The organism is Mesorhizobium sp. YR577, assembly GCF_900116595.1.
Taxonomy (GTDB): domain Bacteria; phylum Pseudomonadota; class Alphaproteobacteria; order Rhizobiales; family Rhizobiaceae; genus Mesorhizobium_M.
This window is the reverse complement of the sequence record NZ_FPBI01000005.1, coordinates 226,150-312,424: the sequence shown is the minus strand read 5'-3', so window position 1 is coordinate 312,424 and position 86,275 is coordinate 226,150. Positions and strand designations below refer to the sequence as shown.

Genomic DNA, 86,275 nt, shown 5'->3' with positions numbered 1-86,275 from the left:
ACCGGCCGACTTCGGGACAGACACCGAGACGGGCGGTCGAAAGATCGCAGAAAAATACAAAAGATGAGCGAGATTTCGGCCGCCCGTCTTTCCCGGCTCTTTGACAATGGCCAGATGCGAAAGCAGGCGTGGCGATGAACAGGTGCGTCCTTCGAGGCTCGCTAACGCTCGCACCTCAGGATGAGGGAGGTTGGCGATGATGAAGCGCGCCTCACCTTCTCCCCTTGTGGGAGAAGGAAGAGATGCCGTTAAGCCACCATCGGCTCCAGCGCCAGCCGGCGGCGTCCGCCGGGTGCTCGCAGCGGTCCGAGAGAGGAGCGCGGTACGACGAGATCCATGCCGCGCGCGACAGCGGAGGCGACCGAATTGCTGTTCTGGGTCAGGAAGGAATAGCGCAGGCCCGAGGCGGCGATGCGGTTCACCGTCCTCATGCCCCGCGCCCAGCGCGCCGCGACCTCGCGATGAGGCGCTTCCAGCAACAGCACGGTGCGCGACGTCGGGCGGATATGGAATTCCGGGCAGTATGCCAGATTGCTGTGCGCATAGTCGGTTTCCACGGCGGTCAGCCGGCCGAAGATAGAAAAATAATTGAAGGTGCCGTCAGGATTGCTCGCCCCGCCATTGATCTCGTAGAGCGGCTTCCCGTCGGGATCGACCCAGACGATGAAATTGTGGCTCGGCACCCCGGCAAAGCGCGGAATCGGATACGATCCGAACAGGATTCGGTGCTTCATGGCGCGACGGGTTTTCAACGGAATTCTGGTTCAGATTCCTGTTTATTCGTTTCGCCGTCTAATGCAATCGATAGGCCGATCAAGCTTTGTTTATTGCAGTTTGATGACGCGAGGCCGGCTAAAAAATACATTTTGGTGCGTGAGCACCGGAAGCGCATAAAATCGCCATTTGCAGCCCGCCATCACCTGAATGTCGATACACCCTAGCCGCGCCGCGCGACCAATATTCCGGCAAGGACGATGATCCCGCCGACGGCCTGCATGATGCCGATGGTCTCGCTGAGCAGAAGCCAGGCCAATATGGTCGCCACCACCGGCTGGATCAGCAGCGTCAGCGACGAGAAGGCCGCCGGCAGCCAGGCCAGTGCGAAGATGATCAGCCCCTGCCCGCCAGCGTGCGACAGCCAGGCAAGCCCGATCAGGATCGCCCAGCCGAACAGCGTATAGGGCCAGAAGCCGGCCTCGAAAAACAGCGCCAGCGGCAGCATGCAGATGGCTGCCGAGCCGGTCGTCCACAGCATCACGGTCAGCGTCGAATAGCGGCTGCGCACCTTTCCGAGCGACAGGATGTAGCCTGCATAGAAGACCGCGGCGATGATTGCGATGACATCGCCCTTGATGTCTCCGCCGCCAAGGGCCGCCGGCCCGCCCTTGAGGATGACGACGCCGGCCAGCGCCAGCGCGAGCCCGGTGAGGAAAATCCGGCTGATTTTCGTGCGGAAAAGCAGCCAGCCGCCCAGCGTCACGAAGATCGGCGCCATGTTGGCGAGCAGCGTCGCATTGGCCACCGACGTCAGGTGAAGCGAGATGTGCCAGGCGACGAGGTCGCCGGCCAGCATGACGCCGGGCACGCAAAGGGCGATGTAATCGGAAAGTCCGGCGGGCCGTGTATCGGCCTCACCGCGCGCGGGGCTGGCGGCCTGCCAGGCGAGAAGCGGCAGCATTCCCAGCGCCACGCGCCAGAACGCCGTGGTCATCGGCCCGACTTCGGAAAGCCGCACGAAGATCGGCGAACAGCCGATGACGATGCCGCCAAGCAGCAGCGCGGCCAACGCCCAGCGTTGCGATCTGAGGATCGCCGGCGCGGATATGGAAGTGCTGCTCATGAACAAGGAACTCTGGCGGCCGAAAGGACTATGCGCGCATCCATAGACCCTTGCGGCCACCAAAATCACAGCCAGCGCGGCTTAAGCGGCGGTCCAGCGACCAGAGCGGAGATTGTTGGACAACCCACCCTGCCGCGTCAGATGGCCGGCAAGGTAGAGTTAGGAAACGATCTCTCAGTAGTCGATGACGCCGTCGAGGGCATAGTGCTTCACCGTCTTGCGGTTGGCGATCAGCTCGTCGGCGGTCGGCTTGCCGGTCATGGCGCGCGAGATGGCGATCTTGGTCGCCTCGTAGTTGGTGCGATAGAGATCCTTCTTATCGAGGTTCTCATCCTCGGCGCAGCGCGGATCGAGCCAGATCATGATGATCATGCAGAGCTCGTCGGCCTCGTCCTTCGGCAGGATGCCCTCGGCAAGGCAATCGACGATGGCGTCGCCGGTGGCGGCCTGCACGACGCCGCCAAGCAGCTCGGCATAGGCCATGTTCTTGATGGTGACCTTTGTCGTCATCATCGTCGCCGGCTTCACCTGCTGGTTCAGGTCGCGCACCACGAACATGCGGGTGTGGCCCTTCACCTGCCCCATCATCGAGGCGAAGGCCTGCCCCACCGGCCCGCGTACCGAGCCGATCAGAACCTCGGGCATCGCATCCGTCGCCTGTCCTTCGGCTGCAAGCACCGTCGCCTCGCCCGTGCGGAACCAGATATCAGTCATGATTTTTTCCTCTCGCGAATATGGCCCGCAACTTATCGAGCGGGCCCGGGCCGGTCCACTGGCCAGAACGTCACAATCTGTCGTTCAGGGGCACGGATTGCCGACACGCTGATGAATATCGTCGACGGCCTTCTGCATCTCGTCGGTCCAGGTCACGTCGGCCGCCGCCAGCGCCGTTTCAAGTTGCGGGATCGACGTCGCGCCGATGATGTTGGAGGTCACGAACCAGCGGCTGGTCACATAGGCGCTGGCGAACAGCGCCGGCTCCATGCCGAAGTTTTTCGCAAGCTCGTTGTAAGCGAGCAGCGCTTCAGCGGCATAGGGCGTCTCGTAGCGCTGACCGCGGTTGAACAGCGTCGAACGCGCACCTTCCGGCTTTGCGCCATGGTCGTATTTTCCGGTCAGATAGCCCTGCGCCAGCGGCGAACAGGCAAGCAGGCTGACATCCTCGCGCTCGCAGACTTCGGCCAGATTGACCTCGAAGGTGCGGTTGACGAGGTTGTAGGCGTTCTGCACCGAAGCGACCCGCGGGCCGATGCCCTTGTCGCTCTCGGTGAGAAAGCGCATCACGCCCCAGGAGCTTTCGTTGGACAGGCCGAGATGCCTGATCTTGCCTGCCTTCACCAACTCGTCAAACACGGCGAGCGTCTCGGCGATCGGCGTTTCATCCTCGGCGCGCTTGCCCGGCACGGTGCCGATGCGCGTCGGGTTGGAGCCCCAGGGGATAAGCCGGTCCGGAAAATGGATCTGGTAGAGATCGAGATAATCGGTCTGCAGCCTTTTCAGCGATTTCTCGATCGCATCGAAGATGTCGGTGCGCACCAGCTTCGACGGTCGCCCTCCCCGGAACCATTCATTAGAGGTGCGGCCGACCACCTTGGAGGCGAGGATGACGCGGTCGCGATTGCCACGCGCCTTCATCCAGTTGCCGACGATGGTTTCGGTGCTTCCCTGCGTCTCGGGCTTTGGCGGGATCGAATAGAGTTCGGCCGTGTCGAGAAAATTCACGCCGCGCGAGAAAGCGAGGTCCATCTGGGCATGACCTTCGGCCTCGGTGTTCTGTTGCCCCCATGTCATCGTGCCAAGGCAGATCTTGGAAACGGAAAGGTCGGTGCGGCCAATGCGGCGCTGCTGCATGGAAAATCTCCGGAACTGGAAGGGTATTTTGCGTGGTCACGCTGGGAAGGAGGCCTCAGCATAAACCGGAGACAGCCCCGTCGCCAAGCAGCGGGAGGCCAAATTTCCTCGCCGACAGGGAAAATGCTTTCCTCACCGTCCGGGCAAATGCGTAAAAATCTGGGCGTTAGCGTTTGGTCGGCTTGGCGGCGCGCCGCTTGGCGTCGTCGATCAGCATGTTGGCAACCTGCATGCGCACCATGGCGCGCTGGCGCAGATGAGGGGCCACGCGGTCGGGATGATTGTGGAAGGCAAAACTCCGGCGAAGCCGTCCGAAATCGGCACTCGCTTTTGCCGCCGCCAATCCAAGTTCCTTGGCAATCGCCTCGGGATCAATCGGCGGCAGCTTTTCGATCTCGGCCACCTCGTCCGCTGCCAATCGATCGAGATTTGAGAGCAACGCGGCAAAGCCTGCCTCGAAATTCTCGGAAGCGTCGCGATATTCGGCGGTAGCCGTCTCAGTCGAGACTTTGATACGACCGGAATGAAGCTCATCGGCAACGGACATATAGTCGAACGGAACCGATGGTGGAGGAGATGCCTCCTCGAATGGCGCCGGGTTGACGAAAAGATCGTCAAGCAGCGAGGCGAAATCGCGGTTGGTGTTCGTTCCCAAGACAGCCTCCTCTGCCGTCAACGCGCGACTGGCCATTTCGCTCCCGACCATAGGACAGCGCTCGTTAAAAATAGCTTGGCGTGATGAGGAGAAATTTAGGTGCAGTCCGTTTCATGCAAACAGCACCTGCCAAAAAATGGGCCACACCGAAGTGCAGCCCGAATTCGTCTTACGACGAGGAAAAAACCGGCTTTCGGCCGGCATAGGAAAATACGAGCCGCGCGGAAGAAAGTTTCAGCTGGAATTCGTCGAAACACATGGCAGCCATGCAAATGCTGCCCTGCACAAGGAATATAAATCGATTATATTGATCGTGGGAGGACCAACCAAGGGTCCTGATCATGAAGTTCCTGACTGAAATGTTCACTAGCCGGCGTCACCGGGAAAACAACCGCTATCGCGCCGCGTTCCAGATGCTCGACGCGATGAGCAATGCAGACCGTGCCGACATCGGCGTGAAGCCTGCCGATTTTCCACGTATCGCTCGCGAGATGGCTCTCAAATAACAGCTAATAGTTTCCGGCGCCTCGCGCCGGGACGACTTTTGCTACAGATGCTTGGCCGTCACGACCGCGCCGCATTCCGTGGCCGATACTATCCGCCGAATGGGAGATTCGCGGATGAAACGAATAGTGCTCGCCGCCCTTGCTTCGTGTCTGGCTGCCGCTTCGGCGATGGCGGCCGAGCCAACCTATCTCGACGACCGTTCGGATGCCGCCTCTCTTATCAAGTCACTGTACAATGCAGTGAACCGCCAGGAATATTCCCGCGCCTGGGACTATTTCGGCGATACCAAGCCTGCGAAAGATTATGAGGCCTTCGTCAAGGGTTACGAGAACACCGAAGAGGTGCAGGTCGTCACTGGCGAAGCCAGCGCCGAAGGGGCCGCCGGCAGCACCTATTTCAGCATTCCCGCCGCGGTCCTTGCCCGCAAGAAAGACGGCAGCGAGGCCGTGTTCGCCGGTTGCTACACCGCGCGTCTCGTGAACCCTCAGTTACAGGAACAGACCTTTACCGGCCTGCGCATAGAAAAAGGCGATCTGAAGCCGAGCGACAAGCCGCTGGAGGAAGCCCTGCCCGCATCTTGCGGCGACGGGCCAGCGCCCACGCCGAAGGATGCAGTTCTGGAAGAGGCCAGGAACGCATTTGCCGCGACCCACTCAAAACAATGCACCTCGCTCGCGCCCGGCCAGCCTGACGACGCGATAAAGCCCGAGGAGCACACAATCTCGTTTCATCCCGCCGGCAGCGCCGAAAGCGACCCTGAACAGAAGGCGCGGCTTTTCCGCTTTTTCTGCCTGGCCGGCGCCTATAATGAAATCCACGTCTACTATCTGGCCGACGAGACGAACGGCGTGCGCGAACTGCATTTTGCGACGCCCGAACTCGACATCCATTACGAAGGCGGGAACAGCGAAGGCAAGGTCGAGGCGATCAACGTCATCGGTTACCGCAGCGAAAACCAGCTCATCAACTCATCCTACGACGAAGCCACGAAAACCATCATGTCGAATGGAAAATGGCGCGGCGTGGGCGACGCATCATCAAACGGCACATGGCTGTTCCGCAACGGCGATTTCACGCTCGTGCAATACGATGTCGATGCTTCCTATGACGGTGAAATCAACCCAGAGTCGGTCGTCGACTACAATACGGCCCCTTAATTCGCGCTTCAAAAATGAACGCGAAACAATGGGATAGCGTCATCGCTTGAGAGAAAGCATCCAATTCAAAACCTCGCGCCAGTCCGTCATGCGGATTGGCGTGCCATGCGTGCCGGTCTCGAAACGGACAAAGCGGGTTGGATAGCCGGGCGACTTGGCGGAAATAGACCGGAAGAATGCCTCCTGGCTGTCGATGGGAAATACCGGGTCCTTGCTGCCCTGCCCGAAGAAAACCGGCACCTTGCGCTTGAACGCCGGGCTCGACAAAAAGCCGTCATCCCAGAGCGAGCCAAGCAGCAGCAGCCCGGATATCCGGGGCGCGATAGCTTTGTCACCTGCAAGCTTCCAGCATAAAGCACCGCCCATCGAACCGCAGGCCACGAACACCGGCGCGCCGGGCGATTGATCGGCGTAATGCGCGATCAGCGCGGAAATCTGCGCGGCACCCTTGTCGCCGAAATCCGGGAAATCGGGCGAAAGATACAGGCCGCCATTTGCGGCCATCAGGTTCTTCACCCGGTTGAAATTGCCGCCGAAGGTAAAATCATCCACGCCCTGCTTACGGCTGCCGCCCTGCCCGTGCAGATAGACAGTAATCAGCTTGGCATTCTGGAGGCTACCCACCGCGACGTGCCGGATGTCGCCGCTGTCGGTCTTCAGCACCAGATCCTTCTGGACCTTGCGAACGCCGGTGGAGACATATTTGCCGCGCACGCGCCGTTCGGGAATCTCGTCGCGCTCGTTGATGTCTCGCATCTCCCGATAGTCGACCACCGTATAGGCGCCGCCCTGCCCGGTGGAGAGAACCCCGGGGTAGGCAAACAGCTCGTCCTTGAAGGGAGAAAGCGTAACACCGTCGGCAAAGGCAAGCGACGGCGCAGCCGCCAGAAACAGCGCGGACACCAGCGCTCCGCGCAACAGGGTGTTGAAAATCATGAGCCTCGCTTCTCAGGTTTCCTGCAGGATGCCGCCAGCTTCCACCATGGCGTCGCGCGTGTCGACGTCGATCGCGGCACCTGCGCCGATTTCGACATCGATGACGTCGGCCCCCTCAGCTTCGACGATATGGCGCGCGCCGGTATCGCCCTGCAATGTCGCCACCGCAGGGAAAAGCGCACGCGGCAGAAGGACCGGATTTCCACGCTTGCCGTCATGGGTGGCCCGGACGATCGATTGCGCCCCGGACCGCCTGAACGCCGCGACCATATGATCAAGATCGGCAGCCGTTACCGCCGGCATGTCGCCCAACACCACCAGCGCGCCGGCCGCATCGTCCGGCAAGGCTGCGATACCGGCTTTCAGCGACGAGGAAAGCCCTGATGCGAAATCCGCATTGTGGATGAGCTTCGTGCCGAGCCCGGCAAGCGTTCTTTCAATCCGGTCGGCCTGATGGCCGGTGACGACTATCGTCCCAGCAGTGCGTGATGCGATCGCACGTTCAGCACTTTGCCGGATAAGCGGCTTCTGGTCGAACAGCGCCATCAGCTTGTTCGGCCCGCCCATGCGGCTTGACCTGCCGGCGGCAAGCAGCACGACGTAAACCTTCGGGTTGCGCGGTTTCTCGCCTATCTCGCGCGGCTGCGGGCGTGTCGGGATTTCCATCAGCAGGCCACCGACACCCATGCCGGCAATGTCCATGTCGGTGACTGGCAGACCCGCAATCACGCGATCCAGCACCCAGTCGAAACCGTTTTCCTTGGGGCTGCGGGCACAGCCTGGGGCACCTATAACCGGCTTGCCGCCGACCTCGCCGAGCACGAGCAGATTGCCGGGATCGACCGGCATGCCCGCGCGAACGACCTTGCCGCCGGCCTGGACGATCGCTGCTGGAATGACATCCTCGAAATCGCTCATTGCGGATGCGCCGAAGACGACGACCATGTCGTTTTCGACCAACAACTCTTCGACGGCCTGCTTCACCGCACCGGTTTCGTGCGGCGTGCGCCGCTCCTGCGTGATCCGGCTTTGCGACCGGGCAAAGCGCGCGGCCGTAATGTTCGCCGTCTTGTTCAGCACGCTTTCCTTCAGGCCGGGAAGCATGGTCTGGACAAGCCCGATGCGCCTCGGCCGAAATGGATGGACCGCAAAGACTTCGCTCGATTTCACCAGCCGGGTGACCTGCTCGACCAGATCGCTCGAGACCGCAAACGGAATGATCTTGATGGTCGCAACCATCTGGCCCTTCTCGACCTCGGCATATTGGGCAACGGTTGCGATCGTGATTGCGGGATCGACGGCATTGATCGCATCGATCGTCGCCTTGTCGACGGTAAAGACGCCGGAAGCCTCGGCGTGAAGATTGACACGGCCGGTAGCCGCCGGCTTGGTCTCGATGTTGTCGGCCGAGAGCTTTTTGGCGATGCGATCGGCCGCCTGGTCCTCGCCGAGGTCGCCCGGATCGAGCCTTGCAACGACGAGTTCGCGAACCCCGGCTGCAGTCAGCGCGGCGATATCTTCGGCCGACAGCACATGCGCCTTGCGCAAACGCCTTTCACCCACGGAGACAGAATGCGCCAGTATGGCGCCTTTTGCGTCTTCGGTGCGGATCGCCCCGAACTTCACGCCGCCTGGCCCTTTGGCAACCTTGCCGTCCCGCGCGAACGGAAGGCGCGAATGACTTCCGCCAGCACGGCAACGGCGATTTCAGCTGGGCTGGCCGAGCCTATGTCGAGCCCGATCGGCGCGTGGATTTTTTCGATACCCTCGTTCGGCGCGCCCATGGCCATCAGCCGTTCGACTCGCTTTGCATGGGTTTTGCGGCTGCCCAACGCGCCGATATAGAAGCAATCGGCGTCGAGTGCAGCCTTTAGTGCAAAGTCATCGATCTTCGGGTCATGCGTCAGCGCTGCCAAAGCCGTGTAGCTGTCGAGCGGGTGCGTCTTCAGAACATCTTCCGGCCATTCGGCAAACAGCGTCACGCTGGGAAAGCGATCGTCGGTCGCGAAGGCCGTGCGCGGATCGATGATTTCAAGCGGATAACCGGCAATCTGCGCCATCGGTGCCAATGCCTGGCTGATATGGACCGCTCCGATCACCACCAGCCGGGGCTGTGGCAGATGGACGTTCAGGAAAAAATTCCGGCCTTCGGCCACGACCGAACCGGAATTGCCGCTGCGAAACGCCTTTGCAATCGCCTCGCCAAGTTCGCCCGCAACCGTGTCGCCCTCGCGCACGATGCGGTCGCGGCCATCGCCCAGATCGGTGACAAGGATCGCGGCACGGCGCGCCCGGCGCTCAGTGTTCAGCTTTTTCAGATGCAGCGGGTCCATGCGCCGTTATCCCAGTCGCTCGACATAGACTTTGATGCGCCCACCGCAGGAAAGCCCTACCTGCCAGGCGGTCTCGTCGGCAACGCCGAATTCGAGCATGCGCGGCTTGCCGCCCTCGATCACATCCGCAGCCTCAGACACGACCGCGCCTTCGACGCAACCGCCCGACACCGAGCCGTGAAAATTGCCTTCTGCGTCGATGACCAGATGACTGCCGACCGGACGCGGCGCCGAGCCCCAGGTTTCGACAACGGTGGCGATGGCGACATCCTTGCCGTCCTTCATCCAGCCTTCCGCGATAATCAGCGGGTCGCGGCTTTCATCGAGATGCGCTGTGTTTTGCATGACGCTCCCTCAGATTCTCATTGAACACGGTCTTTTCCGAAACCGTCAGACGACAAATATGGTCATGCTGCATGCGGTCTGCCAATCCCCATCCAACGGCGGGGATCAACATCGCGTGTCGTCGCCTTGTCCAGCGATGCGCAGAGGTCGGACAGCGCGTTGAGATTATGCACCGGTCGAAACTCGTCGACATGCGGCAGCATCGCCTTAACGCCACGGGCGCGGGCCTCGAAACCGTCGAAGCGCAACAGCGGATTGAGCCATATCAGCCGCCGGCAGGATTTTTTCAGCCGCTCCATTTCCTCGCTCAGGCCAGCAACGTCGTCCCGTTCCAACCCGTCGGTAATCAGCAGCACCACAGCACCTTGCCCGAGCACGCGGCGCGACCACAGCCGGTTGAACTCATGCAGCGTATCGCCAATGCGCGTGCCGCCGGACCAGTCCTGAACGGCAGCCGAACTGTCCGCCAGCGCCTCGTCGGGATCGCGATGCCGCATCTGGCGGGTCAGATTGGTCAGCCGCGTGCCAAAGACGAAAGTGTGAACACGCCGGCGCTTTTCGGTCAGCGCATGCAGGAAATGCAAGAAAATCCGCGTGTACTGGCTCATCGAGCCGGAAATATCGGCCAGAACCACCAGCGGCGGATGAACCTCGCGCGCCGAGCGGAATTTGGGCAGAATAAGCTCGCCGCCGGTGCGGGCGGCCGCCCGCATCATGGCGCGCGGATCGACACGACCGCGTGTGTCGGGCCGGAAGCGCCGTGTCGTGACCATATCGAAAGGCAGTTGCAAAGCGGCGATGGCGCGCTTGGCATCGCTTATCTCGGCAGCGCTCATCTGCGCGAAATCCTTGCCGCGCAGCATCTCGTTGCCCGACACGGTGAAGCGCGCATCGATCTCAATTTCCGGAATCTCGCGCGGCGGCTGGTTCTTCTCGTGGCCCTCGAACATCGCCTGGCTGACACGGTTTTCGGCAGTGCGCGGCTTCTGCTTCTCGCGCTTGTCGGGTGCGACCGGCGAGAACATGGCGATCATCTTTTCGATCAGTTCGCGCGATTTCCAGAACAGCCGAAAGGCCTCGTCAAATGTCGCGTGGTCTTCGTGCCGCGAGACCAGCACGGCATGCAGGGTCCAGTAAAAGTCGTCGCGGCTGCCGATGCCTGCCACCAGCACCGCCTCTATCGCATCCTTGACCGAAGCCGGCCCGACGCGCATGCCGGCCTTGCGCAGGGCGCGGGCGAAGTAGACGATGTTGTCGGCAATGCGCCCTTCGGGCTTGGCGGTTTTCGGAGTGGAACGAAAATTGTCCATCACCCGCCGTCTACTCTGCCGCCGAAAGCTCCGCCTTCACCTCATTGAGGATGCGGCGGCCTTCGCCCTGCTCGATGCGCGCTATGTCGTCCTGGTATTTCAACAGCACGCCGATCGTGTCGGAAATGGTTTCGGGATCGAGCGCGACCTTGTCGAGTTCGGTCAAAGCGCTCGCCCAGTCGATGGTCTCCGCAACGCCGGGCACCTTGAACAATTCGATTTCGCGCAATTTCTGGATGAAGCGCACGACCTCGGCCGAAAGCCGCTCATTGGCCTGCGGCACCTTTCGGTTCACGATTTCCAGTTCGCGCTCTGCATCGGGATAATCGACCCAATGATAGAGGCAGCGCCGCTTCAGCGCGTCATGGATTTCGCGCGTGCGATTGGTGGTGATGATGACGATCGGCGGTTCTTCCGCCTTGATCGTGCCCAGCTCCGGCACCGTCACCTGGAAATCGGAAAGGATTTCGAGAAGGAACGCCTCGAACGCTTCGTCAGTACGGTCGAGTTCGTCGATAAGGAACACCGGCGCTGCGCCATCCTTGCCGGTCAGCGCTTCGAGGATTGGCCTGCGGATCAGGTATTTTTCGGAGAAGACGTTGCGTTCCATGTCGGAGCGGTCGACCTTGCCGGCGGCTTCCTCCATGCGGATTTCGATCATCTGCGCGGCATAGTTCCATTCGTAGACGGCCGAGGAAACGTCGAGCCCCTCATAGCATTGCAGCCGGATCAACCGGCGGCCGAGCGCTTGTGCCAGAACCTTGGCGATTTCAGTCTTGCCGACGCCCGCCTCGCCTTCCAGGAAAAGTGGCCGCTTCATGCGCAGGCTGAGGAACAGCACCGTCGCCAGCGCCCGGTCGGCGACATAGTTCGCCCCGGTCAGCATATCGAGTGTTTCGTCGATCGATTGGGGGACCGGGCGTGGCGTCGCTTCGTTCATTGCGTCTCCATGGGCCTTATCGGCCAAGGACGTGATAGCCGCGGTCGTGATAGACGAGCGGCTCCAAATTATCGCCGATGCGCAAGCCTGTCACCTTGCCAAAAAGCACACGATGGGTCGCGAGATCCTTGGTATCGACCAGTTCGCAATCGAAAACCGCCAGCGCATCGGCAAGCGTCGGCGCGCCGCTGGAAATCGTGTTCCATTGCGCGAGCGCGAAACGTTCGTCGGCCGACAGCTTCGTGATGCCCGAAAACCCTGCCGCCACGTGTTGATGATGGGAAGACAGCGTGTTCAACGCGAAATTGCCGTTCTCGACAAACAGCTGATTTTTGGGATTTTCGCGGTTCAGGCAGACGAGAATCATCGGCGGCGTATCCGATACCGAACAGGCCGCAATCACGGTCGCGCCGCGCCTACCGGCGGCCCCATCCGTAGTCACGACATGGACGGCTCCGGCAAAATGGCTCATCGCATCCCGGTAGGCCTGCGGCTCGATATCGTTTTTCTTCAACACTCGGTAAACCCCAAGACAATCAGTTGTCCGGTATATATGGCCAAGGACATAACGCCACAAGCAATGCGACTTGGGCCACCCTTGAATTAGCGTGTTGCGCTATCAAGGGGCAGCCTTTACCTCTTGGCCGGAAAATGATGCCGGCTATGCCCTTGCCGGCATTGGGGGAAACGTTGAAACCTATGCGGATTGCAGGCTTTGTCATTGGCGCACTGTTCGCGCTGGCGCTCGCCGGCGGCCCGGCTCGGGCGGAGGCAATGCGCATCGGCGTGGCCGCGCCGCTCAGCGGCCCTTCCCAGCTTCTCGGCGAGCAGATCCGCAACGGCGCACTCGAAGCAGCAAGCGCGCCCGACATCACACTTGAAGTCGCCGACGACACCTGCACGGGCGAAGGCGGCGTGAATGCCGCCCAGCGATTTGTCGACGCAAAGGTACAGATTGTCGTCGGCTTTTTGTGCACGGAGTCCATCGAAGCCGCCTTGCCGATCCTGAAGCAGGCAAACATCCCCGTCATCACGGTTGGCGTGCGCACCGACAGCCGCGAAAAAACCGGCTGGCCGGTGTTTCGCCTGGGACCACGCGCCGACAGCGAGCGCGAGGCAGCCGGGCGTCTGCTGACCCGGCTTTGGCGCGACGAGCTTTTTGCGGTCATCGATGACGGCACGATCTACGGCCGCGAACTGGCCGAGAGTTTTCGAACGGTGGCTGAGCAAAGCGGCCTAAAGCCCGTATTTACTGATACATTTCGCCCGCAGCTGGACAACCAGATCGGTCTGGTCGGCAGGTTGCGCAAGGCCGAAGCGACGCATGTCTTCGTCGGCGGCGACCGCGACGACATAGCCATAATGGCCCGCGACGCAAAAAAGATCGGCACCGACATCATCTTTGCCGGCGGCGAGAATTTGCGGTCTGCACCGGGAGACGTGCCGCTCGCCCAAGGCACGTTGATGGTCGCCCTTTCTGAATGGTCCGACATGGCCACGCCAGCCGCCATCTCGAAGCTTGGCGCCAAGGGAATAGTCCCCGAGGGCTACGTGCTGCCGGCTTACGCAGCCACCGAAATCGCCATAGCCGCCGTGACCGAAACCACTGATACGAGAAAACCTCTGGCTGAGACGCTGGACAGCCGCGAGTTCTCCACCTCGATCGGCCCCGTGCGTTTCAATGACAAGGGCGATCTTTCGGCAAACCCATATCGCCTGTTCCGCTTCGACGGCTCACGCTTTCTCCCATTGGACGTGCAATGACCTTCAGGACCGGACCGCGCAATCTGATCACCGATGTCGCCGGCTTGCGCGTCGGCAATGCGGACGATGCAAAGCTCAAATCCGGCGTTTCCGTGGTTCTCTGCGATGAGCCGGCGGTGGCGGGCGTGCAGGTGTTGGGCGGAGCGCCTGGAACGCGCGAGACCGACCTCCTTGAGGCACACAATTCGGTCGAAACCATCAACGCGGTGGTGCTGTCCGGCGGCTCGGCGTTCGGACTCGACGCAGCGTCCGGGGTGCAGGCGGCACTGCGCGAAAAGGGCATCGGCTTTGCGGCGCGCGATTTTCGAATCCCGATCGTGCCGGCTGCGATCCTTTTCGACCTGCCGAACGGCGGCGACAAGGATTGGGGGCTTTATCCGCCGTACCGCGAACTCGGTTACGAGGCCGTGCAGAACGCCTCGCTGGATTTTTCAATCGGCACCGCTGGTGCCGGAACAGGCGCGTTGAGCGCCGGATTGAAAGGCGGCCTCGGCTCAGCCTCGACGCTGCTGCCCAATGGCGTCACCATCGGCGCGCTGGTCGCCGCAAACCCGACCGGGTCTGTTACTGTTGGCAACAGCCGTCATTTCTGGGCCGCCCCCTGGGAGATAGGCGACGAGTTCGGCGGGCTTGGCTTTCCGGCGCCTCTGCCCGCGGATGCCCAGGACGTTCGTCTCAAATTCCGGGATGGCATGAAAGCCGGCGAAAACACCACCATCGCCATAATCGCGACCGATGCGGTCATGACCAAGGCGGCTGCCAAGCGGCTTGCAATCGCTGCGCATGACGGCTTTGCCCGCGCCATCTGGCCGACGCACACGCCCGTCGACGGCGATCTGGTGTTTGCACTCGCAACCGGCCGCAGCGGGAAGACGCTGGAACTGAACGACGCCATCGACCTTTATGCCGCCGCAGGCGCGACCATGGCGCGGGCCATCGCGCGCGCCATATTTGCCGCGACCCCTGCCGAGAACGATCTGTTTCCGGTCTGGTCGTCGCGCTAGGAGCCTACAGGAGACTATTTCCCGTCGGCTTCTTCCTCGAAGGTCACCGCGACATCCGCATTTGCCGAGAGGCGAACTTTGTTGCCTTCCAGTTCAGCGACAAGGCTGGTGGAGATATAATGATGATGGCCTTTGTGGGCGCCCATGCCGCTGTCATTCCTTGTCAGTTTGATGCGATGACCTTCGACCTTGTCCACGGTGCCGACGTGAACGCCGTCTGCCCCGATGACTTCCATATGTTCCCTAATCTGGTTGACGTTCGCCACGGCAATATCTCCTTGTTATAGACAACCAAGGTGAACGCGCGGGTGCCGGTTTGGATGCATACGCCGTGTTAGGACCTTCGACCTTATGGTTCGGGAAAACTTCGAGCCGAAACCGGAGCAGAACATGAACGTGAAGGCTGTATTTGCAGCGGCCTGCCTTGCTGCCTTGGCGACTGTCCCGGCAGCCCGAGCCGGCGACGTCGCCAATCTGGAAGTCATGGGCTTTAGCGCCGACGGCGGCATCTTCGTTTTCGAGGAATATGGCGTGCAGGATGGATCAGGGTTTCCCTATTCCAACCGCTATTACATCGACACCGCGACCGACAAATTCCTGCCCGGCTCGCCGGTGCGCGTCAGGCTCGACGATGAGAGCGCAAATCTTGAAGCGGCTCGAAAACAGTCTTCCGAACTCGGCGACAAGATCGTCAAGGGAGCAGGCCTGAATCGCGGCATTGCCGCCGGCTCCAACGCGGTAACCCAACTGAACGCCGACCCACATCGCATGGTCGTCAATCCGCGCCCGGTCTTCCCACCCATTGACGATCCGCTGGAGGTTCGGCTCGAGGAAATCCCTCTGCCCGCAGCCAGTTGCGAGGGCATGGGCGAGACATCCGGCTTCCGCCTGCTTCGCATCGATGCACACGACGGCGGCCAGACGCGTACGCTGCATGAGGACAAGACAATCCCGCAGAGCCGTGGCTGTCCGCTCGGATATAGCATCGGCGGCATCCAGACCTTTTTTGGCGAAGGCGGCAAGCCAGCCTATGCGGTGCTGATCGCCATACGTGGCGTCGGCTTCGAAGGTCCGGATTACCGCTGGATCGCTGTGACGGGTCGATTGTGAGCGCGTCCGACATCACAGCCGTTGCAGGCAATCAAGGCATCAGGCGTCTGCTCGCACGCCTTCGCCGTACCCGTCCATCAGTTCGCGTCGCGTCGATAGGCGCGGCACTTTGGGCCGTCGCGATGGCTGGCAGTGCCCTTTTCAATCTCATGCTCGATGCCTGGGAAACGCCGGAAAAGATGCGGACCGTGACAACACTGTTCGCAGCCGGGGGATTTTTAGCCTTTCCGCTCGGACTATGGGGGGCCGCCTTTCTTTCACAGGGCAAACGCGCCGAAACGGCATTTGCCGCCGCATTCGTTTCCTTCGCCGTCGCGACGATAGGCGTTACGGCTGTGCTTTATGCCATTCAGTATCGCCTCTACTACGCGCAATGGCACGCCGACGCATTCACCGTGATCTGGGCATTCCAGATCGTTTTCACGGGGCTGGCCGCACTCTATCAATTCACGGTGCTGGGAATTCGCCTGTTCTTCCCGGTTGGCTTCGTCGTCCTGTTTATAGCTGCTTTGTGGTTTGCGCGCCGTCCGCATTGAGCAATGCGCCCTCCTCTGTTAGGACGCCGCTGAACAATGCTCACATGGATGCCCTGACATGATCCCTCGCTATTCGCGCCCGGAAATGGTTGCCATCTGGTCGCCGGAAACGCGCTTCCGCATCTGGTTCGAGATCGAGGCCTATGCCTGCGACGCACTGGCCGAGATCGGCGTTATTCCGAAGGAAGCCGCAAAGACGATCTGGGAAAAAGGCGGCGCGGCGAAGTTCGACGTCGCCCGCATCGACGAGATCGAGGCCGTCACCAAGCACGACGTCATCGCCTTCCTCACCCACCTTGGCGAATTCATCGGACCCGACGCGCGTTTCGTCCACCAGGGCATGACCTCTTCCGACGTGCTCGACACAACGCTGAACATCCAGCTGGTGCGCGCGGCAGACCTTCTGCTGGCCGACCTCGATCGTGTTCTCGCCGCCCTGAAGACGCGTGCTTTCGAGCATAAGAACACCATTCGCATCGGCCGCAGCCACGGCATCCATGCCGAGCCGACGACTATGGGCCTGACCTTCGCCCGCTTCTATGCCGAGATGACACGCAACCGGGCACGTCTGGTGGCAGCGCGCGCGGAAATCGCCACGGGCGCCATTTCGGGCGCGGTCGGCACCTTCGCCAACATCGATCCGTCGGTGGAAGAATATGTATGCGAGAAGCTTGGCCTCGTGCCGGAGCCTGTCTCGACACAGGTCATACCGCGCGATCGTCACGCCATGTTCTTCGCCACGCTCGGCGTCATCGCCTCGTCTATCGAAAACGTCGCCATCGAAATCCGCCATATGCAGCGCACCGAAGTGCTGGAAGCGGAAGAGTTCTTCTCGCCCGGCCAGAAGGGCTCGTCGGCCATGCCGCACAAGCGCAACCCGGTCTTGACGGAAAACCTGACCGGCCTTGCCCGCCTCGTGCGCATGTCGGTTACGCCGGCACTCGAAAACGTGGCACTGTGGCATGAGCGCGATATCTCGCATTCGAGCGTCGAGCGCGCCATCGGGCCGGACACGACCATCACCCTCGATTTCGCGCTGAACCGCCTCGCCAGCGTCGTCGAGAAGCTGGTCATCTATCCCGAAAACATGCTGAAGAACCTCAACAAGTTCCGCGGTCTGGTCCATTCGCAGCGCGTGCTTCTGGCACTGACGCAGGCAGGCGTGTCACGCGAAGACTCATACCGGCTAGTCCAGCGCAACGCCATGAAGGTCTGGGAACAGGGTGCTGATTTTCTTGAGGAATTGCTTTCCGACAAGGAAGTGACGGCGGCCTTGTCCGAGCAGGAAATCCGCGAAAAATTCGACCTTGGCTATCATACCAAGCACGTCGACACGATCTTCAAGCGGGTATTCGGCCAAAGCTAAGACGGAACCGAATGCAGTCGCCATCGTTGTAACTGCATACGACCTCCCATCAAAAAAGGGCCTGCGCATTCCCTGCAGCAGGCCCTTTTTCATTTGTCGTTTTGCGCGCTTCAGGCCTTGTCCGGCACCGTCCTGATAACCGTGCCCCACGGGTCCTCGCGCGTTTCTTCCGCCTTGGCGGCGGCCGAGCGCATCTCGACCCAGGTCAGGCCGGTCTGGCCACTTTCACGCTTTCCGGCACCCGGGCTCTGCCAGGAATTAGCGCCGATGTGATGGTGGTAGCCGCCGGAAGACAGAAAGACGGCGCTGCCGCCATATTTGGCAACCGTGTCGAAGCCGAATTCCGAGTTCCACCAATCTTCAGCCTCGGCGGGCTTGCCAACACGAAGATGGACGTGGCCGATCACGCTGTTTTCCGGCGCGCTCTTCCATTCAGGGCTGCCGGCCGGCACGGAGGCGACGATGCCGGGGATATCGAGCGCCGCCGTCGCCATTTCGACCTGCGCACCATTCCATTTCCAGCTTTCGTGCGGGCGGTCAGCATAGATTTCTATGCCGTTGCCTTCCGGGTCGGTGAGATAAAGCGCCTCGCTGACCAGATGGTCGGAGGCACCGTCAACGGCGATGTTGCTGGCGATCGCGTGCTTTATCCAGCGCCCAAGATCGGCGCGGGATGGCAGCAGAAACGCGGTGTGGAAGAGGCCGGCGCTGCGTGGGTCTTCCTGGCGTGCGGCAGCATCGTTTTCGATCTCCATCAAAGGACGGCCGCTGGCGCCCAGCGTGATCACAGATCCATCGCGTGACAGTTCTTCAAGACCGACCACCGCCCGATAATAGGCGGCGAGGTTTTCGGCGTTCTTCGCCTTCAGGCCGATGCGGGAAACGCTGACCGGCGTGGTGGCGGCAAATGGCAATTCGCTCATGTCTGGCTCCGTTCGGCCAGTGCCCGTCCCTGCCCCAAAAGCGAGCAGACCGGCGCCGCCGACAAAATTACGCCGTGTGAGTTGCAAAAGCCCATCCCCTGAAAATCAACGACGTTTCGTTGCTGGTAACATCGGGGCCCAAGGTCTGGTGCACAAGCTGCAAATCAGGAAACACGCTGTTCAGCATTGCGACAGCAAAGCAAAGAGTTGCACGCACAGCCTGCCATCGCTACATGCGCGGCATGAAGGTAAAAGACGCAGATATTCTCATCGTCCCCGGCTACACCAACTCAGGCCCGGACCATTGGCAGACGCGCTGGGAGCAGAAGCTTTCCACCGCGCGGCGCGTGGAACAGGCGGAATGGTCGAAGCCGGTCGTCGAGGACTGGACGGCTGCTGTCGTGAAAGCGGTGAACGAGGCGCAAAAGCCGGTGGTGTTCATCGCTCATTCGCTTGGCGTGCCGACTGTCATCCAGGCCATCCCGCAATTCAAAAAGCCTGTCGCGGGTGCTTTCTTCGTGGCTCCCCCCGATGTCGCAAACCCCGAAATCAGGCCGAAGCACCTGATGACCTTTGGTCCCTACCCGCGCGATCCGCTGCCCTTCCCGTCGGTCGTCGTCTCCAGCAGCAACGATCCATTCTGCTCGCAGGAGATTGCGGAAGACATCGCGGCTGCCTGGGGCTCGAGGTTCATTCATGCCGGTGAAGCCGGCCACATCAATGCGGATGCCGGTTATGGGCCGTGGCCGGAAGGCACGATGGCCTTCGCAAACTTTCTCAGCAACCTGCCGGGTTAGCGGAATATCTCTAGCGCAGGGAACCGCGCGCCGTCTTAAGCAGCGCTTCCGCACCCATGGCGATGTATCGATGCTCGGTGCCGAGAGCCAGGAAACGATAGCCCATATCGACGAAGCGACCGCTCATGGCTGCATCGACGACAAAAATGCCAGCATGCTTGCCCGCAGCCCTGACTTTGGCGGCAATATTCTCCACCGTTTCCATCATGTCTTCCAAGGTCGCATCGACCGTAGCACCATTGGTCCACGCGATGGAGAAATCGGCGGGGCCGACGAAAATGCCGTCGATGCCCGGCGTTTCCAGAATGCCGTCAAGGGCTGCCAGAGCAGCGCGCGTTTCGATCATCGCGAAGGATACCGTCTTCGCGTTGCTTTCCTTCAGCCAGGCCTTCATGTCGCTGCCGCCGGCGCGTGGCAGCGCGAAGGACGGCCCCCACGACCTTTCGCCGACCGGCGGATATTTCATCGCCGCAGCAAAGCGCTGCGCATCCTCCACCGAGTTCACCATCGGCGCGATGACCGCTTCCGCACCGAAATCCAGCGCCCGGCTCGCCATGTCGAAACGGCCGACCGGGATGCGCACCACCGGATGCTTGTTCGCCCGCAACACGGGAACGATGCCGCGCAGGACGCTGTCTTCGTGATGACCGCCATGCTGCATGTCGAGCGTCACCGCGTCAAAACCCTGCGCGGCGACGATCTCGACCGTGAGCGCATCCGGAATGCCGGACCATGCGGTTATCAGCGTCTCGCCAGCGGCCAGTCGGGATGAAAATGTCATGAAGCGGCTCCTCGAAATTTCCCGGATCATCTCACCCGGAAACTTCCGCCAAGGCAAAGAAAAACCGCCCGTCATGCGGGCGGTTCATTTGGGCCAACGCCGGGAAGACGTCAGGAATTCATGATCTGCTCGGCCGCAGTCGCCAGCAATTCGTCCATGGTGCGGCGGATCTGGTGGTCGGACTGCTCGACGCCGGCGGCATCGAAATCCTTGCGTATCTTGCGGAACACGTCGTGATCGCCTGCTTCCTCGATATCGGAAATTACCACTTCCTTGGCATAGGCGTCCGCATCAGCACCGGTCTTGCCAAGCTTCTCGGCGGCCCACAGGCCCAGCAGCTTATTGCGCCGTGCAGTCGCCTTGAACCGCAGTTCTTCGTCCATCGCGAACTTCTTTTCGAAGCCTTCTTCGCGGTCCTTCATGCTGCTCATGGCAAATCCTCCGGATCTGATATCGATTCGTGATGTTGAATATGGGTTGTACCAGCACAAACCAAAAGGCGGCGTCCGGGTCAATATGCGCTGTTATAGCCTGCGGTGCGGCATTTCGTATGGGAAAGCGGTTGATTGAGAGGATTTGCTGATTGAGCAATGGCTGCGTTTGAGATAGAGACCGCATGAAACCCACAACCGCCGCGTTTCGCGCGCGATATGAAGGGACCGGTTACGTGCCGACAGCCCTTGAATCCAGAGAAAAATAAGATGAAAAATCGCCGCCGCATATATGAAGGCAAGGCCAAGATCCTCTATGAGGGCCCTGAGCCGGGGACGCTTATCCAGTTTTTCAAGGACGACGCCACCGCCTTCAACAAGAAGAAGCATGAAGTGGTGGACGGCAAGGGCGTGCTCAACAACCGTATTTCCGAGCACATCTTCACCCATCTGAACCGCATGGGCATCCCGACGCACTTCATCCGCCGGCTCAACATGCGCGAGCAGCTGATCCGCGAAGTCGAGATCATCCCGCTGGAAGTCGTGGTGCGCAACATCGCAGCCGGCTCGCTGGCCAAGCGCCTCGGCATCGAGGAAGGCACCGTCCTGCCCCGCTCGATCATCGAATTCTACTACAAGGCCGACGCGCTCGACGATCCGATGGTCTCGGAAGAGCACATCACCGCTTTCGGCTGGGCGAGCCCGCAGGAAATCGACGACATCATGGCACTCGCCATTCGCGTCAACGACTTCCTCTCCGGCCTCTTCCTCGGCGTCGGCATCCAGCTCGTCGATTTCAAGATCGAATGCGGCCGCCTCTACGAAGGCGACATGATGCGCATCGTCGTTGCCGACGAGATTTCGCCGGACAGCTGCCGCCTGTGGGACGTGAATACCCAGGAAAAGATGGACAAGGACCGTTTCCGCCGCGACATGGGCGGACTGGTCGAGGCTTACCAGGAAGTCGCCCGCCGTCTCGGCATCATGAACGAAAACGAGACGCCGCGCCCGACCGGCCCGGTTCTTGTAAAACACTGAGCATATCGGCGCGAAAGCCAGCTTTCGCGCCGCATCATTTCCACGCAAATATCCGGAGACAAGCGGCCGTGATCAAAGCCCGTGTAACCGTTACACTCAAGAATGGCGTTCTGGACCCGCAGGGCAAGGCGATCGAACATGCGCTCGACGCACTCGGCTTCGGCGGCGTCGGCTCGGTCCGCCAAGGCAAGGTCTTCGACATAGAGGTCGACGGAACCGACAAGGCGAAGGTGGAAGCCGACCTCAACGCCATGTGCGACAAGCTTCTGGCCAATACCGTGATCGAGAACTACGCGGTGGAACTGCGGTAGATGAAGGCGCGGCTGGCGATAGGAACGCGCATCCTGGCGAAGCTGTCAGCTGCAGCGTTTGTTGCCCTATTGGCGGGTGCGCAATCCGCAAGTGCCGACATGCTGCTGTCCGATCTTCGCAAGGTCGACGTTGGCGCATTCCCGGCCGGCGAATGGTCAGTCAAGAAAGAGCGCGACCGCCTCACGATCGCCTGCGAGAAATGCGACGGTTTCGTCGCCATGGATTTGCAGCTTTCCCGCGGCCCGGCCGGCACGGAGAGCAACATCAGAAGCGGCAAGACGACCGCCAAGACGATGCTCGATATCTGCAAGCAGAACGCAGTTTCGCGCGGCAGCAGTTGCTACAGCATCAAACCCGCCAACCTCAAGGGTGCCGTGGGCTTCGTCAGCGACGTCAAGATAGCCGATAGCACCTATGCGGCAACCTACACCATCTATCAGGACGGCAAGCTGCTTCTGATGCGTAATATTGCCGGCAGCCGCAAGGAAGCTGCACGCGTCGGCAAGCTCGCCTTCAAACACATCGCTCCACAAATCGTTCGGTAGCTCCAATCATGAAATCAGCCGTCGTCGTCCTCCCCGGCCTCAATCGTGACCGCGACATGATCGCGGCGCTGACCAAGATTTCGGGCAAAGCGCCCGTCACCGTCTGGCAGACCGACACCGAAATTCCGGATGTCGACCTGATCGCCATTCCCGGCGGCTTCTCCTATGGCGACTATCTGCGGTGTGGCGCCATTGCCGCGCGCATGCCGGTCATGCGCGCTATCGCCGACAAGGCAGCCAAGGGCGTTACGGTCATCGGCGTCTGCAACGGTTTTCAGATTCTCGTAGAGGCAGGCATGTTGCCCGGCGCATTGATGCGCAACGCATCGCTGAAATTCGTCTGCCGCGAGGTCAAGCTTCAGGTCGCCAATGCCAACACGGCCTTCACCCGTGGCTACAAGCCAAACCAGATCATCCGCAGCCCCGTAGCGCATCACGACGGCAACTACTTTGCCGATGCAGACACGCTTGCCCGCATAGAAGGCGAAGGCCAGGTCGTCTTCCGCTACGCAGAAGGCACGAACCCGAACGGCTCGATCAACGACATCGCCGGCATCGTCAATGACCGGGGCAACGTGCTCGGCCTGATGCCGCATCCCGAAAACCTGATCGAGGCAGCCCATGGCGGCAGCGATGGCCGGGCGCTGTTCGAGAGCGCCTTGCGCGGGTCGTCAAGCCAGCCAGCGTTGGCCGACGCTTGAGAACCCAGCGTAGAGTTCTTCGTTTCTTCCTGTATCTTACTGATCAAAATCAACGATTCGAAACGGCGGGCGTCGGCGCATGAAGAATTTTCGCATTCTGACGGTAGCTCTTTCATCGCTGCTGGTGCTCTCTGCCTGCCAGTCCGGATCTAAGCCGTCGACGCCATCAGTTGGCTCCGGCAAGAGCGCGTCCCTGCTGGCAATGGAAACGGTCGCAATCGCCGCCCACAAATGCTGGTTCGCCAGCAAGGACCCGGCTTTCAAATCCTATCGTCTCGCCAACGAGCTCAATGCTTTCGGCGGCACACCGCGCTTCCTGCTGGTGCCGGCCAAGAATTATGGCGGACTTCCCCTGCTCGTCGTGCAGGCGCGCGGCAATTCGAGCCGGGTCGAATCCTTCGGCCCGCTGATGTCGGAGCCCATCGGAGCGCGCATCCACGCCGATCTGACGCGCTGGTCGAGCGGCAACAATGCCTGCGGCAGCACGGCCTGACCCTACGTAAGAAACCTACGTCCCCCGGCCGCGATTCAGTCGAGGAACGAGCGGATTCCTTCGCGATAGGCTTCGCCTCTTGAAATGCCGATATCGGCAAGCTGCGCGTCGGTCAGTTCCATAAGCGCCAGCCTGCTACGCCGCTTTTCCAAGCGCATTTCCAGCCAATCGATGAACCGAAGCACAGTTGTGCTGAACCTGCGGAGATAATCCGACTTCCCGGCTGAGGATTCCCGAAGGGATGAGCCACTCCGAATTGTATCTATTGTACTCATAATTTCGCTCAAAGAGTCTCGTTAATAGATACAATTCAACTGCATTGACTCGATTCAAAAGACAATGTAGAAAATTGTCACCATGACAAATTGGCTCCCCAATCTCTCCGAAGGTTCTGGCCCGCTCTATCTGCGCCTGGCCGACAGGATCGAATCCGACATTGGTGCCGGCACATTGCCCGCCGGCGAAAAACTGCCGCCCCAGAGAAATCTCGCCTACGACATCGGTGTCACCATCGGCACCGTGGGCCGCGCTTATGCGCTTTTGCGCGAGCGTGGCCTTGTCAGCGGAGAGGTCGGGCGTGGAACATATGTGCTGGGGCGTGGCCTGGATGCGAACGACAACATCGAGATACCTGCCGTCGCGCCAAGGGAGGGCACGCGCCTCGCAGAGCCGCCGATCGGAAAACTGCGCTTCGACAGCACCGCTGCCCCGGATGTCGGACAGGGCAAGATAATCGAGACGATCCTGTCGGCAATCACCCGCGATCACCCGCAGGAGGTCGCCAGCTATACGAGATCATTCCCCGACCACTGGTTCGAAGCAGGACGGCGCTGGCTGTCGCGCAATGGCTTCAATCCGCAGGCGGACAGCATCGTGCCGACGCTCGGCGCCCATGCAGCGGTGATTTCGGCCATATCGGCCCTCACCTCTCCTGGCGATTACATACTTTTCGAACACGTGACCTACACGCAGATCGCAAGGAGCGCCGGGCTTGTCGGCCGACGCATGGCCCTGGTGGAATCGGATGAGAACGGCGTCGACCCGGACGATTTCGAGCGCGTCTGCGCGCAGAAGCATCCGGCCATGGCCTTTCTGATGCCGACGGGCCAGAACCCTACCGGCGCTATCATGCCCAGGGAAAGGCGCGCGGCGATCGCCGATATCGCGCGGCGATACAATGTCCTTCTGATCGAAGACGATCTCTACGGTGCCTTGACCGACGACCCGACGCCGCTTCTTGCCGAATTCGCGCCGGAACGCACTTTCGTGGTTGGCGGCCTTTCGAAGTCGGTCGCGGCGGGCGTTCGTGGCGGCTGGATCTCCTGCCCACCCAATTACCGGCATCGCGTCCGCGTCGCGCACAAGATGACGACCGGTGGAATGCCGTTTCTGCTCGCAGAGCTCTGCGCGCAGCTGGTCCTGTCCGGCGAGGCTGCCGCAATCCGCGCACGGTCGCTGGCGGAAATCAATGCGCGCCTGGCGATAGCCCGCTCTACGCTTACCGGCCATGATTTCACCTCCAATGATGGCGTGCCCTTCTTCTGGCTGTCCGTGCCGGAGCCATGGCATTCTGGAACGTTCAAGAACGCCGCTTACGAGCAGGGCGTGCTCATAGACGATGAGGACGAGTTCAAGGCCGGGCGCTCCGACCGCGTCTTTCACCGTGTTCGCGTCGGCATTTCGGCCCCGCAAAACCGTCAGGACGTCGCTGACGGACTGGCGGCAATCCGTCGCCTTCTCGATGAAGGCCGCGCGGGTTATGACAGCTTTGGCTAAAGCTCCATCTTCCCGGTGAATTTTCGGCCTTTTGCGGTATATCCCGGCGGCGGCTTGCGCTATTGAGCTATTTTTCGACGCCCCAAGGAATCCGCTGGCCATCATGACCATCTCCAACGACGTGAAAATCACCGACGAGCTGATCGCATCGCACGGGCTGAAGCCCGACGAGTATCAGCGGATACTGGATCTGGTCGGGCGCGAGCCGACTTTCACGGAGCTCGGCATATTTTCCGCGATGTGGAACGAGCACTGCTCATACAAATCTTCGAAGAAGTGGCTGCGCACCCTGCCCACCAAGGGCGATGTCGTGATCCAGGGACCGGGTGAGAATGCCGGCGTGGTCGATATCGGCGACGGCGATTGCGTGGTCTTCAAGATGGAGAGCCACAACCACCCCTCCTACATCGAGCCCTATCAGGGTGCGGCGACCGGCGTCGGCGGCATCCTGCGCGACGTCTTCACCATGGGCGCGCGGCCGATTGCGGCTATGAACGCGTTGCGCTTCGGTGCGCCGGATCATCCCAAGACGAAACATCTGGTGGCAGGCGTCGTTTCCGGCGTCGGTGGCTACGGCAATTCCTTCGGCGTGCCGACCGTCGGTGGCGAGGTCAATTTCGACGCGCGCTACAACGGCAACATCCTCGTCAACGCCTTCGCCGCAGGCTTGGCCAAGACCGACGCTATCTTCCTGTCGGAGGCCAAGGGCGTCGGGCTGCCGGTCGTCTATCTCGGCGCCAAGACCGGCCGCGATGGCGTCGGCGGCGCGACCATGGCGTCTGCCGAATTCGACGACAAGATCGACGAGAAGCGCCCGACCGTTCAGGTCGGCGATCCCTTCACCGAAAAATGCCTGCTCGAGGCCTGCCTCGAGCTGATGGCATCTGGTGCCGTCATCGCCATTCAGGACATGGGCGCTGCCGGCCTCACCTGCTCGGCCGTCGAAATGGGCGCCAAGGGCGACCTCGGCATTGAACTCGACCTCGACAAGGTGCCGGTGCGCGAGGAGCGCATGTCGGCCTATGAAATGATGCTCTCGGAGAGCCAGGAGCGCATGCTGATGGTGCTGCGCCCGGAAAAGGAAGAAGAAGCCGAGGCTATCTTCCGCAAATGGGGGCTTGATTTCGCCATCGTCGGCAAGACGACCGACGACCTGCGCTTCCGCATCATCCATCAGGGCGACGAGGTCGCAAACCTGCCGATCAAGGACCTCGGCGACCAGGCGCCCGAATACGACCGCCCATGGGTCGAGCCCGCCAAGCGCGCACCTCTCGCTGCTGACGATATTCCGCAGGCCGATGTGGCAGACGCACTGCTGAAACTGCTCGGCAGTGCCAATCTTTCGAGCCGCCGCTGGGTCTGGGAACAGTATGACACGCTGATCCAAGGCAATTCGCTGCAGCTACCCGGCGGCGATGCCGGCGTGGTGCGCGTCGAAGGCCATGCCACCAAGGCACTCGCCTTCTCTTCGGATGTCACCCCGCGCTATTGCGAAGCCGATCCATATGAGGGCGGCAAACAGGCGGTCGCCGAATGCTGGCGCAATCTCACGGCAACCGGAGCAGAACCCCTCGCCGCCACCGACAACCTGAATTTCGGCAATCCGGAACGCCCTGAGATCATGGGTCAGTTGGTGAAAGCCGTCGGCGGCATCGGCGAAGCCTGTCGCGTCCTTGGTTTTCCGATCGTCTCCGGCAATGTCTCGCTCTACAACGAAACCAACGGCCAGGGCATCCTGCCGACGCCGACCATCGGCGGTGTAGGCCTTATCCGCGATTGGTCGAAGATGGCGCGGATAGGTTTTGCCGCAGAGGACGAGGCGATCCTGCTCGTCGGCGCGCCGTCGGCCTGGGGCACGCATCTGGCTCAGTCGGTCTATATGCGCGATATCCACAACCGTACCGACGGCCCGCCGCCGCCGGTCGATCTCGCACACGAGAAGAAAGTCGGCGACTTCGTTCGCGCGCTGATCGCGGACGGCATCGTCACTGCCGTGCACGACCTTTCCGACGGCGGCCTTGCCGTCGCAGTTGCCGAAATGGCCATGGCCTCCGGCATCGGCGCGACTGTCAATCAATTGAAGGGCTTGTCGCCGATACCTACGTTCTTCGGCGAAGATCAGGGGCGTTATCTCGTGACGATCCCGCGCGACAAGGTCGACTGGTTCTTCGAGGAACGCGTTAAGGATACCGGCATTTTCGCGCCGTGGATCGGCACCACCGGCGGGAGCGAAGTGAAACTCGGCGAGGCTCGCGCGATTGCGGTTTCGGAACTGACCGACGCGCATGAAGGCTGGTTCCCGAAATTCATGGACGCATGATCCCCGCTGTTGGCGCCGGCAGCTGTTGCCAGGTTTGTTCCACGACGCCCATGGCATAGGGCGAAACGATTGACCTTCACTGCCCCAGCCGCCATATCTGACGGGGACAGACGTATTGGGAGACCGCCTTATGGCAATGGACGCACACGACATCGAAAAACTCATCAAGGACGGCATTCCCGATGCCAAGGTGACGATTCGCGACCTGGCCGGCGATGGCGATCACTACGCGGCGGAAGTCGTGGCCGAGAGCTTTCGCGGCAAGAGCCGCGTCCAGCAGCACCAGATGGTCTATGACGCCCTGAAGGGAAACATGGGCGGTGTGCTACACGCGCTTGCCCTGCAGACCAGCATTCCTGAATGATTTCAATGTCGGACGCGTTCGGGCATTGAACGCTAGCGTGTTCTCGACACCGCCAGAATTGGCCCCGCCGGATCGATCTTCCCAACGAGAAGCTTGCTGCCGTTCGAAAAGGCAGAGATGAAACCGTCGAAATAGAGCGCGTTGCGGCATTTCAACTCGTCACTGAACAGCCGCGCAAACGAGCCGAAACTGACAGGCGAACGGGCGATGACGAAAATCGCCTTGCCGTCGGCACTGACGCCGACGCCGTTACGGACATTGCGTGAACTTCCATTCGGCTCGAAGCGAGCATGAATGACGCCATCAATCACAAGCATTGGCCCTGACTGGGTAGCCAGGCGCACGTCCGGCCGCGCGGCAGCAGCATAGGCTTCCGACTCCATCACCAACGCTTCGCCTGTTTTCGTCACCGCGAACACGCCATTCGGCTTCATGAAGAAATTACCGTCGCCATCCGAAAGATTGAGCGGCGTGGTCATGTGTCCGCCCTCGACATATAGCCCGACCGGCGAAAGATCCCGATGATACATGCCGGCATTCATGGCGAGCAGCACAGGCGTGCCTTGCTCCTTCATTGCCGCAGTGAAGGCACCCACTGATCCAAATGGTTTTCCGTCCGCTCCATCATGAAACAGCCCGACATCGTAAGCATGCGGATCAACCGCACACACGATGTAACCGACCCCCTCGAAATCCTGCTCCCGGCATGGCTCGGGCAGTTCCTGGCTTTGAAAAACCGGAGGCACGGCTGGAGATTCGGGTCGCCTCCAGACGAGCATCGCCAGGGCCGCAAGCCCAGCGATAAGCAGAATTGCAGCAAGAGCGCGTTTCATGAACCTCAAAAAGTCCTGCGGATGCGATTAGGAATCGGCACGATCTTGCTCTTTTCTAAAGCAAAATTGACCGATTTCCGCCCATGGCCCATAGAATCACGGCAACTGCCGGTCTTGTTTCGGGCTGCCTATCGGTTTATTTGATTCATATGATTTGAGCCTGGCTCCCACAGGCGTGAAAGGATACCCGATGAGCGGAATCAACGATTACATCGCCAATGAGGTCAAGACCAACGACGTCGTGCTGTTCATGAAGGGCACGCCCGGTTTCCCGCAGTGCGGCTTTTCCGGACAGGTCGTGCAGATTCTTGATTACATCGGCGTCGACTACAAGGGCGTGGATGTGCTGACCTCCAACGAACTGCGTCAGGGCATCAAGGAATATTCCAACTGGCCGACCATCCCGCAGCTTTACGTCAAGGGCGAGTTTGTCGGCGGTTGCGATATCATCCGCGAGATGTTCCAGGCCGGCGAGCTGCAGGCTCTCTTTGAAGGCAAGGGCGTCACCACCAAGGCCGCCTGAGACCATATCTACCGGGGGTAGCCCCGCCTCGGTAAATATCCATCTCCCGCGAATGCGGGATCTGTGCAACGAGTGCGCCGGCCCACGGCGCATTTTCGTTTTTGACTGACGGATTTTACCATGGACCAACATGTTTCGCCGGCTCCGGAAGCCGAAAAACTTTCTATTCCGCGATGGGAATTCATCGCCCTTGCCGCGGCACTGATGGCGCTGAACGCACTTGCCATCGATATCATGCTGCCCGGACTTCAGCAGATCGGCGCAAGCCTCGGTGTCGACAATGAAAACCACCGGCAATATGTGATCTCGGCCTATTTCGGCGGCATGGCGCTGGGCCTGCTCGGCTACGGCCCCGCTTCCGACCGGTTCGGGCGACGCGGCCCTTTGCTTTTCGGCCTTGGAATTTACGTCATTGCCGCACTTGCCGCCGCCATCGCGCCCAATTTCGAAACGCTTCTTGCACTGCGCGTGATCCAGGGTTTTGGCGCCGCCTCGACGCGCGTGATTGCCGTGTCCATGGTTCGCGACCGCTTCGGTGGCAGGGCCATGGCCGAGATCATGTCGCTCATTTTCATGGTCTTCATGGTCATCCCGGTCGTGGCACCGAGCATCGGCCAGTTGATCATGCTGTTCGCCAACTGGCACATGATCTTCGTCTGCATGGGCGTGGGGGCGCTGTTCATCTCGCTGTGGGCATTCTTCCGCCTCCCCGAAACGCTTCACCCCGAGGATCGTCGTCCGTTCACGATCTCGGCGATCGGACAGGCATTTGCCATCGTGCTCACCAACCGCATCTCGCTCTGGTACACGCTGGCATCGACGATCATCTTTTCTGCGCTGTTCGGCTTCATCAATTCCGCGCAGCAGGTCTATGTCGGCATTTATGGCCTGGGCGTCTGGTTCCCGGTGATATTCGCCGCGATCGCCGGCATGATGGCGATTTCCTCGTTCCTGAATTCCCGGCTGGTCATGCGCGTCGGCATGCGCCGGCTATCGCATGGTGCGCTGATCGGATTTCTGACCGTCAGCACGATCTGGTTCGTCTGGTCGCTATTCGGCCAGGTACCGCTGGTTGGCTTCGTCCTGCTATTTGCGGCGGCGATGTTCCAGTTCGGCTGGATCGGCTCGAACTTCAACGCGCTGTCGATGGAACCGGTCGGTCACATCGCCGGGTCGGCCGCCTCGGTCCAGGGCTTCATGCAAACTCTGGGCGGCGGAATAATCGGCGCGGCAATCGGCCAGTCCTTCGACGGCACGACGACGCCTCTTGCGGCAGGCTTCTGCGGCGTTGCCGCGATTGCATTGATAATGGTGCTGATTGCTGAAAAAGGCCGGTTGTTCCAGCCTCATCACAAGCCCGCTTAGTTATCCCTCGGCGGAAGGCGCTCCTGCGCCTTGCGTCGCTTCCAAGCCAGCAAAGTCGAAAAGCTTGCGGTCGAGCAGATGGCTCGGCCGTGTATTGGCGAGTGCGCGGATCATCGTGTCCTTGCGCCCCGGCATGCGCTTTTCGATATCGTCCAGCATCGCCTTCATCAGATTGCGCTGCAGCCCTTCCTGGCTGCCGCAGAGATCGCAAGGGATGATCGGGAACTTCATGCTGTCGGAAAATTTCTGGAGATCCGTCTCGGCGCAGTAGCTGAGCGGCCGCAGCAGCATCACGTCGCCATCGTCGTTCAACAATTTCGGCGGCATCGCAGCCAACCTACCGCCATGGAACAGGTTCATGAAGAAGGTTTCGAGGATGTCTTCGCGGTGATGCCCGAGCACCAGTGATGAACACCCCTCCTCGCGGGCTATGCGATAAAGATGCCCGCGCCGAAGCCGCGAACACAGCGAGCAGTAGGTGCTGCCCTCGCTCAGCTTCTCGGTGACGATGGAATAGGTGTCGCGATATTCGATGCGATGCTTGATGCCATGGCGATCGAGATATTCCGGCAGAATGTGCTTGGGAAAATTAGGCTGGCCCTGATCGAGATTGCAGGCGATCAGCTCGACGGGCAGCATACCGCGCCATTTGAGATCGAGCAGGATGGCAAGCAGCCCGTAGGAATCCTTGCCGCCCGAAAGCGCCACCAGCCAGCGATCGCCAGGTTTGACCATGGCGAAATCGTCTATCGCCTGCCGGGTCTGCCGCAGCAGCCGTTTACGCAGCTTGTTGAACTCTACGGACGACGGCGTGTCGCGGAACATGGCGTGACAGGCTTCCCCGTCGAGATCGGAGATGGGCTCCGGCATCATGTTCATGGCGATGGCTTCCGCAGCTTTTACAGTTCAGACCGGATTAAAGGACCGGGCAGATAAAGAAAAGGCCGCCCGAAGGCGGCCTTTTCGCAAATTCGAAGAAATCGAACCGAAATCAGCGCGAATAGAATTCGACGACCAGGTTCGGTTCCATCTGGACGGCGAACGGAACGTCGGCCAGACCCGGAACGCGGGCGAAGGTCGCAACCATCTTGTTGTGATCGACTTCGATGTAGTCCGGGACGTCACGCTCTGCGAGCTGCACCGATTCCAGCACGATGACGAGCTGCTTCGACTTCTCGCGCACTTCAACGACGTCGCCAGCCTTGCAGCGATACGAGCCGACATTGACGCGGCGACCGTTGACCTTGACGTGGCCGTGGTTGACGAACTGGCGCGCAGCGAAAATCGTCGGAACGAACTTCGCGCGGTAGACGACCGCGTCGAGACGCGACTCGAGAAGACCGATCAGGTTTTCCGGCGTATCGCCCTTGCGGCGGTTCGCTTCCTCATAGGTCTTGCGGAACTGCTTTTCCGAAATGTCGCCATAGTGGCCCTTCAGCTTCTGCTTGGCGCGCAGCTGCAGACCAAAGTCCGAGAGCTTGCCCTTGCGGCGCTGGCCATGCTGGCCGGGACCATATTCGCGCTTGTTGACCGGGGACTTCGGACGGCCCCAGATATTTTCGCCGAGACGGCGGTCGATCTTGTACTTTGCGGATTCGCGCTTGCTCATCGCATTCCCTTTCAAAACATTGCACCCGAAACCTCGTGTTTCGAGTGAAGGAAACGCGCCCTCCTCTGGCCTCCGTTTTCGAGACCTGACAGGATATTCCCGCTAAGCTTGCCGGAAAAATCCACGGGACACGTCAATTTGCAGGGCGGGGAAATTCACCAGAGGCTAAAAGCCCAACCTTGCGGCATAAAAGTCAACACCGGGCGTTGCGGCCCGGTGCTGGCGGGTGATTAGGCGAAGTTTTCCCAGAAGTCAACGCGTCAGACGTTTTCGGCGTCGAATCTTGCCCTTGCCTGCACCAGAAGATCGCGATTTTGCGCTGCCCAAAGACCAAGCGCACCAATCGGCACCGCAATCGACTGTCCAACCTCGGTCAGCGCATATTCCACCTCCGGCGGCGTCGTCGGCTTGACCGTGCGTCGAACAAGGCCGTCGCGCTCCAGCGAGCGCAATGTCACCGTCAGCATGCGCTGCGATATGCCTTCGATCGAACGCTTCAGCGCATTGAAGCGCACCGGGCGTTCCTGAAGATTGATGATGACGAGCAGGCTCCAGCTGTCTCCGATACGGTCCAGCACATCGCGCATGGGGCAGCTGCCGCGCTCGTCGCGGTCGAAACCGGGATGAGCCTGCAGCAGCGGTACGCGCTCCTCCGTTCTTGTGCGGGCGTTCACGTGGTTCTCTCCATGTAACCTGGGCACCAAATCATGCGTTCTTTTCCTGCCCTGCGATCACAGCTATATAGTTATCGTTAGTAACCTGATTACAGATCATACCCGCCTTTGCCAATCCGGCGAGAGTGGGCGGAAAGGAAAATCATGAAGATCGCACTCATCGGCGCCTCCGGCTTCGTCGGCAAAGCCGTTCTCAAGGAAGCTTCATCGCGCGGCCACACAGTAACGGCGCTCGTGCGCAATCCGGACAAGGTGGAAAAGCTTGCCGGCGTCACCGCAAAGCAGGTTGACGTGACCGACACCAAAGCGCTCGCGCAGGCAATCATCGGTCAGGATGTTGTGATTTCCGCCTTCAACGGCGGCTGGGGTGACCCCGACATCTACAACAAACATCTGAATGGCTCTAAGGCGATTGCCGATGCGGCAAAAGCCGCAAAGGTCCGCGTGATCGTGGTCGGCGGCGCAGGCAGCCTGCTCGCACCCGATGGCAGCCAGTTCGTGGACTCACCGGACTTCCCGGCAGCCTACAAGGACGGCGCTCTAGCCGCCCGCGACGCACTCAAGGCGCTCCGCAGCGAAACCGGGCTGGAGTGGTCGTTCCTGTCACCGGCCTTCGTCCTTTCGCCCGGCGAACGCACCGGAAAATTCCGCTATGGCGGCGATCAGCCGGTTTTCGACGCCAACAACGAAAGCAAGATTTCGGTTGAAGATCTCGCCGTCGTCCTGGTCGACGAGGCCGAAACGGCCAAGCATACCGGCAAGCGCTTCACCGTCGGATATTGATCAGATCGCAGCCTGCCGGATTAGGTCTTGGATTTCTTTTCCGGCAGGCCCTTTCGCTTCGTTTCCGCAAAATCCTCGAGCTGCTTTTCGCTCATGGATTCATACATCTCTTTCGATGCGCCTTTGAGCTCGCTCTTCTTCGTTTCGCCGCGTTTGGCCGAAAGGGCGGCGCCCGCTGCCATCTGCTGGGCTTTCGATGTTGCTGGCATCTCGATATCTCCCTTGAGGATTGATGTCGGATAACGCCACCTCAATGCGGTGGTTCCCATGGTTTTCCATGCCCATGCTCTGCATACCTGGCCTAACACATTGGAATCATTCTAACTTCAACGAGAAGTGATCCGCGCTATACTTGACGGCGTACATCACCTTTATATTCTGCCATCCCTCGGCCGCCGCCTTCCCCTCGTCCTGCGCTATCCGAGCGGTCCTGGAGGGACCTCGATATGAAGCTTTCCCGTTTGCTTGCCCTATCCCTGGGTGCCACTGCCCTTGTCTCGTTAGCCGCAAGTGCTTCCGCCGCAACCGATCAGCAATCCTTCACCATTACGATCAAGGACCATCGTTTTACGCCCGCCACGCTGAAAGTGCCGGCGGGCGCGGAATTCGACCTTGTCGTGGTGAACGCCGATCCGACAGCCGAGGAATTCGAGAGCCAGGATTTCCACGTCGAAAAGGTCATCCAGGGCGGCAAGCAGGCGACATTCCATGTCGGCCCGCTGACGGCAGGCTCCTATGGCTTCTTCGGCGAGCGCCATGAAGACACGGCCCTCGGCAACATGTTTGCCGAATAAGCCATGATCTCCACCTTCATCATCGTTTTTCGCGAGACGCTGGAAGCAGCGTTGATCGTTGCAATCGTGCTTGCCGCCAGTGCCGGCATAGCCGGTCGCACCCGTTGGGTAGCAACGGGAATAGTTGCCGGTCTCGCCGGGGCCGGACTGCTGGCCCTGTTTGCAGGCAGTCTTGCCGACATGTTCGAAGGCAACGGCACCGAGATCTTCAACGCTGTCGTTCTGCTTCTCGCAGTCGTCATGCTCGGCTGGCACCAGATATGGATGAGCACCCATGGCGCGGAGCTGGCCAGCGAAAGTAAGTCCGTCGGCCAGGATGTCCGCGAAGGGCTGCGTCCGCTCTCAGCGCTCGCCCTCATCTGCGCCGTTGCCGTCCTGAGAGAAGGTTCCGAAACAGTGCTCTTCCTCTATGGCATTGCCATTGACGGAGAACTCGACGCCACGTCGATGCTGCAAGGCGGGGCGCTGGGCGTGGTGGCAGCGGCGCTCATGGGGGCATTGTTCTATGGCGGGCTGCTTCGCATTCCCTTGAAACATGTCTTCAAGGTAACAGGCGCTATCCTGCTCCTCATTGCCGCCGGTCTGGCGGCGCAGGCTGCGGCCTTCCTCGTGCAGGCAGGCGTTCTGCCGCCGCTCGGCTACGACATCTGGAACACGTCAGCCATTCTGCCGCAAACCAACCCCGTCGGTTTCCTGCTGCATATTCTGGTCGGCTACGTCGCCCGTCCCGAAGGCATCCAGATCGTCGCCTATGTCGCAACGCTTGCGATCATCCTCGCCGCATCCGGTTTGGTGCGGCGCATGCACCGGGAAGCCTCGGTCAGACCGGCTTAAGCCCAAAACCCTGCATCAGCCGGCGGGTCGGAAAATCCGGCTTCGCCGAGGTGAAGATGGCGCAGTCCGGTTCGTGCTCGACAGCGTTGCTTGATGTCCCGTCGAGCAGCGACAGCGCCCGGCGCGCGATCGCTTCGGCTGGATCGAGCCAGTCGACCGGCCAGGGCGCCAGCCGCCGGAAAACATTCGCCAGAAACGGATAATGCGTGCAGGCAAGCACGACGATGTCGGTGCGCTTGCCGTCTTCCTCCACGAAGCAGGGTTCTATTTCGGCACGGATCGCCGCGTCGTCCATCGTCTCGCCGCGAATATGCGCCTCGGCCATGCGTGCCAGGTTCTGGCTGCCGACGAGGCGTACATGGCACTGCGCCGCGAATGACTGGATCAGGTCACGCGTATATGCGCGCTTGACCGTGCCCGGCGTCGCCAGCACCGAGACGAAACCCGAGCGCGTGCGCTCGGCCGCCGGCTTTATCGCCGGAACCGTGCCGACAAACGGCGTCTTCGGATATGCCGCACGCAACTCCGCCATCACCAGCGTGGAAGCCGTGTTGCAGGCGATGACGGCGATCTCGGGCCGATGCTCCTCGATGAGGCGGCCGAACAGCTCGACGATCCGCCGCTTGAGCGCCTCCTCCTCCCACTCGCCGTAGGGAAAGCCGGCGTCGTCAGCGACATAGACGAAACGCCGATCCGGCATCAGCACGCGCGCCTCGCGTAGCACCGTCAGTCCACCGATACCCGAATCGAACATCAGCACCGGGCGGTCAGTCATCGCGCGCCTTTTCTACTTTCTGCGTTGCGGGATGCGTGGCGCGATCGGCCTCTGCCTTGCGCTCGGGATAGCCGGCACCGCGCGGGACCTTCGGCGAGAAATAATCGAGCGAGGAAATGACCCCGCGCAACAGCTTGATCTCTTCCAGCGTGAAGGCGGCGCGCGTGAACACGGCGCGCATATTGTCCAGCATCTTCGGCTTCTTGGCCAGCGGCCGGAAGTACCCGCGCGCATCAAGCGCTGCTTCCAGATGGCCGAGCATGCCGTTCAGATGGGTCTTGCTGGCCGGCGTCTGTGCCGGGCTTGTGAATGGCGTCGCATCAAGATCCTCGAGGCCCGATTTCATCCACTCATAGGACATCAGCAGCACGGCCTGCGCGATGTTCAGCGAGGCAAAGGCCGGATTGACCGGAAAGGTCACGATCTCGTCGGCCATAGCCACTTCTTCGTTGGACAGGCCGAAGCGTTCGCGTCCGAAGAGTATGCCGGTGCGCTCGCCCGCAACGAAGCGGCTGCGCAGCATCCTGCCTGCCTCCACCGGTCCGCGCACATGCTTGAAGCCGTCGCGCTCCCGCGCGGTGGTGGCAAAAAGGAAATTGAGGTCGGCGACCGCCGATTCCAGATCGTCGAAGACGACGACGCCGTCGATCACATGGTCAGCCTTGCTTGCGGCCGCCCGCGCCTTTTCGCTTGGCCAGCCATCGCGCGGCTTAACCAGCCGCAGTTCGGACAGGCCAAAATTTGCCATGGCGCGCGCGACCATGCCGATATTCTCGCCGAGCTGCGGCTCGACAAGAATGATCGCCGGGCCTTCGGCAATCAGTGGTTTTTCGCGATCAGTGCCTGCCATATCTGAAACCGGTTTGTTTTCGGCCTCTCTCGCACAGTTTCGGTCGAAACGAAACCTTGCAAGGGGACGGCGCGCAAACCGTTTTCAGCCGAACATCTTGACCCAATGATGGTGGCTTTTGACATCATTGGCAAACGAGCGAACGTTTCCCGATGTAGCGTTTGCGCAGCCAACGGTGCTTTGCTATACGGGCCGCAACCCTTCGCGAAGCCCTTGGAACAACTCTGTTCCTCTCCCAGAAAGAGGCATTTCTCAATGACGAAAATCAAGGTGGACAATCCGGTCGTCGAGCTCGATGGCGACGAGATGACCCGCATCATCTGGCAGTTCATCAAGGACAAGCTGATCCACCCCTATCTCGACATCGATCTGAAATATTTCGATCTCGGCGTGGAGCATCGCGATGCGACCGACGACCAGGTGACGATCGATGCAGCGAACGCGATCAAGAAATACGGCGTCGGCGTAAAATGCGCCACGATCACGCCGGACGAGCAGCGCGTCGAGGAATTCAAGCTGAAGAAGATGTGGAAGTCGCCCAACGGCACCATCCGCAACATCCTGGGCGGCACCATCTTCCGCGAGCCGATCATCATGAAGAACGTCCCTCGGCTGGTTCCGGGTTGGACGAAGCCGATCATCGTCGGCCGTCATGCTTTCGGCGACCAGTACCGCGCCACCGATTTCAGGTTCCCGGGCAAGGGCAAGCTGACGATCAAGTTCGTCGGTGAAGACGGCCAGACGATCGAGCATGAGGTGTTCGACGCGCCTGGCTCCGGCGTTGCCATGGCCATGTACAATCTGGACGAGTCGATCCGCGAATTCGCGCGCGCCTCGCTGAACTACGGCTTGCTGCGCGGCTATCCGGTCTATCTGTCGACCAAGAATACGATTCTCAAGGCCTATGACGGCCGCTTCAAGGACATCTTCCAGGAAGTCTACGAGCAGGAGTTCGAGGCGCAGTTCAAGGAAAAGAAGATATGGTACGAACACCGCCTGATCGACGACATGGTCGCCTCGAGCCTGAAGTGGTCGGGCGGCTATGTCTGGGCCTGCAAGAACTATGACGGCGACGTCCAGTCCGACACGGTCGCACAAGGCTTCGGCTCGCTCGGCCTGATGACCTCGGTGCTGATGACGCCGGACGGCAAGACCGTCGAGGCCGAAGCCGCCCACGGCACGGTCACGCGCCACTATCGCCAGCACCAGAAGGGCGAAGAGACCTCGACCAACTCCATCGCCTCGATCTTCGCCTGGACGCGCGGCCTCGCCCATCGCGCCAAGCTCGACGACAACGTGGAACTGAAGAAGTTCGCCGACACGCTGGAGCGCGTCTGCATCCAGACCGTCGAAGCCGGCTACATGACCAAGGATCTTTCGCTGCTGATCGGTCCCGACCAGCCCTGGCTTTCGACCACCGGCTTCCTCGACAAGATCGACGAGAACCTCAAGAAGGCAATGGCCGCCTGAGCTTTCGACCGTACCGGGCGTGAAAACGCCCGGTACGCTCCACCCTCAAACAAAAAGGCCCGCGGCATCTGCCGCGGGCCTTTTTGATTCCGAATGAAAGTTGCGTCAGGTGCCGGCCAGTGCTGCCCTGACGGCTGCGATGGCCTCGGACGCCTTGCTGCCGTCCGGCCCACCGGCCTGAGCCATGTCGGCGCGGCCACCACCGCCCTGCCCGCCGAGTGCGGCAGATGCAACGCGCACCAGATCAACCGCGCTGAAGCGCGCGGTCAGATCATCCGTGACGCCAACAACGACGCTGGCCTTGCCGTCATCGCCGGAGCCGACGAAAACGACAACGCCCGAACCCAGCGTGCTTTTTCCGGCATCGGCCAGCGGCTTGAGATCCTTCGGCGTCACGCCGGACACGGACTTGCCGAGGAAGCCGACGCCGGCCACGATCTCGCGTTCTTCGGCGGCGCCATTGGCTGAGGAACCACCAAGGGCGAGCTTCTTGCGCGCTTCGGTCAGTTCACGCTCCAGCTTCTTGCGCTCATCCAGCAGCGCCTCCACGCGCGCAGGCACGTCGCCCGGCGCGACTTTGAGGGTTGCTGCCGCAGCCTTCAGCCGCCTGTCCTGCTCGTCGAGATGGCGGCGTGCCGCCTCGCCCGTCAGCGCCTCGATGCGGCGCACGCCGGCAGCGACCGCACTGTCCGCCACGATGCGCACAAGGCCGATGTCACCGGTCGACCTGACATGCGTGCCACCGCAGAGCTCTACCGAATAAGGCCGATTCGCTTTGGCGCCGGAAACACCGGTGCCCATCGAAACGACCCTGACCTCGTCGCCGTATTTTTCGCCGAACAGCGCCATCGCGCCTTCGGCAATCGCATCGTCCACGGACATCAGCCGCGTGGTGACCGGGCTGTTCTGCACGACGATTTCGTTCGCCATGCGCTCGACCTCTTCGAGCTCCTCCGAAGCAATCGGCTTGTTATGCGAAATGTCGAAGCGCAGCCGCTCGGGCGCGACCAGCGAGCCCTTCTGCGCAACATGGGTGCCCAGCACCTCACGCAACGCCTCGTGGATGAGATGCGTTGCCGAATGGTTGGCGCGCAACCTGGAGCGACGCGCATGGTCGACCTTCAGTTCGACGGCAGCGCCTGTCTTCACCACGCCCTTCGTCACGTTGCCGTTGTGGACGAACAGGCCGTCGGCCTTCCTCTGCGTATCCGAAACCTCGATCGAAAAGCCTTCACCGGAGATAATCCCGGTGTCGCCCATCTGGCCGCCAGACTCGCCGTAGAACGGCGTCTGGTTGACAATGACGGCGACCTGCTCGCCCTCCTTGGCCGCGTCCACGACCGCGCCGTCCTTCACCAGCGACAGCACGATGCCTTCGGCCTGCTCGGTCTCGTAGCCGAGGAATTCCGTTGCGCCCGCCTTTTCGCGGACCGAGAACCAGACGGTCTCGGTCGCCGCTTCGCCGGAGCCGGCCCAGTTGGCGCGCGCCTCGGCCTTCTGCCGCTCCATCGCCTCGGTGAAGCCGGCCAGGTTCACCGAGATGTTCCGCTGGCGCAGCGCATCCTGCGTCAGATCGAGCGGGAAACCGTAGGTGTCATAGAGCTTGAACGCCGTCTCGCCGTCCAGCATGTCGCCGTCGTGAAGCGTCTCGGTCGCGTCGGCGAGCAGTCCGAGGCCGCGTGCGAGCGTCTTCCCGAAACGCGTCTCTTCAAGTTTCAGCGTCTCTGTGATCAGCGCCTCACCGCGGCTAAGTTCAGGATAGGCCTGGCCCATCTCGCGCACCAGTGCCGGCACCAGCTTCCACATCAGCGGCTCGTTCGCACCGAGCAACTGCGCATGGCGCATGGCCCGGCGCATGATGCGCCGCAGCACATAACCGCGGCCCTCGTTCGAGGGCAGCACGCCGTCAGCGACGAGGAAAGAGGACGAGCGCAAATGGTCGGCGATCACGCGGAACGACGCAACGGTGTCCGCATCGGGAGCGCGGCCGAGAGCGGAAGCCGTCACGTCGATCAGATGGCGGAACAGGTCCGTCTCGAAGACGCTCTCCACACCCTGGAGGATCGAGGCCATGCGTTCCAGCCCCATGCCGGTGTCGATCGAGGGACGCGGCAGCGCGACGCGCTCCTCCTTCGTCACCTGCTCGTACTGCATGAAGACGAGGTTCCAGAACTCAAGGAAGCGATCACCGTCCTCCTCCGGGCTGCCGGGAGGGCCGCCCCAGATGTGCTCGCCGCGGTCGATGAATATTTCCGAGCATGGCCCGCACGGCCCGGTATCGCCCATCGCCCAGAAATTGTCCGAGGTCGCGATGCGGATGATGCGGTCGTCGGAGAAGCCGGCGATCTTCTTCCAATAGCCCACCGCTTCATCATCCGTGTGGTAAACGGTGACGAGCAGCTTGTCCTTGGAAAGTCCGAAGTCCTTCGTGATCAGGTTCCAGGCGAGCTCGATCGCACGCTCCTTGAAATAGTCGCCAAAGGAAAAGTTGCCAAGCATCTCGAAGAAGGTGAGATGGCGCGCGGTATAGCCGACATTGTCGAGGTCGTTATGCTTGCCGCCGGCGCGCACGCTCTTCTGGGCGGTCGTGGCGCGCGAATAGGAGCGCGTCTCCAGACCGGTGAACACATTCTTGAACTGAACCATGCCGGCATTGACGAACATGAGCGTCGGGTCGTTGCGCGGCACGAGCGGGCTCGACGGAACGACCTCGTGCCCGTTCTTTCGGAAATAGTCGAGAAAAGTCGACCGGATTTCGTTTACGCCACTCATGTCTTTGCCTTTGTGAGAATTCCGCCCGTGCTGAAGGCGGAAAATGGACATGGCCTTTTAGCCTTCGCACCCACCCCTGTCCAGAACGCCAAAGTACCGTAAATCCGCATCCGCGAAAGGTTACTTCCGCTCAAAATAAAACCGCCGGCGCAAAGGCCGGCGGCTTGTCGAAACAGCTGAGCGCAAGAAGCCTTATGCTTCGTTGGCTTCGCCAGCATCATCCTCGAAATCGGCTTCCGGTCCACCCTCAAGGAATTTCTCGGCGATCAATCCTGCATTCTGCCTCAAGAGCAGTTCGATCTCGCGAGCGGTGTCGGGATTGTCGCGCAGAAACAGCTTTGCGTTTTCACGGCCCTGACCAAGACGCTGGGAATTGTAGGAGAACCAGGCGCCCGACTTCTCGACCACGCCGGCCTTCACGCCGAGATCGACAAGCTCGCCGGTCTTGGAAACGCCCTCACCATACATGATATCGAACTCGACCACCTTGAAGGGCGGCGCCAGCTTGTTCTTCACCACCTTGACGCGGGTCTGGTTGCCGACGACCTCATCGCGATCCTTGACCGAGCCGATGCGGCGAATGTCGAGGCGAACTGAAGCATAGAACTTCAACGCGTTACCGCCGGTCGTCGTCTCGGGCGAACCGAACATCACGCCGATCTTCATGCGGATCTGGTTGATGAAGATGACCATCGTGTTGGAACGCGAGATGGAAGCCGTAAGCTTGCGCAGCGCCTGGCTCATCAGGCGCGCCTGCAGACCCGGCAGGGAATCGCCCATCTCGCCTTCGATTTCGGCTCGCGGCGTAAGTGCCGCAACCGAATCGACGACCAGAACATCGACAGCACCCGAACGCACCAGCGTGTCGCAGATTTCCAGTGCCTGCTCCCCGGTGTCCGGCTGCGAGATCAGGAGGTTCTCGAGATCGACTCCAAGCTTGCGGGCATAGACCGGATCTAGGGCATGCTCGGCATCAACGAATGCGCAAATGCCACCCTTCTTCTGCGCCTCGGCAACCGTATGCAGCGCCATCGTCGTCTTGCCCGAGCTTTCCGGACCGTAGATTTCGATGATTCGGCCGCGCGGCAGGCCGCCGACACCGAGTGCGATATCCAGACCGAGAGAGCCGGTCGAAACCGTCTCTATCTCGACGATCTTCTCATTTGCGCCGAGGCGCATGATCGAACCTTTTCCGAAAGCGCGCTCGATCTGCGACAGCGCGGCATCCAGAGCCTTTGATTTGTCCACCGTTTTGTCCTCTACAAGCCGCAACGAATTCTGAGCCATGATACATTACCCCTTGGACGTCAATGAAAGGCCGGGCAACCCGGTTTTGTCATCAACATGTACCTCTTTTGTTCTCATTTGGCAAGAGGCCTCAAGTGGTTGATAAGTAACATATTTCCACGAATGTTCTATTTTTGTACTATAGAAACGCACAGATGGCTGCGATTGTGTTCGCGAGCTTGCGTGCCTGACGCGCAGCCTTGGCGATTCGCTGCTGCGGACTGTCCAAGGCCTGTGCCCGCGCGATAAGGTCGCCACCAGGTTTTCATTTTAACAGGATGCGCGATGAAGTCTTCCAGAATTCTGGCCATAGGCGGCGCGCATATAGTCCGGCATGGCCAGGCCACCGGCTCATTCGCACCGGGCGAATTCAATCCCGGCGTGATGCGCGAAGATGTCGGCGGCGACGCGTTCAATGCCGCGCGCATGGCTGTGCAGCTTGGCGGCTCCGCTTCACTGATCTCGATCAGGGGCGGAGATATTGCGGGCGAAACGGTATCCCGCGCCATTGCCGCAGAAGGCATTGAAGACCTTTCCGTGGTTTTCCTGGATCGCAGGACACCGAGCCGGACGGCCCTGCTGGACAGCGACCACCGCCTCATTGCCGGGCTCGACGACACGGCGCTTTACGACCTCGTCTTTCCGAAACAGATGCGGCGCTCGAAGATGCGGGAGGTGTTGGCGCGGTCCGACGCAATTGTCTGCGATGCGGACCTGCCCGCCGCTGCCCTCGAAAGGCTGGCTGCGCTCGCCGCCGGCAAGCCACTGTTTGCGGTTGCGGTCGCGGCATCTTCGACCCGCATCCGGCGCTTCGCGAGTCTTCTGCCCGAATTCGCATGCCTGTTCTTGAAGCGCGAAGGCGCCGTTGCGCTTTCAGGCGGCAGCGCGCAGGACGAGATTACATCGATTGCGGAGAGGCTGCGCGAACGCGGCCTCGCATGCGGCATCATCATGGAAGACGATGGAACAACTGTCGGTTTCGACCGGGAAACGCTCTTTTCGATCCGATCGCTCGATCCCGCGTATTCACTCGAGACATTGGCAGGAGCCACCATAGTCGCTCTGATGCGCGGACTGCCGATACGCGAGGCGCTCTCTGGAATAGGTGCAGTTCGCGAAGCAGGCGCTCACTTGCCCGCGCGCAAGCCCGCCTCATAGGCCCTGCGCGCCCAGACCATCATCTCTTCGGGATCATCAAGGGCGTCTTCAGGGATGCTCCAGTAAGGCATGGCGACCGCCTTGCCGTGCCTCGATCCGGTGTAGGTCCATTGCGTGCAGCCGGCAGCCTCGAAATCGGGAGCGCTTTGTGCATCCGCCTTCAACCGGAATTCGCCACGAATCTCTACGGCGATGATGACGCCATCGAAATAGACGCCCTTGCCACCAAACAAACGGCGGATCGAAACCGGCCCAAGCCCGTCGAAAAGTTCGCGAATGCGTTCATCGTCCATGACGCGATCATGTCATGCGGCCCGGCACTTGTCATGACGGCAACCAAAGCTCTGCTGACAGGTTTTAATGCCTGAACATGATATGCCGAAGCGATCTATTTCCAGGAGTTGCCCAATGCCCGTTCTGCTCAAAGGCTCGTGCCACTGCGGTGCCGTTCATTTCGAAGTCGAGAGCCATACCCCTGCCCCCTACCAGCTCTGCTACTGCTCGATCTGCCGCAAACAGCAGGGCGGCGGCGGTTATGCCATCAATCTCGGCGCTGACAATGAAACGATGAAGGTTACAGGCAAGCGCCACATCGGCGTCTATCGTGCCAGGATCGAGGATGACGAGCATCCGGTCTGTGAGATTTCCAGCGGGGAGCGCAATTTCTGCAAGAAGTGCGGATCAGCCCTGTGGCTCTACGATCCAACATGGCCGGAGCTTGTCCACCCCTTCGCGTCAGTGATCGACACCGACCTGCCCACCCCGCCGCAGCGCACGCACCTGATGCTGAAATACAAGGCGAACTGGGTTGAGCCGAATATCGCCAAGGGTGACAACACATTCGACGTCTATCCCGAGGAGTCGATCGCCGATTGGCACAAAAGGACCGGTATGTGGGTTGATTAGAGCGCTCAGGCAGCGCCGGCTGATGCTCTCGCCTCGGCAAGCTGCTTGAGATCGGCGGGCTTCAGTTCAACCGATTCGCCGCAGCCGCAGGCTGAACTCTGGTTCGGATTGGTGAAAGTGAAGCCGGTGCGAAGCTGCGTCACCTCGAAATCCATCACCGTGCCAAACAGGAAAAGCGCTGCTTCCGGCGCAACATAGACATGGGCGCCGTCACGCTCGATGTGATCGTCCTTGGGGTTAGGCTCGGTCACCAGATCGACCGTATATTCCATGCCAGCACAGCCGCCCTTCTTGATGCCAAGGCGAATGCCCTGCGCACCTTCACGGGTCGCCACGATCTCGTTGACGCGAGAAGCGGCCTTTTCGGTCATGCTTATGACGGCAAAGCGTCCCATTTCATTCTCCATGCCCATGCAGGTTCAAGGCCCGCCGGATACCCTATAGATGGTCGATCGAAGTCCGATTGGCAAGTCGCAATCAGATATCATCGTCCCGGTAGTACGCGATGAAATCACGATGGCCTTCAAGCACGGTCACCACTTCGAATACATTATCCCTGTAGCGAAAAAAATAACGTAGCCCTTGAAAGCAAAACTCCGCAGGCCCGGCTTCAGCTCCGTTCGCTCTCGCCCCAGCGTACCGGGAAGCGACGCTAGCTTGGCGCACTTTTGCCGTAACTCACCGACAAATGCCTCGGCCAGGAAGCGGCTGCCGGTGGTCGTCGCAATGTAAATTGCGATATCCAGAAGATTGTCGAGCGCTTCACTGGAAAAGCGGAGTTCCCGCATCAGGGCCGTTCTGCCGCCCAACTATCCAGCTTCGCATCCAGCGCCCGTTTGACATCGTCTTCGCTGTGACTGCCACCACGGCGTATTGCGGCCTCGACGGTTTGCCGGAGCGCGAAAAGCTTCGCCTCGCGCTCTTCTACGAGTCGTAAACCCTCTCGAACCACTTCGCTGGCAGAACCGTATCTTCCCTCTTCAACGGCCGTGGCTACAAAGCTTTCCCAGCGTTCTCCGAGTGAGACATTCATGATGCTCTCCTTTTCAGAGTCATCATACCAGATAACAGAAATGGCGCAATTTTTGTTATCGACGTACTCAATACCACCCGACCGCGACCTGCGCCTCTTCCGACATGCGGTCCGGCGTCCAGGGCGGATCGAAGGTCATGTTGACCTCGACATCGGAAACACCTTCCACGGCGCCGACCGCATTCTGCACCCAGCCCGGCATTTCGCCGGCCACCGGGCAGCCTGGCGCCGTCAGCGTCATGTCGATCTTGACCGAGCGGTCGTCTTCGATGTCGATCTTGTAGATGAGGCCGAGTTCATAGATGTCGGCAGGAATTTCCGGGTCGTAGACCGTCTTCAACGCCGAGACGATGTCGTCGGTCAGCCGCGCCAGCTCTTCGGCGGGAATGGCAGAAGCCGAAACGAGCCCGTTGCCCTTCTCGTCCGCGAGCTTCACTTCGGTCGTTGCGTTTGCATCTTCCATCATCATCACCCGAAGAATTTCCGTGCTTTTTCAAGCGCTTCCGCCAAAGCGTCTACTTCAGCGCGCGTATTATACATGCCGAAGGATGCCCTGCATGTGGAGGTTACGCCAAAGCGTTTCAACAGCGGCTGCGCACAATGCGTGCCGGCGCGAACGGCAACCCCTGCCCGGTCGATGACCATCGACACATCATGGGCGTGAATGCCCTGCAGTTCAAACGACACGATCGCGCCCTTGCCCGGCGCCTCGCCGAAGATGCGCAGCGAATTGATCGAACGCAGGCGTTCATGCGCGTAATTCTTCAGATCGGTTTCGTGCGCGGCAATAGCCTCGCGGCCGACCTTTTCCATATATTCGAGCGATGCGCCCAGCCCGATAGCCTGGACGATCGGCGGCGTGCCGGCCTCGAAACGGTGCGGCGGATCGTTGTAGGTGACATTGTCTTCCGTCACCTCGGTGATCATCTCGCCGCCGCCCTGGAAGGGCCGCATGCGCTCCAGCATATCGCGCTTGCCGTAGAGCACGCCGATGCCGCTCGGCCCATAGACCTTGTGCCCGGTGAAGACGAAGAAATCGCAGTCGAGATCCTGAACGTCTATCGGCATGTGGACAGCGCTCTGGCTGCCGTCGACCAGCACCGGAATGCCGCGTGCATGCGCGATCCGCACGATCTCCTTGATCGGCGTGACCGTGCCCAGCGCGTTCGACATCTGCGTGATCGCGACCAGCTTGGTGCGGTCCGTCAGGCGCTTTTCGAATTCCTCGATATGGAACACGCCCTCATCGTCGACCGGCACCCAGACGAGCTTTGCGCCCTGCCGCTCGCGAATGAAGTGCCACGGCACGATGTTGGAATGATGCTCCATGATCGAGATGACGATCTCGTCATCCTTGCCGATGTTCGGCATGCCGAAACCATAGGCGACCGTGTTAATCGCCGAAGTCGTGTTCGACGTGAAGACGATCTCCTCCGCGCTGCCGGCATTCAAGAAACGGCGAACGGTTTCGCGAGCCTTTTCATAGGCATCGGTCGCTGCATTCGACAAAAAATGCAGGCCGCGATGAACGTTGGCGTATTCATTGGCATAGGCGTGCTGGACCGCATCGAGCATGGCCTGCGGCTTCTGCGCCGAAGCGCCATTGTCGAGATAGACCAGCGGCTTGCCATAGACTTCGCGCGACAGGATCGGAAAATCGCGCCGGATAGCCTCGACGTCGTAGAATTCCGCGATTTTACCCGGCGCGTTCATGCTTCACCCATGCGTCTGGAACCATCCGTCGAGCAGCGCTTCCAGCGCCTCGACAACCGGCTCGACTTCCAGTTCCTCGATGACCTCGGCGACGAACGCCTTGACCAGCAAACCGCGCGCCGTCTTTTCGTCGATGCCTCGCGCCATCAGATAAAACAGATGGTTGTGGTCGATCTCGGTTACCGTCGCGCCATGGCCGCACTGCACGTCGTCGGCGAAGATTTCGAGCTCCGGCTTGGCCGAAAACTCGCCGTCATCGGACAGAAGCAGCGTGTTGCAGGCCATCTTGGCGTCGGTCTTCTGCGCGTACTGGGCAACATTGATGCGGCCCTGGAACACGCCACGCGCCTTGCCAGTGACGACATTGCGGATCACTTCCGTCGAGCTCGTATGCGGCACCGAATGGTCGAGCACCATGGTGACGTCGGTATGCGTGTCGCCGGCGAGCAGATTGATGCCGCGCAGCGTGAAGACCGCGCCCTCGCCCGCCGCGTTTACGACGATTTCCTGGCGAACCAGCTTGCCGCCGGCGTTCATTACGAAAAGCGTCAGCTTGGAATTCTTTCCGAGCTGAGCCTTGAACTGTGCAAGATGCGTTGCCGTATCCGGCTGTTCCTGCACGATCAGCCACAGCACTTCGGCATCGTCGCCGAGCAGAAGCTGGCTGATCGAACTGACGAGCGCATTGCCCTCGCCGGTCTGGCGCTCGACGATCGTCGCCTTGGCTCCAGTGCCGACACGTACGGGGAAGCGCATATGCGTCTGTCCGCCGGCCTGCACATTCTGCAGCTCAAGCGGCGTTTCGAGTTCGGTACCGTCAGCGATGTCGACGAAATAGCCGTCAGCAACAAATGCGGTGTTCAGCGCCCCGATCGCATCGTCAAAACCATAGGGAACAAGCGCCGGGGCAAAGCTGCCGTCCGTGAGCTTCTCGGCCAAAGACTGGACTGTCACGCCTTCGATGGAGGGAAGCTTGCCTGCGGCCGCACCGTTGAGCGCGGAAAGCACCGTCGAGCCCTCGAGCAGCGGTGCAATGGCCTTGGCCTTGGCCGTTTCGTCATACGCGGGAACCGAGGTCAGCAGGCGGCGCAGGTCGGTATAGTGCCAGGATTCGATGCGCTTGGTCGGCAGGCCGCCCTTCAGCGCCTCGATAGCGTCGTCGCGCTTGACCATGACCTCGCCGTCGCCCGGCAACAGCGAAAGCCGCTCGCCGAACGCGTCGATCAGCGCCGTTTCGGCTGCCGTTCGCTGGAGTGTTGCGTGCATATTCATCACACTCACCTATGCCGCCTCTTCGATGATCCCGGCATAGCCGTTCTCTTCCAGCTCGAAAGCCAGCGACTTGTCGCCCGACTTGATGACCTGGCCCTTGTAAAGCACATGAACCGAGTCCGGCACGATGTGTTCGAGCAGGCGCTGATAGTGCGTGATGACTACGATGGCGCGGTCCGGCGAACGCAGCGCGTTGACGCCGTCCGACACGATCTTCAGCGCATCGATGTCGAGGCCGGAATCGGTCTCGTCGAGCACGCAGAGGTTCGGCTGAAGCAGCTTCATCTGCAGGATTTCGGCGCGCTTCTTCTCGCCACCGGAAAAGCCGACATTCAGCGGACGCTTCAGCATCGCCATGTCCATGCTGAGCAGGCCTGCCTCTTCCTTGACGCGCTTCAACAGCTCCGGGATCTTCAAAGGCTCTTCGCCGCGTGCCTTGCGCTGCGCGTTCATAGCGACCTTCAGGAATTCCATGGTCGCCACGCCCGGTATCTCCATCGGATACTGGAACGCCAGGAAAATGCCGGCAGCTGCACGCTCGGCCGGGTCCATCTCAAGGATCGACTCGCCATTGTACAAAATCTCGCCTTCGGTGACCTCATAGTCGGGCCGGCCAGCCAGAATATAGGACAAGGTCGACTTGCCCGAACCGTTCGGGCCCATGATGGCGGCGACTTCGCCGGCCTTCACGGTAAGGTTCAGCCCGCGGATGATTTCGACGCCGCTCTCGGCGATCCGGGCATGCAGGTTCTTGATCTCAAGCATATTTTTCTTCCTGAATTCCAATGCCGGTCAGCCGACCGAACCCTCAAGCGAAATACCGATGAGCTTCTGCGCTTCGACCGCGAACTCCATCGGCAGTTCCTGGATGACTTCCTTGACGAAGCCGTTGACGATCAGCGCGATGGCTTCTTCCTGGGGAATGCCGCGCTGCATGACGTAAAACAGCTGGTCCTCGGAGATTTTCGAAGTCGTCGCCTCGTGCTCGAACTGAGCCGACGAGTTCTTCGCCTCGATGTACGGCACCGTATGCGCGCCACAGTCCTCGCCGATCAGCAGCGAGTCGCACTGGGTGAAGTTGCGCGCATTCTCGGCCTTGCGGTGGGCTGAGACCTGACCACGATAGGTGTTCTGGCTGAAGCCGGCGGCGATGCCCTTGGAGATGATGCGGCTCGACGTATTCTTGCCGAGATGCAGCATCTTGGTACCGCTATCGACCTGCTGGTAACCGTTGGAAACGGCAATCGAATAGAACTCGCCACGCGAATTGTCGCCGCGCAGGATGCAGCTTGGGTACTTCCAGGTGATCGCCGAACCTGTCTCGACCTGCGTCCAGGAGATCTTGGAGTTCTTGCCGCGGCAATCGCCACGCTTGGTGACGAAGTTGTAGATGCCGCCCTTGCCCTGTGCATCGCCCGGATACCAGTTCTGCACGGTCGAATATTTGATCTCGGCATCATCGAGCGCGACAAGCTCGACGACGGCCGCGTGCAACTGGTTCTCGTCGCGCTGCGGGGCCGTGCAGCCTTCCAGATAGGAAACGTAGGCGCCATCCTCGCAGATGATCAGCGTGCGCTCGAACTGGCCGGTGTTCTTCTCGTTGATGCGGAAATAGGTCGACAGCTCCATCGGGCAGCGAACGCCCTTCGGCACGAACACGAACGAACCATCGGTGAAGACAGCCGAATTCAGCGTTGCGTAATAGTTGTCTGTCGTCGGCACCACGGTGCCGAGATACTTTTTCACCAATTCCGGGTGCTCACGGATCGCTTCCGAGATCGAGCAGAAGATAACGCCGGCCTGCGCCAGTTCCTTCTTGAAGGTCGTGACCACAGAAACAGAATCGAACACCGCATCCACCGCCACGCGGCCGGACTTGTAGACATTGTCACCGACTTCATCGAGACCGTCGGCATCCGCCTGCGGCTTCTGGACGCCAGCCAGAATCTCCTGCTCTTTCAGCGGGATTCCGAGCTTTTCGTAGACCTTCAGCAGTTCCGGATCGACTTCCTCAAGCGAGGTCGGCCCCGGCGTGCTTTTCGGCGCGGCGTAGTAGTGAATGTCCTGGAAATCGATCTTCGGATAGTGGACGCGCGCCCAGGTCGGCTCTTCGAGCGTCACCCAGCGGCGAAAAGCCTCAAGACGCCATTCCAGCATCCATTGCGGCTCGTCCTTCTTCTTCGAAATGAAACGGATCGTATCTTCGGACAGGCCCTTGGGTGCCTTGTCCATCTCGATCTCGGTCTCGAATCCATATTTATATTGGTCAACGTCGATCTTACGAACCCGATCGATCGTATCCTGCACAGCAGGCATAAGCGTTCTCCATCCACGCCGGGGTCAAGGCCCGACAGTTTTCAAACTATGGCACCGCTGGTGCGGCGTAAGTTCCATATAGTGCGTCTTGCCGGGAAATTCACCCGTTGGAAGCGTCACAAACGCTCCAAAACGCACCGACTCGTTGGCCCAGAAGGCCAAATTCCATCCGCCCTTCAGGCAGCTTTCGTTTTTTCGGCGCGACGCGCCAGAATTCCGGCCAGCGCCGCCCTGAATTGCTCGATCTCGGCCTGCGTGGTCGCTAGCCCGATCGAAACGCGCAGCGCGCCTTCCGGGTTATCGTGTCCCATGGCCTTCAGCACATGGCTGGGGCCGACTTTGCCCGACGAACAGGCTGAACCTGCCGACAGCGCCACGCCCGCGAGATCGAAGGCGATTTGTGCCGTCTCCGATTTGACGCCTGGAATAGCGAAGAAAATCGTATTGGCAAGCCGTTCGCTCCGGCGTCCGAATATTTCTGCATCGGGCGCAAGCGACAAGATCGACGCTTCGAGGCCGTCGCGCAGTGCCCGAACATGATCGATCCCCGCGAGCGCAACCTTCGCTTCGCGCGCTGCAGCACCAAAACCGGCAATCGCGGCAAGGTTTTCCGTGCCCGCCCGAAATCCTCGCTCCTGCCCGCCACCGGTAACGAGCGGCTTCGGCATCATCAGGTCCGAGGCAGCAACGAATGCGCCAACGCCCTTCGGCCCGCCGATCTTGTGCGACGACAATATCACATAGTCGGCGTAACCCGTTGCCAGATCGAGCGGACTGCGGCCCGCGGCCTGCACCGCATCGACTACGAACACACCACCTGCGGCCTTGACAACCTCGGCAATCCTCGCCAGCGGCTGGATCACGCCGGTTTCGTTGTTGGCCGCGTGAATCGCGACCAGCGGCAGACCTTCGGCCTTGTCGTGATCTGCGAGCGCCTGCCTCAAAGCGTCCAGATCCGTAATTCCGTCACCATCGACGCCGATGTGGATCGTGCGCTCGGCGCCAAAACGTCCGCCATTGAGCAAGCAAGGATGGTCGGCAGCCGAGACGTAGGCCTTCGACATACGAACCGCACCGCGTCCCATCTGCCAGTCCGGCGTCAGAAGCGTCGTCGCCGCTTCAGTCGCGCCCGAGGTGAAGACGACATGCTCGGGCTTGGTGTTGACCAACGCTGCAACGTCGCGTCTCGCATCCTCGACGATGCGCCGCGCCGCGCGTCCCTCGCTATGGACTGAGGAGGGATTGGCGGTGATGCCCAGAGCCGCGACCATGGCTTCGCGCGCGCCCGGCAACAGCGGGGCGCTCGCATTGTGGTCGAGATAGGCGCGTGACGCAGCCATTTGCGCTCGATCGGTCCTCTAAATAGCCATTCCGCCGGGTTGAACGTTATTTCCTTGAAATTCCAAGGCCAGACGTCCTATTTACCCGCATTGTCAAATAGGTGGCTAGTCCACCCAGTTTTGAACAGTTCTAAACTAGCTTCTAAGAAGACGCCCGCCCTGCGTCAAGGCCAGCGGCAGAATTGTTCCAAGCGGCGGTCAAGTTTTTGCACGAGTTAAGTGGAGTCATTCATGCCTGAGGTCATTTTCGCCGGTCCGGCCGGTCGTCTGGAAGGACGCTACCAGCCGTCGAAGGAAAAGAACGCGCCGATCGCCATCATCCTGCATCCGCACCCACAGTTCGGCGGCACGATGAACAACAAGATCGTCTACGACCTCTTCTACATGTTCCAGAAGCGGAATTTCACCACGCTTCGGTTCAATTTCCGCGGCATCGGCCGCAGCCAGGGCGAGTTCGACCACGGCACCGGCGAGTTGTCGGACGCCGCAGCAGCGCTCGACTGGATCCAGGCCCTGCACCCGGATTCGAAGACCTGCTGGGTTGCCGGCTACTCCTTCGGCGCTTGGATCGGCATGCAGCTTCTGATGCGCCGTCCTGAGATCGAAGGCTTCATCTCGATCGCGCCGCAGCCCAACACCTATGATTTCTCCTTCCTGGCCCCTTGCCCGTCATCCGGCCTTATCATTCATGGTGATGCCGACAAGGTCGCCCCGCCGAAGGACGTTCAGGGCCTGGTCGACAAATTGCATACGCAGAAGGGCATCACGATCACGCAGAAGACGCTGCCGGGCGCGAACCATTTCTTCGCCAACGATGCCGAACTGCTGCTCGAGGAATGCTCGGACTATCTCGACCGGCGCCTCGCCGGCGAACTTTCCGATCCACGGCCCAAGCGGCTGAGATAAAACACAGGACGAACGCCGATGTACCAGCCTCCTCATTTCATCGAAACGCGGCTGGACGTCCTGCACTCATTGATTCGCGCGCATCCGCTCGGCCTGCTCGTTTCGAACGGGCAGGAAGGGCCAATCGCCAACCCGTTGCCGTTCCTGCTCGATGGTGATGTGGCGCCGCATGGCAGATTGCGGGCGCACCTTGCCAAGGCAAACCCGCAATGGCGCATGCTGGCCGATAATCCCGACACGCCGGTGCTTGTCGTGTTCCAGGGGGCGGACACCTATGTCACGCCGTCCTGGTACGAAACGAAGCGCGAGACGGGAAAGGTCGTACCGACCTGGAACTATGCCATCGTTCAGGTTCGTGGCCGCGTGCGCGTGATGGACGACAAGGACTGGCTCGCCGGGCAGATCGCGGAGTTGACCGCCAGCCACGAAGCCGCCCGCTCGCAGCCGTGGAAGGTGACCGACGCGCCCGAAGCCTTCATCCAGTCGCAGATCAAAGGCATTGTCGGCCTCGAGATCGAGATCACCAGCATCGAAGGCAAATGGAAGGTCAGCCAGAACCGCCCGGTCGCAGATCGCGCCGGCGTGGCAGAAGGGCTGGAAACGGATGCAGGATCGCCCGGCACCGCCGAGATGGCGCATCTGGTGCGCCAATATGGCGGCCTGAACGGCGAATAGATCAGGCTTGCACCGTGGAAGGCTGAGCCAGCACGCCGCCGCTCACCGCCTCCCGGCAGCCTGTAGTCGTCGGGAAGGTCAGTGGCAGCCCATTCAGAGAACGCACCGCCAGGAAAGCCCAGGCTTCTGCCTCGGTCGCATCACCATCCAGCCCGGCGTCTTCCGCAACGATCACCTCGGCACCTGCCTGTTCAGCCCCAGCGCGCAGGTCGCCAACGATATGCGGGTTCTTGCGACCACCGCCGCAGACGATCCAGAGTTTCGGCTTTTCAGGCATATGCTCGGCTGATTTCAAAATGGCTTCGGCTGACACGGCTGCAAGCGTGCGCGCGCCGTCGGACAACTCCAGATCGTTCGCGAATTCCAGCGTGAAATCGTTGCGGTCGAGCGATTTTGGCCCCGCCTTCTCAAAGAACGGCACCTCCAGATAACGCTCGACCACCGAAACAACGACACCGCCCTCGCTGGCAATCGCGCCGCCGGAATCGAACGGCACGCCGCCCTCGCGGGAAACCCATTGGTCGATCAGCGTATTGCCGGGCCCGGTATCGAAAGCGACTGGATCACCCTTCTCAGGCACATAGGTGATATTGGAAATGCCGCCGACATTGACGAAGACGACCGGATATCGCCCGGAAAAAGGTTCCGGCAGCGTCCGCGCCAGGGCGGCATGATAGGCGGGCACCAGCGGCGCGCCCTGCCCGCCATGCGCCATGTCGTTGGCGCGCATGTCGTAGACGACGGGCATGCCAAGCTCACGCGCCAGAAGCGCACCGTCACCCAGTTGCACGGTGACGCCGACTTGCGGCCTGTGCAGCACCGTCTGGCCATGAAAGCCGATCACGTCCGGCCTGCCCCACGCGCCAGCCTGCGACGCCAGAAAAGTCTCGACGGCGCGCGCGTGCCGCAGCGTGATTTCACGCTCCAACTCCGCCAGATCGCCGGGCCGGTCGTCGCGCTTCACGATTGCCTTCGCCGTTTCCAGCGAAGTTTCGATGCGCCGCCGGAACGCAGCTTCATAAGGAACGAAAAGCGACGGCCCTGTCTCGATTTTGTCGACGCCGTCGGTCCGTAGCATGGCGATGTCGATGCCATCCATCGACGTACCGCTCATCAGGCCGATCACGCATGTTGTCGTCATTTTGGTCGCCGTTCTTGTGATTCCCTGCCGCCAGATGCTAAACGCGCCCGACCACACTTGCCACGGCAGCCTCGTATGCGCCGTGGAATTCTCGGGAAAAGAAAAATGTCCGCCTTCAAATCCGATTTCCTGCGCATCCTTTCCGAGCGCGGCTTCATCCACCAGACATCAGATGATGCCGGCCTCGACAAGCTTTTCGCCACGGAAACGGTTTCGGCCTATATCGGCTTCGATCCCACGGCATCGAGCCTTCATGCCGGCGGCCTGATCCAGATCATGATGCTGTACTGGATGCAGCAGACCGGGCATCGGCCGGTAGCACTTATGGGCGGCGGCACGGGCATGGTCGGCGACCCGTCCTTCAAGGACGAGGCGCGCAAGCTGATGACGCCTGAAACCATCCAGTCCAATATCGACGGCATCAAGAAGGTCTTTTCGAGCTACCTGATCTTTGGCGACGGCCCGCGCGACGCACTGATGGTCAACAATGCCGAGTGGCTCCTCCCGTTGAACTATCTCGAATTTCTGCGCGATGTCGGCCAGCATTTCTCGGTCAATCGCATGCTGTCGTTCGACTCGGTAAAGCAACGGCTAGACCGCGAGCAATCACTGTCGTTCCTCGAATTCAACTACATGATCCTGCAGGCCTACGATTTCGTCGAGCTCAGCAAGCGCTACGGCGTCAAGCTGCAGATGGGCGGCTCGGACCAGTGGGGCAACATCGTCAACGGTATCGATCTCGGCCACCGGCTGCGCACGCCCCAACTCTACGCGCTCACCTCGCCGCTGCTGACGACGTCATCGGGCGCCAAGATGGGCAAGTCGATGAATGGCGCGGTCTGGCTGAATGCCGACATGCTGAGCCCCTACGAGTTCTGGCAGTACTGGCGCAACACCGAGGACGCCGATGTCGGCCGTTTCCTGAAGCTCTACACGACGCTGCCATTGGATGAGATCGCGCGTCTCGAAAAGCTTGGCGGCGCCGAGATCAACGACGCCAAGAAGGTGCTGGCCACCGAGGTGACCTCCATGCTGCATGGCCGCGACGCCGCCCAGCAAGCGGAAGAAACCGCACGCAAGACCTTCGAGGAAGGCGCCTTCGCCGACGCGCTTCCGACTGTCGAGATCGGCAAGGCTGATCTTGAGGCGGGTATCGGCATTCTTGCATTGTTCGTGACAGCCGGCCTTGCCGGCTCCAACGGCGAAGCCCGCCGTCACGTTCAGGGCGGTGCGGTGCGCGTGAATGATGCTGCTGTTTCCGATGAGCGGCGCATCATCTCTGGCGCTGATCTCACCTCCGAGGGCGTCGTGAAGCTTTCGCTCGGCAAGAAGAAGCACATCCTGGTGCGGCCGGTCTGACCCGGCCGCACCGACTTCACTGAAACTCGAAGATCGACCGGAAGATTCCCGGCGCGATGACCGAGAGCGGATTGATCTGCATGTTGGGCGATTTAGCTTTCCCGGAAAGCCGGTAGGTCACACCGATCAGGCCGCGGTCGCGCCCATTGCCCAGGATCGCGCCAAACAGCGGAATCTCGCCGAATATCCGGTTCAAGCCGTAAGCGGGCATGAACGTCCCGGTCATCGCCATGTTGCCGCGCTCGTCATAGAGCGTGCCCTGGAACGTCGTGCCGATCAGCGGCCCGCGAAGCACGCCGTTGCCGATCTTCAGATATCCCTGGCCTTTCTCGATCTGGGCAAAGCCGCGCTCGAACTGCACCCGTGACGTGTCGATATTGCTTTTCACCGCCTGGTTCAGGCTGCGCTCGTCGCCGGGCGGCGTGGTCGAGACGATCGATGCCAGCCTCGGCTCGTTGACGATCCAGAAGTTACTGGTGTCGACCTGCCCACGCATGGGGCCGTCGCCGGCAGCCGACAGCGCCAGCTTGATGGCCCCACCTTGCATATTGTCGTAGATGTTCATGAAACGCAGGATCGCCCCGGCGTCCGCCGATTGCATCTGCAGGCTGCGTTGGCCGCTATCCGACGAATTGCGCACCGAAACCGCGCTTCCTGAGCCAGTCACCGCCGACACGGTCAGGCCGTTCACCTTCGACCCGGCGCCGCTATAGTTGACCGCGACGTTGGAGAGTTGCTCGCCGCCAAACCCGGTAATCGCCTTGACGTCGAGATTTACCGAAACCCCTGCTCCGCCCGCTTTCCCTGTCGGACTCGAGCCGACGTCCGAGGTGAATTGCTTGATCAATGACCGGGCATCCATCTGGCTGCCGCTGACGTCGACCGAATAGCTTTTGCCCGAACGCTTGATCGAAACCGCGACATTGTCGTCGCGATTGAGTTTCACCGTCGTAAGGCGAGCAGAGGAGAAACTGCCGCCGGCAAGCGCGATCGAACCGCCGATCGCGAACGATTTTCCCTCGAGCCTGAAGTCGGAGAGCGTCGAATTGCCGTCGGATTTCTGCAGCGTGAAACTGAGGTCGGCGGCGATCCCCGGACCTTTCGACCACCCCACCCAGGGAATGTCGAGTTTTGTGTTTGTCAGATCCGCTGTGACACTCTGCTTGCCCGCCGTCGTTGCATCGAGATTGACCTTGATCGTACCCGACACCAGGGTCGAAAGCTCCGGCATGACGCTTTCGCGGGTCGCATCGTCAAGCACCAACTGAACCTTGCGCTGACGCTCCGGCCCTCCCGCCCGCAGCGGTTCGATAAGGGAAATATCGGCGGGAATCCCGTTCAGCTTTGCCTTGGCGGTTATCACGGCATTGTCGGGCTCGACAACAATCGTCCCGTCCGCATCGCTGATGCGCTGGCCATCCAGCGGCCTGGCGAGCGACAGATCCTCATAGTCGAGCGCGACATGCCAGAAGAGCTTGCTCGCATCGATGCCCTTGGAAAGCGGAATGTCCGCCTTCACGTTGCCACTCACCTTGCCGCTGAACTCGTCCGGCTTCATGCCCACGAAGCGCATGGCGTTGATCGGGTCGTAGGAAGCGAGCTCGGTGATTGCGGCGGCTTCGCCAGCGACATTGATGTCGAGCGCCCCGATAAGCGGCGGTCGATTGGCTTTCTCGATCCTGAGTTTGCCGTCGCTGGCGCTGACGCTCCGACCGCTAGGGAGAAAAACCGTTCCCGACGACAGCGAGATATCGACATCATTGCCCTGGAAATCCACCACGCCCATGGCATCGCGAACGGGCGGTATCAGGCCCGTGGTGTCAAATCGTGTGTCCTCGATCTCAAACCTGCCCGAGACCTCGTCGGCTGTAAGCGGAATACCGTTTCCGAGGCGATCCGGCACAACCTTGAACTGAAGCCTGCCATCAAGGACGCGCCCGCCGAAGACATGATCCAGAACCCAGCTTCTCGCGCCCTTCGCGGCAAACCATGGCCATATCTGCTTGACGTGGGATACCTGCATGTCGTGGACGTTCAACGCCAGCGAAATCCCCGGTGCCTTGCCGCCGCTGGGGATTTCCAGCGAGGCCGTTCCGAGAACCTCTCCAGACCCGCTTTTGACCGCGATCTGATCGGCGGTTATCAGGTTTTTCTCGGCGTCAAAGGTGCCGTTGATGCTCGCGATCACATCAAGCGCGGGCTCGGGCGAATCCCCGGGCGCAAGCGTTGCCGAGCTGCTGACAAGTTCATACCGGTAGGCCGGCTTGTCGCTGGCAAGGCCGGTCGCCGGCCGCGGCCCTATGGCGCCGTTGAATTCGAGATTGGTTCGTCCGGTTGCGACGCGAAGCCGATCGATTTCAATCTTGTTCGACCCCGTCAACAACGTGGCTTGAACATCGACCGCGCCGTTGAAAGCTCCGTCCTTGCCCAGGTCAAGCACCGCGCGATCGAGCGAGAGCGATGCCGTCAACTGGCTGGGATTGGTTGCAATTCCCTGCTGTCCGGCGATCGTCAGGCTGAAGTCACCGACATCACTACCGTTCTCTTGCGCCAAGGCTGCCGTCTTCACCTGAGCGTTGAGGTCGGTGATACGGTGCGAAACCGTATCGCGTGTCGCCGTTCCGGTCAGCGCCAACGCGCGACCGTCGATCTCGACATCAGCCGTGAAGGTGAGTTCGCCTGGCCCGCCTTCGCTCAATGAGGCTTCAGCTACGCGCACGATACGCACGCGGCCGTCTTCCGGAAGGACGAATTCCACATTTTCCAGCTGTATCTGACGCGTCGAGCCGACCTCCAATGCATCAAGCGCCCGACTGACCTGACCGAATATCACCTCGGCGACCTTGTCGGGATTAATCAGGCCGTCATCGTTCTTGAGGATTTTGGTCCAGTCACCCCTGTCGGCCATCGGCATTGCTGCCGTTGTAATCCGCGCGTCGGAAATCCTGGCGCTCCCAAGCCGGATATTGCCCGAAAGCAGCGGCAGGAAACGCACCCCGAATCGCACCAGACCGGCATCGATGATCGGCGCTCCGTCTGCCGCCTTTACGCTGACATCCCGAACTTCCAGCGCGACAAGACGGGAGCCGTCCACGGACACGCCGGCGGGACCCATCGAAGCAGTGACGTCCACGCCGGCAAAGGTCTCGATCGCCTTCTCCGCTTCGGCACGCAACCTCTCGCTGCCCATTCCGGAATAGCCGATTACGAAAATGATCGCTGCAAGCACCCCGAACACGGTTGCCAGCACAGCTCCGGCCGCTAGGGCGAACCTTCCGCAACGCCTGGCAATGTCCTGGCGCGGCTTTCCGAAGTCCTGGCCCTCCGCCGATGGAAAGGCGCTAAGGTCCGTGATTTCGTGGCGCCGAAACCGTATCTTCTCGTGTTTTGGTACCTTGTGATCCACACGGTATCCCGTGACAGCGTTTCAGTCGTGGACGAATCCCAGAACGACAATATATCTCTGTGGGTTCGCGCGTAACCTCAAACAAGGGCACCGATATGACTGAACTCTCGCCAGGAGACAATGCACCGGACTTCGAACTGCCACGAGATGGCGGCGGGAAACTCAGCCTTACAAGCCTTCGTGGTCAGAAAGTGGTGCTCTACTTCTACCCCAAGGACGACACGTCCGGTTGTACGGCAGAGTCGATCGACTTTTCAGGGCTGAAGCCCGATTTCGAGAAGGCAGGTGCAATCGTGCTCGGCATGTCGCCCGACAGCGTCAAGAGCCACGACAAGTTCAAGACCAAGCATAAACTTGCCGTCGAACTCGTCGCAGACGAAGAACGCAAAGCCCTCGAAGCATACGGCGTATGGACCGAGAAAAGCATGTATGGGCGCAAATATATGGGCGTGGAGCGCTCCACATTCCTGATCGGCGCCGATGGGCGGATCGCCAGGATTTGGCGCAAGGTGAAAGTACCCGGCCATGCCGCCGAGGTTCTGGAAGCTGCACGCGCACTGTAGAGTGGAACAATTTCAACCTTCCGACGTTTGATTTTCGAACGATCAACCACGCGGAGGAAGACATGTTACGCGGCGTATTGCTGTGGATGCTTGGCATCCCAATTCCGATCATCATCCTGCTCTGGCTGTTCCTGCGATAGCCCCAGAAGCGGATGGAAAAGCGAAATTGAAACCCGCCACATGGCGGGTTTTTTTGTTTGCGCATTCCTCCCGAACAGCGAATTCCTTTCTGATTGCGCAGTTAAATCAGCGCGCGAAAAGCTTTGTTAACCCTAACAATGTGTAATCAACCTGTCGTTGGTCTCCGGCGTGGAAGTTGGTTCCGTGAAACAATCCGATCAGGCAGTGGTATTCGGCAAGCGCAAGGAACCGCACACGATCATCATCGCGCGCGGCAGCGAAATCAGGCATTTCACGGTGCGCCCCTGGATGGCGGCCTTTGTCGGTTCGGCATTCGCGGCACTGGCGGTCGGCTATCTTCTCGCGACTTCCTATCTGGTGTTGCGCGACGATCTTATTGGCGCCGCCACCGCACGGCAGGCGCGTATGCAGCAGGCCTATGAGGATCGAATCTCTGCCCTGCGCTCCCAAGTGGACCGCATAACCAGCCGGCAATTGCTCGACCAGCAGCTTATGGAAACGAAGGTTTCCGAGCTGATCGAGCGTCAAAGCCAGTTGACCAAACGTCACGGCAGGCTTGGCCCGTTGCTGGATCGTGCGGAAGCGGTGGTGAAAGGCGCAACGCCTGCAGACGGCTCCGCACCGGTAAAACCCGAAACGCGCGCCGAACTGGCCGCTCCGGCTGCCGATACGCAACTGGCCTACGCCGCAGTCGGCAGCACAAAGAACCCGTTCGCATTATGGTCGACCCGCAACTCGGCTGCCCAGGCAGACTCGTCTGCCGATCATGCCGACAAGGTGTTCGTCACGCTCAACCAGTCGCTGCGCACGATAGAAAGCGAGCAGCTCGCCCGCATAGATTCCCTGGCCGAAAATGCCTACCAGACCGCCGACGTTATCTCCGACGCGCTCGAGTCAGCCGGTCTTCCCGTTGACGCAGATTTTGGCAAGACCGACGTCGGCGGTCCGCTGATTGCCGTCGACAACCCCAGTATGTTCGACACCAAGGTGAAGGAACTGGACGAGGCGCTGGACAAGCTCGACAAGGTGAAGAAGGAAGCGCAGCGGCTGCCTTTGGCCAATCCCGCGCCTGGCCGGTCGATTTCCAGCACTTTCGGCGTGCGCAGGGACCCGTTGCTTGGCACCCCTGCCCTTCATTCCGGCATGGATTTTCGCGCACCCATGGGATCAGATGCGCGCGCGACCGCCGCAGGAACCGTCGTTAAGGCCGGCTGGAACGGCGGTTACGGCCGCATGGTCGAGGTTGATCACGGCAGCGGCTTCTCGACCCGCTACGCTCATCTGAGCAGGATCGACGTCAAGGAAGGCCAGAAGATCGCCACGGGCGACACGATCGGCGAAGTCGGCACGAGCGGCCGCTCCACCGGCCCCCACCTGCATTACGAGGTCCGTCGCAACGGCGAAGCCGTCGATCCGCTGCGCTTTCTGAAGCTAGGCAAGAAGGTCGGCCAGTATCTCTAGGCGAGAAAACGGCGCTAGCTACTTTACCAGCGCCGCTGTCCGATCCAGGGCAGCGCCAAAGCCTTTCAGCGAAATCGAGAAATTCACCGGCTGGCCGTTCTCGCTTGCCACCGCTGCGAGTTTGAGTGCCGTTCCGCCCCGTAGCGCGGTGACCATCGCAGCATCAAAGCTGACCGGCACAAGGCACCCGGCCGGGATGCATGTGCGAAAACGCAGAGGCTTTCCGGCGGGCTTCTCATCTACCTGAACCGTAACGCCCGAATCCAGCGCGAGGCCAAACGGAAGCGCCAGGATGCCTTCTGACTTGCCGGTATCAATCTTGTTAATCTCGATTGCCAGTATGCGTTGCCCGTTCTGCTGAGCCTGCTGCTGCGACATCGAGCAGAATTTCCCTTCGCCCCGCTGCATGCAGGCTACCTGCCAGTCCTCATAGGTTTCCTGCAACGAGGAGGCACCGCCAGGGAGGTTTGAGGGGACCGCTGGAGCGGTCGCGTTCTGCGCCAGCAGAACCTCACCCTGGCCGGCAGGGATGCCCTCAGCAACCTGCGCTGGCTGGCCGGGCGATATGGTCCCGCCTGTGGCTGCCTGAGCCGCCATGGCGGCCGCACTTGCCGCGAAGATCGATGCTGCGATGATTTTCAAACGTCCACCCATACCCGAAACTCTCCCCTTGAGAATCAGGGCTCGGCAAAAGTGCCGCGGCACCATGCCGTGGACACGAATCCCTGCCCGCCCCCTCTGCCCCTACATTCAATGTCGCGCGAAAACCATGGTCAACCATGACATCGCGGACGAATCAAAGCTCAATGGCGCTACGCGCTAGCCAACGCACGGCTCAAACGGCTGCCTTGAGGCTTTCCTCGATGTAGGCCTGGCGAAGCCTGACCGCTACAGCGCCGGGATTGCCGTCGCTCAATGCGGTTCCGTCGATCTCCACCACCGGGCAGACAAAGCCCGTCGCCGAAGTCGTGAAGGCTTCGCGCGCTGCCAGTGCTTCCGCGATCGAGAATGGCCGCTCTTCCACTTTCATCTGCAGTTCGCGCGCGCATTTCAGGACAGCCGCGCGCGTGATGCCGGCAAGAATGTCGCTGGACAGGTCCCGCGTCACGATCGTGCCGTCCTGCGTGACGATATAGGCGTTGTTCGAGGTGCCTTCGGTCACAAGCCCATCCTGGACGAGCCAGGCATCGTCTGCACCCTTCTCCTGCGCGATCATCTTCGCCATTGACGGGTAGAGAAGCTGCACTGTCTTGATATCGCGCCGGCCCCATCTGAGGTCCTCGACGGAAACCACGCGGGCGCCGCGCTTCGCCATGGGGCTATCCACGATGGATTTGGCCTGCGTGAACAGGACCAATGTCTGGGGAACATCCTTCGGGAAGACAAAATCGCGATCGGCAGCGCCGCGCGTGACCTGAAGATAGACAAGCCCTTCAACGACCGCATTCTTCGCCACGAGCTCGCGATGAATGTTGAGGAGTTCCTCATCCGGGCAAGGCATCGCCATTCCCAGTTCAGCCAGCGATCGGCGGAGGCGGCGCAAGTGCCCGTCGAAATCAATTAGCTTGCCCTCCAGCACGGAGGTGACCTCGTAGACGCCATCGGCAAACAGAAAGCCTCGGTCGAACACCGAGATCTTGGCGTCGCTTTCCCCGACGTATTCGCCGTTTACGTAGACTATCCGTTCCATTCGACGGTCCATTCCTGTTTCGAACTAAGGTGTGCTGAGATTCAGGTCAGGGCGCATCGAAAATGGTGATTTCGAGAACCGGAGCGCAGCGTACGTTTGGGTACGTGAACACCGGAAGCGCAGAAAATCGCCATTTGCAGCCAGCCATCACCTGAATCTCAACACACCTGGCCGGAAGCTAGAACAATGGGCACCACGAGGAAATTGGTTCCGTCGGTTCAACACAATAATCCACATACCAATTCCGTGCCCGGCTATTGCCGCAGGCACAAATACAAGTATCCGAATTTGTGGAAGGAAACATTTCTGAACGACTAGAAGTCGTTCGAGAAATGGCGCGAGTGACGGGGCTCGAACCCGCGACCTCCGGCGTGACAGGCCGGCACTCTAACCAACTGAGCTACACCCGCGCAAGACGCAGACACTTGTTCGTGCCGCGTCGTTGGGCGTGGAATTAAGGGGTTCGGTGGTGAGTGTCAAGCGCTCCAGTGCAGCATTTCGCCACTCGGCTAAAGGTTTTTTCACAAGCAGCGCAACAACCAAGAAACCGGACGATAATACCAAAAAACCCGCGAATTCTCCTTGCGGTTCAGAGACGAACCGCTTAAACGTCCGCTCGCGTCGGGCGATTAGCTCAGTTGGTAGAGCGCTTCGTTTACACCGAAGATGTCGGCAGTTCGAGCCTGTCATCGCCCACCATTCCTCCGATCATTGCATACCGGCCAAGCGAAGCAGCATAGCGCAGGCCGCCATCGTCGCGGCTGTCGTGCGCTGCTCGCAAGCGAACTCTGCTGACGCCAAATCTCCAGCCAAAGAAAACGCCGACCGAAATCCTCACCTCGGCGAAGTCATCGACAAGCGGCCAGTCCTCTTCGCGCGCAGCGCAAAGTCTTGCTTATACAAGACGGCGGGTCATCGTGAAGCGCATAGCCCTTTGATTTTGGTCCACTCGGAATACCGAGCATCGATCATTTTAAGGGCAATGACGGAAACCGAGACCGCTGAAGACAAGCTCGATATATGCCAGCTGCTGACCTTCAACTAGCCAGCGCGTTTCTCCGGCGCTGGCTGGACTCCCAGCGCCAGGAAGTTCCGGACCGCTTCCAGAGAATTCAAATTCTCGCGCACAATGATTTTGGCAAGCGTCGGCACGTGCACGTCTTCAGCCACCGTAGCCGCATAGGCTACGGCCAGTTTCCTGGCGTTGTTCATTTAGATTCTAAGTCCCCTAGATATCGCCCATCATCGACACGTGGAACTGCCGACCTCCCGCCGATCGACTTCTACGCGTCCTCTAACCCCGGCACGATTGTATTATTTTCCAACAAACCCGCGCAAGTAGTAAAACCTATAAAATGTAGAACTCAGCCAAAAGCGGAAGGTTTACTTTGCAAAAGAAAAAGCCGGGCGTGGGGCCCGGCTTTTCCATATTCGACACTTGGTTGAAAGCTTAGTTTACAGCGTCCTTGAGACCCTTGCCGGCCGAGAACTTCGGCACGGTGCGCGCAGGAATCTTGACCTCGGCGCCGGTCTGCGGATTGCGGCCGGTGGATGCCGCGCGTTTTGACACGGTGAAATTTCCGAAGCCGACCAGACGAACGTCGCCACCCTTCTTCAGCTCGCCGGTGATCACGGAGAAGACCGCTTCAACAGCGGACTGCGCATCGCCCTTGGCAATGTTAGCGGCCTCAGCGACAGCAGACACCAATTCGTTCTTGTTCATTAAAATTTCCTTCCATGAGAAAACCGGGACTAACGACTCAACCGGCAGGAAACGGACTTTAGAAAGAACCGTTCCCTCAACCAAGCCAGAAAGTCCAAGAATCCTTGGTTTTCCGGGGTTTTTCAACGAAAAAAGCCGGGCGCGAGGCCCGGCTTTCACTTCATCTGGCTAAATGCGTGCCATCAGCGCTCAATGAGCGAGAGTCTTGCCCGCATCGTCGGTTGCGTCGGCCTTGGCTGCCGGAGCGTCAACCGGCTCCGTCCACTCGATCGGCTCGGGCATCCGCACCAACGCATGGCGCAGAACTTCGCCGACGCGGCTGACCGGGATGATCTCCATTCCGCTCTTCACATTGTCCGGAATCTCCGCCAGATCCTTGGCGTTTTCTTCCGGAATCAGCACCTTCTTGATGCCGCCGCGAAGAGCCGCGAGCAGCTTTTCCTTCAGGCCGCCGATGGGCAGCACCCTGCCCCTGAGCGTGATCTCGCCGGTCATCGCCACATCGGCCTTCACCGGAATACCGGTCAGGACCGAGACGATGGCGGTCGCCATGCCCACACCGGCCGACGGGCCGTCCTTGGGGGTCGCGCCTTCCGGAACGTGGACGTGGATGTCACGCTTGTCGAACAGCGGCGGCTCGATGCCGAAATCGATGGCTCGCGAGCGGACATAGGATGCCGCCGCCGAGATCGATTCCTTCATCACGTCGCGCAGATTGCCCGTGACCGTCATCTTGCCCTTGCCGGGCATCATGACGCCTTCGATCGTCAGCAATTCGCCGCCGACCTCAGTCCAGGCAAGACCCGTAACCACGCCGACCTGATCGTCCGCCTCGACCTGACCGAACCGGAAGCGCGGCACGCCGAGGTAATCAGACAGGTTCTCGGCAGTGACCTTCACCGACTTCTTCTTGGTCTTGATGATCTCGGTGACCGCCTTGCGCCCGAGCTTCATCAGCTCGCGCTCGAGACTGCGCACACCGGCCTCACGGCTGTAGGTCTGGATGATCGCCCGGATCGCGTCTTCCGTGACCGAGAACTCCTTAGGCTGAAGCGCATGGTCGCGAACCACCTTCGGCATCAGGTGCCGCTTGGCGATTTCGACCTTCTCGTCCTCGGTGTAGCCGGCGATACGGATGATCTCCATGCGGTCCATCAAGGGCGCAGGAATGTTCAGCGTATTCGCCGTCGTCACGAACATCACACTCGAGAGATCGTATTCGACCTCCAGATAGTGGTCCATGAAGGACGAGTTCTGCTCCGGATCGAGCACCTCCAGCAAGGCTGACGACGGATCGCCGCGGAAATCCTGGCCCATCTTGTCGATTTCATCGAGCAGGAAGAGCGGATTGGACTTCTTCGCCTTCTTCATCGACTGGATGACCTTGCCGGGCATCGAGCCGATATAGGTGCGGCGGTGACCGCGGATTTCAGCCTCGTCACGAACGCCACCAAGCGCCATGCGCACGAATTCGCGTCCAGTCGCCTTGGCGATCGACTTGCCCAGAGAGGTCTTGCCGACGCCGGGAGGGCCAACGAGGCACAGGATCGGCCCCTTCAGCTTCTTCTGGCGGCTCTGGACAGCAAGATACTCGACGATGCGGTCCTTGACCTTGTCGAGACCGAAGTGATCCGTATCGAGCACGTCCTGCGCGAAGCCCAGATCCTGCTTGACCTTGGAGTTCTTGCCCCACGGAATCGACAGGATCCAGTCGAGATAGTTCCGCACGACCGTGGATTCGGCCGACATCGGCGACATCGACTTGAGCTTCTTCAACTCGGCATCCGCCTTTTCGCGGGCCTCCTTGGAGAGCTTGGTCTTCTTGATGCGCGCTTCGAGTTCGGCAACCTCGTCGCGACCGTCTTCGCCTTCGCCGAGTTCCTTCTGGATCGCCTTCATCTGCTCATTGAGGTAGTACTCGCGCTGCGTCTTCTCCATCTGGCGCTTGACGCGCGAGCGGATGCGCTTTTCCACCTGAAGCACGGAAATTTCGGCTTCCATGAAGCCCATGGCCTTTTCAAGCCGCTCGCGCACGGAGAGCGTGCCGAGCATTTCCTGCTTCTCGGGGATCTTGATCGCGAGATGCGAAGCCACCGTATCGGCGAGCTTGGAATAGTCGTCGATCTGGCTGGCCGCACCGACCACCTCAGGCGAAATCTTCTTGTTGAGCTTGACGTAGTTCTCGAAGTCGGAAACCACCGAGCGGGCGAGCGCCTCGACCTCGATCTCTTCCTCTTCGGGCTCAACGAGTGCTACCGCCTTCGCCTCATGGAAGTCGGCACGATCGGTAAAGGCGGTGATCTGAGCGCGCGATGTACCTTCGACCAGCACTTTCACCGTGCCGTCCGGCAGCTTCAGAAGCTGAAGAACGTTGGCGAGCGTGCCGACCTCATAGATCGCATCGGCTTCGGGATCGTCGTCGGCTGCATTCATCTGGGTCGCAAGCAGAATCTGCTTCTCCGCGCCCATCACCTCTTCCAGCGCCTTGATCGATTTTTCACGCCCGACGAAGAGCGGAACGATCATGTGCGGAAACACCACGATGTCGCGCAGCGGGAGGACTGCGTAAACAGCGTTGCCGGAAGACCGGGATATCTTGGCCATTGTCCAACCTTTCATTTCGCGATCGCCATTGGCCAATCGCGAATCTCATATTAACGGCCACAGACCGTTCCGCCTATCCACCGTTTGGTACAGGGATTTTAGCACGGAATACAGCCCACAACCTCTCACCGTTAGTTGGATGCGCGGCTAACAAAGATCAAGGGTAAAGAATGAGACTGTGTACCTTCACGACGCACTATCCAACGTTTGCCCTATCCCCCAAACGCGAAACGGCGCCTCGCGGCGCCGTTTGCTGGATATTTTGCAGCGAAAGCGCGCTTAGGCGCTGACGTTGCCCTTCTTTTCCTTCTGCTCCGAATAGATGTAGAGCGGCCGGGCGCTGCCGGTCACCACTTCCTCGGAGATCACAACTTCCTGAACGCCTTCCAGCGCCGGAAGCTCGAACATCGTATCGAGCAAGATCGCTTCCATGATCGAACGCAGGCCGCGTGCGCCGGTCTTGCGCTCGATGGCACGCTTGGCGATCGCAGAAAGCGCGTTCTCGTGGAACGTCAACTCGACATTCTCCATCTCGAACAGGCGCTGATACTGCTTGACCAGCGCGTTCTTCGGCTCGGTCAGGATCTGGATCAGCGCAGGCTCGTCGAGGTCTTCAAGGGTCGCCAGAACCGGCAGACGACCGACGAATTCCGGGATCAGGCCGAATTTCAGGAGGTCTTCCGGCTCGACGAGGCGGAACACTTCGCCGCTGCGGCGATCCTCCGGCGAAGCCACGATCGCGCCGAAGCCGATCGAGGTCTTTCTGCCACGATCCGAGATGATCTTGTCGAGGCCGGCAAAGGCGCCGCCGCAGATGAACAGGATGTTTGCGGTATCAACCTGCAGGAACTCCTGCTGCGGGTGCTTCCTGCCGCCCTGCGGCGGCACGGAGGCAACGGTGCCTTCCATGATCTTCAGAAGCGCCTGCTGCACACCCTCGCCCGAAACGTCACGGGTGATCGACGGATTGTCCGACTTGCGCGAAATCTTGTCGATCTCGTCGATATAGACGATGCCGCGCTGGGCCCGCTCGACATTGTAGTCGGCCGACTGGAGCAGCTTCAGGATGATGTTCTCGACGTCCTCACCGACATAGCCTGCCTCGGTCAGCGTCGTCGCATCAGCCATGGTGAAGGGCACGTCGATGATGCGGGCAAGCGTCTGCGCGAGCAGCGTCTTGCCGCACCCGGTCGGGCCGATTAGAAGGATGTTCGACTTCGCCAGTTCGACATCGTTGTTCTTCGATGCGTGGGCGAGCCGCTTGTAGTGATTGTGGACGGCCACCGACAGCACGCGCTTGGCGTAGGGCTGCCCGATGACGTAGTCGTCCAGAACCTTCAGGATTTCCTGCGGCGTCGGCACGCCTTCGCGCGACTTCACCATCGAGGTTTTGTTTTCCTCGCGGATGATGTCCATGCAAAGTTCGACGCATTCGTCGCAGATGAAAACCGTGGGGCCGGCGATCAGCTTGCGCACTTCATGCTGGCTCTTGCCGCAGAACGAGCAATAGAGCGTATTCTTGGAATCGCCGCCGCCGTTGCTGACCTTGCTCATCTTGTCCAAGTCCTTTCAGTACTGCCCGGCCGATAGACTGGCTGAACCTCTTACGCCGTTGGTCGCGGGAATCCACCGCTGCTGGCATTCCAGCATTTCCAACGTATTCCATACGAAACACAAGTCAGAAAACGTGGCAATCGATTCGCGGCGCCCCCACTGAAAGTTAAGCCGCCGAAATTCAACATAGGCTTAACGTAGGTCGTTGCTCTCGCCGAGGAAACAGCTAATTGTGACCGAAATGCCGCAAGCCGAGTCAAAAGTATGTCATTCCCACAGTCTTGGCGGCAAAGCGTCACTTCGTCGCCGCTGACTCCGGTGCTTCCACAACTTCGCGCGAACTGATCACCTTGTCGATAAGGCCGAAATCCTTGGCCTCGTCGGCGGTCATGAAATGATCGCGATCGAGCGTCTTTTCGATCTCTTCGTAGGTTTTGCCGGTGTGCTTGACGTAGACCTCGTTGAGGCGGCGCTTCAGCTTGATGATATCCTGGGCATGGCGCTCGATATCCGAAGCCTGGCCCTGGAAGCCGCCTGACGGCTGGTGAACCATGATGCGGGCGTTGGGCGTGGCAAAGCGCATGTCCTTGTGGCCGGCGCACAGCAGCAGCGAGCCCATCGAAGCGGCCTGGCCGATGCAAAGCGTCGAAACGGCAGGCTTGATGAACTGCATCGTGTCGTAGATCGCCATGCCGCTGGTGACCACCCCGCCCGGCGAGTTGATGTAGAGATTGATCTCTTTCTTCGGGTTTTCCGCTTCCAGGAAGAGCAGCTGCGCGCAGACCAGCGTCGCCATGCCGTCTTCGACCGGACCGGTGATGAAGATGATGCGCTCCTTGAGAAGCCGCGAGAAGATGTCATAGGCGCGCTCGCCGCGATTGGTCTGTTCGACCACCATCGGAACGAGGTTCATTGCGGTTTCGACGGGGTTTCTCATTAAATGTCCCTTTGTCAGGATTTGGATTCCGGCACCGGACGGGCAGAATCTGCTATTGAATGTCTCTTGTTAAATAGGATGCCGCCTCACCTTTGCGCAAGTGCGGGTTCGAATAGCTTGAAGTGCTGTCTGCAGGCATTCCGCGCTATTTTTCGAGAACTTCCTTCACGACGGTCGCCAACTGCTTCAACGAGAAGGGTTTTGGCAGGAAACCGAACTGCGCATCGGCCGGCAGATTTCGGGCAAACGCGTCCTCGGCATACCCCGAAACGAAGATGAACTTGATGTCCGGCCGCAGCTTGCGCAACTCGCCGAGCAGCGTCGGACCGTCCATTTCGGGCATGACGACGTCCGAGACGACGATGTCGATCTTGCCGCCAAGCTCGTGATAGACCTCCAGCGCCTCGACGCCGGATGAGGCTTCGTGCACCGTGTAGCCGCGCGAAGTCAGCGCCCGCATGCCGCCCATGCGCACCGCGTCCTCGTCCTCGACCAGGAGCACGGTGGCGGAGCCGGACAGATCGCGAGCAGCGTCCGACACCTTCGCGGCAGGTGCGCTGGCGGCTTCGGTCGGCTGGCCGCCCGCGTCGGTCGCGGGTTTCACCTCGGCGATGTGGCGCGGCAGGAAGATGCGGAACACCGAACCCTTGCCGACCTCTGAATCGCAATAGATGAAGCCGCCGGTCTGCTTGATGATGCCGTAGACCATCGAGAGGCCAAGGCCGGTCCCCTTGCCTACTTCCTTCGTTGTGAAGAACGGCTCGAACACCTTCTTCAGCACGTCCGGCGCGATGCCGCTGCCGGTATCCTCGACCTCGACGACGACATAATCCGCCGGAACCAGTTCGCGATAGCTGTAGGCCTTGCACGCTTCCGCCGTGACGTTCTTCGTCCGCACAGTGAGATCGCCACCGTCCGGCATGGCGTCACGCGCATTGACGGCTAGGTTGACGACAACCTGCTCGAACTGACCGAGATCGACCTTCACCGGCCAGAGATCGCGGCCGTGATCGACCTTGAGCTTGACCGAATTGCCGACAAGACGTGCAAGCAGCATGCGCAGGTCGGCGAGCACGTCGGTCAGGTTCAGCACTTCGGGCCGAAGCGTCTGCTTGCGCGAGAACGCCAGCAGCTGCCGCACAAGCGATGCGGCGCGGTTGGCGTTCTGCTTGATGTTCATGATGTCGGGGAAGGACGGATCGGACGGCCGGTGATTGGTCAGCAGCAGGTCCGACGCCATGATGATGGCTGTCAGCACGTTGTTGAAGTCATGCGCGATGCCGCCGGCAAGCTGGCCGACAGCCTGCATCTTCTGGCTCTGCGCCATCTGGCCCTCGAGCGCCTTCTGCTCGGTGGTTTCGACGGCATAGACGATGGCCGCTTCCTCGGCACCCTCTCCGCCGGTGCCGTCGGCAACCGCATTGACGTAGAAGCGCATATGGCGCTCCTCATTGTCCGGCAGAACGGTTTCTATGGGCGATATGTCCACCTGGTGCTGCCGCGCCTTTTCAAGCGCTGCGGCCAGAGCGGGACGGTCGCGTTCGTGGATTACGGTGTCGAGCCTGACATGGCGGTCCACGGCATCCCGGTCGACCACGCTTGAGAACAGCGACAGGAACGGCGCGTTGGTACGCAGGATGCGGCCTTCCTGGTCGACACCGGCAATCGCCATCGGCGTGGAGTTGAAGAACCTCGTGAACCGCACCTCCGAGGCGCGCAGGTCGGCCGAAGAATCCTCGCCCTGCATGCGGTTCAGCACGATGGTGCGCGTCGGGCCGTTCAGGCCGTCACGGCTGGCCGAAACGCGGTGCATGAAGCGCACCGGCAGCGCCTCGCCCGTTACGGTTGCGAGATCGAGATCGATCACCGCATTGCGGGTCGTGCCCGGGTCGGCCTTCACCGACCGCACGAGCGCCATGCCGTCACCGGCGACGATCTCATGCAGCGTGGTTGCGCCCGGCGTGAAGCTTGCCAGATCGATGCCGAGCCATTCGGCGAGCGTTGCGTTGATGTAGGTGACGCGGCCTTCCTGGTCGGCCGAGAAAAACCCGGCGGGCGCATGATCGAGATGATCGATGGCCTTCTGCAGGTCGAGAAAGAAACGCTCCTGCTCGGCCCGCTCGGTCGAGATATCAGCCAGTTGCCAGGCCAGCAGCGGCTGGCGCTGACCCGGCACCTTGAAAGTGCGCGCCTGCACCCGGTACCAGCGCGCGCCAGGCTCAGCGCCGGGGCGCACGGCCTGAGACAGGCGAAATTCGCCATCGCCTGCCTGCCCGTCCCGCAGCCCGGAAGCCAGGCGGTAGATTGTCGGCGACGCCTCGGGGATATCCGAAAGCAACCCCTCCACCGTCTTCAGGTCGGGAGCATTTGCAGCACCCGTCATGTCGGCATAGGCACGGTTGGCATAGACAACGCGGCCCTTGTTGTCCGTGACGATGAGGCCCTGTGACATGGAATCGACGAAAGCCTTCGACAGCTCGTCGGTCGTGGAGCGTGGTGCGATCTGAACGAAGCCGATGGCCGTGGCGAAGAGATAGCCGACGCCGATCATCGCCAGCACGCCGAGCATGCCCAGAAGGAAGGGATCGCCCAGGCGTTCGCGGAAAATGCCGAAGACGATCGCCGCACCCGTAAGCACGACGATAAAGACGATCAGGCGCGTGATCGCGCCCGGGCGCGTATTCTGGTCGACGATCGGTACGGGATAAAAATCGCCGCGCATTTCCTTGGCCATACGTCCGTCTCTTGCCTGTTTTCCCCAGATTCCCCCTGCGGGCGTGGAACCGGTTGAATCACATTCTTCCCAACGCGCATAGGCCTAGCCTGAAAAAGCGCAGGGAAAAACCGGGCTCGTTGTCAGCCAGGGCATTTCCAACATCCGGAGCGTGAAAGGCAACTTGCGAATATTGCCGTCCACGGTCTAGTGTCGCGCGGGCGAAATGAGCTGGGGACGTCGATGATGGAATGGTTGGATAACATTGCAGGGCCGGGCTATTCGGCAGCCATCCTCTGGACCTTCGCCGCCCTCATTCTGCTCGTCATCGTCCTCATCATCATCAAGCTCGTGCGCAGCATGACGTTCGGCACGTTCGTTGCAGGCGGGCGCAACCGCAAGACGCGGCTGGCCGTGATGGACGCCACCGCCGTCGACAGCCATCGCCGACTGATTCTCGTTCGCCGCGACGATATCGAGCACCTGCTTTTGATCGGCGGCCCCACCGACGTCGTCGTAGAACGAGATATCCGGCTGACCCAGCAGCGGCGGCCTGCGCTCACCGGTGACGGCGGGCAGGAAGCCCCGGCAAGACCGCGCTCTTTGGAGCAGCAGGTTCCGGCACGTCCGGCACCGCAGCCTCGCCCGCCTGAGCCCGCCCATGCGCCTCAGCCAACGCAGATTGCGCGCGCCCAGGCGCTCGCATCCGCTGTTCGACCCGCGCCTGCACCAAGACCCGCACCGGCACCGACGCCGGCGCCGGTTGTTGCCAGAGTGGAGCCGCCACGCGTGCCGCTTTCATCGCCCGCCCCGCGTCACGAACCACCAGTCCAGGCTGCCTCGCGATACCAGGCTCCGGCTGTCGTGCCATCCCAGCCGGCCGTTCAGAGCGATGAGCTCGATGAATCCCTGCTGAAGGAGCTTGAGTTCTCGCTCGACGATGCCCCGAAGCCTGCAAGCCCCAAAGCGCCGGAGGTCTCACTTGATGATGAGATGACCAAGCTGCTTGGCGAACTCTCCAGCCACAAAAGATAGGTCTGCCGATCCAGACAAGAAAAAAGGACAAGAAAAAAGGCGGCCTGAGCCGCCTTTTTCATTTTGTTTGCCGCGAACGCTATCAGTCGTCGCGATAGACCTTTTCACGCCGTTCATGGCGCTCCTGCGCCTCGATCGACAAAGTGGCGATCGGACGCGCATCAAGCCGCTTGAGCGCTATCGGCTCTCCGGTCTCCTCACAGAAACCGTAGGTGCCTTCGTCAATGCGTTGAAGTGCAGAGTCTATTTTGGAAATAAGCTTCCGCTGCCTGTCGCGCGCCCTGAGCTCGATAGCGCGGTCCGTTTCGGACGAAGCGCGATCTGCAAGATCGGGGTGATTGGCGTTTTCCTGTTGAAGAATTTCGAGTGTTTCACGCGCTTCGCGCAAAATGTCATTCTTCCAGGTGACAAGTTTGAGACGGAAGTAGGCTTTCTGCCGCTCGTTCATAAACGGTTCGTCTTCCGTGGGAACGTAAGCGGCATCAACGAGTTCGTTCATTTCGACTCACCCCATTACCCGTTTTTTTGCGCCTATATATTCGCCGCCCGGTAACCGCACAAGCGCAATCGACATCCCCTTCACGCAATTGTCAGTCGCAACGTCCGTCAAGTTTCGCGCCACGGAGGCTTTCCTGAAATCACGCAATTCAGACAATCGGCCTATATCAAAAGCAGTAGATCACTACTGCGACAGACCGAGAAACAACGGCTTTCTCATCATTCGGTTGCGCAATTGATGGCCCGTCGCTAAATCCTCTCAAGCAATCGGCAACATGAAAAAGCCGTTCAAGGGAGGGTTGGCGTGGCGAGCAGGCTGTATCTACTCAGACACGCCAAAGCTGGATGGGCCTTGCCCGGAATGCGAGATTTTGACCGCCCCCTTGATCCGTCCGGCATTACCGATGCCGAAACGACCGGGGTAACGATGCGCGCCCACGACTATGTGCCGGACCTGACGCTGTGCTCCAATGCGGCGCGTGCCCGCCAGACACTGGAAGGCATCGCCGGCAATGCCGATACCGGCAAAGTTCTGTTCTTCGACGATCTCTACCGCGAGGATGCAGCAGGCTACCTGAAGATCATCCGGGAAAACGGCTGCCTTGGCTCGATCCTTGTCATTGGCCACAATCCGATGATGGAAGATCTCGCCATGGCGGTCGCCACCGACGGCGATGAAGACGCCCGCGCCACGTTGCACGCCGGTTTCCCGACTTCCGGCCTTGCCGTGATCCGGTTCGACGAAGGTCTCTGCGAGGCCGCTCCCGGCAAGGGTTTTCTCGAAGCGTTCATAACGCCGGCGGATGCGTAAGTCGTTCCAAATCCCTGCCGGCGCTTCAAATCGGAATCGCATTGCCTATATCGGGAGGCATCCACAGACGAGGTTTGGCCTTTGGCGTCTCTGACCACTTTCACCGACGAGGCGCGAATAGCGCTGGACACGATTGCGGAACGGACAACAGGCCTGTTCGCGCCGTCTATGCGGGTAGGCGTCACCGGCCTCTCACGCGCCGGCAAGACCGTTTTCATCTCCGCATTCGTGCACAACCTCATCCAGGGCGGACGCCTGCCGCTGTTCGAGGCGCAGAAGTCCGGCCGCATTTCGCGTGCTTTCCTGGAAGAGCAGCCCGACGATGCCGTGCCGCGCTTTCAGTATGAGGATCATATCGATGCGCTGGTGAACGCGCGGACATGGCCGGACTCAACGCGTGCAATCTCGGAACTGAGGCTGACGATCGAATATGAATCCGCTTCCGGCTGGAACCGGATGTTTTCGGCGGGTCGCCTGTCAGTCGATATCGTCGACTATCCCGGAGAATGGCTTTTGGATCTGCCGCTTCTCGGCAAATCCTACAGTGAATTCTCCCACGACGCATTCGAGATGGCGGCATTGCCGGTTCGCACCGACCTGTCGGAAGACTGGCGAAAGCTTTCCGAAACGATCGACCCCAATGCCGATGCCGACGAGATGACGGCTCGAAAGCTGTTCGAGAGTTTCGCGGCCTACCTGAAAGCCTGCAAACTTGACGAACGGGCATTGTCGACCTTGCCGCCCGGCAGGTTCCTCATGCCCGGCGACCTCGAAGGCTCGCCGGCGCTGACCTTCGCGCCCCTGCCCGGCCTCGAAAATGCCCGCCCCCGCCCCGGCTCGCTCCATGCCATGATGGAGCGTCGCTACGAGGCCTACAAGACCCACGTCATCAAGCCGTTCTTTCGTGAGCACATCGCAAGGCTCGACCGTCAGATCGTGCTGATCGACGCCATGCAGGCGCTCAACGCAGGTCCAGGCGCAATCGCGGATCTTGAGCGCGCAGTCACCGAAATCCTTGCCTGCTTTCGCCCAGGACGCGGCAGCTTCCTGACTGACCTGTTTTCGCGGCGCATAGACCGCATCCTCGTCGCCGCCACCAAGGCCGATCACCTTCACCACGAAAGCCATGACAGGCTGCAGGCAATCGTGCGCCGCCTCACGGAGCGTGCCGTCGCCCGCGCCAATCTGTCGGGCGCCGACGTGGACGTACTGGCCATGGCGGCAGTGCGCGCAACGCGCGAAGGCACGGTCAAGCAAGGTCGCGAAACGCTTCCAGTCATCATCGGCACGCCGCTGGAAGGCGAAACCATCGGCGGCGAGACATTCGACGGCAAGACCGAAACAGCCATATTTCCCGGTGACTTGCCGGCAAAAGCGGATTCAGTTTTTGAAGCCGGCGGCGCCAGCGGGCATCAAACCAACGGTGACCCCACCATCCGCTTCGTGCGCTTCCGTCCGCCGAAACTGGAAAAGACTGCCGAGGGCGTTACCCTGTCGTTGCCGCATATAAGGCTGGACCGGGCGCTGCAGTTCCTGATCGGAGACCATCTCGCATGAACGCGCCCCGAAAGCCGGCCGCCTTCCGCATCGAGCCGGAAGCAGCCGAGGAAAAGACGGCTTCCGCCTCAAAGCGCACGGCCACCGAAGCACCGCGCAAACCCCGTGCGTTGAAGACGGATGTAGCAATCGTCACGCCCGCAGAGATCGACGTCTTCGACGAACCCGACATCATTGCGAGCGAGCCGCCGCCCGCATCCGCGCCACGACGCCAGTCGAAGCTCGCCTCGATATTCCTCGGCGCGCTGGGGATACTGGTTTCGCTCGCCGTCGGCTTGTGGACCGACCAGCTCATCCGCGACCTGTTCGAGCGTGCCGAATGGCTGGGCTGGCTTGCGGCAGGCGTGGCGGTCATCGCAGCACTCGCACTCGTTGTGATCCTTCTGCGGGAAATGCTGGCGCTTCGGCGTCTTGCTTCGGTTCAAAAGCTGCAAACGAAGGCGCTGGATGCGGTTGCCCGCGATGATCCGAAGGCTGCACGGTCGGTGGTGGAGGAACTTTCCGCATTCGTGGCCGGCAAGCCCGACACCGCAGCCGGCCGGCGCGCGCTCGACGAACTGCGCGACGAGATCATCGACGGCGCCAATCTAGTGAAGCTTGCCGAAACCGAAATCCTGAGCCCGCTCGACGCCCGCGCCAAGGTGTTGATCCTGGATGCGGCCAAGCGCGTATCGCTGGTGACCGCCGTCAGTCCCCGTGCGCTGGTCGATGTCGCCTATGTCGTGTTCGAGGCAGGCCGACTCATTCGGCGCTTGTCGGAGCTTTATGGCGGCAGACCGGGAACGCTCGGCTTCTTTCGCCTTGCCCGCAGCGTGCTGGCTCACCTGGCCGTTACAGGTTCGATCGCCGTCGGCGACAGTTTCGTGCAGCAGATCGTCGGCCACGGTCTCGCGGCGCGGCTTTCGGCCAAGCTGGGCGAAGGCGTGGTCAATGGCATGATGACCGCGCGAATCGGCATCGCCGCGATGGAAACCGCCCGCCCCCTGCCCTTCATCGCGCAAAAGCGGCCGGGCATGGGTGACTTTCTATCGGCGCTGACCTCGTTTGCGACGAGGAAACAAACGGAAAAGACGACAGCGGAAGACTGATCGGGAACTTCGAAATTGACCTCGAAGCGATTGCATGGGATGCCCAAGGTGACGAAGCATTAACCAATCTTGGTCATGGTTCAGGAAATCGTAACCACGTTTTCTTTGTCTCCGGGTGTCCCTTGATGAAACGCGCAGTTCTGTCCACCGTGTTGCCGATCATGGCATTTGCCGCAGCAACACCAAGCTTCGCAGATACCGTTCAGGGACCTCAGCGCGACAAGAAGTTCTTCCAGAGCGTTGAAGGCGACTGGGTCGGCCCGGGCGAAATCGTCGCCGGCAAATACAAAGGCACGAAATTCAACTGCACCTTCACCGGCTCGACGCCTTCTGGCAAAGTCGGGATGACGCTGGATGGCGGCTGCCGTGTCGGCGTCTTCACGCAGAAGATGTCGGCCACAGTCGAGCACAAGGGCAGCAAGGGCTACAAGGGCACCTTCCTCGATGGCGCCGCCGGCAAAGGCCTGGACATCATCTCCGGCAATGTCGTCGATGGCCGCAAGGTCGTGTTCGCGCTCAACCGCAACCAGCTCAAGGGCGTGATGCAGGCGCGCATTCCCGATGACAACACGATGAATGTCACCGTTTCGGTGCGCGTCGATGAGCAGATGGTGCCGGTCATCGGCATGAGCTTGAAACGCGTCGACGCAACTGCCGTCGGCACGATCGCGCGAAAATAGCCGATAACGAAAAAAGCGGCCGCCTCACGACGACCGCCTTTCGGCAATAATCAAAAAAATATCAGCTCTTGATCACTGCAATCAGTTCGTCATAGGCCTTGCAGGCATCGGCTGAGGTCGTGGAACCCTGATATTTCGTGCCGATCTCCTGCACCTTTGTGGTCAGTTCAGCAGCTTTTGCGGGGTCCTTCGTGATAGCGGCCTGCAGTGCCGTCGTCAGCTCCTGTGCCTTTTGGCCCAGCACCTCAGACGTGCATTCCGGTGCCTTGGAACAGGCCGAGCCGGCCAGCGCCGCGATGCCGACCGCGACGAGCAAAAATTTCTTCATTGTAGTCCTCTCCTTGAAATAGCAGCAAAAATGACAGCCGCATGTCTCAAGCCCCCCGCTTGGCCAGTAGCCAATCGTGCTTTAGCGCCCGTTTGTGACGGTTTGCAACTGCAACGCGAAAACCTGGAAGGAAAATTCGATGAGCCAGGCGCTTTTTGGTGGACTTACCTGTCTTGCGAAGAATGATGGGCATACATCGTCGGGTTCCCCTCCCTTTCCGGGCTTTTCGCGCGAGGCGTAAGCTTCTATCCTGACGATCGATCCCCCTTTCGCCGTGCAAACGTCCGGCGCGAACAATCAGGACAGTTTATGGCGGCGGAAGCTTCGAACAGCGATCTCATTCAGGTGGTGGCATTGCTCGGTGCCGGCGTCATAGCCGTTCCGATCTTCAAGCGCTTGGGCCTGGGCTCGATTCTCGGCTATCTTGCCGCCGGCCTTGCGATCGGCCCCTTCGGGCTCAAGATTTTTTCCGATTCGGCTGCCATCCTGCACGTCGCCGAGCTTGGCGTGGTGATGTTCCTGTTCATCATCGGGCTTGAAATGCAGCCATCGCGGCTTTGGGGCTTGCGAAAACAGATATTCGGCCTCGGCGTGCTTCAGGTCGGCGTATGCGCAATGCTGCTTACCGGGGTCGGTCTCCTGACCGGGTTTTCGGTTTCGGTATCCTTCGTCGCCGGCGCCGGTTTCGTGCTCACCTCGACCGCCATCGTCATGCAGATATTGGAAGAGCGCGGCGAGATGTCGTCGCCCAACGGGCAGCGCATGGTCTCCATCCTGCTTCTGGAAGACCTTGCCATCGTCCCGCTTCTGGCTGCGGTGGCGTTTCTCGCGCCTGTCGCGGCGGGGCACGCGGAGACGACATGGTCGACTCGGCTGATTGATATCGGCATAGGCCTGGGGTCGATCCTCGGCCTCGTGATAGCGGGACGCTACCTGCTCAACCCCCTGTTTCGCATTCTCGCCGATTCGCAGGCCCGGGAAGTGATGACGGCAGCCGCCCTGCTTGTCGTCCTCGGTTCGGCGCTTGCCATGCAACTCGGCGGTCTCTCGATGGCGATGGGCGCCTTCCTGGCCGGCGTGCTGCTGTCCGAATCGACGTTCCGCCACCAGCTCGAAGCGGATATCGAGCCATTCCGCGGTGTCCTGCTCGGCCTGTTCTTCCTCGCCGTCGGCATGTCGCTGGATTTGCGGATCGTCGCCGCCAACTGGCAGATCGTGGCCTTCTACGTCGTCGCCTACATGCTCGTTAAGGCGCTGGGCATCTATCTGGTCGCTCGTTTCCTGAAATCGAGCCATCGCGTAGCACTGGAGCGCGCGGTGATCATGGCGCAGGGCGGCGAGTTTGCGTTCGTTCTCTACTCCTCAGCCATGGCCGTAGGCATCATCGACGGGCAGGCAAACGCTCTTCTGACTGCCGTCATCATCCTTTCCATGGTTTTGACGCCGCTCGCGATAATCGCCTTGCGTTACCTCACGCCAGCTACGGAACAGGCGCTGGATGGCGTCGATCTGGCGGAAGATCTGCAAGGCAGCGTGCTTGTCATAGGCTTCGGGCGCTTTGGCCAGATAGCAAGCCAGCCGTTGCTGCTGCGCGGCATCGACGTCTCCATCATCGACAACGATGTCGAGATGATCCAGGCCGCCGCGACTTTCGGTTTCAAGGTCTATTATGGCGATGGCACCCGGCTGGATATTCTGCACACCGCAGGTGCCGGCCGCGCCCGCGCCGTTCTCATATGCGTGGACAAGGGCGATGTTGCCGTCCGCATCGCCGAGCACATGCGCGCCGAATTCCCGCTCGTGCCGGTTCTGGCGCGGGCCTATGACCGCGGCATTGCGATGGACCTGATACAGGCAGGCGTCGACTACCAGCTTCGCGAGACTTTCGAATCCGCCCTCGCCTTCGGCCAGTCGACGCTCGAAAAGTTGGGCGTAGACGAGGAAGAAGCGGCAGAAGTCATCCAGGACGTGCGCCAGCGCGACGCCGCTCGCCTCGACGCGCAGCTTGCCGGCGGCCTGCAGGCCGGCCGCGGCTTCATGAAAGGCAACATGCCGGTGCCGGCACCGCTCACGCCGCCGCGACGCCCTGGGCGGGCCATGGACGAGGGAACGGCAACCGTTCTCGGACAATCGGTTACAGCAGAAGGAAGTCAGAATTGATGGCGGAATTGGACCGGAACGCGCTCGAAATCCTCGAATTCTGGCGCAAGGCCGGCCCCGACCAGTGGTTCACCAAGGACGCCACGTTCGACAGTTCTTTTCATGATCGCTTCCGCGAGCTGCATTTTGCCGCTGCAAGACGTGAACTGGATCACTGGGCCGACCAGCCGGAAGGCTGCCTCGCACTGCTGATTTTGCTCGACCAGTTCCCGCGCAACTGCTTTCGCGGCACGGCGCATATGTTCGCGACCGACCCTCTCGCACGGCATTTTGCCCGCAAGGCCGTGGAGCTTGGCCATGACGAAGCCATTGACCCCGAATTGCGCGTCTTCCTCTATTTGCCTTTCGAGCACTCAGAGCATCTGGACGATCAATATCGATCGGTGGAACTGGCGCGGTTTCTGCCCGAGTCTTTCATGAAATTCGCGATCGAACACCGTGATATCATTCAGCGTTTCGGGCGCTTTCCGCATCGCAACCGGGCTCTCGGCCGCGAAACGACGCCGGAGGAGCAGGCTTTTCTCGACAGCGGCGGATTTGCGGGCTGATGCAGGCGAAGCCTCAGCCCCGCCACCAGTCCCGGCCGGAGGGAAGCCTCTCGATCCCGGCGCGATCGATCTGTTTGAGGCGCTCATCCAGGCTTACGCCACCAACGGAAAAATCCGGCGCTATCTCCGACAACGGCACGAGAACGAAGGCGCGCTCCAGCATGCGGGGATGCGGAACCTCAAGCCCGACTTCGTGGATCGTGCGGTCGCCGAACACCAATATGTCGATGTCGACAAGACGCGGGCCCCAGCGCTCTTCGCGAACGCGCTTGAGTTTCCGTTCCGATTCCAGGCAAAGCTCGAGCAATTCGCGCGGCGGCAACCCAGTCGCGATCTCAGCCGTTGCGTTGAGGAAATCCGGCTGGTCGAGCTTGCCCCACGGCGGCGTGCGGTAGAGCGACGAGACGGCCCGAACCTCGGTCTTTGGATCATCGTCCAGCATACGCAAGGCGGCGGCCATGGCTTTCGCCGGATCGCCGAGATTTCCGCCGAGGCTGAGATAAACGCGCTCTTTTTTGGGATTAGACAATCGTAACCTCGGCTTGACCGGAATTCTTAAGACAAAGATCTGGCAGTTTCGCGCGCGAAGATAGCATCCGCGACGGCAAGCGCATCGGCATTGATCGCGACATTGTGCACCCGAAATAGCGCCGCCCCTTTCAGGCGAAGGACTACGCTCGTGGCCGCAGTGGCAGCATCGCGAGCCTCGGAATCCTTACCCGAGACATAGCCAACGAACCGCTTGCGCGACGTGCCTACCAGCCATGGAAAGCCGAGCGCATGAAGCTCGGAGAACCGCGTCATGAGCTGCAGGTTTTCCTCCGAATCCTTGGCAAAACCAAAGCCCGGATCGAGCAATATCTGTTCGTCACGCACTCCAGCCGCACGCGCGATCTGCAAGGATCGCTCGAGAAACTCGAACTGGTCGGCGATGACATCAGGGTTTTTCTCGCGCTCCCGGCCGGTATGCATGATGACAAGCCCCGCCCCGGTCTCGGCTGCAAGCTTGCCAATGCCCGGTTCACGCTGAAGGCCCCATACATCGTTGACGATATGCGCGCCGGCAGCCACCGCAAGCCTAGCCGTCTCCTCGCGATATGTATCGACCGAGATCAGCATATCGCCGGCCTTCGCAAGCGCCTCGATGACCGGCAATACCCTTGCCTGCTCCTCTGCCGGCGACACCGGCGTCGCGCCGGGACGGGTCGATTCCCCGCCGACATCGATGATCGATGCGCCTTCGCTCGCCATGCGCTGCGCCTGCTCGATGGCCCTGTCAGGCGCATTGAAGAGGCCGCCATCCGAAAAACTGTCCGGCGTGACGTTCAAAATCCCCATCACCAGCGCCTTGTCACCGATGTCGAGGTGCCGGCCGTGGGCCAGCTGCCATCGTGTCGTCACGGTCGATTGCTCTTTTTCATCAGGCGAAGGCACAAAAAATCAACACTTGTTGCAGCAAGACTGGTTTGGTGGCGATTTCGGTTGCACACCAAAGTGCGCGTAAAGCAAGGTACAGCAAGAGGCAATATGAACAAACGTATCCTGCTGGCCCTCGGCTTGATCGTCGCTTCGGCCATTCCCGCCGGCGCTGTCAGCCTTTCGAAGACCTACAGCTACTTTTCGGTCGGCGGTAACACGCTGGATCAGATCGAAAACGAATTGGCCCGGCACGGGCCACAGGTAAAAACCTCCAACAAGCGCCACCCCGGCGCCACGCAGATGGAATTCACCACACGCCTCGGCTACGCCAAGGGAACAACGACGTTCGCTTCAAGCTTTTGCCAGCTCGCCGAGGCGAAGGTGACCTTGAAGGTAAAAATCATCCTTCCCAGGTGGAGCCGCCCTCGCAAGGCGGAACAGGATGTCAGACTGATCTGGGATACGTTGGCTTCCGACATCAAGCGGCATGAGGAAGGCCATGTCGTCATCGCCAAGAATTACGCCCGCGAAATGGAACGGGCCATGAAGGCGATGGGCCGGCAAAAGGACTGCGAGACGGTTCTGGCCAAGGCTAAAGAGATCCGTTCCAGGATTCTCGAAAAGCACGACAAGGCGCAGGAACAATTCGACCGGGTTGAAAGCGTGAATTTCGAAAGGCGCATCATGCGCCTTCTGGGATATCGCCTCGAGCGCATGGAAGCAGCACGCCGCGCCGGCTGAATGCAGCCTAATCAGCCACGCCAAGCTTCTTCTGCAGGCTGGAAGACGACGTCGTGTACTGGAACACGATGCGCTCGCCGGGGCTGACGATCTTCTTGGCAGCCTGCGCCATCAGCGCCACTTCGTGAAAGCCGGAAAGGATCAGCTTCAGCTTGCCCGGATACCAGTTGATATCGCCAACGGCGAAAATCCCCGGCACCGAGGTCTCGAACTTCTCCGTATCGACTGGAATAAGGTTTTCATGGAGATTGAGGCCCCAATCGGCGATCGGCCCGAGCTTCATCGTCAGGCCGAAGAACGGCAGCATGCGCGTGCAAGGGATTTCGACGTCGCCATCGGGCCCTTTGATGGTCGCGGATGAGAGTTGCCCGTCGCCGCCCTTCAGACCCGTCACCTGCCCGACCTGAAAATCAAGCTGCTTCATCTCCTGCATCGCGTACATCTTGTTGACGCTGTCAGGAGCCGCACGGAATTCCGGGCGGCGATGAACCAGCGTGACGCTTTTGGCGACAGGCTGCAGGTTGAGCGTCCAGTCGAGCGCGGAATCGCCGCCGCCGACGATGACGAGATCATGGCCCCGGAATTCTTCCATGCGCCGGACCGAATAGAAAACGCTGGTGCCTTCATAGGCCTCGATACCCGGTATCGGCGGTCGCTTTGGCTGGAACGAGCCGCCGCCGGCAGCGATCACCACGACCTTAGCCTCGATCACCTCGTCTTCGTCCGTGGTGACGCGAAACGTGCCGTCTTCGAGCTTTTCGAGCCCGGAAACCATGCGGTTGAAGCTGAACTCCGGCTTGAACGGAGCGATCTGCTCCATCAGCTTGTCGACGAGGCCTTGGGCCGAGATCGAAGGCCAGGCCGGAATGTCGTAGATGGGTTTTTCAGGATAAAGTTCGGCGCATTGGCCGCCGGGCCGATCGAGAATGTCGATCAGACGGCATTTCATATCGAACAGGCCGAGTTCGAACACGGCGAACAGCCCGACCGGCCCTGCTCCGATGATCAGAACGTCCGTCTTGCTGCTCTCCATATTCCTGCCCTCGACTGTGATGTGTTGAAAATTTCCCTAGCAGGATATCAGGAATGGAAGCGCCTGGCCGGTAACAGCGGAATTATCCCTGGCGCTCAGGAACCTGCACCACGAGCCCGTCCAGTTCATCGCGAACCTTGATCTGGCAGGACAGGCGCGAATTCGGCCGAACGTCATAGGCGAAGTCGAGCATGTCTTCTTCCATCGCCTCCGGCTCGCCGACAATATCGGTCCAGGCCTCATCGACATAAACATGGCAGGTAGCGCAGGCGCAGGCGCCGCCGCATTCCGCCTCGATGCCCGGCACCGCATTGCGGATGGCGTTCTCCATGACGGTCGAGCCGTTTTCGGCTTCCACGTCAAAGCGCGTACCATCGAAGGCGAGAAAGGAAAGCTTGGTCATTACAGCCCCTGAAATGAATACCAAGCCGAGATAATCACTCCGGCGCGCAAGTCAACTGCGTCGCAAAAGCGGCCTCGCATGACGTATTCGAGAACAAGTGGAGAAATTGCCTATCGATTGATAGCGGCGACGAATTCGCGGACTTCGTCAATGAGCCCCGACAACCGCTTCAAAACATTGCGATCTTCGGGCTGCTTTTCGATCTCGGTCGCGCAATCGGCAATGGCGAATGCACCGACGCCACGCGCCGAACCCTTCAGGCCGTGGGCCAAACGAAGACGCTCATTTGTGCTGGCAGCAGAAATCTGGTCGCGAACCTGCAAGGCCTGCTGCACGAACAATGCCAGCACTTCCTGCTCGAGCGCACGATCGCCCATCGTTTGCCGGGCGAGATGAACCAGATCGACCGGGCGAGACCGCGCCGAGCCGCAGCTTTCGCCGCCCGGCATCGAAAATGCGACGGCGTTGGATGTATGCAGTGCCATTTCAACCTTCTTGTCATGCACCCGGCTAGATCAACCAGGCTAGCGTAATCATGTGGATAACGGGTTAATGTGCGAGAGCGCGGAAATCCGTCGCAAAGCCGCCCAAATCGTGGCTTCGTTAACCTTATGTTTAAAGTTTTACGTATCTGGCCGGATTCAAGTTTCCTTTACCCG

General features: G+C 60.5%; 91 protein-coding genes and 2 tRNA genes. 39 read left to right on the top strand and 54 right to left on the bottom strand.

Annotated features, from left to right (window positions below):
• Positions 1-248 precede the first annotated feature (248 nt).
• The 5 genes from BM413_RS09975 to BM413_RS09955 all read right to left on the bottom strand — a co-directional run bounded on the left by BM413_RS09975 (position 249) and on the right by BM413_RS09955 (position 4,346).
• Complete coding sequence (locus tag BM413_RS09975) at positions 249-734, bottom strand: hypothetical protein (protein ID WP_091912831.1); 486 nt, start codon at positions 732-734, stop codon at positions 249-251.
• A gap of 203 nt (positions 735-937) precedes the next feature.
• Positions 938-1,840: a DMT family transporter gene (locus BM413_RS09970; RefSeq protein ID WP_091912829.1), complete on the bottom strand. Its 903-nt coding sequence runs from the start codon at positions 1,838-1,840 to the stop codon at positions 938-940.
• 174 nt (positions 1,841-2,014) lie between these two features.
• On the bottom strand, positions 2,015-2,554 hold the full coding sequence (gene fae, locus BM413_RS09965) for a formaldehyde-activating enzyme (protein WP_091912827.1): 540 nt from the start codon (positions 2,552-2,554) through the stop codon (positions 2,015-2,017).
• Positions 2,555-2,638: 84 nt separating this feature from the next.
• Positions 2,639-3,691, bottom strand: a complete 1,053-nt coding sequence (locus tag BM413_RS09960) for an aldo/keto reductase (protein ID WP_091912825.1) — start codon at positions 3,689-3,691, stop codon at positions 2,639-2,641.
• A 166-nt stretch (positions 3,692-3,857) separates the two neighbouring features.
• The gene (locus BM413_RS09955; RefSeq protein WP_091912823.1) at positions 3,858-4,346 is read right to left on the bottom strand and encodes a hypothetical protein; all 489 of its coding nucleotides are present in this window, start codon (positions 4,344-4,346) and stop codon (positions 3,858-3,860) included.
• Here BM413_RS09955 and BM413_RS32440 point away from each other — a divergent pair.
• The 3 genes from BM413_RS32440 to BM413_RS09945 all read left to right on the top strand — a co-directional run bounded on the left by BM413_RS32440 (position 4,330) and on the right by BM413_RS09945 (position 6,010).
• Positions 4,330-4,704 (top strand): hypothetical protein, encoded by a 375-nt coding sequence (locus BM413_RS32440; protein ID WP_139238571.1) that lies wholly within the window; start codon positions 4,330-4,332, stop codon positions 4,702-4,704. The two genes, BM413_RS09955 and BM413_RS32440, sit on opposite strands and share 17 nt — an antisense overlap.
• Positions 4,688-4,852, top strand: coding sequence for a hypothetical protein (locus BM413_RS33080; protein ID WP_091912821.1), 165 nt, complete (start codon positions 4,688-4,690; stop codon positions 4,850-4,852). Before BM413_RS32440 ends, BM413_RS33080 begins: the two co-directional genes overlap by 17 nt.
• A gap of 114 nt (positions 4,853-4,966) precedes the next feature.
• The gene (locus BM413_RS09945) at positions 4,967-6,010 is read left to right on the top strand and encodes a DUF1176 domain-containing protein (RefSeq protein WP_091912819.1); all 1,044 of its coding nucleotides are present in this window, start codon (positions 4,967-4,969) and stop codon (positions 6,008-6,010) included.
• A 39-nt stretch (positions 6,011-6,049) separates the two neighbouring features.
• Here the strand turns inward: BM413_RS09945 and BM413_RS09940 are convergent, their stop codons facing one another.
• The 7 genes from BM413_RS09940 to BM413_RS09910 all read right to left on the bottom strand — a co-directional run bounded on the left by BM413_RS09940 (position 6,050) and on the right by BM413_RS09910 (position 12,391).
• Positions 6,050-6,946 (bottom strand): alpha/beta hydrolase family protein, encoded by an 897-nt coding sequence (locus tag BM413_RS09940; protein WP_091912817.1) that lies wholly within the window; start codon positions 6,944-6,946, stop codon positions 6,050-6,052.
• 12 nt (positions 6,947-6,958) lie between these two features.
• Positions 6,959-8,572 (bottom strand): NTP transferase domain-containing protein, encoded by a 1,614-nt coding sequence (locus BM413_RS09935; protein WP_091912815.1) that lies wholly within the window; start codon positions 8,570-8,572, stop codon positions 6,959-6,961.
• Entirely contained in the window at positions 8,569-9,279 is a 711-nt protein-coding gene (locus BM413_RS09930) for an XdhC family protein (protein ID WP_091912813.1), read from the bottom strand. Before BM413_RS09930 ends, BM413_RS09935 begins: the two co-directional genes overlap by 4 nt.
• A 6-nt stretch (positions 9,280-9,285) precedes the next feature.
• Positions 9,286-9,624: an XdhC family protein gene (locus tag BM413_RS09925; protein ID WP_091912811.1), complete on the bottom strand. Its 339-nt coding sequence runs from the start codon at positions 9,622-9,624 to the stop codon at positions 9,286-9,288.
• A gap of 62 nt (positions 9,625-9,686) precedes the next feature.
• Complete coding sequence (locus BM413_RS09920; protein ID WP_091912809.1) at positions 9,687-10,934, bottom strand: vWA domain-containing protein; 1,248 nt, start codon at positions 10,932-10,934, stop codon at positions 9,687-9,689.
• A 10-nt stretch (positions 10,935-10,944) separates the two neighbouring features.
• Positions 10,945-11,874, bottom strand: a complete 930-nt coding sequence (locus tag BM413_RS09915) for an AAA family ATPase (RefSeq protein WP_091912807.1) — start codon at positions 11,872-11,874, stop codon at positions 10,945-10,947.
• 16 nt (positions 11,875-11,890) lie between these two features.
• A complete protein-coding gene (locus BM413_RS09910) occupies positions 11,891-12,391 on the bottom strand; it encodes a flavin reductase (protein WP_091912805.1) in 501 nt (166 codons plus the stop codon).
• Positions 12,392-12,573: 182 nt separating this feature from the next.
• Here BM413_RS09910 and BM413_RS09905 point away from each other — a divergent pair, with 182 nt between their 5' ends.
• Together BM413_RS09905 and BM413_RS09900 are read left to right on the top strand one after the other, a co-directional pair.
• Entirely contained in the window at positions 12,574-13,638 is a 1,065-nt protein-coding gene (locus tag BM413_RS09905; RefSeq protein WP_175544292.1) for a branched-chain amino acid ABC transporter substrate-binding protein, read from the top strand.
• Positions 13,635-14,642 carry a P1 family peptidase gene (locus tag BM413_RS09900; protein WP_091912801.1) on the top strand — a complete coding sequence of 336 codons (1,008 nt, stop codon included), beginning with the start codon at positions 13,635-13,637 and terminating at the stop codon, positions 14,640-14,642. Before BM413_RS09905 ends, BM413_RS09900 begins: the two co-directional genes overlap by 4 nt.
• A gap of 14 nt (positions 14,643-14,656) precedes the next feature.
• Here the strand turns inward: BM413_RS09900 and BM413_RS09895 are convergent, their stop codons facing one another.
• Positions 14,657-14,908, bottom strand: coding sequence for a DUF2171 domain-containing protein (locus BM413_RS09895; RefSeq protein WP_091912799.1), 252 nt, complete (start codon positions 14,906-14,908; stop codon positions 14,657-14,659).
• A gap of 124 nt (positions 14,909-15,032) precedes the next feature.
• Between BM413_RS09895 and BM413_RS09890 the strand changes: the two genes are divergently transcribed.
• The 3 genes from BM413_RS09890 (at position 15,033) to purB (ending at position 17,654) form a co-directional block, all read left to right on the top strand.
• Positions 15,033-15,752 (top strand): DUF2259 domain-containing protein, encoded by a 720-nt coding sequence (locus BM413_RS09890; protein ID WP_091912797.1) that lies wholly within the window; start codon positions 15,033-15,035, stop codon positions 15,750-15,752.
• 122 nt (positions 15,753-15,874) lie between these two features.
• Positions 15,875-16,288 carry a hypothetical protein gene (locus BM413_RS09885; RefSeq protein WP_091912893.1) on the top strand — a complete coding sequence of 138 codons (414 nt, stop codon included), beginning with the start codon at positions 15,875-15,877 and terminating at the stop codon, positions 16,286-16,288.
• A 58-nt stretch (positions 16,289-16,346) separates the two neighbouring features.
• Positions 16,347-17,654, top strand: coding sequence for an adenylosuccinate lyase (gene purB / locus BM413_RS09880; protein WP_091912795.1), 1,308 nt, complete (start codon positions 16,347-16,349; stop codon positions 17,652-17,654).
• Positions 17,655-17,764: 110 nt separating this feature from the next.
• Here purB and BM413_RS09875 read toward each other — a convergent pair whose 3' ends face one another.
• Entirely contained in the window at positions 17,765-18,577 is an 813-nt protein-coding gene (locus tag BM413_RS09875; protein ID WP_091912793.1) for a VOC family protein, read from the bottom strand.
• Positions 18,578-18,819: 242 nt separating this feature from the next.
• On the opposite strand from BM413_RS09875, the gene BM413_RS09870 reads away from it, so the two are divergent.
• Entirely contained in the window at positions 18,820-19,374 is a 555-nt protein-coding gene (locus tag BM413_RS09870; protein WP_091912891.1) for an RBBP9/YdeN family alpha/beta hydrolase, read from the top strand.
• Positions 19,375-19,384: 10 nt separating this feature from the next.
• Here the strand turns inward: BM413_RS09870 and BM413_RS09865 are convergent, their stop codons facing one another.
• Complete coding sequence (locus tag BM413_RS09865; protein WP_091912890.1) at positions 19,385-20,155, bottom strand: HpcH/HpaI aldolase family protein; 771 nt, start codon at positions 20,153-20,155, stop codon at positions 19,385-19,387.
• A gap of 110 nt (positions 20,156-20,265) precedes the next feature.
• A complete protein-coding gene (locus BM413_RS09860) occupies positions 20,266-20,586 on the bottom strand; it encodes a DUF1476 domain-containing protein (RefSeq protein ID WP_091912791.1) in 321 nt (106 codons plus the stop codon).
• Positions 20,587-20,856: 270 nt separating this feature from the next.
• Between BM413_RS09860 and purC the strand changes: the two genes are divergently transcribed.
• The 5 genes from purC to BM413_RS09835 all read left to right on the top strand — a co-directional run bounded on the left by purC (position 20,857) and on the right by BM413_RS09835 (position 23,675).
• Positions 20,857-21,624, top strand: coding sequence for a phosphoribosylaminoimidazolesuccinocarboxamide synthase (gene purC, locus BM413_RS09855; RefSeq protein ID WP_091912789.1), 768 nt, complete (start codon positions 20,857-20,859; stop codon positions 21,622-21,624).
• A 68-nt stretch (positions 21,625-21,692) separates the two neighbouring features.
• Positions 21,693-21,935 carry a phosphoribosylformylglycinamidine synthase subunit PurS gene (purS, locus tag BM413_RS09850; protein WP_091912787.1) on the top strand — a complete coding sequence of 81 codons (243 nt, stop codon included), beginning with the start codon at positions 21,693-21,695 and terminating at the stop codon, positions 21,933-21,935.
• Entirely contained in the window at positions 21,936-22,481 is a 546-nt protein-coding gene (locus tag BM413_RS09845) for a hypothetical protein (RefSeq protein WP_091912785.1), read from the top strand.
• Between the two features lie 8 nt (positions 22,482-22,489).
• Positions 22,490-23,182, top strand: coding sequence for a phosphoribosylformylglycinamidine synthase subunit PurQ (purQ, locus tag BM413_RS09840; protein ID WP_091912783.1), 693 nt, complete (start codon positions 22,490-22,492; stop codon positions 23,180-23,182).
• 79 nt (positions 23,183-23,261) lie between these two features.
• On the top strand, positions 23,262-23,675 hold the full coding sequence (locus BM413_RS09835; protein WP_091912781.1) for a hypothetical protein: 414 nt from the start codon (positions 23,262-23,264) through the stop codon (positions 23,673-23,675).
• A 35-nt stretch (positions 23,676-23,710) separates the two neighbouring features.
• Here BM413_RS09835 and BM413_RS34100 read toward each other — a convergent pair whose 3' ends face one another.
• A complete protein-coding gene (locus BM413_RS34100) occupies positions 23,711-23,950 on the bottom strand; it encodes a DUF1127 domain-containing protein (RefSeq protein WP_091912779.1) in 240 nt (79 codons plus the stop codon).
• An 82-nt stretch (positions 23,951-24,032) separates the two neighbouring features.
• On the opposite strand from BM413_RS34100, the gene BM413_RS09825 reads away from it, so the two are divergent.
• The 3 genes from BM413_RS09825 to BM413_RS09815 all read left to right on the top strand — a co-directional run bounded on the left by BM413_RS09825 (position 24,033) and on the right by BM413_RS09815 (position 28,135).
• Complete coding sequence (locus BM413_RS09825) at positions 24,033-25,451, top strand: aminotransferase-like domain-containing protein (RefSeq protein ID WP_091912777.1); 1,419 nt, start codon at positions 24,033-24,035, stop codon at positions 25,449-25,451.
• A 103-nt stretch (positions 25,452-25,554) separates the two neighbouring features.
• Positions 25,555-27,771: a phosphoribosylformylglycinamidine synthase subunit PurL gene (gene purL / locus BM413_RS09820; protein ID WP_091912775.1), complete on the top strand. Its 2,217-nt coding sequence runs from the start codon at positions 25,555-25,557 to the stop codon at positions 27,769-27,771.
• A gap of 130 nt (positions 27,772-27,901) precedes the next feature.
• Complete coding sequence (locus tag BM413_RS09815) at positions 27,902-28,135, top strand: BolA/IbaG family iron-sulfur metabolism protein (protein WP_091912773.1); 234 nt, start codon at positions 27,902-27,904, stop codon at positions 28,133-28,135.
• Positions 28,136-28,167: 32 nt separating this feature from the next.
• Here the strand turns inward: BM413_RS09815 and BM413_RS09810 are convergent, their stop codons facing one another.
• Positions 28,168-28,968, bottom strand: a complete 801-nt coding sequence (locus BM413_RS09810) for a phosphodiester glycosidase family protein (RefSeq protein WP_091912771.1) — start codon at positions 28,966-28,968, stop codon at positions 28,168-28,170.
• A 190-nt stretch (positions 28,969-29,158) separates the two neighbouring features.
• Between BM413_RS09810 and grxD the strand changes: the two genes are divergently transcribed.
• Together grxD and BM413_RS09800 are read left to right on the top strand one after the other, a co-directional pair.
• Positions 29,159-29,491 carry a Grx4 family monothiol glutaredoxin gene (grxD, locus tag BM413_RS09805; RefSeq protein WP_091912769.1) on the top strand — a complete coding sequence of 111 codons (333 nt, stop codon included), beginning with the start codon at positions 29,159-29,161 and terminating at the stop codon, positions 29,489-29,491.
• A 120-nt stretch (positions 29,492-29,611) separates the two neighbouring features.
• The gene (locus tag BM413_RS09800; protein WP_091912767.1) at positions 29,612-30,856 is read left to right on the top strand and encodes a multidrug effflux MFS transporter; all 1,245 of its coding nucleotides are present in this window, start codon (positions 29,612-29,614) and stop codon (positions 30,854-30,856) included.
• Here the strand turns inward: BM413_RS09800 and ttcA are convergent, their stop codons facing one another.
• The 3 genes from ttcA to BM413_RS09785 form a co-directional block, all read right to left on the bottom strand.
• Positions 30,857-31,735, bottom strand: a complete 879-nt coding sequence (gene ttcA / locus BM413_RS09795; protein WP_091912765.1) for a tRNA 2-thiocytidine(32) synthetase TtcA — start codon at positions 31,733-31,735, stop codon at positions 30,857-30,859.
• Positions 31,736-31,847: 112 nt separating this feature from the next.
• On the bottom strand, positions 31,848-32,465 hold the full coding sequence (gene rpsD, locus BM413_RS09790) for a 30S ribosomal protein S4 (RefSeq protein WP_091912763.1): 618 nt from the start codon (positions 32,463-32,465) through the stop codon (positions 31,848-31,850).
• A 260-nt stretch (positions 32,466-32,725) separates the two neighbouring features.
• A complete protein-coding gene (locus tag BM413_RS09785) occupies positions 32,726-33,139 on the bottom strand; it encodes a winged helix-turn-helix transcriptional regulator (RefSeq protein ID WP_091912761.1) in 414 nt (137 codons plus the stop codon).
• A 141-nt stretch (positions 33,140-33,280) separates the two neighbouring features.
• Between BM413_RS09785 and BM413_RS09780 the strand changes: the two genes are divergently transcribed.
• Positions 33,281-33,922: an NAD(P)-dependent oxidoreductase gene (locus BM413_RS09780; protein WP_210188923.1), complete on the top strand. Its 642-nt coding sequence runs from the start codon at positions 33,281-33,283 to the stop codon at positions 33,920-33,922.
• A gap of 20 nt (positions 33,923-33,942) precedes the next feature.
• Here BM413_RS09780 and BM413_RS09775 read toward each other — a convergent pair whose 3' ends face one another.
• On the bottom strand, positions 33,943-34,131 hold the full coding sequence (locus tag BM413_RS09775) for a DUF3008 family protein (protein WP_091912888.1): 189 nt from the start codon (positions 34,129-34,131) through the stop codon (positions 33,943-33,945).
• Between the two features lie 237 nt (positions 34,132-34,368).
• On the opposite strand from BM413_RS09775, the gene BM413_RS09770 reads away from it, so the two are divergent.
• Positions 34,369-34,716 carry a cupredoxin domain-containing protein gene (locus BM413_RS09770; protein ID WP_091912757.1) on the top strand — a complete coding sequence of 116 codons (348 nt, stop codon included), beginning with the start codon at positions 34,369-34,371 and terminating at the stop codon, positions 34,714-34,716.
• Between the two features lie 3 nt (positions 34,717-34,719).
• Positions 34,720-35,550, top strand: a complete 831-nt coding sequence (locus BM413_RS09765; protein ID WP_091912755.1) for an FTR1 family iron permease — start codon at positions 34,720-34,722, stop codon at positions 35,548-35,550.
• On the opposite strand, the gene murI is transcribed toward BM413_RS09765, so the two are convergent.
• Positions 35,537-36,325: a glutamate racemase gene (gene murI / locus BM413_RS09760; RefSeq protein ID WP_091912753.1), complete on the bottom strand. Its 789-nt coding sequence runs from the start codon at positions 36,323-36,325 to the stop codon at positions 35,537-35,539. The genes BM413_RS09765 and murI overlap by 14 nt on opposite strands.
• Positions 36,318-37,175: an RNA methyltransferase gene (locus BM413_RS09755; protein WP_091912751.1), complete on the bottom strand. Its 858-nt coding sequence runs from the start codon at positions 37,173-37,175 to the stop codon at positions 36,318-36,320. Before BM413_RS09755 ends, murI begins: the two co-directional genes overlap by 8 nt.
• Before the next feature lie 255 nt (positions 37,176-37,430).
• On the opposite strand from BM413_RS09755, the gene BM413_RS09750 reads away from it, so the two are divergent.
• Entirely contained in the window at positions 37,431-38,645 is a 1,215-nt protein-coding gene (locus tag BM413_RS09750; RefSeq protein ID WP_091912749.1) for an NADP-dependent isocitrate dehydrogenase, read from the top strand.
• 105 nt (positions 38,646-38,750) lie between these two features.
• Here the strand turns inward: BM413_RS09750 and alaS are convergent, their stop codons facing one another.
• Both alaS and recA read right to left on the bottom strand, forming a co-directional pair.
• Positions 38,751-41,417: an alanine--tRNA ligase gene (alaS, locus tag BM413_RS09745; protein ID WP_091912747.1), complete on the bottom strand. Its 2,667-nt coding sequence runs from the start codon at positions 41,415-41,417 to the stop codon at positions 38,751-38,753.
• 192 nt (positions 41,418-41,609) lie between these two features.
• The gene (gene recA, locus BM413_RS09740; RefSeq protein ID WP_091912745.1) at positions 41,610-42,704 is read right to left on the bottom strand and encodes a recombinase RecA; all 1,095 of its coding nucleotides are present in this window, start codon (positions 42,702-42,704) and stop codon (positions 41,610-41,612) included.
• A 285-nt stretch (positions 42,705-42,989) separates the two neighbouring features.
• Between recA and BM413_RS09735 the strand changes: the two genes are divergently transcribed.
• The gene (locus tag BM413_RS09735; protein WP_091912743.1) at positions 42,990-43,862 is read left to right on the top strand and encodes a PfkB family carbohydrate kinase; all 873 of its coding nucleotides are present in this window, start codon (positions 42,990-42,992) and stop codon (positions 43,860-43,862) included.
• Here BM413_RS09735 and BM413_RS09730 read toward each other — a convergent pair.
• Entirely contained in the window at positions 43,832-44,155 is a 324-nt protein-coding gene (locus tag BM413_RS09730; protein ID WP_091912741.1) for a TfoX/Sxy family protein, read from the bottom strand. The two genes, BM413_RS09735 and BM413_RS09730, sit on opposite strands and share 31 nt — an antisense overlap.
• A gap of 115 nt (positions 44,156-44,270) precedes the next feature.
• On the opposite strand from BM413_RS09730, the gene BM413_RS09725 reads away from it, so the two are divergent.
• Positions 44,271-44,768: a GFA family protein gene (locus BM413_RS09725; RefSeq protein ID WP_091912739.1), complete on the top strand. Its 498-nt coding sequence runs from the start codon at positions 44,271-44,273 to the stop codon at positions 44,766-44,768.
• Between the two features lie 5 nt (positions 44,769-44,773).
• On the opposite strand, the gene sufA is transcribed toward BM413_RS09725, so the two are convergent.
• The 9 genes from sufA to BM413_RS09680 all read right to left on the bottom strand — a co-directional run bounded on the left by sufA (position 44,774) and on the right by BM413_RS09680 (position 52,442).
• On the bottom strand, positions 44,774-45,163 hold the full coding sequence (gene sufA / locus BM413_RS09720) for a Fe-S cluster assembly scaffold SufA (RefSeq protein ID WP_091912737.1): 390 nt from the start codon (positions 45,161-45,163) through the stop codon (positions 44,774-44,776).
• Positions 45,164-45,301: 138 nt separating this feature from the next.
• Positions 45,302-45,556, bottom strand: a complete 255-nt coding sequence (locus BM413_RS09715) for a type II toxin-antitoxin system RelE/ParE family toxin (RefSeq protein WP_244537821.1) — start codon at positions 45,554-45,556, stop codon at positions 45,302-45,304.
• Entirely contained in the window at positions 45,556-45,801 is a 246-nt protein-coding gene (locus tag BM413_RS09710; RefSeq protein ID WP_091912734.1) for a type II toxin-antitoxin system ParD family antitoxin, read from the bottom strand. The genes BM413_RS09715 and BM413_RS09710 overlap by 1 nt, the downstream gene beginning before the upstream one ends.
• Before the next feature lie 67 nt (positions 45,802-45,868).
• Positions 45,869-46,267, bottom strand: coding sequence for an SUF system Fe-S cluster assembly protein (locus tag BM413_RS09705; protein WP_175544294.1), 399 nt, complete (start codon positions 46,265-46,267; stop codon positions 45,869-45,871).
• Positions 46,268-46,269: 2 nt separating this feature from the next.
• Positions 46,270-47,514 (bottom strand): cysteine desulfurase, encoded by a 1,245-nt coding sequence (locus BM413_RS09700; RefSeq protein WP_091912732.1) that lies wholly within the window; start codon positions 47,512-47,514, stop codon positions 46,270-46,272.
• 3 nt (positions 47,515-47,517) lie between these two features.
• Positions 47,518-48,786 carry a Fe-S cluster assembly protein SufD gene (sufD, locus tag BM413_RS09695; protein ID WP_091912730.1) on the bottom strand — a complete coding sequence of 423 codons (1,269 nt, stop codon included), beginning with the start codon at positions 48,784-48,786 and terminating at the stop codon, positions 47,518-47,520.
• A gap of 9 nt (positions 48,787-48,795) precedes the next feature.
• Positions 48,796-49,551, bottom strand: a complete 756-nt coding sequence (gene sufC / locus BM413_RS09690; protein WP_091912728.1) for a Fe-S cluster assembly ATPase SufC — start codon at positions 49,549-49,551, stop codon at positions 48,796-48,798.
• A 27-nt stretch (positions 49,552-49,578) separates the two neighbouring features.
• On the bottom strand, positions 49,579-51,102 hold the full coding sequence (gene sufB, locus BM413_RS09685) for a Fe-S cluster assembly protein SufB (protein ID WP_091912726.1): 1,524 nt from the start codon (positions 51,100-51,102) through the stop codon (positions 49,579-49,581).
• A gap of 176 nt (positions 51,103-51,278) precedes the next feature.
• The gene (locus BM413_RS09680; protein WP_091912725.1) at positions 51,279-52,442 is read right to left on the bottom strand and encodes a cysteine desulfurase family protein; all 1,164 of its coding nucleotides are present in this window, start codon (positions 52,440-52,442) and stop codon (positions 51,279-51,281) included.
• A 231-nt stretch (positions 52,443-52,673) separates the two neighbouring features.
• Between BM413_RS09680 and BM413_RS09675 the strand changes: the two genes are divergently transcribed.
• Together BM413_RS09675 and BM413_RS09670 are read left to right on the top strand one after the other, a co-directional pair.
• A complete protein-coding gene (locus BM413_RS09675; RefSeq protein ID WP_091912724.1) occupies positions 52,674-53,348 on the top strand; it encodes an alpha/beta hydrolase in 675 nt (224 codons plus the stop codon).
• Positions 53,349-53,366: 18 nt separating this feature from the next.
• Complete coding sequence (locus BM413_RS09670; RefSeq protein ID WP_091912722.1) at positions 53,367-54,023, top strand: FMN-binding negative transcriptional regulator; 657 nt, start codon at positions 53,367-53,369, stop codon at positions 54,021-54,023.
• 1 nt (position 54,024) lies between these two features.
• Here BM413_RS09670 and BM413_RS09665 read toward each other — a convergent pair whose 3' ends face one another.
• A complete protein-coding gene (locus BM413_RS09665; protein WP_091912720.1) occupies positions 54,025-55,164 on the bottom strand; it encodes an anhydro-N-acetylmuramic acid kinase in 1,140 nt (379 codons plus the stop codon).
• 105 nt (positions 55,165-55,269) lie between these two features.
• Here BM413_RS09665 and tyrS point away from each other — a divergent pair, with 105 nt between their 5' ends.
• Positions 55,270-56,523 carry a tyrosine--tRNA ligase gene (gene tyrS / locus BM413_RS09660; protein ID WP_091912718.1) on the top strand — a complete coding sequence of 418 codons (1,254 nt, stop codon included), beginning with the start codon at positions 55,270-55,272 and terminating at the stop codon, positions 56,521-56,523.
• A gap of 16 nt (positions 56,524-56,539) precedes the next feature.
• Here tyrS and BM413_RS09655 read toward each other — a convergent pair whose 3' ends face one another.
• A complete protein-coding gene (locus BM413_RS09655; RefSeq protein ID WP_244537820.1) occupies positions 56,540-59,773 on the bottom strand; it encodes a DUF3971 domain-containing protein in 3,234 nt (1,077 codons plus the stop codon).
• Positions 59,774-60,024: 251 nt separating this feature from the next.
• Here BM413_RS09655 and BM413_RS09650 point away from each other — a divergent pair, with 251 nt between their 5' ends.
• Both BM413_RS09650 and BM413_RS09645 read left to right on the top strand, forming a co-directional pair.
• Positions 60,025-60,492: a peroxiredoxin gene (locus BM413_RS09650; RefSeq protein ID WP_091912885.1), complete on the top strand. Its 468-nt coding sequence runs from the start codon at positions 60,025-60,027 to the stop codon at positions 60,490-60,492.
• A 324-nt stretch (positions 60,493-60,816) separates the two neighbouring features.
• A complete protein-coding gene (locus tag BM413_RS09645) occupies positions 60,817-62,094 on the top strand; it encodes a peptidoglycan DD-metalloendopeptidase family protein (protein ID WP_091912715.1) in 1,278 nt (425 codons plus the stop codon).
• 18 nt (positions 62,095-62,112) lie between these two features.
• Here the strand turns inward: BM413_RS09645 and BM413_RS09640 are convergent, their stop codons facing one another.
• From BM413_RS09640 to BM413_RS09630, 3 genes are all read right to left on the bottom strand, one after another.
• Positions 62,113-62,802, bottom strand: a complete 690-nt coding sequence (locus BM413_RS09640) for an invasion associated locus B family protein (RefSeq protein WP_244537819.1) — start codon at positions 62,800-62,802, stop codon at positions 62,113-62,115.
• A gap of 127 nt (positions 62,803-62,929) precedes the next feature.
• On the bottom strand, positions 62,930-63,784 hold the full coding sequence (locus BM413_RS09635; protein WP_091912713.1) for a D-amino-acid transaminase: 855 nt from the start codon (positions 63,782-63,784) through the stop codon (positions 62,930-62,932).
• Positions 63,785-64,117: 333 nt separating this feature from the next.
• Positions 64,118-64,194: transfer RNA gene (locus BM413_RS09630), tRNA-Asp, on the bottom strand.
• Between the two features lie 213 nt (positions 64,195-64,407).
• Here BM413_RS09630 and BM413_RS09625 point away from each other — a divergent pair.
• A tRNA-Val gene (locus BM413_RS09625) sits at positions 64,408-64,483 on the top strand.
• Between the two features lie 342 nt (positions 64,484-64,825).
• Here BM413_RS09625 and BM413_RS33075 read toward each other — a convergent pair.
• The 6 genes from BM413_RS33075 to BM413_RS09600 form a co-directional block, all read right to left on the bottom strand.
• A complete protein-coding gene (locus BM413_RS33075; RefSeq protein ID WP_175544291.1) occupies positions 64,826-64,996 on the bottom strand; it encodes a hypothetical protein in 171 nt (56 codons plus the stop codon).
• Between the two features lie 238 nt (positions 64,997-65,234).
• A complete protein-coding gene (locus BM413_RS09620) occupies positions 65,235-65,507 on the bottom strand; it encodes an HU family DNA-binding protein (RefSeq protein WP_091912711.1) in 273 nt (90 codons plus the stop codon).
• Positions 65,508-65,696: 189 nt separating this feature from the next.
• Complete coding sequence (gene lon, locus BM413_RS09615; RefSeq protein WP_091912882.1) at positions 65,697-68,111, bottom strand: endopeptidase La; 2,415 nt, start codon at positions 68,109-68,111, stop codon at positions 65,697-65,699.
• 279 nt (positions 68,112-68,390) lie between these two features.
• Positions 68,391-69,665 carry an ATP-dependent Clp protease ATP-binding subunit ClpX gene (gene clpX, locus BM413_RS09610; protein WP_091912880.1) on the bottom strand — a complete coding sequence of 425 codons (1,275 nt, stop codon included), beginning with the start codon at positions 69,663-69,665 and terminating at the stop codon, positions 68,391-68,393.
• A gap of 295 nt (positions 69,666-69,960) precedes the next feature.
• On the bottom strand, positions 69,961-70,602 hold the full coding sequence (gene clpP, locus BM413_RS09605; RefSeq protein WP_091912709.1) for an ATP-dependent Clp endopeptidase proteolytic subunit ClpP: 642 nt from the start codon (positions 70,600-70,602) through the stop codon (positions 69,961-69,963).
• A 145-nt stretch (positions 70,603-70,747) separates the two neighbouring features.
• On the bottom strand, positions 70,748-73,336 hold the full coding sequence (locus BM413_RS09600; RefSeq protein ID WP_091912707.1) for a cell cycle histidine kinase CckA: 2,589 nt from the start codon (positions 73,334-73,336) through the stop codon (positions 70,748-70,750).
• 225 nt (positions 73,337-73,561) lie between these two features.
• Between BM413_RS09600 and BM413_RS09595 the strand changes: the two genes are divergently transcribed.
• A complete protein-coding gene (locus BM413_RS09595) occupies positions 73,562-74,350 on the top strand; it encodes a flagellar biosynthetic protein FliO (protein ID WP_091912878.1) in 789 nt (262 codons plus the stop codon).
• 82 nt (positions 74,351-74,432) lie between these two features.
• On the opposite strand, the gene dksA is transcribed toward BM413_RS09595, so the two are convergent.
• Entirely contained in the window at positions 74,433-74,849 is a 417-nt protein-coding gene (gene dksA / locus BM413_RS09590) for an RNA polymerase-binding protein DksA (protein ID WP_091912705.1), read from the bottom strand.
• A 303-nt stretch (positions 74,850-75,152) separates the two neighbouring features.
• Here dksA and BM413_RS09585 point away from each other — a divergent pair, with 303 nt between their 5' ends.
• The 4 genes from BM413_RS09585 to BM413_RS09570 all read left to right on the top strand — a co-directional run bounded on the left by BM413_RS09585 (position 75,153) and on the right by BM413_RS09570 (position 78,984).
• Positions 75,153-75,659 carry a SixA phosphatase family protein gene (locus tag BM413_RS09585; protein ID WP_091912703.1) on the top strand — a complete coding sequence of 169 codons (507 nt, stop codon included), beginning with the start codon at positions 75,153-75,155 and terminating at the stop codon, positions 75,657-75,659.
• An 81-nt stretch (positions 75,660-75,740) separates the two neighbouring features.
• Complete coding sequence (locus BM413_RS09580) at positions 75,741-77,216, top strand: YcjX family GTP-binding protein (RefSeq protein WP_091912701.1); 1,476 nt, start codon at positions 75,741-75,743, stop codon at positions 77,214-77,216.
• The gene (locus BM413_RS09575) at positions 77,213-78,304 is read left to right on the top strand and encodes a YcjF family protein (RefSeq protein WP_091912699.1); all 1,092 of its coding nucleotides are present in this window, start codon (positions 77,213-77,215) and stop codon (positions 78,302-78,304) included. The genes BM413_RS09580 and BM413_RS09575 overlap by 4 nt, the downstream gene beginning before the upstream one ends.
• Positions 78,305-78,429: 125 nt before the next feature.
• Complete coding sequence (locus BM413_RS09570) at positions 78,430-78,984, top strand: hypothetical protein (RefSeq protein ID WP_091912876.1); 555 nt, start codon at positions 78,430-78,432, stop codon at positions 78,982-78,984.
• 61 nt (positions 78,985-79,045) lie between these two features.
• On the opposite strand, the gene BM413_RS09565 is transcribed toward BM413_RS09570, so the two are convergent.
• Entirely contained in the window at positions 79,046-79,312 is a 267-nt protein-coding gene (locus BM413_RS09565) for a hypothetical protein (RefSeq protein WP_091912697.1), read from the bottom strand.
• Between the two features lie 309 nt (positions 79,313-79,621).
• On the opposite strand from BM413_RS09565, the gene BM413_RS09560 reads away from it, so the two are divergent.
• Positions 79,622-81,472 (top strand): monovalent cation:proton antiporter-2 (CPA2) family protein, encoded by a 1,851-nt coding sequence (locus BM413_RS09560; protein WP_091912695.1) that lies wholly within the window; start codon positions 79,622-79,624, stop codon positions 81,470-81,472.
• Entirely contained in the window at positions 81,472-82,020 is a 549-nt protein-coding gene (locus tag BM413_RS09555) for a DUF924 family protein (protein WP_091912694.1), read from the top strand. Before BM413_RS09560 ends, BM413_RS09555 begins: the two co-directional genes overlap by 1 nt.
• A 13-nt stretch (positions 82,021-82,033) precedes the next feature.
• Here the strand turns inward: BM413_RS09555 and folK are convergent, their stop codons facing one another.
• Positions 82,034-82,549, bottom strand: coding sequence for a 2-amino-4-hydroxy-6-hydroxymethyldihydropteridine diphosphokinase (gene folK, locus BM413_RS09550; protein WP_091912692.1), 516 nt, complete (start codon positions 82,547-82,549; stop codon positions 82,034-82,036).
• Between the two features lie 26 nt (positions 82,550-82,575).
• On the bottom strand, positions 82,576-83,421 hold the full coding sequence (gene folP, locus BM413_RS09545; protein WP_244537817.1) for a dihydropteroate synthase: 846 nt from the start codon (positions 83,419-83,421) through the stop codon (positions 82,576-82,578).
• 126 nt (positions 83,422-83,547) lie between these two features.
• Between folP and BM413_RS09540 the strand changes: the two genes are divergently transcribed.
• The gene (locus BM413_RS09540; RefSeq protein ID WP_091912691.1) at positions 83,548-84,180 is read left to right on the top strand and encodes a DUF922 domain-containing Zn-dependent protease; all 633 of its coding nucleotides are present in this window, start codon (positions 83,548-83,550) and stop codon (positions 84,178-84,180) included.
• A 7-nt stretch (positions 84,181-84,187) separates the two neighbouring features.
• Here the strand turns inward: BM413_RS09540 and BM413_RS09535 are convergent, their stop codons facing one another.
• From BM413_RS09535 to BM413_RS09525, 3 genes are all read right to left on the bottom strand, one after another.
• On the bottom strand, positions 84,188-85,213 hold the full coding sequence (locus BM413_RS09535; RefSeq protein WP_091912689.1) for an NAD(P)/FAD-dependent oxidoreductase: 1,026 nt from the start codon (positions 85,211-85,213) through the stop codon (positions 84,188-84,190).
• 82 nt (positions 85,214-85,295) lie between these two features.
• A complete protein-coding gene (locus BM413_RS09530; protein ID WP_091912688.1) occupies positions 85,296-85,616 on the bottom strand; it encodes a 2Fe-2S iron-sulfur cluster-binding protein in 321 nt (106 codons plus the stop codon).
• Positions 85,617-85,726: 110 nt separating this feature from the next.
• Complete coding sequence (locus BM413_RS09525; protein ID WP_091912872.1) at positions 85,727-86,101, bottom strand: Hpt domain-containing protein; 375 nt, start codon at positions 86,099-86,101, stop codon at positions 85,727-85,729.
• Positions 86,102-86,275: the final 174 nt, after the last annotated feature.

Coding starts and splice junctions, on each gene's coding strand:
- BM413_RS09735 (WP_091912743.1), top strand. CDS start 42,990: ATGAAGTCTTCCAGAATTCTGGCCATAGGCGGCGCGCATATAGTCCGG.
- BM413_RS09915 (WP_091912807.1), bottom strand. CDS start 11,874: ATGAACGAAGCGACGCCACGCCCGGTCCCCCAATCGATCGACGAAACA.
- BM413_RS09665 (WP_091912720.1), bottom strand. CDS start 55,164: ATGACGACAACATGCGTGATCGGCCTGATGAGCGGTACGTCGATGGAT.
- BM413_RS09730 (WP_091912741.1), bottom strand. CDS start 44,155: ATGGACGATGAACGCATTCGCGAACTTTTCGACGGGCTTGGGCCGGTT.
- sufB (WP_091912726.1), bottom strand. CDS start 51,102: ATGCCTGCTGTGCAGGATACGATCGATCGGGTTCGTAAGATCGACGTT.
- BM413_RS09775 (WP_091912888.1), bottom strand. CDS start 34,131: ATGCCAGCAACATCGAAAGCCCAGCAGATGGCAGCGGGCGCCGCCCTT.
- BM413_RS09925 (WP_091912811.1), bottom strand. CDS start 9,624: ATGCAAAACACAGCGCATCTCGATGAAAGCCGCGACCCGCTGATTATC.
- purC (WP_091912789.1), top strand. CDS start 20,857: ATGAAAAATCGCCGCCGCATATATGAAGGCAAGGCCAAGATCCTCTAT.
- BM413_RS09975 (WP_091912831.1), bottom strand. CDS start 734: ATGAAGCACCGAATCCTGTTCGGATCGTATCCGATTCCGCGCTTTGCC.
- BM413_RS09715 (WP_244537821.1), bottom strand. CDS start 45,556: ATGCGGGAACTCCGCTTTTCCAGTGAAGCGCTCGACAATCTTCTGGAT.
- sufD (WP_091912730.1), bottom strand. CDS start 48,786: ATGAATATGCACGCAACACTCCAGCGAACGGCAGCCGAAACGGCGCTG.
- BM413_RS09860 (WP_091912791.1), bottom strand. CDS start 20,586: ATGAGCAGCATGAAGGACCGCGAAGAAGGCTTCGAAAAGAAGTTCGCG.
- sufA (WP_091912737.1), bottom strand. CDS start 45,163: ATGGGACGCTTTGCCGTCATAAGCATGACCGAAAAGGCCGCTTCTCGC.
- BM413_RS09635 (WP_091912713.1), bottom strand. CDS start 63,784: ATGGAACGGATAGTCTACGTAAACGGCGAATACGTCGGGGAAAGCGAC.
- grxD (WP_091912769.1), top strand. CDS start 29,159: ATGAGCGGAATCAACGATTACATCGCCAATGAGGTCAAGACCAACGAC.
- BM413_RS09650 (WP_091912885.1), top strand. CDS start 60,025: ATGACTGAACTCTCGCCAGGAGACAATGCACCGGACTTCGAACTGCCA.
- recA (WP_091912745.1), bottom strand. CDS start 42,704: ATGGCTCAGAATTCGTTGCGGCTTGTAGAGGACAAAACGGTGGACAAA.
- BM413_RS09905 (WP_175544292.1), top strand. CDS start 12,574: ATGCGGATTGCAGGCTTTGTCATTGGCGCACTGTTCGCGCTGGCGCTC.
- BM413_RS09825 (WP_091912777.1), top strand. CDS start 24,033: ATGACAAATTGGCTCCCCAATCTCTCCGAAGGTTCTGGCCCGCTCTAT.
- rpsD (WP_091912763.1), bottom strand. CDS start 32,465: ATGAGCAAGCGCGAATCCGCAAAGTACAAGATCGACCGCCGTCTCGGC.
- BM413_RS09725 (WP_091912739.1), top strand. CDS start 44,271: ATGCCCGTTCTGCTCAAAGGCTCGTGCCACTGCGGTGCCGTTCATTTC.
- BM413_RS09570 (WP_091912876.1), top strand. CDS start 78,430: ATGAAACGCGCAGTTCTGTCCACCGTGTTGCCGATCATGGCATTTGCC.
- BM413_RS09565 (WP_091912697.1), bottom strand. CDS start 79,312: ATGAAGAAATTTTTGCTCGTCGCGGTCGGCATCGCGGCGCTGGCCGGC.
- BM413_RS09800 (WP_091912767.1), top strand. CDS start 29,612: ATGGACCAACATGTTTCGCCGGCTCCGGAAGCCGAAAAACTTTCTATT.
- BM413_RS09535 (WP_091912689.1), bottom strand. CDS start 85,213: ATGGAGAGCAGCAAGACGGACGTTCTGATCATCGGAGCAGGGCCGGTC.
- BM413_RS09555 (WP_091912694.1), top strand. CDS start 81,472: ATGGCGGAATTGGACCGGAACGCGCTCGAAATCCTCGAATTCTGGCGC.
- BM413_RS09885 (WP_091912893.1), top strand. CDS start 15,875: ATGGCTGGCAGTGCCCTTTTCAATCTCATGCTCGATGCCTGGGAAACG.
- BM413_RS09700 (WP_091912732.1), bottom strand. CDS start 47,514: ATGAACGCGCCGGGTAAAATCGCGGAATTCTACGACGTCGAGGCTATC.
- BM413_RS09920 (WP_091912809.1), bottom strand. CDS start 10,934: ATGGACAATTTTCGTTCCACTCCGAAAACCGCCAAGCCCGAAGGGCGC.
- BM413_RS09670 (WP_091912722.1), top strand. CDS start 53,367: ATGTACCAGCCTCCTCATTTCATCGAAACGCGGCTGGACGTCCTGCAC.
- BM413_RS09900 (WP_091912801.1), top strand. CDS start 13,635: ATGACCTTCAGGACCGGACCGCGCAATCTGATCACCGATGTCGCCGGC.
- BM413_RS09845 (WP_091912785.1), top strand. CDS start 21,936: ATGAAGGCGCGGCTGGCGATAGGAACGCGCATCCTGGCGAAGCTGTCA.
- dksA (WP_091912705.1), bottom strand. CDS start 74,849: ATGAACGAACTCGTTGATGCCGCTTACGTTCCCACGGAAGACGAACCG.
- BM413_RS09560 (WP_091912695.1), top strand. CDS start 79,622: ATGGCGGCGGAAGCTTCGAACAGCGATCTCATTCAGGTGGTGGCATTG.
- BM413_RS09810 (WP_091912771.1), bottom strand. CDS start 28,968: ATGAAACGCGCTCTTGCTGCAATTCTGCTTATCGCTGGGCTTGCGGCC.
- lon (WP_091912882.1), bottom strand. CDS start 68,111: ATGGCCAAGATATCCCGGTCTTCCGGCAACGCTGTTTACGCAGTCCTC.
- BM413_RS09540 (WP_091912691.1), top strand. CDS start 83,548: ATGAACAAACGTATCCTGCTGGCCCTCGGCTTGATCGTCGCTTCGGCC.
- BM413_RS09530 (WP_091912688.1), bottom strand. CDS start 85,616: ATGACCAAGCTTTCCTTTCTCGCCTTCGATGGTACGCGCTTTGACGTG.
- BM413_RS09620 (WP_091912711.1), bottom strand. CDS start 65,507: ATGAACAAGAACGAATTGGTGTCTGCTGTCGCTGAGGCCGCTAACATT.
- BM413_RS09675 (WP_091912724.1), top strand. CDS start 52,674: ATGCCTGAGGTCATTTTCGCCGGTCCGGCCGGTCGTCTGGAAGGACGC.
- BM413_RS33075 (WP_175544291.1), bottom strand. CDS start 64,996: ATGAACAACGCCAGGAAACTGGCCGTAGCCTATGCGGCTACGGTGGCT.
- BM413_RS09770 (WP_091912757.1), top strand. CDS start 34,369: ATGAAGCTTTCCCGTTTGCTTGCCCTATCCCTGGGTGCCACTGCCCTT.
- purL (WP_091912775.1), top strand. CDS start 25,555: ATGACCATCTCCAACGACGTGAAAATCACCGACGAGCTGATCGCATCG.
- ttcA (WP_091912765.1), bottom strand. CDS start 31,735: ATGAACATGATGCCGGAGCCCATCTCCGATCTCGACGGGGAAGCCTGT.
- BM413_RS09945 (WP_091912819.1), top strand. CDS start 4,967: ATGAAACGAATAGTGCTCGCCGCCCTTGCTTCGTGTCTGGCTGCCGCT.
- BM413_RS09815 (WP_091912773.1), top strand. CDS start 27,902: ATGGCAATGGACGCACACGACATCGAAAAACTCATCAAGGACGGCATT.
- tyrS (WP_091912718.1), top strand. CDS start 55,270: ATGTCCGCCTTCAAATCCGATTTCCTGCGCATCCTTTCCGAGCGCGGC.
- BM413_RS09680 (WP_091912725.1), bottom strand. CDS start 52,442: ATGGCTGCGTCACGCGCCTATCTCGACCACAATGCGAGCGCCCCGCTG.
- BM413_RS09710 (WP_091912734.1), bottom strand. CDS start 45,801: ATGAATGTCTCACTCGGAGAACGCTGGGAAAGCTTTGTAGCCACGGCC.
- BM413_RS33080 (WP_091912821.1), top strand. CDS start 4,688: ATGAAGTTCCTGACTGAAATGTTCACTAGCCGGCGTCACCGGGAAAAC.
- BM413_RS09755 (WP_091912751.1), bottom strand. CDS start 37,175: ATGGCAGGCACTGATCGCGAAAAACCACTGATTGCCGAAGGCCCGGCG.
- BM413_RS09890 (WP_091912797.1), top strand. CDS start 15,033: ATGAACGTGAAGGCTGTATTTGCAGCGGCCTGCCTTGCTGCCTTGGCG.
- BM413_RS09600 (WP_091912707.1), bottom strand. CDS start 73,336: ATGGCCAAGGAAATGCGCGGCGATTTTTATCCCGTACCGATCGTCGAC.
- purQ (WP_091912783.1), top strand. CDS start 22,490: ATGAAATCAGCCGTCGTCGTCCTCCCCGGCCTCAATCGTGACCGCGAC.
- BM413_RS09705 (WP_175544294.1), bottom strand. CDS start 46,267: ATGATGGAAGATGCAAACGCAACGACCGAAGTGAAGCTCGCGGACGAG.
- BM413_RS09870 (WP_091912891.1), top strand. CDS start 18,820: ATGAAGGTAAAAGACGCAGATATTCTCATCGTCCCCGGCTACACCAAC.
- BM413_RS09595 (WP_091912878.1), top strand. CDS start 73,562: ATGGAATGGTTGGATAACATTGCAGGGCCGGGCTATTCGGCAGCCATC.
- clpX (WP_091912880.1), bottom strand. CDS start 69,665: ATGAGCAAGGTCAGCAACGGCGGCGGCGATTCCAAGAATACGCTCTAT.
- BM413_RS09765 (WP_091912755.1), top strand. CDS start 34,720: ATGATCTCCACCTTCATCATCGTTTTTCGCGAGACGCTGGAAGCAGCG.
- BM413_RS09930 (WP_091912813.1), bottom strand. CDS start 9,279: ATGGACCCGCTGCATCTGAAAAAGCTGAACACTGAGCGCCGGGCGCGC.
- BM413_RS09940 (WP_091912817.1), bottom strand. CDS start 6,946: ATGATTTTCAACACCCTGTTGCGCGGAGCGCTGGTGTCCGCGCTGTTT.
- fae (WP_091912827.1), bottom strand. CDS start 2,554: ATGACTGATATCTGGTTCCGCACGGGCGAGGCGACGGTGCTTGCAGCC.
- alaS (WP_091912747.1), bottom strand. CDS start 41,417: ATGAGTGGCGTAAACGAAATCCGGTCGACTTTTCTCGACTATTTCCGA.
- BM413_RS09835 (WP_091912781.1), top strand. CDS start 23,262: ATGAAGAATTTTCGCATTCTGACGGTAGCTCTTTCATCGCTGCTGGTG.
- clpP (WP_091912709.1), bottom strand. CDS start 70,602: ATGAGAAACCCCGTCGAAACCGCAATGAACCTCGTTCCGATGGTGGTC.
- sufC (WP_091912728.1), bottom strand. CDS start 49,551: ATGCTTGAGATCAAGAACCTGCATGCCCGGATCGCCGAGAGCGGCGTC.
- BM413_RS09525 (WP_091912872.1), bottom strand. CDS start 86,101: ATGGCACTGCATACATCCAACGCCGTCGCATTTTCGATGCCGGGCGGC.
- BM413_RS09960 (WP_091912825.1), bottom strand. CDS start 3,691: ATGCAGCAGCGCCGCATTGGCCGCACCGACCTTTCCGTTTCCAAGATC.
- murI (WP_091912753.1), bottom strand. CDS start 36,325: ATGACTGACCGCCCGGTGCTGATGTTCGATTCGGGTATCGGTGGACTG.
- BM413_RS09865 (WP_091912890.1), bottom strand. CDS start 20,155: ATGACATTTTCATCCCGACTGGCCGCTGGCGAGACGCTGATAACCGCA.
- BM413_RS09640 (WP_244537819.1), bottom strand. CDS start 62,802: ATGGTGCCGCGGCACTTTTGCCGAGCCCTGATTCTCAAGGGGAGAGTT.
- BM413_RS09750 (WP_091912749.1), top strand. CDS start 37,431: ATGACGAAAATCAAGGTGGACAATCCGGTCGTCGAGCTCGATGGCGAC.
- BM413_RS09875 (WP_091912793.1), bottom strand. CDS start 18,577: ATGAGCGAATTGCCATTTGCCGCCACCACGCCGGTCAGCGTTTCCCGC.
- purB (WP_091912795.1), top strand. CDS start 16,347: ATGATCCCTCGCTATTCGCGCCCGGAAATGGTTGCCATCTGGTCGCCG.
- BM413_RS34100 (WP_091912779.1), bottom strand. CDS start 23,950: ATGAGTACAATAGATACAATTCGGAGTGGCTCATCCCTTCGGGAATCC.
- BM413_RS09575 (WP_091912699.1), top strand. CDS start 77,213: ATGAACGCGCCCCGAAAGCCGGCCGCCTTCCGCATCGAGCCGGAAGCA.
- BM413_RS09970 (WP_091912829.1), bottom strand. CDS start 1,840: ATGAGCAGCACTTCCATATCCGCGCCGGCGATCCTCAGATCGCAACGC.